Annotated in this window: 98 protein-coding genes and 3 tRNA genes (2 of these 101 running past the window's edge); 65 read left to right on the top strand and 36 right to left on the bottom strand. The window is 35.7% G+C overall.

All coding sequences use genetic code 11. The features are described from left to right. Positions 1 to 553 carry the start of a hypothetical protein gene (locus FLB_RS08535; protein ID WP_064715529.1) on the bottom strand. 695 nt of this gene lie to the left of the window's left edge, so 553 of the gene's 1,248 nt are visible here — the first part of the coding sequence; it begins with the start codon at positions 551 to 553; the stop codon falls past the left edge of the window. Beyond that, entirely contained in the window at positions 546 to 1,280 is a 735-nt protein-coding gene (locus FLB_RS08530) for a type III pantothenate kinase (RefSeq protein ID WP_064715528.1), read from the bottom strand. Before FLB_RS08530 ends, FLB_RS08535 begins: the two co-directional genes overlap by 8 nt. A 122-nt stretch (positions 1,281 to 1,402) precedes the next feature. Here FLB_RS08530 and FLB_RS08525 point away from each other — a divergent pair. Continuing rightward, a tRNA-Phe gene (locus FLB_RS08525) sits at positions 1,403 to 1,475 on the top strand. A gap of 118 nt (positions 1,476 to 1,593) precedes the next feature. Here the strand turns inward: FLB_RS08525 and FLB_RS08520 are convergent. Beyond that, positions 1,594 to 1,675, bottom strand: a tRNA-Leu gene (locus FLB_RS08520). Positions 1,676 to 1,782: 107 nt separating this feature from the next. Between FLB_RS08520 and FLB_RS08515 the strand changes: the two genes are divergently transcribed. From FLB_RS08515 to FLB_RS08495, 5 genes are all read left to right on the top strand, one after another. Next, positions 1,783 to 3,171, top strand: coding sequence for a dipeptidase (locus FLB_RS08515; protein ID WP_064715527.1), 1,389 nt, complete (start codon positions 1,783 to 1,785; stop codon positions 3,169 to 3,171). Between the two features lie 264 nt (positions 3,172 to 3,435). Further along, on the top strand, positions 3,436 to 3,867 hold the full coding sequence (locus FLB_RS08510; RefSeq protein ID WP_064715526.1) for a hypothetical protein: 432 nt from the start codon (positions 3,436 to 3,438) through the stop codon (positions 3,865 to 3,867). 3 nt (positions 3,868 to 3,870) lie between these two features. After that, complete coding sequence (locus tag FLB_RS08505) at positions 3,871 to 4,245, top strand: BlaI/MecI/CopY family transcriptional regulator (RefSeq protein ID WP_064715525.1); 375 nt, start codon at positions 3,871 to 3,873, stop codon at positions 4,243 to 4,245. Then, positions 4,242 to 6,044, top strand: a complete 1,803-nt coding sequence (locus tag FLB_RS08500) for a M56 family metallopeptidase (RefSeq protein WP_082923250.1) — start codon at positions 4,242 to 4,244, stop codon at positions 6,042 to 6,044. Before FLB_RS08505 ends, FLB_RS08500 begins: the two co-directional genes overlap by 4 nt. Positions 6,045 to 6,075: 31 nt before the next feature. After that, on the top strand, positions 6,076 to 6,783 hold the full coding sequence (locus tag FLB_RS08495) for an energy transducer TonB (protein WP_064715523.1): 708 nt from the start codon (positions 6,076 to 6,078) through the stop codon (positions 6,781 to 6,783). Between the two features lie 90 nt (positions 6,784 to 6,873). Here FLB_RS08495 and FLB_RS08490 read toward each other — a convergent pair whose 3' ends face one another. Continuing rightward, on the bottom strand, positions 6,874 to 8,244 hold the full coding sequence (locus FLB_RS08490) for a saccharopine dehydrogenase family protein (RefSeq protein ID WP_064715612.1): 1,371 nt from the start codon (positions 8,242 to 8,244) through the stop codon (positions 6,874 to 6,876). Positions 8,245 to 8,396: 152 nt separating this feature from the next. Between FLB_RS08490 and FLB_RS08485 the strand changes: the two genes are divergently transcribed. Both FLB_RS08485 and pckA read left to right on the top strand, forming a co-directional pair. Further along, positions 8,397 to 8,792: a DUF423 domain-containing protein gene (locus tag FLB_RS08485; RefSeq protein ID WP_064715522.1), complete on the top strand. Its 396-nt coding sequence runs from the start codon at positions 8,397 to 8,399 to the stop codon at positions 8,790 to 8,792. A gap of 71 nt (positions 8,793 to 8,863) precedes the next feature. After that, positions 8,864 to 10,465: a phosphoenolpyruvate carboxykinase (ATP) gene (gene pckA, locus FLB_RS08480; RefSeq protein ID WP_064715521.1), complete on the top strand. Its 1,602-nt coding sequence runs from the start codon at positions 8,864 to 8,866 to the stop codon at positions 10,463 to 10,465. Positions 10,466 to 10,551: 86 nt separating this feature from the next. On the opposite strand, the gene FLB_RS08475 is transcribed toward pckA, so the two are convergent. The 3 genes from FLB_RS08475 to FLB_RS08465 form a co-directional block, all read right to left on the bottom strand. Next, a complete protein-coding gene (locus FLB_RS08475; protein ID WP_064715520.1) occupies positions 10,552 to 11,604 on the bottom strand; it encodes a phytase in 1,053 nt (350 codons plus the stop codon). A 3-nt stretch (positions 11,605 to 11,607) separates the two neighbouring features. Further along, positions 11,608 to 12,591, bottom strand: a complete 984-nt coding sequence (locus FLB_RS08470) for a metallophosphoesterase (protein WP_064715519.1) — start codon at positions 12,589 to 12,591, stop codon at positions 11,608 to 11,610. Between the two features lie 66 nt (positions 12,592 to 12,657). Further along, the gene (locus tag FLB_RS08465; protein ID WP_064715518.1) at positions 12,658 to 15,471 is read right to left on the bottom strand and encodes a TonB-dependent receptor; all 2,814 of its coding nucleotides are present in this window, start codon (positions 15,469 to 15,471) and stop codon (positions 12,658 to 12,660) included. 270 nt (positions 15,472 to 15,741) lie between these two features. On the opposite strand from FLB_RS08465, the gene FLB_RS08460 reads away from it, so the two are divergent. Continuing rightward, positions 15,742 to 16,842 (top strand): DUF4407 domain-containing protein, encoded by a 1,101-nt coding sequence (locus tag FLB_RS08460; RefSeq protein WP_064715517.1) that lies wholly within the window; start codon positions 15,742 to 15,744, stop codon positions 16,840 to 16,842. Positions 16,843 to 16,909: 67 nt separating this feature from the next. On the opposite strand, the gene FLB_RS08455 is transcribed toward FLB_RS08460, so the two are convergent. Next, entirely contained in the window at positions 16,910 to 17,587 is a 678-nt protein-coding gene (locus FLB_RS08455; protein ID WP_064715516.1) for a PH domain-containing protein, read from the bottom strand. Between the two features lie 251 nt (positions 17,588 to 17,838). Here FLB_RS08455 and FLB_RS08450 point away from each other — a divergent pair, with 251 nt between their 5' ends. The 16 genes from FLB_RS08450 to FLB_RS08375 all read left to right on the top strand — a co-directional run bounded on the left by FLB_RS08450 (position 17,839) and on the right by FLB_RS08375 (position 39,835). Next, a complete protein-coding gene (locus FLB_RS08450; RefSeq protein WP_064715515.1) occupies positions 17,839 to 19,188 on the top strand; it encodes a sigma-54-dependent transcriptional regulator in 1,350 nt (449 codons plus the stop codon). A 5-nt stretch (positions 19,189 to 19,193) separates the two neighbouring features. Continuing rightward, a complete protein-coding gene (locus FLB_RS08445; protein ID WP_064715514.1) occupies positions 19,194 to 20,333 on the top strand; it encodes an FIST signal transduction protein in 1,140 nt (379 codons plus the stop codon). 3 nt (positions 20,334 to 20,336) lie between these two features. Next, complete coding sequence (locus FLB_RS08440) at positions 20,337 to 24,155, top strand: PAS domain S-box protein (RefSeq protein ID WP_064715513.1); 3,819 nt, start codon at positions 20,337 to 20,339, stop codon at positions 24,153 to 24,155. Between the two features lie 132 nt (positions 24,156 to 24,287). After that, positions 24,288 to 24,722 (top strand): response regulator, encoded by a 435-nt coding sequence (locus FLB_RS08435; protein ID WP_064715512.1) that lies wholly within the window; start codon positions 24,288 to 24,290, stop codon positions 24,720 to 24,722. A gap of 34 nt (positions 24,723 to 24,756) precedes the next feature. Continuing rightward, a complete protein-coding gene (locus FLB_RS08430; RefSeq protein WP_064715511.1) occupies positions 24,757 to 25,485 on the top strand; it encodes a polysaccharide biosynthesis/export family protein in 729 nt (242 codons plus the stop codon). A gap of 11 nt (positions 25,486 to 25,496) precedes the next feature. Further along, positions 25,497 to 27,647: a GumC family protein gene (locus FLB_RS08425; RefSeq protein WP_082923249.1), complete on the top strand. Its 2,151-nt coding sequence runs from the start codon at positions 25,497 to 25,499 to the stop codon at positions 27,645 to 27,647. Between the two features lies 1 nt (position 27,648). Then, a complete protein-coding gene (locus FLB_RS08420; protein ID WP_157490585.1) occupies positions 27,649 to 28,875 on the top strand; it encodes a hypothetical protein in 1,227 nt (408 codons plus the stop codon). Next, on the top strand, positions 28,866 to 29,984 hold the full coding sequence (locus tag FLB_RS08415) for a glycosyltransferase family 4 protein (protein WP_157490584.1): 1,119 nt from the start codon (positions 28,866 to 28,868) through the stop codon (positions 29,982 to 29,984). The genes FLB_RS08420 and FLB_RS08415 overlap by 10 nt, the downstream gene beginning before the upstream one ends. After that, positions 29,981 to 31,261, top strand: coding sequence for an O-antigen ligase family protein (locus FLB_RS08410; RefSeq protein WP_064715507.1), 1,281 nt, complete (start codon positions 29,981 to 29,983; stop codon positions 31,259 to 31,261). The genes FLB_RS08415 and FLB_RS08410 overlap by 4 nt, the downstream gene beginning before the upstream one ends. A gap of 126 nt (positions 31,262 to 31,387) precedes the next feature. Further along, complete coding sequence (locus FLB_RS08405) at positions 31,388 to 33,766, top strand: hypothetical protein (protein WP_064715506.1); 2,379 nt, start codon at positions 31,388 to 31,390, stop codon at positions 33,764 to 33,766. Further along, complete coding sequence (locus tag FLB_RS08400; protein WP_064715505.1) at positions 33,766 to 34,461, top strand: acyltransferase; 696 nt, start codon at positions 33,766 to 33,768, stop codon at positions 34,459 to 34,461. The genes FLB_RS08405 and FLB_RS08400 overlap by 1 nt, the downstream gene beginning before the upstream one ends. After that, positions 34,454 to 35,686 carry a glycosyltransferase family 4 protein gene (locus tag FLB_RS08395; protein WP_064715504.1) on the top strand — a complete coding sequence of 411 codons (1,233 nt, stop codon included), beginning with the start codon at positions 34,454 to 34,456 and terminating at the stop codon, positions 35,684 to 35,686. Before FLB_RS08400 ends, FLB_RS08395 begins: the two co-directional genes overlap by 8 nt. Next, positions 35,683 to 36,753 carry a glycosyltransferase family 4 protein gene (locus FLB_RS08390; protein ID WP_082923248.1) on the top strand — a complete coding sequence of 357 codons (1,071 nt, stop codon included), beginning with the start codon at positions 35,683 to 35,685 and terminating at the stop codon, positions 36,751 to 36,753. The genes FLB_RS08395 and FLB_RS08390 overlap by 4 nt, the downstream gene beginning before the upstream one ends. 119 nt (positions 36,754 to 36,872) lie before the next feature. Continuing rightward, a complete protein-coding gene (locus tag FLB_RS08385) occupies positions 36,873 to 38,084 on the top strand; it encodes a DUF1972 domain-containing protein (RefSeq protein WP_064715502.1) in 1,212 nt (403 codons plus the stop codon). 3 nt (positions 38,085 to 38,087) lie between these two features. Further along, positions 38,088 to 39,167: an MraY family glycosyltransferase gene (locus FLB_RS08380; protein WP_064715501.1), complete on the top strand. Its 1,080-nt coding sequence runs from the start codon at positions 38,088 to 38,090 to the stop codon at positions 39,165 to 39,167. Positions 39,168 to 39,256: 89 nt separating this feature from the next. Next, complete coding sequence (locus FLB_RS08375) at positions 39,257 to 39,835, top strand: hypothetical protein (RefSeq protein WP_064715500.1); 579 nt, start codon at positions 39,257 to 39,259, stop codon at positions 39,833 to 39,835. On the opposite strand, the gene FLB_RS08370 is transcribed toward FLB_RS08375, so the two are convergent. The 4 genes from FLB_RS08370 to ruvC all read right to left on the bottom strand — a co-directional run bounded on the left by FLB_RS08370 (position 39,832) and on the right by ruvC (position 42,937). Beyond that, the gene (locus tag FLB_RS08370) at positions 39,832 to 40,206 is read right to left on the bottom strand and encodes an MmcQ/YjbR family DNA-binding protein (RefSeq protein WP_064715499.1); all 375 of its coding nucleotides are present in this window, start codon (positions 40,204 to 40,206) and stop codon (positions 39,832 to 39,834) included. The genes FLB_RS08375 and FLB_RS08370 overlap by 4 nt on opposite strands. A 55-nt stretch (positions 40,207 to 40,261) precedes the next feature. After that, on the bottom strand, positions 40,262 to 41,062 hold the full coding sequence (locus tag FLB_RS08365; protein ID WP_064715498.1) for a cyclase family protein: 801 nt from the start codon (positions 41,060 to 41,062) through the stop codon (positions 40,262 to 40,264). Between the two features lie 85 nt (positions 41,063 to 41,147). Beyond that, positions 41,148 to 42,338, bottom strand: coding sequence for a radical SAM family heme chaperone HemW (gene hemW / locus FLB_RS08360; protein ID WP_082923247.1), 1,191 nt, complete (start codon positions 42,336 to 42,338; stop codon positions 41,148 to 41,150). 2 nt (positions 42,339 to 42,340) lie between these two features. After that, positions 42,341 to 42,937, bottom strand: a complete 597-nt coding sequence (ruvC, locus tag FLB_RS08355) for a crossover junction endodeoxyribonuclease RuvC (RefSeq protein ID WP_231891066.1) — start codon at positions 42,935 to 42,937, stop codon at positions 42,341 to 42,343. Positions 42,938 to 43,037: 100 nt separating this feature from the next. Between ruvC and FLB_RS08350 the strand changes: the two genes are divergently transcribed. Both FLB_RS08350 and FLB_RS08345 read left to right on the top strand, forming a co-directional pair. Continuing rightward, the gene (locus tag FLB_RS08350) at positions 43,038 to 44,015 is read left to right on the top strand and encodes a lysylphosphatidylglycerol synthase domain-containing protein (protein WP_064715496.1); all 978 of its coding nucleotides are present in this window, start codon (positions 43,038 to 43,040) and stop codon (positions 44,013 to 44,015) included. Continuing rightward, entirely contained in the window at positions 44,012 to 45,115 is a 1,104-nt protein-coding gene (locus FLB_RS08345) for a glycosyltransferase family 2 protein (RefSeq protein ID WP_064715495.1), read from the top strand. Before FLB_RS08350 ends, FLB_RS08345 begins: the two co-directional genes overlap by 4 nt. A gap of 108 nt (positions 45,116 to 45,223) precedes the next feature. On the opposite strand, the gene FLB_RS08340 is transcribed toward FLB_RS08345, so the two are convergent. Further along, positions 45,224 to 45,700, bottom strand: a complete 477-nt coding sequence (locus FLB_RS08340; protein WP_064715494.1) for a hypothetical protein — start codon at positions 45,698 to 45,700, stop codon at positions 45,224 to 45,226. A 47-nt stretch (positions 45,701 to 45,747) separates the two neighbouring features. Further along, positions 45,748 to 46,131, bottom strand: a complete 384-nt coding sequence (locus FLB_RS08335; protein ID WP_064715493.1) for a hypothetical protein — start codon at positions 46,129 to 46,131, stop codon at positions 45,748 to 45,750. Positions 46,132 to 46,188: 57 nt separating this feature from the next. On the opposite strand from FLB_RS08335, the gene FLB_RS08330 reads away from it, so the two are divergent. The 8 genes from FLB_RS08330 to acs all read left to right on the top strand — a co-directional run bounded on the left by FLB_RS08330 (position 46,189) and on the right by acs (position 55,888). Further along, on the top strand, positions 46,189 to 46,689 hold the full coding sequence (locus FLB_RS08330) for a DUF456 domain-containing protein (protein ID WP_064715492.1): 501 nt from the start codon (positions 46,189 to 46,191) through the stop codon (positions 46,687 to 46,689). Positions 46,690 to 46,909: 220 nt separating this feature from the next. Continuing rightward, entirely contained in the window at positions 46,910 to 47,329 is a 420-nt protein-coding gene (locus FLB_RS08325) for a helix-turn-helix domain-containing protein (RefSeq protein ID WP_064715611.1), read from the top strand. 91 nt (positions 47,330 to 47,420) lie between these two features. After that, positions 47,421 to 48,800, top strand: a complete 1,380-nt coding sequence (locus FLB_RS08320; protein WP_064715491.1) for a hypothetical protein — start codon at positions 47,421 to 47,423, stop codon at positions 48,798 to 48,800. Positions 48,801 to 48,819: 19 nt separating this feature from the next. After that, the gene (locus FLB_RS08315) at positions 48,820 to 50,358 is read left to right on the top strand and encodes an MFS transporter (protein ID WP_064715490.1); all 1,539 of its coding nucleotides are present in this window, start codon (positions 48,820 to 48,822) and stop codon (positions 50,356 to 50,358) included. Between the two features lie 12 nt (positions 50,359 to 50,370). Continuing rightward, positions 50,371 to 50,586 (top strand): DUF6814 family protein, encoded by a 216-nt coding sequence (locus FLB_RS08310; protein WP_064715489.1) that lies wholly within the window; start codon positions 50,371 to 50,373, stop codon positions 50,584 to 50,586. A 315-nt stretch (positions 50,587 to 50,901) separates the two neighbouring features. Further along, positions 50,902 to 53,610 (top strand): ATP-binding protein, encoded by a 2,709-nt coding sequence (locus FLB_RS08300; RefSeq protein ID WP_064715487.1) that lies wholly within the window; start codon positions 50,902 to 50,904, stop codon positions 53,608 to 53,610. Further along, on the top strand, positions 53,607 to 53,966 hold the full coding sequence (locus tag FLB_RS08295) for a response regulator transcription factor (RefSeq protein ID WP_064715486.1): 360 nt from the start codon (positions 53,607 to 53,609) through the stop codon (positions 53,964 to 53,966). Before FLB_RS08300 ends, FLB_RS08295 begins: the two co-directional genes overlap by 4 nt. Positions 53,967 to 53,980: 14 nt before the next feature. After that, positions 53,981 to 55,888, top strand: coding sequence for an acetate--CoA ligase (gene acs / locus FLB_RS08290; protein WP_064715485.1), 1,908 nt, complete (start codon positions 53,981 to 53,983; stop codon positions 55,886 to 55,888). A 131-nt stretch (positions 55,889 to 56,019) separates the two neighbouring features. Here the strand turns inward: acs and FLB_RS08285 are convergent, their stop codons facing one another. From FLB_RS08285 to FLB_RS08270, 4 genes are all read right to left on the bottom strand, one after another. Then, complete coding sequence (locus FLB_RS08285) at positions 56,020 to 58,899, bottom strand: alpha-amylase family glycosyl hydrolase (RefSeq protein ID WP_064715484.1); 2,880 nt, start codon at positions 58,897 to 58,899, stop codon at positions 56,020 to 56,022. A 74-nt stretch (positions 58,900 to 58,973) separates the two neighbouring features. Further along, the gene (locus tag FLB_RS08280; protein WP_082923246.1) at positions 58,974 to 60,029 is read right to left on the bottom strand and encodes a SusE domain-containing protein; all 1,056 of its coding nucleotides are present in this window, start codon (positions 60,027 to 60,029) and stop codon (positions 58,974 to 58,976) included. Positions 60,030 to 60,045: 16 nt separating this feature from the next. Further along, positions 60,046 to 61,617: a RagB/SusD family nutrient uptake outer membrane protein gene (locus FLB_RS08275; RefSeq protein WP_064715482.1), complete on the bottom strand. Its 1,572-nt coding sequence runs from the start codon at positions 61,615 to 61,617 to the stop codon at positions 60,046 to 60,048. Positions 61,618 to 61,633: 16 nt separating this feature from the next. Beyond that, positions 61,634 to 64,714: a SusC/RagA family TonB-linked outer membrane protein gene (locus FLB_RS08270; protein WP_064715481.1), complete on the bottom strand. Its 3,081-nt coding sequence runs from the start codon at positions 64,712 to 64,714 to the stop codon at positions 61,634 to 61,636. Positions 64,715 to 64,943: 229 nt separating this feature from the next. Here FLB_RS08270 and FLB_RS08265 point away from each other — a divergent pair, with 229 nt between their 5' ends. From FLB_RS08265 to FLB_RS08230, 8 genes are all read left to right on the top strand, one after another. Next, positions 64,944 to 65,969 carry a LacI family DNA-binding transcriptional regulator gene (locus FLB_RS08265; RefSeq protein ID WP_064715610.1) on the top strand — a complete coding sequence of 342 codons (1,026 nt, stop codon included), beginning with the start codon at positions 64,944 to 64,946 and terminating at the stop codon, positions 65,967 to 65,969. A 542-nt stretch (positions 65,970 to 66,511) separates the two neighbouring features. Then, positions 66,512 to 67,840 (top strand): MFS transporter, encoded by a 1,329-nt coding sequence (locus FLB_RS08260; protein WP_064715480.1) that lies wholly within the window; start codon positions 66,512 to 66,514, stop codon positions 67,838 to 67,840. A 14-nt stretch (positions 67,841 to 67,854) separates the two neighbouring features. Then, the gene (gene pgmB, locus FLB_RS08255; protein WP_064715479.1) at positions 67,855 to 68,514 is read left to right on the top strand and encodes a beta-phosphoglucomutase; all 660 of its coding nucleotides are present in this window, start codon (positions 67,855 to 67,857) and stop codon (positions 68,512 to 68,514) included. A gap of 68 nt (positions 68,515 to 68,582) precedes the next feature. Next, on the top strand, positions 68,583 to 70,874 hold the full coding sequence (locus FLB_RS08250) for a glycoside hydrolase family 65 protein (RefSeq protein WP_064715478.1): 2,292 nt from the start codon (positions 68,583 to 68,585) through the stop codon (positions 70,872 to 70,874). A gap of 66 nt (positions 70,875 to 70,940) precedes the next feature. Then, positions 70,941 to 73,307: a TIM-barrel domain-containing protein gene (locus tag FLB_RS08245; RefSeq protein WP_064715477.1), complete on the top strand. Its 2,367-nt coding sequence runs from the start codon at positions 70,941 to 70,943 to the stop codon at positions 73,305 to 73,307. Between the two features lie 118 nt (positions 73,308 to 73,425). Beyond that, positions 73,426 to 75,090, top strand: coding sequence for an alpha-amylase family glycosyl hydrolase (locus tag FLB_RS08240; RefSeq protein WP_064715609.1), 1,665 nt, complete (start codon positions 73,426 to 73,428; stop codon positions 75,088 to 75,090). A gap of 321 nt (positions 75,091 to 75,411) precedes the next feature. Then, positions 75,412 to 76,155 (top strand): glycerophosphodiester phosphodiesterase, encoded by a 744-nt coding sequence (locus FLB_RS08235; RefSeq protein ID WP_064715476.1) that lies wholly within the window; start codon positions 75,412 to 75,414, stop codon positions 76,153 to 76,155. After that, complete coding sequence (locus FLB_RS08230) at positions 76,152 to 77,357, top strand: NAD(P)/FAD-dependent oxidoreductase (RefSeq protein WP_064715475.1); 1,206 nt, start codon at positions 76,152 to 76,154, stop codon at positions 77,355 to 77,357. Before FLB_RS08235 ends, FLB_RS08230 begins: the two co-directional genes overlap by 4 nt. Before the next feature lie 51 nt (positions 77,358 to 77,408). Here the strand turns inward: FLB_RS08230 and FLB_RS08225 are convergent, their stop codons facing one another. The 3 genes from FLB_RS08225 to FLB_RS08215 all read right to left on the bottom strand — a co-directional run bounded on the left by FLB_RS08225 (position 77,409) and on the right by FLB_RS08215 (position 79,410). After that, complete coding sequence (locus FLB_RS08225; RefSeq protein WP_064715474.1) at positions 77,409 to 78,008, bottom strand: Uma2 family endonuclease; 600 nt, start codon at positions 78,006 to 78,008, stop codon at positions 77,409 to 77,411. 191 nt (positions 78,009 to 78,199) lie between these two features. Next, complete coding sequence (locus tag FLB_RS08220) at positions 78,200 to 78,913, bottom strand: endonuclease/exonuclease/phosphatase family protein (RefSeq protein ID WP_064715473.1); 714 nt, start codon at positions 78,911 to 78,913, stop codon at positions 78,200 to 78,202. Between the two features lie 20 nt (positions 78,914 to 78,933). After that, positions 78,934 to 79,410, bottom strand: coding sequence for a TspO/MBR family protein (locus FLB_RS08215; RefSeq protein ID WP_064715472.1), 477 nt, complete (start codon positions 79,408 to 79,410; stop codon positions 78,934 to 78,936). A 110-nt stretch (positions 79,411 to 79,520) separates the two neighbouring features. On the opposite strand from FLB_RS08215, the gene FLB_RS08210 reads away from it, so the two are divergent. The 9 genes from FLB_RS08210 (at position 79,521) to FLB_RS08170 (ending at position 87,207) form a co-directional block, all read left to right on the top strand. Then, positions 79,521 to 80,639, top strand: coding sequence for a diphosphomevalonate/mevalonate 3,5-bisphosphate decarboxylase family protein (locus FLB_RS08210; protein ID WP_064715471.1), 1,119 nt, complete (start codon positions 79,521 to 79,523; stop codon positions 80,637 to 80,639). A 44-nt stretch (positions 80,640 to 80,683) separates the two neighbouring features. Further along, positions 80,684 to 80,905, top strand: coding sequence for a hypothetical protein (locus FLB_RS08205; RefSeq protein WP_064715470.1), 222 nt, complete (start codon positions 80,684 to 80,686; stop codon positions 80,903 to 80,905). Further along, positions 80,902 to 81,201 (top strand): type II toxin-antitoxin system RelE/ParE family toxin, encoded by a 300-nt coding sequence (locus FLB_RS08200; protein WP_064715469.1) that lies wholly within the window; start codon positions 80,902 to 80,904, stop codon positions 81,199 to 81,201. The genes FLB_RS08205 and FLB_RS08200 overlap by 4 nt, the downstream gene beginning before the upstream one ends. An 11-nt stretch (positions 81,202 to 81,212) precedes the next feature. Next, positions 81,213 to 82,151 (top strand): mevalonate kinase, encoded by a 939-nt coding sequence (locus tag FLB_RS08195; protein WP_064715468.1) that lies wholly within the window; start codon positions 81,213 to 81,215, stop codon positions 82,149 to 82,151. An 18-nt stretch (positions 82,152 to 82,169) separates the two neighbouring features. After that, on the top strand, positions 82,170 to 83,126 hold the full coding sequence (locus FLB_RS08190; RefSeq protein ID WP_064715467.1) for a geranylgeranylglycerol-phosphate geranylgeranyltransferase: 957 nt from the start codon (positions 82,170 to 82,172) through the stop codon (positions 83,124 to 83,126). Positions 83,127 to 83,368: 242 nt separating this feature from the next. Further along, a complete protein-coding gene (locus tag FLB_RS08185; protein ID WP_064715466.1) occupies positions 83,369 to 84,271 on the top strand; it encodes a pseudouridine synthase in 903 nt (300 codons plus the stop codon). A 66-nt stretch (positions 84,272 to 84,337) separates the two neighbouring features. After that, on the top strand, positions 84,338 to 84,700 hold the full coding sequence (locus FLB_RS08180; RefSeq protein WP_064715465.1) for a nuclear transport factor 2 family protein: 363 nt from the start codon (positions 84,338 to 84,340) through the stop codon (positions 84,698 to 84,700). A 49-nt stretch (positions 84,701 to 84,749) separates the two neighbouring features. Further along, entirely contained in the window at positions 84,750 to 86,510 is a 1,761-nt protein-coding gene (locus FLB_RS08175; RefSeq protein ID WP_064715464.1) for a DUF885 domain-containing protein, read from the top strand. 7 nt (positions 86,511 to 86,517) lie between these two features. After that, positions 86,518 to 87,207: a hypothetical protein gene (locus tag FLB_RS08170; RefSeq protein WP_157490581.1), complete on the top strand. Its 690-nt coding sequence runs from the start codon at positions 86,518 to 86,520 to the stop codon at positions 87,205 to 87,207. A gap of 102 nt (positions 87,208 to 87,309) precedes the next feature. Here FLB_RS08170 and FLB_RS08165 read toward each other — a convergent pair whose 3' ends face one another. From FLB_RS08165 to dnaE, 6 genes are all read right to left on the bottom strand, one after another. Next, positions 87,310 to 87,876: a DUF937 domain-containing protein gene (locus FLB_RS08165; RefSeq protein ID WP_157490580.1), complete on the bottom strand. Its 567-nt coding sequence runs from the start codon at positions 87,874 to 87,876 to the stop codon at positions 87,310 to 87,312. Between the two features lie 435 nt (positions 87,877 to 88,311). Then, positions 88,312 to 88,385, bottom strand: a tRNA-Asp gene (locus tag FLB_RS08160). Between the two features lie 86 nt (positions 88,386 to 88,471). Continuing rightward, positions 88,472 to 89,410: a DUF58 domain-containing protein gene (locus tag FLB_RS08155; RefSeq protein WP_064715461.1), complete on the bottom strand. Its 939-nt coding sequence runs from the start codon at positions 89,408 to 89,410 to the stop codon at positions 88,472 to 88,474. A 244-nt stretch (positions 89,411 to 89,654) separates the two neighbouring features. Next, positions 89,655 to 89,972 (bottom strand): thioredoxin, encoded by a 318-nt coding sequence (gene trxA / locus FLB_RS08150; protein ID WP_024980008.1) that lies wholly within the window; start codon positions 89,970 to 89,972, stop codon positions 89,655 to 89,657. 210 nt (positions 89,973 to 90,182) lie between these two features. After that, entirely contained in the window at positions 90,183 to 91,106 is a 924-nt protein-coding gene (locus FLB_RS08145) for an outer membrane beta-barrel protein (protein WP_064715460.1), read from the bottom strand. Between the two features lie 175 nt (positions 91,107 to 91,281). Continuing rightward, entirely contained in the window at positions 91,282 to 95,826 is a 4,545-nt protein-coding gene (gene dnaE / locus FLB_RS08140) for a DNA polymerase III subunit alpha (RefSeq protein ID WP_064715459.1), read from the bottom strand. 700 nt (positions 95,827 to 96,526) lie between these two features. Here dnaE and leuC point away from each other — a divergent pair. The 7 genes from leuC (at position 96,527) to leuB (ending at position 102,931) form a co-directional block, all read left to right on the top strand. Then, positions 96,527 to 97,921 (top strand): 3-isopropylmalate dehydratase large subunit, encoded by a 1,395-nt coding sequence (leuC, locus tag FLB_RS08135; RefSeq protein ID WP_064715458.1) that lies wholly within the window; start codon positions 96,527 to 96,529, stop codon positions 97,919 to 97,921. Positions 97,922 to 98,026: 105 nt separating this feature from the next. Then, a complete protein-coding gene (gene leuD, locus FLB_RS08130) occupies positions 98,027 to 98,623 on the top strand; it encodes a 3-isopropylmalate dehydratase small subunit (RefSeq protein WP_064715457.1) in 597 nt (198 codons plus the stop codon). A gap of 74 nt (positions 98,624 to 98,697) precedes the next feature. Then, on the top strand, positions 98,698 to 99,006 hold the full coding sequence (locus FLB_RS08125) for an antibiotic biosynthesis monooxygenase family protein (protein ID WP_064715456.1): 309 nt from the start codon (positions 98,698 to 98,700) through the stop codon (positions 99,004 to 99,006). A gap of 9 nt (positions 99,007 to 99,015) precedes the next feature. After that, on the top strand, positions 99,016 to 99,720 hold the full coding sequence (locus tag FLB_RS08120; RefSeq protein ID WP_064715455.1) for a class I SAM-dependent methyltransferase: 705 nt from the start codon (positions 99,016 to 99,018) through the stop codon (positions 99,718 to 99,720). A 4-nt stretch (positions 99,721 to 99,724) separates the two neighbouring features. Next, on the top strand, positions 99,725 to 100,234 hold the full coding sequence (locus FLB_RS08115) for a GNAT family N-acetyltransferase (RefSeq protein WP_064715454.1): 510 nt from the start codon (positions 99,725 to 99,727) through the stop codon (positions 100,232 to 100,234). Positions 100,235 to 100,277: 43 nt separating this feature from the next. Next, positions 100,278 to 101,801, top strand: a complete 1,524-nt coding sequence (locus FLB_RS08110) for an alpha-isopropylmalate synthase regulatory domain-containing protein (RefSeq protein ID WP_064715453.1) — start codon at positions 100,278 to 100,280, stop codon at positions 101,799 to 101,801. Between the two features lie 68 nt (positions 101,802 to 101,869). Next, entirely contained in the window at positions 101,870 to 102,931 is a 1,062-nt protein-coding gene (gene leuB, locus FLB_RS08105; protein ID WP_064715452.1) for a 3-isopropylmalate dehydrogenase, read from the top strand. An 84-nt stretch (positions 102,932 to 103,015) separates the two neighbouring features. Here leuB and FLB_RS08100 read toward each other — a convergent pair whose 3' ends face one another. Continuing rightward, positions 103,016 to 103,357 carry an RNA recognition motif domain-containing protein gene (locus tag FLB_RS08100; RefSeq protein ID WP_064715451.1) on the bottom strand — a complete coding sequence of 114 codons (342 nt, stop codon included), beginning with the start codon at positions 103,355 to 103,357 and terminating at the stop codon, positions 103,016 to 103,018. A gap of 151 nt (positions 103,358 to 103,508) precedes the next feature. Further along, on the bottom strand, positions 103,509 to 103,979 hold the full coding sequence (locus tag FLB_RS08095; protein ID WP_064715450.1) for a DUF6252 family protein: 471 nt from the start codon (positions 103,977 to 103,979) through the stop codon (positions 103,509 to 103,511). A gap of 194 nt (positions 103,980 to 104,173) precedes the next feature. Between FLB_RS08095 and FLB_RS08090 the strand changes: the two genes are divergently transcribed. Both FLB_RS08090 and rimM read left to right on the top strand, forming a co-directional pair. Continuing rightward, on the top strand, positions 104,174 to 104,728 hold the full coding sequence (locus FLB_RS08090; protein WP_064715449.1) for a 30S ribosomal protein S16: 555 nt from the start codon (positions 104,174 to 104,176) through the stop codon (positions 104,726 to 104,728). 15 nt (positions 104,729 to 104,743) lie between these two features. Beyond that, positions 104,744 to 105,268 (top strand): ribosome maturation factor RimM, encoded by a 525-nt coding sequence (gene rimM / locus FLB_RS08085; RefSeq protein WP_064715448.1) that lies wholly within the window; start codon positions 104,744 to 104,746, stop codon positions 105,266 to 105,268. A 160-nt stretch (positions 105,269 to 105,428) separates the two neighbouring features. Here the strand turns inward: rimM and FLB_RS08080 are convergent, their stop codons facing one another. After that, a complete protein-coding gene (locus FLB_RS08080) occupies positions 105,429 to 105,701 on the bottom strand; it encodes a four helix bundle protein (RefSeq protein ID WP_231891064.1) in 273 nt (90 codons plus the stop codon). Positions 105,702 to 105,856: 155 nt separating this feature from the next. Here FLB_RS08080 and FLB_RS08075 point away from each other — a divergent pair, with 155 nt between their 5' ends. The 4 genes from FLB_RS08075 to FLB_RS08060 all read left to right on the top strand — a co-directional run bounded on the left by FLB_RS08075 (position 105,857) and on the right by FLB_RS08060 (position 109,585). Beyond that, positions 105,857 to 106,564: a tRNA1(Val) (adenine(37)-N6)-methyltransferase gene (locus tag FLB_RS08075; RefSeq protein WP_064715447.1), complete on the top strand. Its 708-nt coding sequence runs from the start codon at positions 105,857 to 105,859 to the stop codon at positions 106,562 to 106,564. A gap of 193 nt (positions 106,565 to 106,757) precedes the next feature. After that, positions 106,758 to 107,936, top strand: a complete 1,179-nt coding sequence (locus FLB_RS08070) for an acyl-CoA dehydrogenase family protein (protein WP_064715446.1) — start codon at positions 106,758 to 106,760, stop codon at positions 107,934 to 107,936. Between the two features lie 89 nt (positions 107,937 to 108,025). Next, positions 108,026 to 108,808: a DUF3050 domain-containing protein gene (locus FLB_RS08065; RefSeq protein WP_064715445.1), complete on the top strand. Its 783-nt coding sequence runs from the start codon at positions 108,026 to 108,028 to the stop codon at positions 108,806 to 108,808. A gap of 9 nt (positions 108,809 to 108,817) precedes the next feature. After that, complete coding sequence (locus FLB_RS08060; RefSeq protein WP_082923244.1) at positions 108,818 to 109,585, top strand: SGNH/GDSL hydrolase family protein; 768 nt, start codon at positions 108,818 to 108,820, stop codon at positions 109,583 to 109,585. A gap of 30 nt (positions 109,586 to 109,615) precedes the next feature. Here the strand turns inward: FLB_RS08060 and FLB_RS08055 are convergent, their stop codons facing one another. The 6 genes from FLB_RS08055 to FLB_RS08030 form a co-directional block, all read right to left on the bottom strand. After that, the gene (locus FLB_RS08055; protein ID WP_064715444.1) at positions 109,616 to 109,933 is read right to left on the bottom strand and encodes a 2Fe-2S iron-sulfur cluster-binding protein; all 318 of its coding nucleotides are present in this window, start codon (positions 109,931 to 109,933) and stop codon (positions 109,616 to 109,618) included. 17 nt (positions 109,934 to 109,950) lie between these two features. After that, a complete protein-coding gene (locus FLB_RS08050) occupies positions 109,951 to 110,421 on the bottom strand; it encodes a hypothetical protein (RefSeq protein WP_064715443.1) in 471 nt (156 codons plus the stop codon). 262 nt (positions 110,422 to 110,683) lie between these two features. Continuing rightward, entirely contained in the window at positions 110,684 to 110,923 is a 240-nt protein-coding gene (locus FLB_RS08045; RefSeq protein ID WP_064715442.1) for a NifU family protein, read from the bottom strand. Positions 110,924 to 110,983: 60 nt separating this feature from the next. Next, entirely contained in the window at positions 110,984 to 112,111 is a 1,128-nt protein-coding gene (locus FLB_RS08040; protein WP_064715441.1) for an Mrp/NBP35 family ATP-binding protein, read from the bottom strand. 126 nt (positions 112,112 to 112,237) lie between these two features. Then, the gene (locus FLB_RS08035; RefSeq protein ID WP_064715440.1) at positions 112,238 to 113,539 is read right to left on the bottom strand and encodes a TolC family protein; all 1,302 of its coding nucleotides are present in this window, start codon (positions 113,537 to 113,539) and stop codon (positions 112,238 to 112,240) included. Then, on the bottom strand, positions 113,532 to 115,343 hold the 3' portion of the coding sequence (locus tag FLB_RS08030; protein WP_064715439.1) for an ABC transporter permease. It continues 618 nt past the right edge of the window; the window shows 1,812 of its 2,430 coding nt (coding positions 619-2,430); the start codon falls outside the window, past its right edge; its stop codon occupies positions 113,532 to 113,534. Before FLB_RS08030 ends, FLB_RS08035 begins: the two co-directional genes overlap by 8 nt.

The raw sequence follows: 115,343 nt of genomic DNA, 5'->3' as shown, positions 1-115,343 counted from the left end.
CGGTAATGTATTCTAAATTATCGGTTTCAATTTTTCCAAAATTATATTGCACATCAGCACCAAGACTAAAGTTTTTGGTCACTTTATAACCGCTACCAAAAAAAACTTTATTCACGCCTCCAGTTCCTTCTAAGCGTTTGTTATTTTTAGAACCATCAGCACTTATGGATTGTATTTTGTACCCCACTGAAGAATAAGGAAGCAATCCAAATCCTATACCCGCTTTACCAATCGGAATAGCAACTGCCATATAATCCAATGTGGTTCTTTTAGCGGTTGCATTATTCACATCATCTTTAAGTGTTTTTGTACCATAAGTACCTCCCATAGTTAGCGTCGTGTTTTTTAAACTAGCATAACTTGCTGGATTTTCAACATTTATATGAATACTATCTTGTTCAACTGCCACGCCTCCCATAGATCGATTCTCCAACATTCCTCTAAATCTGATGTCTCCAATTCCGTAATAAGAGTAAGGGGAAGAAGTACCTTGTTGAGCCAAGGATACTAATGAAAAAAGCAAACAAGATGCTATAAAGATTTTTTTAATCATTGTTGATTGTATATTGAAATGTTTGATTCAAACTCTCTAAAAGGAAATTTGAATTGGCAAATATGGTATTTTTTAATCGCATCGCCAAAAAATCTGCATCGCCCCCCGTTAAAATTATTATAAATTTTGAATACTTTGCTTTGAACTCGTCTATAAAACCGTCAATTTCATAAGCCAACCCGTTTACAACACCCGAATGAATCGAATCTACAGTAGAATTACCAATGAAAAATGCTGGTTCACAACTAGTCAACAATGGCAATCTAGCCGTATAATTATGTAACGATTGATAACGCAATCGAATCCCAGGGGAAATAGCCCCTCCTAAATAATGATCATTCGCATCGATACAATCGTAAGTTACACAAGTTCCCGCATCTATTACCAATCTATTTTGACCCGGAAACCGAAGTGTGGCTCCAGCCGCCAAAACCATGCGATCTATTCCGAGTGTAGTGGGCGTTGCATATTTATTTATAAACGGAAAAGCATCCTTATGGGATACAAAATGAACTTTCAACCTAGATTCAAAAGCTAAAAAGAGCTCTCTTTCTACATTTCCAACCGAAGAAACGACCAAATACTTAAGATTTGGAAATTTTTTTAAAATAATTTCAATTTTTTTTTGAAGCATTTCAACTTCAAAAACCAAAAATTCAATTAGAGTATACTGCTCAAATACAGCACCTTTAATGCGAGTATTACCAATGTCGACTGTCAAAACCATACTTTTACTTTAATAAAAGCGAAGGTACGAATAGATTTTTTTTAAAAATTGTTTTGGATAAATTAAAAATGGTTCTATATTTGCACCCGCAATCAACAAGCACTACCGCTTAAAATTGTAAAGGTACCTTAGCTCAGATGGTAGAGCAATGGACTGAAAATCCATGTGTCCCTGGTTCGATCCCTGGAGGTACCACGAAACCCGAATAGCAATATTCGGGTTTTTTGTTTTTATACCTTTCCAAAAAAAATTTAAATTCATTAAAATATAGCACAAAAAAAAAGCTTCTCGTAATGAGAAGCTTTTTTTAAAGTGCGGATAATAGGACTCGAACCTACACGCCTTGCGGCACCAGATCCTAAGTCTGGCACGTCTACCAATTTCGCCATATCCGCGTTTGTGGGTGCAAATATAAGCATAAGTTCGTATTTTCAAAGTAATATTTACAAAAAATTTCTATTCTATTTTTTGTACTTTTGAAAAGCTAAAATTAAACATCCAAATGGAAAATAGAAATAGTTACGTTCAGCAACATAAAGAACGCTTTATCAATGAATTAGTAGAATTATTAAAAATTCCTTCCGTAAGTGCTGACACCGCTTTCTCGCAAGATGTGTTAGATACTGCCGAAGCCGTAAAAATCAGTTTAGAAAAAGCAGGTTGCGATTTTGTTGAGATTTGTGAAACCGCAGGTTATCCGATTGTTTATGGTGAAAAGATCATAGATCCTAGTTTACCAACCGTTTTGGTGTACGGCCACTACGACGTGCAACCCGCTGATCCTGTTGAATTATGGACTTCTCCTCCTTTCGAACCCGTAATCAAACCTACGGCTATTCACCCAGATGGCGCTATTTTTGCTCGTGGTGCCTGCGATGACAAAGGCCAAATGTACATGCACGTAAAAGCTTTTGAATATATGATTCAAAGCAATACGTTACCTTGTAATGTAAAATTCATGATTGAGGGCGAAGAAGAAGTAGGCAGCGTAAACCTAAAAACATTTGTAGAAAACAATACCGAGAAATTAAAAAACGATGTGATTTTAATTTCGGATACAGGAATGATTTCTAATCAGCAACCATCTATCACCACAGGATTACGTGGATTGAGTTATGTAGAAGTAGAAGTGACTGGTCCGAACCGCGATTTACATTCCGGGTTATACGGTGGCGCAGTTGCCAACCCAATCAATATCTTATCTAAAATGATTGCTTCGCTTCACGACGAAAACAATCATATCACCATTCCAGGTTTCTATGACAATGTCGAAGAATTATCTCTGGAAGAAAGAGCTGAAATGGGCAAAGCACCTTTTAGCTTAGAAAACTATAAAAAAGCACTCGACATTAATGATGTCTATGGCGAAAAAGGCTACACCACGAATGAGCGTAATTCTATCCGACCAACACTCGATGTGAATGGAATCTGGGGAGGTTATACTGGAGAGGGAGCCAAAACAGTCATTGCCAGCAAAGCCTATGCGAAAATTTCGATGCGCTTAGTGCCTAATCAAGATTGGGAAGTGATTACCGATTTGTTCACGAAACATTTCATTAGTATTGCTCCAGCCGGCGTAAGCGTAGTGGTTAAACCTCATCACGGTGGTCAAGGTTATGTAACTCCTATCGACAGCATTGGTTATCAAGCCGCGAATAAAGCCTATACGGAAACTTTTGGCGTTCCAGCCATTCCAGTTCGTTCTGGAGGTAGTATTCCAATTGTAGCCTTGTTTGAGAAAGAATTGAAAAGCAAAACGATCCTGATGGGATTTGGTTTAGACTCCGATGCGATTCATTCACCAAACGAACATTTTGGAATTTTCAATTACCTCAAAGGAATCGAAACTATTCCACTTTTCTATAAATATTTTGTAGAGTTAAGCAAATAAACACTCTTTTTACATAAACATCCGCTCCTTCTTACTTGATTGAGCGGATTTTTTTTTGGGCGTAACCCGCAGAAAAAGCGGGTCGGGTCATCCGCTATATCTTTTTGGGGCCACGCCGAAAAAGCGCGTCCCCAAAAAGGATGCCGCTTCTACCCCTTACGCAAAACCGTTTCTAAACCACTCATTGCAAAAAAGTTAATCATTTTGTTGCACACATTATTTTTTATTCTACATTTGTAGAACAATGTATTATTCTGTAGAGCAATGATTAAACCAATCTTTCTATTTGTACTGTTCCTTTTATGTAGTTGCCAAGTACAACACATCAATCAAAAGAAAGACAAAAAAATGCACGGCAAATGGATCGAAAAATATACTTTGGACACCATTCGCTACAAATCTATTGGAAGATACAAAGAAGGAGAGCCAATCAAAAAATGGAAATATTATGCCAATGGCAAAATCATCAAAAAAGAAACTTATAAAAAAGAGTATTGCAAAGTGCGCTTTTACCACCCCAATGGAGCGCTTCAAGCCAAAGGAATTACACAGTTGATTGAAAAAGGGAAAGACATTCATTGGTTTTACTCCGGCCGATGGGAGTATTTCGACACCAAAAAAGATTTAATCATCACCCGATTGTACGACAAGGGAGAACTTATCTCAGAAAAAGAAATAAAAAACACAAAACAATAAACTATGCAACAACTAACCAACGCCGAAGAACAAGTCATGCAACATTTGTGGCAACTCGAAAAAGCCTTTATGAAAGACCTACTCGAAGCCTACCCTGAACCAAAACCTGCTACAACAACGATTGCTACCTTATTAAAAAGAATGATTGACAAGCAGTTTGTAGCTTACAAAGAATATGGCAACTCTAGGGAATATTACCCATTGATTGCCAAAAACGATTATTTCTCAAAACATGTCAATGGATTAATTAGTAATTTCTTTAATAATTCAGCGTCTCAATTTGCTTCGTTTTTTACCAAAGAAACAAACCTAACCGCAAGAGAACTTGAGGAACTAAAAAAAATCATCGATAACGAAATCCAAAAAAAGAAACCATGACACAGTACTTGCTAACCTCAACTATCGCTGCCACTATCCTATTGGTAGTATATCAGCTTTTTCTGGAAAAGGAAAAAATGCACCGTTTTAATCGGTTTTACCTATTAACTAGTTTGCTTTTTTCACTTCTTATACCTTTTATTTCTATTGAAATTATTAAAGAAATTACGACTCCTGTGACCACTCCAATTCCGATGCGTTTTTCTGAAGGAACTATGATAATTGCAGAAGAAACCAATTATCTCGAACAAACACTATGGGGTATTTATGTCTTAGTAACGGCAATTCTAACATTTAGATTTACTCGAAATATTATCACTTTTTATCAATTAAAAAAGAATAACACAACACTCACGTTTCAAAACGCGACTTTAGTATTACTTCAAGAACCCGTGTTACCGCATACTTTTATGAATTACATTTTCATCAATGAAGCGGAATACCAAGAACGCAAAATTGAAATAGAATTGTTTGCACATGAAATGACCCATGTTAATCAAAAGCACACGCTAGATGTTCTATTTGTAGAACTAATCAAAGCAGTTTTTTGGTTCAATCCTTTATTTATTTTGTACAAAAAAGCCATCCAACTCAATCATGAATTCCTAGCCGATGAAAAAGTGGTGCAATCGTACCAAAACATTCCATTTTATCAATCGCTATTGTTATCCAAAGCAAGTTGTAACCCGCCTTTGTATCTAGCCAGTAATTTGAATTTTCAAGTCACCAAAAAACGCTTTCTTATGATGAGTCGAAATTCTTCAAAAAAGATGATCCTTAGCAAGCAACTGGCGCTATTACCAATTTTTACGGCACTATTCTGCTATTTCTGTATCGATAGTGTAGCACAAATACAACCAAAAACAAATATAAATACCAAATATACTGTTGCATCAAGCAACGACAGAGATGTCTACTATGCAGGTGTACTAGTTAATGTTACTGATAAAAAAAGAAACATCACCTTCTCCAAAAAATACGAAGATTTGACTTTGGAAGAAAAAAATAGGTACTTATCCTATACTCCTAAAAAATACTCAAAAAAAATCCCTACAAAGGCAGAATTTGAAGATTTCAAAAACAGTAAAAAATATGCCATCTGGATTGACGGTATGCACACCAGCAATAGTCATTTAGAGGTCTACTCACCAGATAAAATTGCTTATTTTACAGGAAGTTTTATTCATAAAAATGCTAGAAGCAAAAAATTTCCGCAGCCTTTTCAGTATAGTTTCTACACAGAGGCCTATTATGACAAACATTTAAAAAATGCGCATAAAAAGTTTTCTGGTAAAAGCATCGATATTGTTCTTAGTGACACGAAAAAATCACCCAAAAATTCAAAAACAAATACAAAAGAAGAGTCATTAGTCAGCCCTAATAAAAACCTAGCAAATTTAAATCCCGGTCCAAAAACTGAGACTTTAATCAATTTGCTACAAGAAAGTACAAAAGAACACAATCCACCAGTATCGAATGATGTTGTGTTTAATGTAGCAGGTATAACTGAAAAACCCGAATTCCCTGGAGGCATGGAGAAGTTCTACCAATTCGTGGGAAATAATTTTCAAACTCCAACTGTTACTAATTTGAAAGGCAAAGTATACGTTATGTTCATTATCGAAAAAGATGGAAGCATTACTAATGCAAGTGTTTTGAGAGATATTGGACATGGGACCGGCGAAGAAGCCATTCGCGTAATCAAACTCTCCCCTAAATGGATTCCCGCTCAGAAAGACGGCGTGCCAGTTCGTGTACAATATAGTTTACCCATCACTATTATGAGTTCTAATTCATAAAACAATAAATTATTTAACCAAAAAAAAGACCATGAAAACATCACAATTTCCATTAAAAAAGAAACCCACTAGATGGTTTCGCAGCACGATGCTAGTTTTGGCATTAATCGTAAATTCTTTTACAAACGCTCAAGAAAATCCATCACAAAAAAAAGAAACAGGCACACTGTATCAAAACTATTTCAACAACACCGTTTTTAAAATCAAAAATGAAAAGGGGGATATTGTAGCCGAAAAAAAATACACTCAATTAAACCAAGCAGAAAAAAAGCTGGTGCCGAGTTTTTTAGGAGGAAGTAAGACAATGCCAACCAAGGAAGAACTCGATCAAATATTACAAAAAGGAGGACCTGCCGTAATAATCATAGATGCTTTTGACCCAAAAAACAAAAAAACTAAAAAGGGTGAAAATGTAGTGTATCAAGTCAATGAAATTACCGAAGACCCTATATTCCCGAATGGAATGGAAGCCTTTTACAAGTACGTTGCAATGCATTTTACCCTACCGAAAGAGGCAGTAGAGCAAAAAGCCAAAGGCAAAATTTATCTTAGTTTTATTATAGAAACAGATGGGTCTCTTACCGAAATTACAACTTTAAGAGATAATGTTGGTTACGGAACTGTTGATGAGGCGATACGAGTAGTAAAAAGTGCTCCAAAATGGATTCCTGGAAAAATCAACAGTGAACCTGTGAGAGTCAAATATTCATTACCTATTACAATAAACCCAAAAGCTTAAATTCATAAAAAAAACCGCTTCTCTTCAAGTACAAGTTTAGAGAAGCGGTTAACAAATAAACTCAAAAAAAATTAAAATTAAAAAAGAAAACTAATTGAAGATTTTATCAGGATTGTACCCCATATAAGGCATGGCTTGTTCATGAAAAACAACGCCGTATGATTCTAATTCTCTCAGGATGGGTTCGTAAACTTCTTTTTGGATAGGAAGTTGTACACCGCTAGTTTGTATTTTACCATTTAAAATCAATAAAGCGGCCATTGCTACGGGAAGTCCAACTGTTTTCGCCATAGCCGTGTACATTTGGTCATCGCCAATACATACCATTTTTGAGTCGATTTGAGAAGTTACGCCATTTAATTCGTAGCCAAATTTGTGATACATGACAATCATATCTTTATCCTCAGGTTGTAAAGTCCAACTATCAGAAAGTATCTTTTCTAAAATTTGTGCAGGTGTCGCATCTTTCAAACCTACTTTCTTGATACGGCTGAACAAATCCAACTCTACTAATTTATCCCACATAATATCATCTTGATCGATTTTGAGAATGTGACGCATTTTTAGTTCAACAGAATCGGTGGGGTGATATGGCAAAAAGGAATTCACAAACTGTCGATAGGTCATTTCTTCTGAGCCTTCCATTATGTAACTATCATCGGTCATACCTAACTGTACAAACATATTCCAAGCCTTAGAGAATCCTACTCTGCGAATAGTACCTCTATATAAAGTAAGCACATCATCTAAACCGTAAACCGATCTGTATTTTAAAGAATCACGATTAGAATAAGCTTCGAATCTACCATAACCTTCGACTTCTAAAAATTCGGTTCTGCGAAACAAATTGCAATAGGGTATGTATTTGTAGGCGCCTTCTTGAATGAATTTGGCCGCACCACCTTGACCAGCTAACACCACATTTCTTGGTGCCCATGTAAATTTATAATTCCAAATATTCGTATCCGATTCTGGAGCGACCAATCCACCACAAAATGATTCGAACATCAGCATTTTTCCACCTTTTTCTTTGATTTCATCAATAACCTTCATAGCACTCATGTGATCAACCCCAGGATCCAAACCAATTTCGTTCATAAAAATGAGTCCTTTGGCCTTGGCTTCGGCATCCAAAGATTGCATAGCTTCACTGATGTAAGAAGCGGTAACCATATGTTTATTGAACAAAATACAATCTTTCGCTACTTCAATATGCAAATGGGCGGGTAACATTGAAATAACGATAGTGGCTTTTTGAATCGCATCTTGTCGTTGTTGTGTATTAAATATATCTAAAGCTATTGGGGTTGCATTAGGATGATTATTGGTCTTTTTATGAGCCAATTCCAATGATAAATCCCCAATAATTAGATGCAATTGCTCTGTTTCAGACTTAGCTAGCAAATATTGTATTAACGATGAGGCTGATCTTCCAGCGCCTATAATGAGTATTGTTCTCATAAAAATGTAAATATTTAACACAAACATACTATTTTGTTGTATTTATAACAAACAGATTGTGTTAAAACATCAAAATTTAAAAATAAAACAGAAATAACCCTTTTTGTTTGAAATGTAATAAATACTTTTGCAGTAGATTCTAAATAGGAACTATGAGCAAAAAAGTAATTTCAACTGCTGCCCTTTTAGGAATGATAGCTATCATTTTAGGAGCCTTTGGTGCGCACGCCTTAAAAAAAATACTTTCAACAGAAGAACTCGTTACCTTCGAAACGGGGGTACGCTACCAAATGTATCATGCATTATTCCTCTTATTCATTGGTCTAAGTACTTCCCTATCTGAAAAATCACAAAAAATCATTTATTATCTTACAGTTTCTGGAGTCATTTTATTTTCAGGCTCCATCTATTTTTTAGCTACTAATTCTTTAACATCTTTTGATTTTAAGAAAATCGGCTTCATTACTCCTATCGGAGGAGTACTTCTTATTTCAGCTTGGGTTGTTTTATTATTTGACTTTTTAAAAAAGAATAAAAAGGAAATATGACACCATAAACAGCTACATAATAATTAAAATACACTTTTACATCGAAACAAATAAAAACCAAATACAATTTTATGGACACTAACACCCTTTTTACGAAAACGATTTCGTTAGAAAAATTAGGAATTGAGAATGCCAAAATTCAGTATCAATTAACTCCAGATGAATTACAAGATTTAACCATTGCTTTAGGTCAAGGTATAGAGAACTCTACAGGAGCTTTAGCCATTACTACAGGGACATTTACAGGTCGCTCGCCTCAAGATCGTTTTATTGTAAAAGACAGTATTACAGAAGACAAAGTATGGTGGGGAAAAGTTAATATCCCATTCGAGCCAGCTGCTTTTGATGCTTTATACAAAAAAGTAACAGCTCACTTATCTAATAAAGAAGTTTTTGTAAGAGATGCTTATGTTTGTGCCGATTCAAACTATAAATTGAATGTACGCGTAGTTACCGAAACACCTTGGGCAAACTTGTTTTGCTATAATATGTTTTTGCGTCCAACTGAACAAGAATTAGAAAATTTTACTCCAGAATGGACTGTGGTTTGTGCACCAAGTTTTGAAGCCAATCCAGCAGTTGACGGTACACGTCAGAGCAATTTTGCTATTTTAGATTTTACTAAAAAAATTGCGCTAATTGGAGGTACTGGTTATACCGGAGAAATGAAAAAAGGAATTTTCTCTGCCTTGAATTTTATCTTACCGGTTTACAAAAATACGTTACCTATGCACTGTAGTGCCAATGTGGGAAAAAATGGAGATACTGCTATCTTCTTTGGTCTTTCAGGAACAGGAAAAACAACTTTATCTGCTGATCCAGAAAGAAAACTAATTGGGGATGACGAACACGGTTGGACAAACGAGAACACTGTTTTCAACTTTGAAGGAGGTTGTTATGCCAAAGTAATCAACTTGTCAGAAGAAAATGAACCAGATATTTTCAGAGCCATCACTAGAGGAGCTATTTTAGAGAATGTTGTGTTTAAATCAGGTACTAACGAAGTAGATTTTGATGATGTTTCTATTACACAAAACACTCGAGTAAGCTACCCAATTACCCATATCGATAATATTCAACCAGGGTCTATTGGTAAAAACCCAAAGAATATTTTCTTTTTAACGGCTGATTCTTTTGGAATTATTCCTCCAATATCAAAACTTACTCCAGGTCAAGCTGCTTATCACTTTATATCTGGTTATACGGCAAAAGTAGCAGGAACAGAAGCTGGTGTAACAGAACCACAGCCTAATTTCTCAGCATGTTTTGGCGCACCTTTCATGCCATTGCATCCTACTAAATATGCTGAAATGTTGAGCAAAAAAATGAAAGATGCCAATGTTACCGTATGGTTAATCAACACAGGTTGGACAGGTGGTGCTTACGGAACAGGCAGCCGAATGAAATTAAAATATACTCGTGCCATGATTACCGCAGCCTTAAATGGAGAATTGGATGCGGTTCCGTTTATAAATCATGATGTATTTGGAATTGCCATTCCACAAGAATGTCCAAATGTTCCAGCTGAAATCTTAAATCCAAGAAATACTTGGGAAGACAAAGCATTATATGACGTAAAAGCAGTTGAACTAGCTCAAAAATTCAAAGCAAACTTTGAGAAATTTGAAGAATTTGCTAACGAAGAAATTTTGGCTGGTGCTCCAAAAGCATAAAAATTACCAAAACCAAAATAAACTAACCAAAACTAAAAAGAGCTGTTCTTTGCGAAACAGCTCTTTTTTATTGTTAACTCAGCTGGCTATTTTTTATGCTTATCGATAGCTTCTTGAATGATTTTCCAGTCATAAAAGTGAAACGTTTTTCCGTTGCTCATGGCTACAAACAATCCTTTATCGAAAGGTTTACCGAGATTAATAGCCGTAATATCGGCACCATCGCATTCTATGGTAGAAGTTGGAATTTCTGCCAATAGTTTATATTCATTCGGATTGCCATTACTTCCTTCTCTTGGATACACCATAAAAGAATTGGCCTGTTGATTAGAAACCAAAATGTATCCCGTAATTGCAGAAGCTTTATAAATAGCCATTCCTTCATGATCGGATTTGAAATCTTTTTGTCCAAACAACGCTAATTCTTGATTGTCATTTAATGCAGGATCGGCTTTGTATTTTCGAATTCCAAATTGCTCGTCGCAATAATAAACCGCTCCCAATTCATTATCTACTGCAATGGCTTCGATTTCCTTTTTTCCGCTGTAGGCTCCAAACTTACGCACCAAAGTAGCTTCAACTTTAGTATCCGAAGTTCCTTTTAATTCATATTGCCATAAATAAGAACCTGAAGGTCCAGATTTTCTACCTACAATTGCAAAAACCGCTTTATCTGATGGGCGTGTATAGATTGCAATTCCCATTGGATCTCTCTCCATTTCCCCTTCAAAAACAGGAATACCACCGTTATCCAAAGGCTTCAAGTCGGGCAGGCTAAAAATGCGAATTTTATTCGTTTCACGTTCTGTTGTTACTGCAATATCAGTCAATACACCATCAATTTGTAAACCATAGGCAATATCCACATTATTAGGTCTCTTGATGGTTTCTGATTTTTTTATGATTTTGCCTTGTAAATTGAACACATACAAACCACCATCAGTATCTTTATCTGTACCAATAACAAGACTTTCTTGAGGATTTGTTGGATGAATCCAAATGGCTGGATCATCAGTATCGTGCAAAACGGTTTCGGTTACTACTGTTGGTTTTAGTCCATCTTTTCGCAAGGGTGCTAATGAACTGGAACAAGATGTTACAAAAGCAGCAACCACTATCAAACTACTATACTTATTCATTTTTTACTTTTTTTTATCAATATTCGTTTTAAAAATAACATTACCCTCAGCGTCAACAACCTGTGCCACTAATTGGTCTTTGGTTACAGAAAAAGTCATGAAACCTGCTTTTTCAGCCCAAAACAAGGTTCCTTCACGAGTTCCAGAAGGTCTTACTTCGCAGGCAGCACCGGACAAAAACTGAGTAGTGTAACGATTTTTGGGTTTAATAATTTGCAAATCATGTTCATGTCCACAGAAATATGCATCAACTTTATAAGTATCAAAAATAGTGGCAAATTTATTTTCAAAACTCTTAGTCTCTGGACTGTCTTTTCTTTTGCCTCCACTATATAAGGGATGATGTCCCACGACAATTTTCCATTTTACAGCAGCATCTTTGGTTTCCAACTCCTTAATTAGCCATTTCTTTTGTGCTGTCGTATCTTGAGCTATAAGATTATCGTACATATCTGTCCCTTTTTTATAATAGCTGTCTATAAATGGCGAAGTATCCATAACCAAAAGCAAGAGTTTATTACCATCTTCCAAATCAATCATTTTTTTGTAATAGGTTGAAGGCAGATGCCAACGTCTACTTATGTTCGAATAATCAATTTGCGCTTTTAAACTACCTCTATAATCATGATTCCCCAAAGTAACATACCAATCGTTCTGCAAATTGTAATCCGTATAAACCGATTCAAAAGAAGCCATCCACGAATAATCTTGTGTACTGCGAACACCATTAGGATAAAAATTATCTCCCACTGTAATCACAAATTTAGCATCGAGAGAAGCAGCTGCTTTTCCCATTTGGGTAGCTACTTCCTTTTGGTAAAACTGTCCATAGCGACCAAAATCTCCCATCAATAAAAAGTTCAGGCTCTTATGGGTTTGTTGTAATTGAGACAAATAACCTCCTGTGTAGCCTGAAGGTTCTCTTTGGGAAGGAGTTTGAGCACAAAGTAGTTGTGCGACAAAAAAACATATAAATAAATTCTTCATGGAGTAAAATTAAAAAAACAAACAGGAAATACATCCTGTTTGTTTCGCAACAAAAACAGACAACAATTACAAATCAAACTTCAAACCAAAATTATATCTAGCTTGATAGTATTCCATTTGCATTGTGCGAGAAGCTATACCTTGGTAATAGCGTAAAGGTTGGTTGGTTAAGTTATTTGCTTCTGCAAATATTCTTAAGTGCTTAGTTATTTTATAAGAGGCATTTGCATCTACAAATAATTGTTTATCATAATATCGATCTTCGAATTCATTGGCACCTAATTCATCTAAATAATCCGCGGCATAATTAAGTGAAACCCGCGCAGAAAATCTTTTATTTTCCCACGATAAAGAGCCATTAAACATGTGAGGAGCAGTTCCTGGCAAACTTACATTTTTTCGTTCCTCTCCACTTGAATTCGTAATTCCTTTAGCATCAGAAGCTGTAAAAGTATAATTCAAATAAACGCCTAAGCCTTTAAAGAATTTTCCTGGAATGAAGTCCAATTGCCTTTGTATCGCAATTTCAAATCCATAAACACTTACGTTTTCGCCATTTCTTTGTTGTGTTAATCCCCAATTCCCAGGATTAATAGCAGGAATTGGATTAGGCTGTCCTGGGAAATCGGCAGTAAAATCAGCATTAGTATATTGATTATTTCTATACGTATAAATAAAGTTATTCAAGTTTTTATAAAAAACGCCACCTGACAATAATCCTACATTTTTATAATATTTTTCGGCCATTAGGTCAAAATTGTATGCATACGTAGCTTTTAAGTTAGGATTACCCGCAAGGATTTCTGAATCATCAGCTGGAACAACACTTATAAATGGTGACAAATCATAATAATTAGGTCTCGCTAAAGAAGTAGTAAAGGCTGTTCTATATACCCAATCCTTTTTACCGTTGTATTTAAACGCTACACTAGGCAATACATTTGTATAGGAATTGGTATTATTGATTTCCTTAAGCTTTTTTTCTTCATCTTCTACATAATTTGCTGTATAATCAATAGCTGTATTTTCAACACGTAATCCAGCAATCATAGATAAATTGGAAGTAAAATCCTGATCCCAACGAATGTAACCAGCATAAATATTTTCTTTAGATTTATAATTCAAAGCCAAATATTCAGAAGGAATATCTTTTTTAGTAAACAATACTGAATTATTCAAGTCTAAAGCTCCTAAGAAGGAATTACTAGCAAATGTTCCAGGAATATATTGTGAACCTGGTTGAAATTGCTCACCACCGTAAAAACTAGATGAAATTACATTTAGATTACCAAGCGCCGTTATTGGTGTATATTCGAAAAAAGTATTCTCTCTTTTTTTGTCTTTTATTCTAGCTCTAGCACCAAAGCGAAGTCTTCCTTTTTGATCTTCAATTACTGAGAATGGTACTCTGAAATTTAACTTTGCTCCAAATTCTGATTCTTCTGTATAATTATCGTTTTCAGAAAGGGTTCTAAATTTGAATTTATCAGTAGCATTAGCTCCAAGTGATGAAAGTAATGGAAATCTAGTATCCACTAAATCTTGATTAATATCTAATTTGGTATTTTGATATTCTACGTAACGTTCGCCTGGTCTATCCTCACTGGCCTTTGCGTAATTAATAGCCCAATCCATGTCAAGTTTTGAACTTAAAAGGTGCTCCCCTCCTATGGCATAATTTTGAACAATTTGTCGTTCTAAACGTGCGTTTTTGTTAGCCTCAATTCCACCTTTTGTTTGTCTTCGTACATCACCTTTGTATCCAATGATGTTATAATTTGCGTCATAAGTTGGTTTAATTCCACGAAACCTCGTACGGTAGCGATTTTCAAAATCATCTCTGAAGTTGTACATCGCATTAACATAAATAGAATTATTTTCGTTAAACTTATAATCCGTAGCTAACGAAAAGGAGTTTCGAATACGTTGTACATCATATTTTCTAACATCATATTCTTCCATATAAACTTGGTCTTTTTTTCCTTTCACCCAAACGCCTTCAACATTATCAGAACCAAAATTATTGTTGTTATACGAGGCACTTAAAACTGCACCTAATTTTTTATCTAAAAAACGATTCCCTAAAATTAGACCTGCTGTATAATTCCCCTTTTCTCTAATAGGGCTATATCCACCTGCAAGAGTAGCCGATATTCTAGGTGCATTTGGTGTAGCACGAGTGATTAAGTTGACGGAACCTCCAATAGCATCGGCATCCATATCCGAGGTAAGCGTTTTGTTTACTTCAATGGTCGAAATCATATCTGCTGGAATTAAATCCATTTGTACATTACGATTGTCCCCTTCGGCGGAAGGAATTCGATCTCCATTCAACGTAACTGAGTTTAAAGAAGGCGCTAAACCTCTAATAATAATATTTCTAGCTTCTCCTTGATCATTTTGCATCGTAATACCTGGCACTCTTTTTAAAGCATCTCCAACATTGGCATCTGGGAAACGACCCACTTGATCCGAAGAAATCACATTGGTAATATTTTGATTGGTTTTTTGCTTGTTCAAGGCTTTGGATTGCCCTTTTAATCGATCGCCAACCACTACCTCATTTAATTCAGTACCCGTAGCTTTTAAGTTAAAAGTAACGCTCACGTTTTTTCCTCCTTCTACTTCTACATCCATAGTTTTCAGCGTATACCCCATATATTTTACATGCAGAACATATTTTCCTGCATTTAAGTTTAAAAACTCATAATTCCCTGTATAATCTGATACAGCATATTTATTGAATCCTTCTATTTGGATTAAAGCCCCAGGAAGTGGTAATTGATCATCAGTGTCTAATACTTTCCCCGAGATTACCCCTTTTTGGGCATGAGAGATTAGAAAAGTAAAAAATAGCAGCAACAGTAACTTTGTTTTCATATAAGTATTTAATGGTTAAAAGGCAAAACTACTTAACTAAATTTAACAGTCTTTTACTTCTTTTTTATTAATTTGTTATGAATCTAGCCTATCGTCTACTATTCGTAACAAATCTGAAACATCACCATAACATAGTCACAACATAAGCATAACACCTGCATAGCGAAAGCAAAAAGCATTGATTATAACTAAAATAGAATCAATATTTTATCAGTAAAATGATTTTTTGGCGTTAAATTTGTAAGTATCAATCAAAAAAATCAATCAATCATGTTACAAACTTTTTTTATTTTATGCTCTGGGGCAGACAAAAACCTATTAGAAGGATGTTCCCAAGGAGAAAAAACCAAATTTGTGGGTATTGGAGCCACCGTATTTTTTACTGCTGTAATGGCATTTTTGGCTAGTGCCTATGCTCTTTTTACGGTGTTCGATAGTGTTTACCCTGCAATTGCCTTTGGTTTGGTTTGGAGTTTACTAATCTTCAATCTGGATCGATTTATCGTTTCCACTATTAGAAAAAGAGACAATTTTACCGCTGAATTCTTGCAAGCAACACCTAGAATTCTATTAGCGATTATCATTGCGATTGTTATTTCGAAACCTTTAGAAATTAAAATCTTCGAAAAAGAAATCAACACCGTACTTTTGAAAGAGAAAAATGCCATGGCATTGAAAAACAAAAAAGAAGTCGCAGCTTATTTCAAAACCGATTTGGATAAAAACATAGCCGAGATTAGCAATTTGAAAACTGAGATCAGTAAAAAAGAAAAAGAAGTCAATACACTTTATGCAACTTATATTGCTGAAGCCGAAGGAACGGCTGGTACCAAAAAATTAGGCAAAGGTCCAGTTTTTAAAGAAAAAATAGCCAAGCACGATTTGTCTAAAAAAGAATTGGATACTTTACAAAAAAACAATCTGGCCAAAATTGCCGTACTTGAAAAAGAAAACAAAAAACTACAAACCGATTTAGACAAAAAGGTATCTCAAACCCAACCCATTATTGATGGTTTTGATGGACTAATGGCTAGAATCAATGCTTTGAATAGTTTGCCTTGGTTGCCTTCATTTTTTATCATGTTACTTTTCTTAGCCATAGAAACTTCGCCAATTATTGCCAAATTATTGGCGCCCAAAGGCGAATATGATTATAAACTAGAAGACCTAGAAACTGCACTGAAAGCAACAATCGAACAAGATAAATACCAACGTTCACTTTTGGTACAAACCAGCGCTAGCATGCATGACAAAGTCTATGCGGATATTGCCGAGGACAAACGGTTGTATGACTTACAACGAAAGAACGCCGCTGATTTGCTTGAATTGCAATCGAATACTTTTGTAGCAAAGCAAAAAAATACTTTATAAACCTATAGATTTCCATAAAAAAAACGTCCAATTAGACGTTTTTTTTATGTGAATAATACAACATTAATTACATCTGACTCAAGATTTCTTTCTTAAAAGCATCATACTCACCTTGAAGAATCAAACCATTATCTAAAAGTTTTTTATAATTCTGCAATTTGGCAAACAATTCTTCTTGATTCAAACTTGCATTACTTACGCCAGGCTCAGATTCGCTGACAATACTTGCTTCATGACTGATTGTAGCGGGTATAATCTCTGCAAAATTTGTCACTTCCTCTGTTTCTACTTCTTCGATTATTTCCGCTTCGGGAGTATTAACCGGTTCGGTATTAGAAATAGCCGCACCATTTTTCATACTATCCAATTGTTCTTTAGCATACGTATAAATTTTGCGAGCTTGAATTTTTGGAATGTAATCAATTGTTACTTGCAACTCTGTTTTGGTAGAGAAAGTAAACTCTGAACCTAAAATATTCTCTTTTACAAAAGCACCGTCTACTTCATCCCAAGTATAATCTATAAAATGCATAGAAAGTCCTAAGTTTTTAGGTTGGCAAATGATGATTCTCTTATTGGTCAAGACAATACTATCTGGCAAAACGGTCAAAGCAGGTTTCTTTTGTACGGCAATATACCCTACCTCTTCGTTTTTCATCAGAATATCATTCAACTTTGCCGTAACTTTCTCGATTGCTTTTGGATCTTGTTCTTCGTTCAAAAACTTTTTGATTTGTTCTTTCATTGTAATAGTATGTTACTAAAATAATTAATTTATGTTTATTGAGTTGTGTTTTAAAATACCTTAACAAAAGTAATGCCTTAATAGCATCTTTTATTACTACCAACCAATGTTTCACTAAAATATAAATAAATACTAAAAGTAGTTGAAAGATTTTTTTAAAACAATGCCTTAGGTCAAAAAATAATCTTACAAAAAAAATACTATGTATTTAATTTTTTTTTAACTTACACAGGAATTAGCTTCAAAATAACATGGAAGAATTAAAAATTTTCATTGTAGAAGATGACCCTTTCTTTGGAGAAACTTTAAAATATCATCTAAAGTTAAATCCTGATTTTAATGTTTTATTGTATGGGTCTGGCAAAGAATGCCTCAATAATTTGCACCAAAAACCAGCTATTATTTGTCTGGATTTTGGTCTACCTGATATATCTGGTGATGTATTGCTTAAAAGAATAAAAGAGATTAACAATACCATTCCTGTCATTATTATTAGTGGGCAAGAAGATATTGAAGTAGCTGTAGATTTTTTAAAATCTGGCGCCACCGACTATATCGTAAAAAATAACCACACTAAAGATTTGCTTTGGAATTCTATTTTAAAAATAAAAGAAAATCGGAGTCTCGTTCAAGAAGTTGAAATTTTAAAAGAAAAATTAGAGCAAAAATTCAGTTTCGAGAAAACCATTATAGGACAAAGTAGTACGATCAAGAATGTCTTTACTAAAATAAACAAAGCATTAAACAACAACATCAATGTTTCTATAACTGGCGAAACAGGAACAGGAAAAGAGGTTGTAGCCAATGCCATTCACTATAATTCTGATCGAAAAAACAAGCCATTTATTGCTGTAAACATGGCTGCCATTCCAAGAGAATTGGTCGAAAGTGAATTTTTTGGCCATGAAAAAGGAGCTTTTACCGGCGCTAATGAAAAAAAGATTGGAAAATTTGAACAAGCCGATGGTGGTACTATTTTTCTTGACGAAATAGCCGAATTAGATTTAAACCTTCAAAGCAAGCTCCTGCGCGTTTTGCAAGAAAGAGAAGTGGTGCGTCTTGGTGGAACTTCCAAAATAAAATTCAATGCGCGACTCATTGTAGCAACCCACAAAGATTTGGCTCAAGAAGTAAAAAAAGGAAATTTTAGAGAAGATCTTTATTATAGGATAATCGGATTACCAATAGAGCTTCCCCCGCTTAGAGAAAGAGAAAATGACACCTTGCTGCTCGCCAAACATTTCATCGATTTGTTTGTAAAAGAAAACAAAATGCCTGCAATTACCTTATCCAAAGAAGCAAAAGATAAACTCCTAAAATATGCCTTTCCTGGCAATATTCGAGAGTTAAAATCGGTTATTGATTTGGCTTGTGTAATGTGCGACGGGAATGAAATTTCTAAAGATGATTTAAGTTTTAATAGCATCAATTCAACCGATTTACTTCTTTCACAAGAAAAAACATTAAAGCAATACATCGAAGAAATTATTCTTTACTTTTTGAAAAAGAACAATAATGATGTTCTCAAAACAGCTAAAAAACTTGACATCGGAAAGTCTACTATTTACAACCTTTTACAAACCAAAGAATTAAAAAAATAATCAAAATGAAAGTAACCTCTTTTTTATACGAAAATCAAAGATTTACCAAAACAGTCAATGAAGAACAACTATTAGAAGAAGATGCTGATTTAGTTATTGGTTTTGGCACTGGAGCTTTAGTCTCAGACACACTCAATTACAATGCTATACGGGAAAAATTCCCTAATGCTGTATTGACAATGGCTTCATCTGCTGGAGAGATTTTTGGAAAAGAAGTTTTTGATAATACCATTTCACTTGTTGCGATGCAGTTTGACGATACTAAAATTGCCACTTCAGAAGTAAATATTGAGGAATATGCCAACAGTTTTGAAGCAGGTAGAGTACTAGTTGACCAACTCCCTAAAGCAAAGCTCAAACTCATTTTTGTCCTCTCGGATGGTGGAAAAGTTAACGGTAGCGAACTTGTAAAAGGCATTAATGAAGCAACCGCAAATAGTGTTTTGGTGACAGGAGGCTTGGCTGGAGATGGATCTAAATTTGAAAAAACTTACGTAGGATTGAATCAACTACCTACTTCTGGCAAAATTGTAGCGATAGGTTTTTATGGAGAAAAACTTCAGGTTTCACACGGTTCGATTGGAGGTTGGGAAAGTTTTGGATTGGAACGCACCGTGACTAAATCCGACAAAAACGTTCTTTACGAAATTGACAATAAAAGCGTTTTAGATCTTTACAAAAGCTACTTAGGAAAATACGCGCAGGAATTACCGGGATCTGCCTTATTGTTTCCGCTCTCGATAAAATTGAACGAAACAGAAGATGTTATTGTACGCACCATATTGTCCATCGACGAACAAAAGCAATCAATGACTTTTGCAGGAGATCTCCCTCTTGGCAGCAAAGTACGTTTTATGAAAGCTAACTTTGACAAACTAATTGATGCAGCTAGTGATGCGGCTACTAATTGTCTAAAAATGAATACTATTTCGCCCAAATTAGCGATACTAATTAGCTGTGTAGGAAGAAAAGTCATCCTTAACAATAGAATTGACGAGGAAGTAGAAGCCGTTTCTGATATTTTTAACAATACTACTTTGTTAACAGGATTTTATTCCTATGGAGAAATTTCGCCTCTGCGTCCTTTTTCAGGATGTGAATTGCACAATCAAACCATGACTATCACTTGTTTAAACGAACTATGATTTATGGCTGAGTTTCATAAACTTTTACAAAAACAAATCAACAAACACCTGCCTTTGGTTTACATGGAAAACCCATTGGTGATGGCTTTTTTGAATACAATAAACGACTCTTATACTGCATTCGAAAGAGACCGCGATTTAATGAGTCATTCTTTTAGAGAAAGCGAGAAAGAATACAACGAGATTCATCAAAATCTTATAAAAGAATACGAGCTCAAGCAACAATCTATATCCAACTTGTATGATACTTTAGAGGCATTAGAAGACGATTACAAAAACATCAAAGCAGATGACGACGTAGATGATATTTTGTTTATTTCCAAATACTTAAATCAGCAAATAGAAAACAGAAAGAATAGCGAAAAAAACCTTTCGAGAACCGTTGAACTCTTAAAAACACTTTTGGCCAACCTAAGATCTGGGATTTTGGTAGAAGACGAAAACAGGATAATTCTTTTTACCAATCAATTGTTTTGTGAGATGTTTTCGATTCCGGTAACTCCTGATCAAATGGTAGGCATAGATTGCACCAACTCTGCCGAACAATCTAAAAACATCTTTAAAAATCCAGACGCTTTTAGTGACGGAATAGATAAAATCTTGTCAAAACGAGAAGTAGTAACAAATGAACTTTTAGAAACAGTAGAAGGACGATTTTTTGAACGCGATTATATCCCAATCTACATTGCCAATGAGTACAAAGGTCACCTCTGGAAGTATACCGATGTAACCCAGCGAATAGAAAATCAAATTTTGTTAGAACAGAGTGAGGAACGCAGCAGAATTGTCATGAACTCCTCTCTCAACGCAATTGTTACTGTTGACGATAAAGGAGAAATAACGTTTTGGAACGATCAAGCTACGGCAACATTTGGCTATACTACTGAAGAAGTTTTGGGAAAAATATTTACCGAATTTATGATTCCAGAACGCAATAAAGCACTTTGGGAGCAGTCTATTTATCAATATTTAACAGAGGGGCACAACGAGTTTTTGAATAAGCACGTTGAACTCATTGGAGTCCATCGATCAGGAAATGAATTTTTGGCCGAAATATCCATCATACCAATTACTCAAAATGGCGAAACGTTTTTCTGCGCCTTCTTACAAGATATTTCTAAAAGAAAAGAAGCCGAATACCAACTCTCAGAAAATTTAGTTTTGCTAAAAACGCTCTTAGCCAATCTACAATCTGGCATCTTGGTTGAAGATATGAACCGTAAAATTGTCTTTACCAACCAACTATTTTGCGACATGCGTAATATTAGCCTTTCGCCAAGCGAAATGGTTGGAATTGACTGTAAAGAGTTAATTAAGAGATCCCAACTTCTTTTTAAAAATGAAGAACAATTTGCTAATCGAATAAGTGAGATCATTGCTAGAAAAAAATTGGTGATTCGAGAATTACTAGAAACCAAAGACAACCTATTTTATGAAAGAGACTACATTCCTATTGTCATTGAGGAAGAGTACAAAGGTCACCTTTGGAAATATACTGATGTAACACAACGTATTCAAGACCAAATGCTTTTGGCACAAAGTGAAGAACGCAACCGAAACATCATGAATGCTTCATTGAATGCCATAATCAATATCAATCAGAAAGGAAAAATAACATTTTGGAACAACCAAGCAGAAGTTATTTTTGGTTGGAAAAAAGAGGAAGTAATGGGCAAAACCTTAACCGAAACTATTATTCCGAAACAACATCATCAAGGACATGACAATGGCATGAAACATTATTTAGAAACTGGCGAAGGTCCAGCTTTAAATAAAAACATTGAATTACCTGCCGTTAACCGACAAGGTGAAGAATTCCCTATAGAAATTGCCATTATACCATATAAAGAAAATGGAGGCCTCTTTTTTTGTTCTTTCATTCAAGATATTTCCGAAAGAAAAAAAGCAGAAAAAAAACTCAAATTCCAAGAAGAAAAGTATCGAAATATTATTTCAAACATGAACTTGGGCATCATAGAAGTAGACAATCAGGAAATCATTCAATTTGCTAATCAAAGTTTTGCTACCATGTCAGGTTTTGACATTGAAGATTTAATGGGAAAAAATCCATCCGAAATTTTTGTGTTTGGAGAGAATCTTGACAGAATGCAACACAAAAAAGAATTGCGAACACAAGGGGTTTCGGATGTGTACCAGATGCCTGTAAAGGACAAAAGAGGCGAACTCAAATGGTGGGCAATAAGCGGAGCACCAAATTATGACGACCAAGGAAATTTAGTTGGATCTGTTGGGATTCATCTCGATATAACCGAACAAAAACAACTTGAAATAGAACTCAACCAACAAAAACTTAAAGCAGAAGAAGCCTCCAAAGCTAAGGAAGTTTTCTTGGCCAATATGAGCCATGAAATACGAACTCCACTCAATGCCATTATTGGTTTTTTGAGAGAATTAGGCAAGCAAGAACTCACCGAATTACAAAAAAAATACATAGACAATAGTACGATTGCTTCTCGGCATTTACTCGCCATACTCAACAATATCTTGGATATTTCAAAAATAGAAGCTGGAGAAATGGAATTAGAAAAAGAAGATTTCTTATTTGGAGAGTCAATAGACAAAGTCATTAAAGTATTACATCCCCTAGCCAAGGAAAAAGATTTAAGACTTAATGCTACCATTGACCCGAAAATCAGTGCTGTATTGAAAGCCGATTCGTTACGTATTGAACAAATTCTTTTTAATATTGTCGGAAATTCAATAAAATTCACTTCAAAAGGCAGAATAGATTTGAAATGTGAACTTATTACTGACCGACCTAGTATACAAAAAATTCGAATCAAAGTTACTGATACAGGAATAGGCATGGATCAGAACTATATAGAAACCATTTTCAAGAAATTCTCTCAAGAAGACAAAGCCGTTACTCGAAAATTTGGAGGAACAGGATTAGGAATGGCTATCACCAAAGAATTAGTAAACCTGATGCATGGCAGCATAAAAATAGAAAGTGAAAAAGGAAAAGGCACTACTTTCTATATTACGCTTCCTTTAGAAAAAGGGGATCCAAACAATGTAAAACAAATTAACAAAGAGCTTAATGTCAACATTTCAGGATTATCAATTTTATTGGTAGAAGATAACAAAATGAACCGCATGGTTATTCAAAATGCAATGCAGTATTTTAATTGTTCTGTAATCGAGGCTGAAAATGGCGTCGAAGCACTTGAGATTTTAAAACATCAAACCTTTGATATTATCTTGATGGACATACAAATGCCTGAATTGGATGGAATTGAAGCCACAAAAATTATACGAAACGAATTCAAATTAAACACACCCATTATTGCCTTAACAGCAAATGCCTTTAAAACAGAAATCGAAAACTGTAAAAACGCAGGTATGGACGACTATGTTACAAAACCATTCGACGAATTTACATTGATAGAAACTATTGCAAAACTCACAGTCAACGGACCTAAAAACGAATCAAGATTACAAGCAGAAAAAACAGACTCTACTATTTACAACTTGTCGATTTTACGAAATTTGAGTAGAGGAAATTTAGACTTTGTACAAAAAATGCTACACATATTTATTGAACAAACTACTCAAGTACTACAAAATATAGAAATCGCATTTCAAGAAAACAACTATGAGGAAATAAGCCGTTTGATTCATAAAATAAAGCCAAGTATTGAGAGTCTAGGCATCACAAAAGTTTTACCCGAGATTATTCAACTAGAAAAAATTGCAAAAACAACCAACAACAAGGAAGAAATAGCGGCATTACTTCATGCGATCAAACCCATTTTAGCCCTCGCTATTAGCCAACTTCAAAAAAACGAACTTCAAGAGTAAACAACAAAACATTGGATTTTTTTCCATTATTTGGAAAAAACAAGCCTACAAAAAAACGCAAATCCCTTAAAACATTGGGCTTCGCGTTTTTTGGCTTGAAATTGGTATGCCTATTATAAAAATTATTATAAGATGGAAGACCAAACACAATTCAAATTCTTTATTGTAGACGATGATATTTTTTGTGCCAACGTGTATGAACAATATTTAGCTAATTTAAACTACACGGACATTACTTACTTCAGTAATGGCAATGATTGTTTGAACAATCTTGATCAAAATCCTGATATCATTTTTCTGGACCACAACATGGAAGATCTTACTGGTTTTGAGGTACTCAGGAAAATAAAGCGCTACAATCCCAACATTTATGTAGTAATGGTTTCTGCACAAGAAAACGTCAAAACAGCGGTCGATGCTTTAAAGTATGGCGCGTTTGATTATATAATTAAAGACTCTGTTGTTTGTGATAATATGACACGTGTCATAAACAAAATTAGTCAAGTAAAAACAGAATTAAGCAAATCTAATCAAACAATAATCAAACGATTTTTAAATATGTTTTAGACACAAAAAATGACACAAAAAAAAGACACACAACATGAAAACGCTAGTACAATTAACCCTTCTGATCCTACTCTTTGGAAGTTGTAAAACCCAAAATGTATTTGAAACCAAAGAAGAAAACACAGACAAAACAGGATTTACCTATGACGCTAATTATGAATACAGAATTCGAAAAAATGACAAAATAACGCTTTCTGTTTGGGGAGAAGATGATTTAAGTGTAGGCTCTACTTACGGAATCTACAATTCGAATGAAGTGTATGGTAAATGGCTTTTAGTAGATGCTAATGGCACAATAGAAATTCCAAAAATTGGAAAAACAGTAGTTGTAGGCAAAACCATCCCTGAATTAAAAGAAGAATTAAGAGCACAATTGAAACAATGGTTGGTAAATCCGATAGTAGATGTAAAAGTACTGAACAAAGAAATAACCATCCTAGGCGAAGTACGTAATCCAAGTACGTTTCAAGTAGACAGAGATAACGTAACACTTCTAGAAATGATAAGTAAAACCGGAGGATTTGATTTTTATGCTAATCTCAAAGCTATCAAAATTTTACGTCAAGAAGGTCAAAATGTTCGCGTAACCCATCTTAATTTAACCTCCTCAGAGGATATTTTGAATACGAACATTCAATTGCATCCCAGCGATATCGTAATTGTTCCTTCAAAAAAGAACAAAGAATTTGACAAACGTGTGGCTACTATTATTCCATTTACCACAACGATCACTGCTGCAGCAATTTTACTTGGAGTTTTTTAAACGGCGCTATCATGAACGAAAATATACGATTACTAAAGCCGTTGTTTAGAGGAATGCCAATTATAATTTTGAGTGTTGTACTCTCCATTATGGCGGCCAAAAAATACCTCAACTATGTAACTCCCATGTATGAAAGTACGGCTAGACTAAAACTTGCTGACATTCAAGAAGGTCTATCAAATTCGAACCTTTTTAAAGATATGGATGCGTTGTTATCGTCCAGTAAAATTGCCGCCGAAATTGAAGTTCTTAAATCTTCTGCTCTAATAGAAAAAACCATAAGCAAACTACCTTTCAACAAAGAAATTTATCGCAAAGGGGGAATGCTTTCAACCGAACTTTTCGAAAATTCTCCCATACTCATAGATGGATCTTTTGAGGATTCGAAAGCACTGGATAAACGATATGGTTTACAACTTCTTTCCAAAAAAGAGTTTCTATTTTTTTATCCAGAATCAAAAGAAGGAATAAATGGTCAAATTGGAAAACCTCTTGTCATAGAAGGAGGAAAAATAGTAGTGCGCATCAACGAGGACTATATTGCCACAAAAAAAGAAATCAAAGTCATCGATAAGTATGAATTCGAATTCTTAAGCCAACAAAAACTATTAGATAAAATAAATAGCAATCTAGATATTGTACCCGTAGAAAAAGATGTTCCTGTTATTCGAATCAATTTCAAAAGCAATGTGCCACTAAAAGCCGCTTTATTTGTAAACAAACTGGCCGAAGTGTACATAAAAGATTATATTGAAAGTAAATACAAAGCCGCAAATACTACCGTTAACTTTTTGAAAGGCGAAATCCAAACGTCTAACCAAAAGCTCAAAGCTTCCGAAGATAATATTCAAAATTACAGAGATCAAAATAACATCATCAATATTCGACAAGAAACCGAAACCGATTTGCGTAAAATTGCTCAACAAAAAATTGAGCAAACCAATTTGAAAATGAGCTTAGATGCTATTAAGAACTTGAACCAATACATCGCTAAAGGAAAAGATAATTATTTGGAGCTTTCCCTAAACTTTGAGGCATTTACGGATTTACTTTCGACAGAATTGGTTAAAAAAATGAAGCAATTACAAGCCGAAAAAAAGGACCTACTTTTAACTTATACTCCCAACCATGAGAAAGTAAAAATCATTGATGAAAAGTTAAAAGACCTTATTGATTACCAAATAGAGAGTATAAAAAACACTGAGAAAAATCTGCAAATCAAATACAACAATTTGAAAAACGATATCAAAGAGTCCGAAAAAGTGTTTATTGGTTTACCCGAAAAAGAAAAGCAACTTAATTCAATGAGTAGGGAATTTAATCTTTATGAGAAAAATTATAACTTTTTGAATGAAAAAAGAATAGATGCCGAAATCGCCCAATCGGCCAAAATTGCTTTTCATAAAATTATCACGGCCGGAGAAGTTTCAAAAAACCCAGTTTCGCCAATTAGAATTATCATCATCATTGTGGCAGCAGCTATAGGTCTATTAGGTTCAATAATTATAATTTACATCGTTCATTTTCTAAAAGCAAAAGTAAATGATTCTATCACTATCGAAAAAAGTAGCAGTATTCCCATTGCGCTTACTACTCCTTATTTAAAAACTACAGAATCGATAAACAACAACTTTTTAAAAGAAGCTTTACAATTAGAAATCAAAGGAATTATTCCTCCAAAAAGCATACTGGTGGTTAGTTCCTATGACGATGCCAATCAGCATCTTTTTCATTCCGAAAATTTGATTAAAGCGTTTCAAAATCAAGGAAGAAAAACCTTAATTATTGATGCTACAGGTCAACTCAACAACAAATTTGAAGCCACTCATTACGTAGATTATTCAGATGATAAATACCATCGATACACTCAAGAACATTTTCAAAATGATATCAATGCAAAAATGAGCACTTATGACTTAGTGCTAATTCATAATCAAGCCCTAAAAGATGCTCCACTTGCTTTGTTGTTCATGAGTTTGGCGACACAAAATTTAGTCGTCCTAGACAGCCGAGAAACGGCCGAGAAAAGAATCACAACCATAAATCTTTTAAAAGAAGAATTTCAATTGCCAAACGTTTGGTTTGTTTTAAACAAAACCGGATACAATCCAAATTTGTTTGTTGAAGCCAAAAAAATGTGGAAAAAATATCGCAAAAATTAAAATGAAGACCATCCAAAAAATAATTCAGCATCCAACGCTTTTGGTTCTTGTGGACCAAGCCATCAGTAGCGGCAGTAGTTTTCTAATTACGCTAGTATTGGCACAAAAAATGGATCTAACAAACTTTGGATTGTTTTCAAGCCTTTTGTTACTTACTTTTTTGACAATGAGCATTTCGAATGCTTTGCTCATTCAGCCCTTTCAAGTAACGGTAGCAAAAGTGATACAAAAAAAGGAATATCAAGTGTCATTATTCCTTGGACTAATGGTTTTGTTACTGTTTTTCATGTTGAGTGCAAAACTGTTAGTCCTTTTTTTACCCAAATCATTACTAGATCCTGTTCCTATCCATGCCTTTTTATGTTTCTTATGTGGTTACTTAATCAATGATTTTTTTAGAAAACTATTCCTTGGCATAGCCAAAATAAAATGGGTGCTTTGGATGGACTTCCTGTATCTGTTATTACTTTCTTCGTTGTTCATAATGCCCAAACTAAACTTACATGCTGCGCTTTTCATCATTGGAATCGCAAATCTCGTCTCTAGTCTTCCTGGTGTATTGTTCTTGTATCAAAACTATGAAAAACCCGTTTCGTGGCGTTTTTTTCTTAGCAATCATGTCCAGCAAGGCAAGTGGTTATTGACCGTGGCTTTATTGCAATGGGCCTCAAGTAATTTTTTTATTTTGGTTTCTGGAATTTATATTGGTATCGAGGCTTTGGGAGCCTTACGATTGGTGCAAACTCTATTTGGCGTGATCAATATTGGATTACAAACAATTGAAAATTATTTTCTTCCAAAAATTTCGAAACTATATTTAGAAAATGTTGCTCAAGCCAAGAAATACTTGATAAACCTTACTCTCAAAGGAGCTGTTTTATTTGGAGTACTTTTAAGCATTCTCTTTGTATTTTCTACTCCAATAATCGTGTTTGCGGGTGGCGAAAAATACCAAAGTTATGGCTATGTGGTAAAAATTATTGCCGTGTTGTATTTCTTTATTTTCTTGAGTTACCCTATCCGAATCGCTGTTCGCATATTGGTGCTCAACAAAATCTTCTTTTTGGGATATTTACTTTCCTTCGTTTCTTCTTTGTTGACCTTTCATTTCCTGCTAGACTATTCTGGACTTACTGGCGCTGTGATCGGACTGATTATGAATCAAATTATTATGATTTTGTATTGGCAAAATCAACTGAAAAAAAACCATTTTCAACTATGGAAATAATACATCTTATTCTTGGCAAAGCCAATCCCGAAAGGATGAATGGTGTAAACAAAGTAGTGCACCAATTGGCAACGCAGCAACATTTGTTTGGAGAGCAAGTAGCAGTTTGGGGCATCACTTCAGACACTTCAGTAAATTATAATGAACGAAATTTCGAAACACGTTTGTTTCTAAAACAAAAAAATCCTTTTGCCTTTTCATCTCAACTCAAAGAAGCTTTATTGAATAAAAAAGGAAAAGCTATTTTTCACTTACACGGCGGATGGATTCCAGTATATTATCGTTTGGCTCGATTTCTTTACCATAACAAAATTGAATTTGTAATCACGCCTCACGGAGCTTACAATACCATAGCTATGCGCAAAAATTTTTGGTTAAAAAAGATTTATTTCCAATTCTTTGAACGTAAAATTTTAAATCGTGCTTCAAGTATTCATTGCATTGGAAAAAGCGAACGCAACGGTTTACAAGAATTCTATCGTACTCGAAAAACTATTTTATTACCTTATGGTTTTGAATTAAAATCAACTATTGAACTCAAAAAAAGAGACGAAGATCATTTTGTTTTGGGGTTCATTGGTCGATTGGATATTTACACTAAAGGACTGGATACCTTGCTCCTAGCTTTTAAAAAGTTTCATAGAAAAATGCCTCAATCGCAACTTTGGATTGTAGGTGATAGCAAAGAAAAACCAGCCTTAGAAAAGAAAATCGATGCTTTGAAGTTGAGCCACGCTGTGATTCTTTATGGAAGTAAATTTGGTTCAGAAAAAGAACAATTGTTGCAAGCCATGGATGTTTTTGTGCATCCTTCTCGCAACGAGGGATTACCATTATCGGTAATCGAAGCGGCTAGTTTTGGCAAACCGTGTATCGTTACCGATGCTACCAATATTGGCTCCTTAGTCACAAAATATAATGCGGGTCAAACCATTTACCGACAATCTAGCAACCAACTTGAAGCCGCGATGAATGCTGTTGTTGCTGGGTGGACTTCGCCAAGCAAATTTGTAGAATTGCAGCAAAATGCCATCCGAATGATTCAAGAAAATTACAATTGGAATACACTTTTACAGCAATTTCATCAACAATTATACAAACTACAATGAGTCCTAATCACCAACCTTTTTTAAAAAAAATAGACTGTGCTTTATTTGTAGTCTTGGTACTTATGATTGCTTGTTTTTTTACTTGGAGCGAAAACGTCAACATTACTAGAGCGATAAAAGTAGTGGGGCGCATGGGACTAATGCTAGCATCTATTGTAATTTACTTCAAAATTGTCCGATATGGAGCGGTTAATAATTTGAGTTATAAAAACATTTTTTCGCCCTTATTCTATTTAGGATATATGGGACTTGGTTTTATATCTTTCCTGTGGAGTACAAATCCAGGTTTTAGTGCATTGCAATGGTTCATGACGTTTCAAAGTTTAGTTTTTGCCTATTTCTTTATCAAAAGTTTCAAGCTTTTAGATTATTTTTTTGAAGGACATCGAATCCGATTGTATCATGTATTGGGCAACTCGGTGTTTGTGCTACAACTTGTTTTTGTGATAGGAATGTGGTTCGATCCTGATACTTTTTTTCGATTGACCAATGGTGGCGAAGAAGCACGTTTGGGTGGTGTAATGATGAATCCGAACGAATTAGGAATGCTTGCGGGAGTAGGTATCGCCTCTTTAATTTTTGATCTTTACGACCGTAAACAAAAAGCTTGGACGATATTTAAAATTCTAATTATAGCTTATGCCTTATTCATGACAGGATCTCGTTCCTCATTAATTGGCGTCCTGCTAATTGTATTTTTCCACATCAACCAAACCAAAAAACAAGGTCTCAAATTAGCCATTATGGGAGCCGTATTAATGGTAGTGCCTTTTGCAGTGCAGCAAATCATCCTCAAAGGCGGTGACAAAGAACGTTTAGAAGAAATCTTGACTCTAACTGGTAGATTACCTTTCTGGCAAGCTTTGATTACGGAAGGACTTCCGCGTGAACCTTTACTGGGTTTTGGTTATATGCGAATTGACTACAAAGAATTTTTTCAAAGTGTACACACTTATCCCGGAAAAATGACCCATAATACTTTCATGCAAGTTTTAATGAATCTTGGATTTATAGGGTTGCTCATTGCACTATTTCAACTATTTTTTACCATTCTAGCATTTAAAACCGAGAATAAAGAAACGCGACTGATGCTCATTGGGATTATGATTCCAATCATAATTAATTCCTTCACCGAATTTGGCATTTTTGGCGAAAGCAATTACGGCATCTTGTTTTATCAAATGGTAATTTTTTCTATTTCTTTTAAAAACAATGCCCATCTTACTTCAGTTCAAAAACTATTTCTCAAAAAAAGAAGGCCCGATTGGACTTTTTAAAAAAGAGACTTTTTTTCCAAAATATGGAAACAACCAAAACCAAAAACCCTCAAAACCCTTGTGAAATCAAGGTTTTTTTGTTTTGGCATAGTTTTTCAAATAACTGTATTAGAAAAGATCATAAACATGAAAACTATTTTAAATTTAGCGGGCTACGATTTATCTTCCAAAAAAACAACTGGATACGAACATAGTATTCTATTATCGTACATCGCAAACCGTGACGGTTCGCCAAGATGGATTTGGAATTCCGATAATAATGAACCTTTATTCTTAAAATTCTACAATGTAGGTAGTAAAAGTTCTTGGCTTTTTGCAAAACTAATCCAACTCATTTTTGTTCTAAAATTACAAGGTTTGCTTTTTAAACAAAAAAGATGGTTTTATACTGTTGATAAAAATCCTCTTTTTGATTTGAAAAGCGATTGGGCATTATTTACAGGAACTGTTGGGCCAAATAATAAAGCTATTTTATATGCCAACAAGACCTTCTATAAAATTGCATGCACAGAAAATGCAATACAATTAATTAAGAACGAGTATAGAATTTTGAAAGAAGTTCAACGTGTATCAAGAGGATTTACGACACCATTTATTAGAAAAGTCAACAACAACATTATTCAACTCTCTGACATCTCTGAAAATGGCAAAAGAGTTACCAAAATTACCGATACCCATTTACAAGTTTTACAAGAAATGGCTATGCTCAGAAAACAAACCATCGAAGTAAAGAATTGGATTTGGTTTCAAGAATTAAAAACTGATTTTTTAAAAATCGAAGACGCTAGAATTCCGAAAAATTTAGTTCGCAAAATAGAATTTCTATCAAATTCTGTAACCAAACAACCCGTAACCCTTGGTTTTTCGCAAGGTGATTTTACGCCTTGGAATCAATATCAACAAGATGCAACGATTGCATTGTATGATTGGGAATTGGCTCGACCTGATCGTCCTTTTGCCTTCGATTACTTTCATTTTGTCATTCAGCAAGGTGTTATGGTCGATAGAAAAAAATGGCCCATGATTTACAAAGACCTTAAGGAACAATGCATAGATAGTAAAGGAAATTGTCTTTTTAATCATGATTTAAACACGTTTAAAAACCAACTTAAATGGTATCTAATAACCAACTGTATGCATTATCTAAAAGTGTATGCTGAACAATCAGAATGGCATACCCAAATTGAGTGGTTACTTACCGTTTGGAATGAAGCTTTGAATGTTTTCTTTGAAGAAGAAAAATCACCAAGAGAATTAGTAATCATGGATGTCTTTGACAGTATTCAAAACAGAGATTATGGCGCACTAAAATTTCCAAATTATGCTCCAGAAAAACTAAGCGAAGCCTCAGATATAGATCTCGTAATCGAAAAAAAAGAAGCTAAAAAATTGTTACAATTCCTTAAAAACCATCATTTGGTGAACCGTGTTTCTGTCGAAAAAAAATCATTTATGTATGCCCTACAAGCGGTACTTACAGACGGAAGTATCTTGGCTATTGACTTGCTTTGGCAACTAAAAGTTAGAAATCTAGAAATCATGAATGCACAAGAAGTGTATAAAAATAATCCAATATCACCTTTCGGAGTAAGGCATGCACCTACTATCGTTTCGGCTAGATTTACCGCTTTATTTTATTTATTGAATAACGCCAAGGTTCCAAGCCGTTATTTCCACTATTTGCCATTACTAGAAAAATCGCAAAATGCTCTGGACTTGCACATTACCTCTTGTATCAATGAAAATGGTAACGAGCAATCTAGACTGCAGCAATTCATTGAAAAAAATCCAAAAAACCAATCGTTTTATTACCTTAAAAATATGGCTTTCTATGTTCTAGATACTTTAAAAAGCTTCACTAATAACAGTGGGTATATCATAACATTTAGTGGTGTGGATGGCGCTGGAAAGTCGACTGTTATTGAGAAAATAGCCCATCGCATTCAAAAACAACTTCGTAAGCCTGTGGTAATATTGCGTCATCGTCCCTCAATATTACCCATATTGAGTGTTTGGACAAAAGGAAAAGAAAAAGCCCAATTGGATGCCATTTCTACCTTACCTAGGCAAGGAAAAAACAACAATCCAATTTCTTCGTTGATCCGATTTTCTTATTACTATTTAGACTATATCATTGGTCAGTTTGTAATTTATTTCAAATACATCATTCGCGGCTATGTTGTGGTTTACGATCGCTACTATTTTGATTTTATCAATGATAGCAAAAGAAGTAATATCGTTTTACCTAAAAAATTAACCACTTTTGGCTATCGCTTTTTGATGCAACCTGATTACAATTTTTTTCTTTTTGCCGATGCTACAGTCATTTTGAAGAGGAAACAAGAACTCAATAAAAACACAATAGAAGAACTGACAACAGATTACAAACAGCTATTTGACCGCCTTCAAAATAGAGGAAAATCGAATGTTTATCAATCTATTAACAATGTAGATCTGGATGTAACCCTAAGCAAAGTGTTTCAAACCATAACCATGGCCCACTAATGAAATCGCTTTTTGAAAAACTAATTCAATGTAGGAATCCTCATTTTCATTTTGATCCTAATTTAAATACCGCCGCCTTGCTTCAGTTCCTTTGGATCCAATTGGGATGCTTTATACGAGGCAGTATGGTGCTTTTGAGATGGAGAAATCCAAAGGGAATGCTACTTGGTAAAGGCGTGTCGTTCTTCAATTGCTCAAAGATACATTGGGGTAAATACCTAAAATTGGGCAATCATGTAAGCCTCTCGGCATTGAGCAAAAAGGGTATTCTGCTAGGTAATAATGTAAGCATTGGTGCTTTTAGTCGAGTGATCGTATCTACTTCCTTAAACCACATTGGGGATCATATCACAATAGGAAACAATGTTGGTATTGGTGAATTTGCTTATTTGGGTGGAGCTGGCGGGTTGACCATTGGTGACGATTGCATAGTGGGTCAATACTGGAGTTGCCACCCAGAAAATCATTTATTTGATGATTTAGAAGTGCCCATTCGGCTTCAGGGGGTAAGCAGAAAAGGAATAAAAATTGGCAATAATTGTTGGATTGGCAGTAAAGTCACCGTACTGGATGGTGTAGCGATAGGTAACGGATGCATCATTGCCGCCGGAAGTGTAGTTACAAAATCATTTCCCGACAATAGTATCATTGGTGGGGTTCCTGCCAAAATAATAAAAAAAAGAAATCATGTCTAACAAAACAATATTAGCAACTTGTTACGCCGTGAACCCCTATAAAGGTTCAGAAGACGGTATGGGATGGAACTTTATTCTTCAAATAGCACGCTATCAAAAAGTGATTGCCATAACAAGGGAAAACAATCAAGCCGCCATCGAAAAGTACCTTAACGAGAATACAAATCCAGCTTTTGATAATATCACTTTCTTATATTTTGATCTACCCTATTGGATGCGATTCTGGAAAAAAGGCGGAAGAGGAGCTTTGTTATACTACTACATGTGGCAGCGAGGCATTGTTTCCTTTATAAAAAAACAAACAATTGCGTATGATATAGTGCACAACGTCAACTTTCATAATGACTGGATGCCTAGTTTTTTATGGAAATTAGACAAACCTATGGTTTGGGGCCCTATTGGCCATCATCCGCCTATTCCGAGGCAATACTTAAAGTTGTATTCCAAAAAACAACATTTAATCAATAATTTGACCTGGTCGGTTAAAAAAATATGCTGGAAGTACTCTTCAGATTTGCAAAAAACAATCCAGAATAGTGCCCATATTTGGTGTATGAATTCCAATGTTCCCATGATGTTACGATTAAAAAAGGATAATTATTCTGTTTATCCATCGGTAGCCTCAGAGGATTTTTGCACAGAAAACAAAGAAAAAAACAATCACTTTCAGGTTTTGAGTGTTGGTCGATTTGTAGCCCTGAAGGGATTTGATTTGGCATTGAATTCATTTATTGGTTTTATTCGATCACTCCCCCTAGCAGAGCAAAAATTATGCAAGCTTACCCTTGTGGGTACAGGTCCCGAAAAAGAATTATATGAAAAAATCATTAAGGACAATGAAGCTGATCCATTTGTAGAAATCATCGAATGGATGGATCGACAATCACTGATGCAAAAATACCAAGAGGCAACCGTTTTCCTTTTTCCTTCCCATGAAGGAGCCGGAATGGTCATTGCCGAAGCGCTTTCGTTTGGACTTCCTATTATTTGTTTGGACAACGAAGGCCCAGGGCAATACATTACCGATACTGTAGGCATAACAATTCCAGAACAAAGCTATACTGATACCGTAATCGACTTGAAACAAGCCCTTTTTAAGTTATACAAAATACCTAATCTTACCAAATCCATGAGCGATCAAGCACGAAAACTTTATGAAAATAAATTTAGTTGGGAAAGTAGAGGTGACTATTTACAAAAGATTTATAACACTTTAACATCATGAAAGTAATTGCAGTTCATTTACTAAACGATTTTAGCGGTAGCCCAAAAGTACTTAAACAACTACTTAAGGTTTGGACCAAAAAAAACATCAACACCGAACTATACGTTTGTGGCGGAAAACAAGGTTTTTTAACTGATATTCCAAAGGTAACTACACATCATTATTGGTATCGTTTTGCTAAAAACCCATTACTTAGATTCCTTTTTTTGATGAGTAGCCAGCTAATTTTACTTATAAAATTACTTTTCAAATTAAAAAAAACAGACATTCTATACATCAATACTGTTTTGCCATTTGGAGCTGCAATAGCTGGAAAAATAATAGGTTGCAAGATTATGTATCACATACATGAAACCAGTATGAAGCCAAAAATTTTAAAACTTTTCCTTTTTGGAATTGTAAAATGGTCGGCCAGCGAAGTAGTGTATGTTTCTAATTTCTTAGCCAATCAAGAGCCTTTAAAAATCAAAACGACTGTTATTTATAACGTACTCGAAAAAGACTTTTTGAAACGGTGCAACAACATCAAACCTAGCCTAAAAGACAACAAAATTGTTTTAATGATTTGCTCACTCAAAGCCTACAAAGGAGTTAATGAATTTTTGCAATTGGCTCATTTAAATCAAAAATACACCTTTAAGTTGGTAGTAAATGCTTCAGAAAATGAAATTATTAACTATTTTAAAATGGAAGTACTCCCTGAAAACTTAATCATTTATCCCACTCAAAAAGACACCCATCGTTTTTACAAAGAAGCTAGTATAGTATTGAATTTGTCTAATCCTAGGGTATGGATAGAAACATTTGGCTTGACTATTTTGGAGGCTATGGCTTATGGATTACCCACTATTGTACCACCAGTGGGCGGCGTAGTAGAGTTGGTAAAAGAAGGTAAAAACGGCTTTTTAATTGATAGCAAAAATATACCCTTGCTGTCTAAGAAATTAAATGAAGTGCTTCAAAATACAGCGCTTTACCAAAAAATGAGTGGTAAAGCTATAGAATATAGTCGCTTTTTTTGTGAAGATTATTTCGAAAATGAAAGCACTAGAATACTTTCCAATTAATGCCCTTTTTTTCCAAGATTTGGAAGTTCAACCCAATAAAAAAACATCAAATCCTATTGTTTATAGTACTTCAAACAATTTAGCATGTTTTTTGGCATAGTTTTAAAAAATCAATTACAATGAGAAAAAATAGAATAGCCATAATTGGCACTGTTGGTTTACCCGCAAAATATGGAGGCTTTGAAACCTTGGCGGCTCACCTTGTAACTCATTTAGGAGAACACTATGACTTTACGGTCTATTGTTCCAAAAAAAGATATTCCAAAAAAGAACGAATTGAAACCTATAAAGGAGCCAAACTAAAATACCTCCCACTAGAAGCCAATGGAATTCAGAGTATTCCTTACGATACCCTATCGATTCTTCATGCCTTAAGAAATAATGATGTCTTGCTCATTTTGGGAGTTGCAGGAGCTTTTTTACTACCTTTTGTGCGTTGGTTTACCAATAAAAAAATCATCATCTCTATTGATGGCATTGAATGGAAAAGAGATAAATGGTCGCCAATGGCCAAACTCTATTTATGGTTGGCTGAAAGAGTAGCGGTTCGATTTTCTCATATTGATATCTCAGATAATGAATCCATTCAAAACTATACCGCTTTGCGTTACCAAACTTTGAGTAGAGTTATAGAATATGGAGCAGATCACACTTTAAAAGTAAAACCAAACGTGGAAGATCGTATCAAATATCCCTTTTTAAAAGAAAAATATGCCGTAAAAGTATGTCGTATTGAACCTGAAAATAATGTACATATTGTACTAGAAGCTTTCAAAAAAACAGAAAAAATGAAACTAGTTATCGTAGGCAACTGGAACAATAGTGACTACGGTAAGAATTTAAAAAAGACCTACAAACACTACCCAAATATCACCCTTTTAGACCCCATCTACAAGCAACGAGAAATCGATTTAATTCGAGGAAATGCGCATTTGTACATCCATGGCCATTCTGCTGGCGGGACTAATCCTTCCTTAGTAGAGGCCATGTATTTACAATTGCCTATTTTGGCCTACAGAGTCTCTTACAACAAAACAACCACAGAGAACAAAGCAATCTATTTTGACTCTGAAGATGAACTTGAAAGTAATCTTGTTAGTATTTATGAAAGTAAACTCAAAGAAATTAGCCTTGAAATGAAAAGTATAGCCGACAGAAGGTACACTTGGAAAACAATTGCCAGACAATATGATTTGCTACTAAAAGAAGCAATTGCAATTAAATCTAAAGCTACTGTTCATCCTGAAGTTCATAAATTAAATAGTTCGTTTTTAGAAGAATTACAACTGGGACATTTAAAAAATCAACAATTGTTTTACGAAAATCGATAAGTCATGAAAACTATTATTGTATTATTATCCTATGCCCTGTTGTCATTATTGATTACTTTATTGATTACTCCGATTCTAAAAAAAACGGCAATTAGAATTAATTTGGTTGACCAGCCCAACCACCGAAAAGTGCATCAAACTGCCATTCCTTTGGTGGGTGGCATTGCAGTATTTTTTTCCTCCTTTATTGTAATATTGGCCGCTGCTCATCAAAATTCATTTCGTCCCTACTTAACCATTTTTTCAGCATCATTTATTCTACTCATTGTAGGAATAATAGACGACAAAAGAGATTTAAATGCTAAATTAAAATTAGCCATACAATTGCTTTTGGCGCTACTTATTTGCCTTGATGGTACTAGAATTACTTCCTTATACGGATTGTTTGGAATCTACTCCATTTCATCTTGGGTACAATATCTCTTGACAATCGTTGTAATTACTGGAGTGGTAAATGCTTTCAACTTAATGGATGGAGTTGATGGACTAGTAGGGAGTTTGTCCATGATAGGATTCCTCTCTTTATTCTTTACTTCTCTGTATTTTGGAACCTACAACTTAAGTCTATTGTCTATTATTTTTATGGGGTCTACCATTGGATTCTTATATCATAATCTTTCGCGTTCAAAGATATTTATGGGCGATTCAGGTTCACTTTCTTTGGGTTTTTTACTGGTGACTTTTGGCATTCACTTTTTGCAACATGAAACCCTTAATCCAAAGTGGAATCCCCTTTATCCATTTTTATTATTGTTAGCGTTTTTTTCAATTCCCGTTTTCGATTCATTAAGAGTGTATATGGGAAGAATAAAAAAAGGAAATTCTCCCTTTAAAGCCGATAAATCGCATTTACATCACTTATTACTTGGCAGCGGGTTGACACATAAAAAAACAACACTCTCCATTGCATTATTCTGTTTGTTTTTTTTAGGTTTGGGTTTCGGTTTAGTGAATTATTTTTCAACCACAATTATTCTCTTTTTTACTTTACTGGCTTTTTGGTTAATCATTCGATTCTTACTGATGATCAACAAACTCCAGAAATGGAAATCCATTTTAAAAAAACTAGAGAAAGAACAATAAACTTTCAAAAAAAAAGTATACTTCTTTTTTATTTCTAAAAATCACATAATTATTTAGCTATATTTGCTCTAAATCAATCTAAGCCACATATGATTCGATTATATCCAAACGAACAAGTTAAAGAATTCGACGTACACGAATCCTTGCAATTGCGCTATGCAATTACCAGCCGAGGAAGGCTGATTAGTTTTAAAGACCGAATTGAAGAAGGTCGCGAATTAAAAGGAAGCATGATAGATGGCTACCGTATTTTTCGCTACAAAATCAATACAGGTGAAAAACCAGTCAACCGACATCTCTTTTTTTACAAACTTATTGCGGAGCATTTTATCCCAAAACAGTCCGAAGACCAAGTTCACGTGCTACATTTAGATTATGTGCGTGATAACGACTCGCTTCGAAACTTGAAATGGGCGACACGCGAAGAATTTTTGGAACACAACCGAAAAAGTCCACACGTGATTCAAGCAAGAAAAAATTTGCTGGAACACAACATCAAATCTGATGGTAGAAAATTGACGGTGACCAAAGTGATGCGCATCAAAAAAATGCTGCAAAATCCCAACAGAAAAACCAGGATTAAAATGATTGCCAAGCAATTTGGTGTCAGCGAAATGCAAATTTTCCGCATTAAATCTGGAGAAAACTGGGGACATATTGTCGTCTAATCAATAGGTGAATTAGCAATTTCGGCCTGTATCTTTTTCGTAAGACTTTTCAAAACCAAGTCATACGAATGGTCGATTAATGCTTTGAGCATAGCATCTGGAACATCTTGATTAATCGCAACGGTGTTCCAGTGTATTTTGCTCATATGATACCCTTCGTTGATGGCGTCGTAATTGGCACGCAATTCTAAAGCGCGCTCGGGATCACACTTGAGATTCACCGAGGGTTCCTGCTTTTCCCATTGTTTTAACGAAGACAAGGCAAACATTTTGCCTCCCACTTTAAAAACCAAAGTATCTTCATCAAACGGAAAATGCTCTGTTACTGCTTTTTTTGACAAGCAGTATTCGTAAAATGTTTCTAAATTCATTGAATTTTTGATTTTAGATTAATGATTTAGGATTTTAGAAGTTAGAAATCTTGACTCAGAATTTCTCATTCAAAAATCTTAACTCATATAAAATAGGTTTACTCGGACTAGCATCGTTCTCAAAAGAAGCGATTTGCAAATTCAACACATAAGTACCATCTAGCACTTCATCGGGCACGTAAATCATTTCGGTGATGGTGCAATTCAATCTTGCATCTGCATTCAGGTTATTCACATCTTTTACATTCCAAAACGCTTTGTGCGCTACTAATTTTCCCTCATCTTTCTCTTTGTCTACACTCGGCAAATCGATTAATAAATGTTGAATACCGTTTTCACGAATAAAATGTGCCGCTTCTTCCGTCAGATACGGTGGATTGGTATTCGAATAGTTTAGGTGTTTTTTAAGTTTGAAATTGGGCAAAGTCCTAATTACTATGGCTTCAAAAGAAATACCCGATTGTAATGTCACCTCGAGCGCAGTCGAGAGGCTATTTAATGAAATGACCAAATCTTCTCCTTGCATTTCTGGCACCACAGAAATCAATTCGGCTCGAAAGAAAAACTGCTGCAAACATTGATTTACGCTGTAAAATTCACGTGTGATATGTCCCAAACATTCGGTATGCGTACCGTGTCCGTGCGGATTGAAAAAGATGTTATTAAAATTGGTCGAGGAACTTCCTTCCGATACTTTCCCTACCCAATCCCCAAAAACTACTGGTTCGATGACAGGTTTTTCGATATACCAAGCAATAGGATTTTCGTCGGTATTGGTCAAAGGAATCGAAATATCAATAGGTTTTGATAGGTCGATTGTAACAGTTTGGTCAATTAGTTCTATTGTGGCTTTCATCGTTTAAACACTAAGTTCACTAAGAAGTCACAAAGAACACAAAGCTTAGTGAACTTAGTGATTTCTTTGTGCCTTTGTGGTTAATTTACTCTTCCAAATTTATATAAAATAAGTCTGACGCAATTCCATCCGTCAAGAATTTTCCTTTAGAAGTAGGTTTTAGAATGTTGTTTTCAATAGAAAGTAACTCATCCTTTATGAATTTCTCTGACTGTTTAATTAGATAATCTAAATAGTGCTGCCCAAATTTCCTTTCAATTCTGTCTAATGAAACGCCCCAAATGGTTCGCAATCCTGTCATAATGTATTCGTTATAACGGTCGGCTTTAGATAAGATTTCTTTTTCGTTGGGCAATTGATCTTGTTGAATGGCCTTCAAATACAAAGCATTATTCGCCACATTCCAGCTTCTCGAAATCCCATCATAACTGTGCGCCGATGGACCAATTCCGATGTATTTTTTTCCCAACCAATACGCCGAATTGTTCTTCGAAAAATAATTTTCTTTTCCAAAATTGGACAACTCATAATGAATAAAACCATTTTTCTCGAGGGTTTCGACTAATATTTGGAAATGCGCTTCGGCTACTTCGTCTTTAGGTGCATCAATTTTACCCTTTTGAATGAGTGCATTCAAAGCGGTTTTAGGTTCTACAGTCAAGGCGTAGCTAGAAATATGAGGCACACCAAAACGCAAAGCGGTTTCAATGTTTTGTTGCCATTGCGTATTACTCATCCCAGGAATACCATAAATCAAATCGATTGAAATGTTATCGAAATATTGGGTGGCAAGCTCCAAACATTTTTGGGCTTCTTCCGAATTATGCGCGCGATTCATCATCTTCAAATCGTCTTCAAAAAACGACTGAATTCCGATGCTGAGTCTATTGATTGAACTTTTGGACAATTCCACAATTCGCTCACGGGTCAAATCATCAGGATTGGCTTCAAGCGTAATTTCTGGATTTTCAATCACATTGTAATGACGGTACACTTCGGCAATCAAGAATTCAATTTCCTCCGTAGTCAGTACCGAAGGCGTTCCTCCTCCAAAATAAATGGTTTCAATTAGCTCATCTTGAAACTCACTTTTGCGCAGTTGTATTTCTTTGGCCAAAGCCAAAACCATCTCCTCTTTTTTCTTCATCGAAGTCGAAAAATGAAAATCGCAATAGTGACACGCTTGTTTGCAAAAGGGAATGTGAATATAAATAGCCCCTCCCGACCTCCCCGAAAGGGAGGAGGCAAAACTGGAAATATAACTTGAAGTAGCCATAATTATTTTTTCTTTTTCGGAGCGTTTATAGACAAGCTATTTCCCCCTTTGGAGGTTAGGGGGCTGTTTTCCTTCACAAAAGCATCCCACCCCGAGTACCTTTTCTCACCGATTGTTTTTCCAGAATTGAAAAAATGACAAACCGCAGCCGCCAAACCATCGGTACTGTCAAGGTTTTTGGGAAGTTCTTTTAGTCCCAAAAGTTGTTGTAGCATTTTGGCCACTTGTTCTTTGCTGGCGTTTCCGTTGCCGGTGATGGCCATTTTTATTTTTTTAGGTTCGTATTCGGTAATGGGAATGTCTCTAGAAAGTCCAGCAGCCATCGCCACACCTTGCGCGCGCCCTAATTTCAACATCGATTGTACGTTTTTACCAAAGAAAGGCGCTTCAATCGCGATTTCGTCAGGATGGTGCGTCTCAATCAACTCAATGGTGCGCTCGAAAATGACTTTCAACTTTTGGTAATGGTTGTCGTATTTGGACAAAATCAACTCATTGAGCTGAATGAATTCCATTTTTTTATTAATAACCCGAATCAATCCAAACCCCATAATGGTAGTTCCTGGGTCGATGCCTAATATGATGCGTTCGTTTGACAATTTTTTAGTTTTAAGTTTACCTTTTCCAATACAAAGTTTGTTGTTTCTTTGCAAAATAATTTTTCACACAACAATTCCCCCTTTGGGGGCTAGGGGGTCTATGATTTCAATTCCACACAAAACTAAACAATTCCTTGTACTTCTAGTCAAACTTTTGATTGTAGGGGGAGCGTTTTATTTTATCTACAACCAACTCGCCAACAATGACCAACTCAATTGGGAGAAGTTTATAGTGTTGTTTCGCAAGAATCAATCTATTGGAGGCATTCTTTTTATCCTCTCGTTTAGTGTGTTGAATCGCTATTTCGAAATTCTGAAATGGCAAAACTTAGTCCATTTTCTGCATCCCATCTCGGTAAGCGAATCCACCAAACAGGTGCTGGCTGCTTTGACTGCGGGTTTGTTTACCCCAAACGGCGTGGGGGAATATGCTGGAAAAGCCTTGTATTTTGACAAAAAATCAACCAAAAAAATCATCTTTTTGAATCTGATTTGCAACGGAATACAAATGCTATTGAGCATCGTTTTTGGCATTTTAGGCTTGTTGTATTTCAATGCTATTTTCGCCATAATCAAACCAAAAACAGTGCTATTGCTCTTTGGAGGACTTTTGTTAATCATATTGATTGTATTTTTTTCAAAGAAAATCAACATTAAAGGCTACTCCATCGAAAAACTACTTCATAAAATCAATGAGATTCCAAAAGCGATTCATCAAAAAAACATCCTGCTGGGTACTTGTCGCTACTTGGTATTCTCGCATCAATACTATTTTTTGTTTTTGGCTTTTGATGTGGATTTACCCTATTTAACGATGATGGCTGCGATTGCTTCGGTCTATTTTCTAGCTTCGTCTTTGCCAACTTTTCAATTTTTGGATTTTGCGGTAAAAGGAAGTGTGGCCGTTTTTTTCTTTGGAATTTTGGGCGTAAACGAGTGGATTGTGGTTTTCATTTCGACTTTAATGTGGTTTTTAAATGTAGTATTGCCAGTGGCTATTGGAAGTTATTTTGTTTTGAGATTTAAAAGTCCCTTAGTCTCCGAAGGGGGAAACATTAATCTCAAAGAAAAACAATGATTTTTGTTTTACTAGGCATAGTAATCGTTTATGTGTTGACTATAAGTTGGCTGATTTACGGTTGTTCCCAAGTGCCGTTGTATAAAAAACAAGAGGTGACTCCAAAAACCACGTTCTCTATTTTAGTACCTTTTCGCAATGAAGCAGAAAATTTACCGATTTTACTAGAAAGTATTTCCAAACTAAAGTATCCGACGGATTTATTTGAAGTGCTATTGATTGATGATGCATCGGAAGAAAAGTTTTCAGTTCTCAGTTCTCAGTTCTCAGTGAGTATCATCAACACTATTCGACAATCGAATTCACCCAAAAAAGACGCCATCACGACGGGTGTTCCTTTGGCCAACAACGAGTGGATAGTGACCACCGATGCCGATTGTGTTGTTCCCGAAAATTGGTTGCTAACAATGGATGCTTTTATTCAAAATCATAAAGTAGAAATGATTGCTGGGGCGGTTACTTATGACTGCAAGCCTTCGTTTTTGCATCATTTTCAGCAATTGGATTTGACGAGTTTACAAGGCGCTACCATTGGAAGTTTTGGGATTAACAAAGGTTTTATGTGCAATGGCGCCAATTTTGCTTATACAAAATCTCTTTTTCAAAAATTGAATGGATTTGCAGGCAATGACAAAATAGCCAGTGGCGATGATGTTTTCTTGTTGCAAAAAGCCATAGCGCAATGTCCAGAAAAAGTACATTATTTAAAATCGAAGGACACCATTGTCCGAACACAACCTACGAATAGCTGGAAAGCCTTGTTTCATCAGCGCGTGCGTTGGGCTTCTAAAACTAGCTCCTATCAGAGTCGGTTTGGGATAGGATTAGGATTAGTAGTTTTTGCGGGTAATCTTAGTTTGATTTTGGGATTAGTATTGGGATTTTTGGGCTGGATTTCGTTCACCTATATCGCAATACTTTGGCTAGCGAAATTTATGGTTGATTCGGTTTTGCTTTACAGAACATATCGTTTTTTGAGTCCTTCCAAAATACGTTATTGGATAAGTAGTAGCTTACTCTATCCGTTTTTTAGTACTAGTGTGGCTTTGTATGCTGTTTTTGGTTCTTACGAATGGAAAGGGAGGCGATTTGAAAAATAATCGTTTGGTTACACTCGACTACCCTAGCCCAGATGGGAACGGCATCCTGTGGCTCCGGGGTTCGGAGCGACAGATATAGTGGACAGCTGGATTAGCTCCTGAAAAAAATTATTCTACTTTTAAAATTACCGGCAAGATGAATTGTGTTTTTACAGGAATTCCTCGTTTAATGGCGGGATTCACTTTAGGAAAACCGACCAATCGAGCGCGAAGAATACTATCGATTTTGATGGTATCGTAAGCCACCGAATCTTTTGTGAATTGGGGTTCAAATTTCAGGGTTGAATTGGGAAAAACGGTGACTTTGACTTCGATGGTGTCAAGCTCTGGATACAACGCCGCCAAGGTGTCTACGCTCAATTTTTCTTGAATCAACTGTGTCAATCGCTCAAAAAAGCATTGTTGTTGTTGCTTCTTGTCGGTCACGACTTCACAATCTACCAAAGAGGGATATTCGTCAACTTCTTTCCAATTAATGGATTTCAATTCCTTTTGCAGCAATTCCTTTTCAGAGGGAACTTGCTTCTCAAAGTATTGGCAAGAGGCGAACACCAGTAACAAAATGTAGCAATAACTTTTACTCAAAGCAGAGTTTTTTGGGTTGGACTTATTTTGGGATAAAAATACACTTATTATTTTTTATTTGGTTTGGATTGGAGATAATCTTCGTATCGCTCCGACATCCATTTCCTTTTATTCTCTTCAGCAATTGCTTTTTGATCCGGATACAGCGCTTTCAATCGGTCTGAAAACAAGGCAATTTGAACCGTATAGGTATAAAATTCTTCTCTCGATAGCACTATATTTGGATCTTCTTTCTTAGTGAAAAATTCAAAAAACAAAGCATCAAATTCTTTTAAGTTAAAGTTTAATACTTTAGCTTTATACTGAATTGACAATCTTTCTTTTAAAAGGTCATCTTGAGTTTTCTCGTTTTGCGATTGTCCATGACAAAGCAAAGAGAAAAAGAGGCATAAACCAAACCCTATAAAAGTTGAAAAAAGGTCTTTTTTCATAGTTATATCGTAATAAAACACTACAAATATACTTTCAAAATTACTAAAAATTAATTTATGGACATACTGCTTTTGGTCGTCGGGTTTGTATTTCTTATTGTAGGGCTTTTTGGCAGCTTTTTACCTGTTTTACCTGGTCCTAGTCTGAGTTTTGTAGGTTTGTTTTTGTTGTATTGTACCGATGCTATACCAGTTAATTATTGGGTTTTGGGCATCAGTTTAGCAATTACACTTCTTTTAACGATTTTAGATTATGTCATTCCTGCCAAGGGAACCAAAAAATTTGGAGGCAGTTCGTATGGAATTTGGGGAACGAATATCGGTTTAGTGGTTGGATTATTGACTCCTATTCCTTTTGGGTTCATTATTGGTCCTTTTGTTGGCGCTTTTATTGGCGAGATGATTTACGACAACAAAGACCACAATCGTGCGCTAAAAGCTGCTACTGGTTCTTTCATTGGTTTTTTAGCTTCTAGTTTTCTAAAATTTATTGTGTGTGTGATGCATTTAGGAGTTTTCGTTTGGATTGTTTGGCAGCATAAAGCTAATTTGTGGTAAGACCTGAGCAACACAAAACACTTCAAAATCAAAAAAATATTTTCGAGCTGAAAAACTTTCTAGTCTTGATTTTCGCCTTTAGTAATTTTTGTTAAAAATTACGAATTTTATCCGTTTTATCTATTAAAAATAAGGTATGTTCAAAAAAAAGTAAATTAAAATTCAGTATTACTTTTTTACAATGTTGCAAAATTACTATATTTATGCAAAATATGTATATATGGAACTTTTATGTTGCCCAAAATGCCAAAGTGATCATTTGATAAAAAGCGGCATCATTACTAATAAACAAAGGTATTCTTGTAAAAAATGCAATTATTTTTTTACCGTAAATAAATTAGGAAAAAAGATTGACGACTATTATGTTACTAAAGCTTTACAACTATATTTGGAAGGCTTGAGTTATCGTGAGATTGAACGGATTTTGGGCGTCTCACACGTAACTGTCAGCAATTGGGTAAAATCTTTTAACATCAAAAAACCATCGCACGCTAACTACCACCCTACCTATCGCATTTTAAATCATTCTGAATTAATAGAATATCTCAAAAACAAAAGTCTTTTGACAGGAGCAGGAATGATCATAACCGAACTTGGAGATAAATTTATGCTTATTAAATGGGAGCGTTTTAAAGATTAACTATACCTATTTACAAAAAAATATAGCATTATTTTTTTTTGTGAAATTAAATTAGAATTTGGCACTGTAAAAACCAACCAAAACTAATTTTATGAAAAAAAATTTTCCTCTGTTAGTAGCGCTCCTTTTTTCTTTTATCACTCTAGCCCAAGGCTCAAGTGAATACGGTAGCGGTATGAAATTTAACTTGAATGATAACGGTTCAAAATACATGCGATTTATAGCATGGAACCAAATTTGGTTTCGCTCTTCGCAAATGAATCCAGGAACCGCGGTAGGCAATGAGGCGACTACAAGCACCAGTGATATTGGCAACAGAAGGTTACGCTTTCTGGCTTACTCCCAATTGTCACCTCGCTATATGATCGTAACACATTTCGGAATCAATAATCAATCTTTCACAAGCGGTGGCGCCTCAGGAGCTACTGGAACTGGAGCTTATGGAGCAGGTAAAAAACCTGGACTATTTTTTCACGATGCTTGGAATGAGTATGCAGTAGTATTACCTCAAAAAGATAAGAAATTTAGTCTTTCATTAGGAGGAGGATTGCATTATTACATGGGGCTTTCAAGAGAAACAATGGCTTCGACACTAAATTTCTTGACTATTGATGCTCCCATATTTAACTGGCCGCTGATTGAAAATTCCGATCAATTTGCGCGTCAAGTAGGACTTTTTGCAAAAGGAAAATACGGCAAATTTGAATACCGTTTAAGTCACAACAAACCCTTTGCAACAAATGTTACCCCAACAAATGTAAACAATGCTGCTAATGCGGTTGCGGTTGATAATAATGGCAATGCAAAATGGTCTACCGCAGGTTATTTCGAATATCAATTTTTGGATCAAGAATCTAATTTGCTCCCTTTTAAAGTAGGTACTTATGTAGGCACGAAAAAAGTTTTCAATATTGGCCTTGGATTTTATACAGCTCCTGATGCTACAAAATCATCAGTAAACAATCAAATTCAAAAACATGATATGAATCTTTTTGCTGCAGATGCCTTTTTGGATCTCCCCATTGGAAAAAAAGAACAAAAAATGGCCATCACCGCCTACAGCGTTTACTATAATTATGATTTTGGTCCCAATTATTTACGTAACATCGGCATCATGAATATTGGTGCTTCTGACCCTAATTTTACAGGCAACAGAGCTCTTGCTGGCCCAGGAAATGCTCAACCTACTATTGGAAGTGGATCAATTTGGTACACCCAAGCTGGTTTTTTATTGCCTAATAAAAATGAAAAACCAAAAGTTAGGATCCAACCTTATGGAGCGATCACCTATAAAGATTTTGATGCGCTGCAAAAATCTAGTACACAATATGATTTTGGTGCTAATTTTCTTCTTGATGGACATCATTCCAAAATAACCGCACAATATTCTACTCGACCTGTTTTTAGCGCGCCTGGCGTAAAAGAACAAAGCAAAGGAGAATTTATAGTGCAATTACAAATTTATTTATAAACCAAAAAACAACAACCAAATGAGTAAAAAATCAACAACAGGAATCTGGAAAGTCATTTCGGCTTCCTCCATGGGTACCATGATCGAATGGTACGACTTCTACATCTTCGGAAGTTTGGCCGTAGTATTATCAACCAAATTCTTTCCAACAGATAATCCAACAGCTGCTTTCTTGTCAACGTTAGCAACATTTGCAGCAGGTTTCGTTGTACGTCCGTTTGGAGCCCTTTTCTTCGGACGATTAGGCGATTTAATTGGAAGAAAATATACGTTCATGGTAACGTTAATGTTAATGGGGGGTGCAACATTTGTAATTGGATGTATTCCGAGTTATGAAACAATTGGTTTTGCAGCTCCGATTTTAGTATTAATTCTACGTTTACTCCAAGGCTTAGCGCTTGGTGGTGAATATGGTGGTGCGGCAACTTATGTAGCAGAGCATGCTCCAGCAGGAGAAAAAGGATATTGGACTTCATGGATTCAAACAACAGCTACTGTGGGTTTATTCATTTCATTAATGGTAATATTAATTACAAAAGGGTTATTATCTAAAGAAGCTTTTGACGAATGGGGTTGGAGAGTACCATTTTGGGTATCAATCTTAATGGTTTTGGTTTCTTATTTGATTCGTAAAAACATGCACGAGTCTCCAGCTTTCGCAAAAACAAAAGCTGAAGGAAAAACTTCTACTAATCCATTAAAAGAAAGTTTCGGAAATAAATTCAATTTAAAATTCGTTCTTCTTGCCTTATTTGGTGCTACAATGGGACAAGGTGTAGTTTGGTATACTGGACAATTTTACGCAATGAACTTCTTGAAAACAGTTCAAAGTATTGATTCTTCTCAAGTAGATATGCTTTTAGGTGTAGCATTAATTATAGGAACTCCGTTCTTTGTTGTATTTGGATGGTTAAGTGATAAATGGGGTAGAAAATCAATTATGATGACAGGAATGTTGTTAGCGATTTTATTATATCGTCCAATTTATAGAGCAATGTATAATTCAACAGATTTGACTAAGAAAACAGAAATTGTTGCTCAAACTAAAGTTGTGCCTTCTATAAAAGAAGTTGATGCTACTAAAATGGATTCCATTTATACAACAACAAAAGCTTACACCGATGGAACTACAGTTGAAGAAATTAAAACTATCCATTTTGAGGCAGGAAAAGTAATGGTTGACGACAAAGGAAAAGATAAAATTGAAACAAAAGTTACCAAAATGATTAACAGTAGTGATCGTTGGTTTTTAATCTTTATGGTTTTCATACAAGTAATTTTTGTTACGATGGTCTATGGTCCAATTGCTGCATTCCTAGTAGAAATGTTCCCAGTTAAAATTAGATATACGTCGATGTCGTTACCTTATCACGTTGGAAATGGTATCTTTGGAGGTTTACTTCCAGCAATTTCTACCTATTTTGTTACGCAATCTAAAGAAGCTGGTGATGTAGAATTTTACCTTGAAGGTTTATGGTATCCAATTGGAATAGCCGCAGTTTGTTTCGTTATCGGAATGATTTACATTGATAGAAAAATTAATACTCTTCACGACTAAAAATATAAAACTATGAACGCATTAAAAAAATATTTAGGAATTGTTTGGATTGCACTTGCTGTTGCAGTAGCGTATTATTCATTTGACATTTTTGGAGAGAGATTATCTTCTGGCAAACAAGAGGATTTAGTTTTTGGAATCATCATATTCTTTATTCTTTTACCTATGATTTTTGCAGGTTTAACAATTTTTGGTTGGTATGCCATTACCAATGAATACGAAGATTAAATAATTTTATTAATTTGTCTCAGAAGCTCTTAGTATTTTAAGGGCTTCTGAGCATTTTCAGAAATTTAAAAATTTAAGAAGTTTAAAAGACTGTGTGTTTTCTTAAAAAAGTGATTTGAATTAGAAAAATGAAAAAAAGACATCAACAAAAGTTAGTTATTGTTTCTATAGTCTTATTAATAGGCTTTAATCTTCCTATTGTATTGCTTTTCGATTCTGCACAAAATTTTCTTGGTTTTCCTGTGGTTTACATTTACTTTTTCTCCATTTGGTTGCTTTCCATCTTTATTACTTTTCTAATTGTAAAACGATATAATGAATAGTATATTTCTTTTAGCGGTACTTTTAGGATATTTGGCAGTACTTTTTTATACTGCACATTGGGCTGAAAAAAAAGGCAATAGCAAATGGACAAATAATCCTTATGTTTATTCCTTATCATTAGCGGTTTATTGTACGGCTTGGACGTATTATGGAAGCATTGGAGTTGCAGCAAATAGCGGATTAAGTTATCTCCCTATATATCTTGGCCCAATAATAATTGCGCCATCATGGATTTTGATTCTTCGCAAAATAATTCGAATTTCTAGGGTAAATAAAATTTCAAGTATTGCCGATTTTATTTCGCTTCGTTACGGAAATAGCCGCTTTTTGGGTGCACTTGTTACCGTAATTTGCCTAACAGGAATTATCCCATATATTTCTTTACAACTCAAAGCAATTTCCGAAACTTTTCATATTGTAACTAAAACCCCCTTAAGCAACTATATTTTTAATGACACCACAACTCTTGTGGCGGTAGCACTGGCACTTTTTGCATCCTATTATGGCACCCAATATGTAGATGCCTCCGAAAAACGCAAAGGAATTATTACAGCAGTAGCAATGGAAAGCGTTTTGAAATTGGTATTCTTTGTTATAATTGGAGTGTATGTAAGTTTTTTTGTATTTGATGGCTTTGATGATATCTACAAAAAAGCAAGTTTGTTAGAACACTTTAAAGAAAAAAACACCATAGGCGGTCTATCTCAAGCCATTAACTGGTTTTTACTTTGCGTACTTTCAATGTTTGCAATATTTCTTTTACCAAGACAATTTCAAGTTTCGGTAATCGAAAACAATCGTGAAAATCATATCAATACGGCAGTTTGGCTTTTTCCATTATATCTGCTGATTTTCAACCTATTTGTTTATCCAATAGCTTGGGGAGGCAATATTTTGTTTGAAAATAAAAATGTAAATTCAGATGCCTATTCATTATTAATACCGCAATTGTTTGATGAAAAAACGCTTACAGTTATGGTGTTTCTCGGAGGTTTTTCTGCTGCAATTTCGATGATTATTGTGTCTTCTATCGGGCTTTCTACAATGATTACCAACAACATATTAATTCCATACAATTTATTAGGAAAACTCAAAATCGCCGAAGCAATCAGCAAAAAAAGTATTATAAATAGCAGAAAAATTGGAATTTTTTCTTTGATTATTTTGTCTTATTTTATTTATCGTTTTTTTGGATTAAATTATACATTAGTTTCCATAGGATTAGTTGCTTTTGTAATAATTTCTCAATTAGCACCCGCATTTTTCGGAGCATTATTTTGGAGGAGAGGTTCTAAATTAGGAGCGGTTTATGGAATTTTGGTTGGGTTTATTATTTGCATTTATACCTTATTGATTCCTTATACCATTGGTTTATCCAACACAAATAGCACGTTTATTGCCGACGGATTGTTTGGAATTAAATTGTTAAAACCCTTTCAATTATTCGGATTGGATTATTTAGATCCCATTCCGCACGCTTTATTTTGGAGTATGTTGTTTAACTTTATGATTTACTTTGCCGTTTCGGTGAGTTTTAAAGGCAATTATCGCGAACGCAATTATGCCGAAATGTTTGTTGATATTGAAAAATATAGTAGCAATCTAGAAAACGCCTTTGTATGGAAAGGAGTGGCTTATGTAGCCGATATTCAAAAAGTTTTGGAGCGATTCTTAGGTGAAGTGAGAACCAAAAGAGCGCTTTCTCTATTTCATTCCAAGTATAATATTGACCAAAACATTGTAACAGCAGATGCTAGATTTATCAAATTTGCTGAAAATTTATTGACGGGTCACATAGGAACAGCTTCTTCTAAAATACTTATTGCCAGCGTAGTCAAAGAAGAAAAAATAGCCTTGCCCGAAGTTTTAAGGATTCTCGAAGAATCACAAGAAAATATTATTGTAAATAAAAAACTCAGCGAGACAACTAATGCCCTTCAAAAAACATCAGCGCAACTCCAACAAGCCAATCAAGAACTGCGCAACAAAGACATTCAAAAAGATGAATTCTTAGATACCGTTACCCACGAATTGCGCACACCAATAACGGCCATCCGAGCGGCGAGTGAAATATTGCATGACGATGAAGATATCCCAACTGAAATGCGACAACAATTTCTTCAAAATATAATTTCAGAATCGGACCGTTTGAATCGTTTGATTGATAAAATTTTGGATTTAGAAAAATTCGAAACTGGAAAACAAAAGATTTATTTATCAAAAAACAATTTGACCGAAACCATCAATAAAACGTTATTGTCCTTACAACAATTAATACAAAACAAAAAAATTAACGTCAAATTTGACACACCATCCCCAAACATCAGAGCGTTTTATGACGAAGAACGCATCATTCAGGTCGTGCATAATTTAATTTCTAATGCCATAAAGTTCTGTGCGCAACCTCATGGAAGAATAACAATTTCGGTTAGCGAGGAGCAATCGTTTGTTGTGGTGCGCATTCACAATAATGGAAAAAAAATTAATGAAGAAGACTACGAAGCTATTTTTGACAAGTTTTACCAATCCAGAAATCAAAATGTAAAAAAGCCAATAGGAAGCGGACTAGGACTTGCCATTTGCAAACAAATTATCGAGCACCACAAAGGAAAAATATGGGCGTCTAATGCAACTCTCGAAGGCGTCACTTTTACTTTTACATTACCAAACTATAACACCTCTGAACCCATCAGTTTATGAAAAAAATACTCTTAGTAGACGATGAACCCAATATTCTAATGACGTTAGAATATACTTTTAAAAAAAACAATTTTCAAGTTTTTATTGCTAGAGACGGACAAGAAGCACTAGAAATTTTGAAAGATCAGCTGCCGGATGTTATCATTTTAGACGTGATGATGCCTTTGGTAGATGGATATGATACCTTAGAGCAAATAAAAAAAGATTCACGATTAAGCCATTGCAAAGTGATTTTTTTAACTGCAAAAAATAAAGAAAAGGATATTGAAAAAGGTTTGTCCCTTGGTGCAGATCGCTATGTCTTAAAACCTTTTTCAATCAAAAAATTAGTTGAACAAGTACACGAATTAATTTAGAAAAAAATATTACCATGAGCTATTTCAAAATCAACACATTAGAAGAATACTTTAAACACTACAAAAAATCGATACGTGAACCTAAGAAGTTTTGGGACAAAATAGCTTCCGAAAACTTTGTCTGGTACCAAGAATGGGAAAAAGTTATCGATTTTAATATGGCACAAGCTGATATTAAATGGTTTGTAAATGCAAAAGTAAATATTACCAAAAATTGCATCGATCGACATTTAGCCAAAAACGGGGAACGTACCGCTATCATTTTTGAACCAAATGATCCAGCTGAATCAGCTTTGCATATTAGTTATAACGCGCTTTCTGAACGTGTAAACAAAATGGCCAATGTCCTAAGAAATCAAGGAATACAAAAAGGAGATCGCGTATGCATTTACCTTCCAATGATCCCTGAATTGGCGGTTGCCGTTTTAGCCTGTGCCCGAATTGGCGCCATACATTCTGTTGTGTTCGCAGGTTTTTCAGATTCAGCCGTTGCCGCAAGAATCAATGATAGCGAATGCAAAATGGTTATCACTTCCGATGGAGGATATCGTGGCAACAAAACCATTGACTTGAAAGGAATTATTGACGAAGCCTTAAAAAAATGCCCCTGTGTAACCAAAGTGTTGGTAGCCAAAAGAACAAACACACAAATTACTATGCAAGAAGGAAGAGACTTATGGCTACAACCTTTGCTAGACGAAGCCTCGGATAACAATGTGGCTGAAATTATGGATGCTGAAGATCCCTTATTTATATTATACACTTCAGGTTCTACCGGAAAACCAAAAGGGATGGTACACACAACCGCTGGCTACATGGTTTATACCGCCTATACGTTCAAAAATGTATTCAATTACCAAGACAACGATGTGTTTTGGTGTACTGCCGATATAGGATGGATTACGGGACATTCTTATATTTTGTATGGCCCCTTGTTAAATGGAGCAACAACCGTTTTGTTTGAAGGTATTCCTTCTTATCCAACTTTTAGTCGCTTTTGGGAAACCATAGAAAAGCATCGTGTAACGCACTTTTACACTGCGCCAACCGCCATTCGAGCCTTGGCAAAAGAGAAACTTGAGTATGTACAAAAATTTCCTTTGGCGTCGCTTAAAGTTATAGGTTCTGTTGGAGAACCAATTAATGAAGAAGCTTGGCATTGGTACAATGACCATGTGGGAGGCAAACGCTGCCCCGTAGTAGATACTTGGTGGCAAACCGAAACAGGAGGAATCTTGATCTCTCCTTTAGCCTTTGTAACCCCTACAAAACCAACTTATGCTTCTCTCCCCTTACCAGGCATACAACCCGTTCTTATGGACGATAAAAGAAATGAGATTGAAGACAATCAAATAACGGGAAGTTTGTGTATCAAATTTCCGTGGCCTGGTATCGCACGCACCATTTGGGGGGATCATCAACGCTATAAAGAAACTTATTTTTCCGCATTTCCAGGAAAGTACTTCACTGGAGACGGTGCTTTAAGGGATGAAGTTGGTTATTATAGAATCACCGGCCGTGTGGACGATGTGGTCATAGTATCGGGACATAATTTAGGAACTGCTCCCATCGAGGATGCCATAAATGAACATCCAGCTGTTGCAGAATCAGCAATTGTAGGTTTTCCACATGATATAAAAGGAAATGCGTTGTATGGCTTTGTCATTTTAAAAGAAACAGGAGAATATCGCGATCGTGACAATTTGAGTAAAGAAATTAATCAATACATCTCCGATCATATTGGTCCAATAGCCAAATTAGATAAAATACAATTTGTAACTGGATTACCAAAAACACGTTCTGGAAAAATTATGCGTAGAATTCTCCGTAAAATTGCTGAGGGGGATTTCTCTAATTTTGGTGACACGACCACTTTATTAAATCCAGAAATTGTGGATGAAATAAAAAATGGAAAACTTTAATTTTAAAAAAAAAATCGGTTGTCTCATAACTAATGAAACAACCGATTTTATATTTTAAAGAAACAAAGAACACTTAAAATAAATATAGTACACTCCTCATGATGGCGTGTCCCTCATCTTAAAATAGTTTTTTAGCTTTTAATCAACTTCAAGACTTGTGTTTGATTTTTAGCATTGTAAGCTTTTACTAAATAAAATCCTTTACTCAAATCCACTATACTAAATTGTTGATCAACAGACTTAATACTATCAAATTGTTTCACCTTTTGACCAGATAAAGAATAAATTTCCACTTTGGTTGTTTCTGCATTCAACTTAAAATAATTGGAAGCAGGATTTGGATACAATTTAATAGTAGCTTCTTTTTCAAAATCTTCGATTGCTAAAGTAGCTTGTTTATTCCCTAAAATTTTATATTCTCCTGGTTGCAAGGTGATTGTTTGATTCACATCGGTAACAGTTAACGTAGTATTATCCATCACATTATACCATGTTCCTGTATACGGGAAGCCTGTGGCTACATTTTGCGCAACCACGTCAAAATTAGACAAGATTAAGACATCTTTAAGCTCTGTACTCGCAAGCGCAGCATTGGTAATCTTAATATTTGGCGTAACACTATTGGTGCTTGAAATGGTAACACTACCTAAAAACACTGGCTCATTGATTTTTAAAGCAATCATTTTGGCCCAGTCGTTATAGATCTTACTTCTATCAGAATTCCCTAACCAATTTCCTGTCCATTGAGGTTGTGGCTTGGTGTCTAATTTACAATCGCCATTGGTGGCATCCGAAGGGGTGTTTACCGATCCATTATTACAAGTAAAAATAGATGATTCCCAGCCTAGTTCTCCAAAATGCCAAATCATCTTTGGTCCTGGAACCAAAAGAGAAACTGCACCCAATGCCGACATTCTTGACAAGGCAGTGCTCAATGTTTTTACATTATAACTTCCAGCACTATTGCCAAATTGAAGGTTTTTGTACATCAAACGTTCTTCGTCATGGCTTTCAGCATACCCCATCAAACGTTGCCCTGCAAAACCTCTGCTGCTACTAGACATTCTGGCAATATTCTTGTTTGGCCAACCCATCGTCAATTCATTGTACTCGTCCGTCATTTTACCCCAGGTCATGATTCCTTTACTAATGGGATCATTAATGCGATAATCTGCCCATTGTTTTTCTTCAGCATCCGTCCCTAAATGTTCAAAAATCACATAATGGGTAGGATCCAAAGACCATGAATAATCTGCATATTCTTTTAAAACATCAACACGATCTTGCTGATAAGCATTAGTACAACTTTCTGAACCTTCGCAATTTTGAGTAAATCCTTTGGTCAAATCCCAACGGAAACCATCAATTTTAAATTCTTCAATCCATTGTTTGATTACGCGTTTCACATAATTCTTGGTGCGAGGTTGTTGATGATTAAAATCTTCCCCTACACTATAGCTGTGTTTGGCCACTGTATTGAAGTAAGGATTCTCTGTAGTTGGAGAACCAAAACCATCACCATCAGGGTCATTCATCCACATGCGAACCATGGGATTTCTTCCAAAAGCATGATTCAAAGCCACGTCTAGTATTACTGCTATTCCGTTTTGATGATACAAATCAATCAGCTCTTTTAATTTCTCTGGTGTCCCATAGAATTTATCCAAAGCCATGTGAAACGAAGTATTGTATCCCCAACTTTCATTGCCTTCAAATTCCATTACTGGCATTAATTGGATGGCATTGACCTTTAAATTTTTGAAATAATCAATTTTATCAATTAGATCTTGAAAGTTTCTTTTGGCATCAAAGTCACGCACCAACACTTCATACACTACCAATTTTTCTTTAGCAGGTTTTACGAAAGAAGTCGTCGCTTGACTCCAAGGATATGCAGTTTGTCCGGTTTTAAACCAAGTTACCTCGCGCTCTTGTCCCGCTGGATAGGATGGAATATTAGGAAAAGAAGCCGATGGAATTCCCGGATCATCATAAGGTGACAAAACCAAAGTAGAATAAGGATCGGCAGTTTTAACCAATTTTGGAGAATTAGTAAGTGGGTTTTCTTTTCCCACCCAATATTGATAGGTATAATTCGTTCCAGCAGTAAGTCCGGTAAGTTCTAACCAGAATTTAGTAGATCCAGCCGTTGCATCTTTTTTCATCGCATACGCATTCGTAGGTTGCCAATTATTGAAGCTACCTGCCACATATACAAAATCTTTTAGAGGAGCATCTAACACCAAAGTAGCTTTGGTCGCATCGTTTGGATTATAGTTGATCCCTTCTACTAAACCTGCTGGAATAGTTTCAGAAACCACTGTTGGACTAACTACAGCAGTGAACTTCTTCACAATCGTAGTTGTTCCTTGCGTTACTTCCAATTCATAGTTTTGGTTTCCAGTAATATTGGTATGATTAAAGGCATAACTAGTTGTGGCTGTAGCAGTATTGATAGCAACTCCATTGGATTTCAAATTGTAATTCGCATTGCCATTGGTATTCGTTGCCGTAATATTTAAGCTGCTTCCTGAAGGTAGAATAGTAGTACTGTTTTGTGTTGGAGCAGTTAACGTTACTTGAAAAGACCCAACATCCGCCAAAACATCTTGGGATTTCTTATCCCCTGTTCCGTCTTTGGCTTTGATTAAAAAACCAATTCGACCTATGCCGTTGCGAGCAAAAAATTGTTGTGGCGTAAGCGTAATTTGATAAATATCAGCTCCACTAACATAAGTTAATCTGTTAGCTTCATTAGAATTGGCCCACGTACCATTAGTTGGACTGTCCTGTATATTAATCTTATTGGTATCAAAAGACCAAGCCCAAAGATACAAAGCGTTACCAGTAACTCCCCAAGTAGCTTCATCGATACTAGACCCATTAACAGAAATGGTTATAGAAGTAGTTTCTTCAAAGGTGTTTGGTGTAATGCTGTAGGTTATGGTTTGTTTTTGTGAAAAAGCAATACTACCTAGCAAAAGTAACCCTAAAAATAAAATTTTTCTCATTCTTTTTGAGTTTTAAAGAGTAATGAAAAAAGGGTTGCCTTATAGGACAACCCTTTTTAATAACAAAAACAAAATTAGTTTTTGGTGATAGTGTATTTGTAATCTCTTGGTTTGTTAAAATCCAAAACAATAGTATAGTTCCCTGAAGCTGCTACTTTAATATTAGCCCCACCAGCCTCTAGTTTACCATCAGCACCGTCGTCACCAAAATTAATATCCCAAGCATTATTTGCTCTAAACTTCATTTCTTTACCGCCTACTAAATTAACTGTAATTTTCAAAACTTTTGCAGTTGCATCGTAAGTCATTGGTGTACTATTGTCCCAAGATCCAGGAGTTGCATCTCCAATAATTCCCCAATTAGTAAAAGTTTCAGAATAAGTTAACTTATCTGTATCTGCTTTAATTAGATAATACCCTGAATTTGTAGCATTTAAATTATCCCCTTTAACTTTTAATTTTCCTGTCTTAGAACCATCATCACCGTAATCTGGACCTTTATCCCAGTCATAAACACCATTAGCGTCTGGACCTACAAATTTATGTCCACCATCTAACCAAACAAAACCTTCATAGTCCGTTTTGCCATAAGCTGAAGAAGCAATTCTTGGAGCAGTTGTTGGTTTCCAACCTTGGTGATTTCCAGGAACAGCTAATTGAGGTAATTCACTTGTATAAACAGTTACTTTTAAAGTAATCACATTTGAATACTGTTTCAAAGCATTCGCAGCAGTACCTAATTTGGCCATAATTCTAACATCGACAGAAGATTGAACAAAAGGCTTGAATCCGTTAGCAGATAAAACTCCATTTAGTTCTTTTACAGTCCAAGATAAAAATCGCTCGGTAGTAGTACCCGCAGCTATAGGAGCTGCAAAATTAGTGCCTGATTTAGCAATCTCTACGGTATAAGTTGCTGCAGTTTCAACACCGAAATCACTATAATCCCAAACTAAAGTTGTAGCGACGTCATTTTCTTTAGATTGCAGAAGTACTAACTCAGTTCCTGTTGCTGGAGTTAATAATTTTGCTCCCGATTGAGTTGTAGCAACTGCTTCGATGTCATTTTCACAAGAGCCTAATGCTAGTAGCAAAAAGGCAAAAATGGTGGTTTTTAAAATGTTTTTCATTTTTTTTGGTTTAATGTTAATAGCCTGGGTTTTGAGTTAAATTAGGATTTGATTGAAGAGCGGTTAAAGGAATTGGGAATAATTTGTAAGAATCAGGAATAGCAATCCCATCTTTTGATCCCCCTTTCCAAGGCCATAAGTACGTTCCTCCGGTGAATTTTCCAAAACGAATCAAATCCGTTCTTCTATGTCCTTCTAGATTTAATTCTCTCGCACGTTCGTCAAGGATGAAATTTAAAGTCAAATCGCTAGCGTTAATAGAAGGAGCATTAGAGCGGTTTCTAACTTTGTTTACGTAATCTAACGCTTGATTTGTACTTCCACCTGTTGCACCTCTTAGTACACATTCGGCATACATTAAGTAAACATCTGCCAATCTAAAGAGAGGAAAATCGGTGTTTGAGAATGAAGTTGGAACTGAGGTTCCTTGAAAATTAGTATTTCTAAACTTTACACTTGGATAGCCATCTTCCCAAAGTTTGTAATCCGTCATCTCAAAATTATGTCCTGTAGTCCAGAATAATTTTGCTCTATCATCTGTTGAGTTGGCTAAAGCTGTGGCAGAATTACCAAACAAACCATACCAAGCTTTTGTAGCACGGTGTCCTTGCCATCCATCAGTAGCCCCAAAAGTAGTAAGTGGCATAGTAACACTACTTAAATTACCATTTACGATATACGTGGTATTACCATAACTTTGACTCACGATTGGATCGGCAATTAATGCATAGATTATTTCGTTTTTCGCAGCTGTTTTATCATTGTCAGCTGAAAACAAACTTTTGAAATTTGGTGCTAACGAAAACCCTCCTTCAGCGATAATTTTATTAGAATAAGCCAAAGCTTCATTGTATTTTGGTGTTCCTGTATATACTTGAGCATTCAAGTATAATTTAGCCAAAAGCATTCTTACTGCGGATTTGTTTGCTCTTCCGTATTCATTTTGATTTGGAATTATGGATTCAATCGCCAAAAGTTCTTTTTCAACATATTCAAACATTTCAATTCTAGAAGATTCTTTGATAGGCACACCGCTACCTAGGTCATTTTCTGTAGCAATAACTCCTTTTCCAAAACAATCAATCATATAATAATAAGCCAAAGCGCGTAAAAAACGCAATTCGCTTCGGTACAATTCTTGATCTGGAACAGTTACACTATTCAAAACATTCAAAAGATTGTTTGATTGAGGTACCACGAAATATACACGGTTGTATAAATACTTAAAGAATTTATTGTTTTCATCCCAGTTTGAGGTAGTAGTCAATTGGTCTAATCCATTGTCTCCCCAACGATTTTTCATGCCATCGGCAGTAAATTCTTGAAGATTAATAATTCCTCTCAAAAATGGTGATTCTCCTGGATCATCACCAGCTCCTAAATCTGTACTACCTGGTCCTTTTGGTCCAGATAAAGCAAAAGCACCGTAAATTTTGGATACCAATCCTTTGATTGCGTTTGGATCTCTTTGCAACAATTGCTCAAGGTCTAGTTCTACTTTCGGCTTAGTATCAAGATCATTAGAACAACTATTAAAGGATAATAGTATTAATCCTAATCCTACTAAATATAATTTTAAATTTTTCATATTTCTTTAAAATGAATTAAAAATCAAGGCTCAAACCAAAAGTATAGGTTCTTGGTCTTGGATAAAAGTTATTATCAATTGCGTTAAAATTCTCAGGGTCTTGTCCAGAGTATTTCGTCAATACAAACACATTGTTTACAGATCCATAAATTCTTAAAGAAGAACTCTTAACGAATTTATTAAACTTATACCCTAAGGTAATGTTATCTAAACGCAAGAAGGTAGCATCTTCTAACAAATGATCTGAAAAAGTATCGTTACCATTAAAGTTTTTGTACATAGGATCTGCAGCCCCATTATAGAAATTAAGCACGTTATTCAATGCACTAGAAGTACCTTGTATCGCTCGATCTGTAAATCCTGTGGTAATCAATCTTGAATTGTACACTTGCCCGCCAATTTGTCCTCTAAAGTTTGCCACTAAATCCCAGTTTTTATAATTGAAATTAGTAGTAAAACCATAGGTCCAGTTTGGTCGTAATGCTTTGTAATATCTATCGTCGTTATCAATTTTGTTATCCCCGTTTAAGTCTCTAAAAGCACCAGGAATTGGTTTGCCGCTTTCATCATAAATTTGTTGGAAAACCCAAGCAGAATAAGGTTGGTGTCCTACCGCATGATTTGCCAAAAACAAACCTGTTCCTGTTGGCAATCCACTTTCAGATGCCTGAACTTGTGTTATTCCTTTTAAGTTGGTTACTTCACTATAGTTATAAGCGATGTTACCACCAATTGAGAAAGAGAAATCCTCTGTTTGAACCGCTTTCACGTCAACATTAGCCTCAAAACCTTTACTTTTAATAGAACCTACGTTATCAATAAAAGTACTGGTTAAGCCTTGTCCAGATGGAACAGGAACTACCGCTAACAAATCATTCGTATTTCTTCTGTAAAAGTCAACCGCTCCTGAAAGCAAACCACTTTTAAACAATTCGAAATCCAATCCAATGTTATAATTGTCTGTTTTTTCCCAAGTAACATTTGGATTAAATGCTTTTGCAGAATACGTTGGATATCCAGGTAAGTACTGGCTATTTGGGTCACCTATTTCGAAAAATGGACTAGATGGAAAATAACCAACAGAACCTGTAATGTTTTGTTGTCCTGTTTTACCCCATCCTAAACGCAATTTTAAGTTTTGGAAAAACTCAGAATCTTTAATAAAAGTTTCTTCTTTAATTTTCCAAGCGGCACCTACTGCTGGGAAATAACCCCATCTTTGATTTTTTTGAAACAAAGAAGATCCGTCAGCTCTAAATGTAGCAGTCAATAAATATTTGTCTAAAAGATCTACGTTAGCTCTGGCAAAATAGGCTTGCAAGTTTAGAGGGTTATAATATCTGTTGGTTGGATTGTTCACGTCGTAACGCAATTCTCTTAATCCAGTATTTACATTGTATTGATAGATATCTTTATTACCATCTATTTTAAAGTTTTGGTAAGTATAACCACCTTGAACGTCTAATTTAGTAACAAATCCTGTCAAACTTTTGTTGTAGGCTAAATAAGCATCCATCGTTTGGTTAGTTGACGTTTGATTTTCCACGTAATTTTCACCAGGATTGAACACATAATTAGTCAATGGATTTGTCCCTTGATTGAATCGGTAGGTAGCAATCGCATTGTTGCTGTACACTTCTCTAATTCTTGCTTCAGAAGCGTCTAAACCTAAATTTACAATCGCTCTTAAATCTTTTAAGAAAGGTAATTTATAGTCAAACTCAATATTTCCTAAGAAACGAATCGCTTTTTCAGGTCTCGTTCTTTGTTCTAGCAAAGCCAATGGATTTGAAGCACCTTCTAATTGGTTTCTTCCACTATTCAAACGTGTATTTTGATAGAATCCACCAAAAATACTGTTACTATCATATACTGGTTTTGTTGGATCCATTGCTACAGCACCTCCAATTGCACCTCCATCATCCACAGAATTTTTGGTCGTAATGGTTCCCTTAGCATTGAAATCTATTTTTAAATTATCATCTAAAAATTTTGGCGTCATTTTTAGAGAATAGCTATATCTTTCAAAATCATTGTTTTTCACCAAACCTTGGGTATTATTGTACCCTACAGAGGCTCTAAAAGGAATTTTGTTGTACAAATTGGCTCTTGCGCTAAAGTTGTGATCTGTAGAAATAGCTGTTCTATATACTTGATTTTGCCAATCTGTATCTGCTATAATTCTTCCCTCGATCTGAGGTGTTGACAAATCATCTACTAAATTATTCGATGGATCATCAATACCTAAATCATTTGTTCTTGTTGGATGATACTCTTGAATAAATTTAACAAAATCGCTAGAATTCATTACATTGATTTTCTTACCCACTTGCCCAACGGAAACGTTTGAGGAATAATTGAACTGAGGGGCTCCTGAAGTACCTTTTTTAGTAGTAATGATGATAACCCCGTTTGATGCACGTACCCCATAAATAGCAGTAGCAGAGGCATCTTTTAGAATAGAAAAGCTTTCTACATCATTTGGGTTCACCAATGATAATGGATTGCTAACTCCAGCAGGGTTTTCATTACTAATTGGCACCCCATCAATGATAATTAACGGATCATTAGAAGCACTTAAAGAAGCACCTCCACGAATCCTGATGTTTGGTGCAGAATCTGGTTGGCCACCGTTGTTGGTAATACGTACACCGGCAGCTTTTCCAGAAAGCAATTGATCTACGGAAACGATTGCGCCCTTATTGAAATCTTTTGCTCCTAGTATAGCTACAGATCCTGTAGCATCTTTCTTCTTAACAGAACCGTAACCTACTTGGATTACAACTTCTTTCAGCTCATTGGCATCTTCTTCTAATAAAGCATCTAATGCTAATTGTCCATCATAGGTTAAAACAACATTTCTAAAACCTACATAAGAAAATACAATCTTATCTCCTTTTTTTACATTGGATAATTTATATTTACCATCAAAATCGGTAGAAACACCATTTGCAGCTCCTTGTATATTTACATTGGCTCCTGGTATGGGCTGTCCTGTTGCTTTTTCAACAACAGATCCCGTTACAGAATTCTGAGCCAGAAGACTGAAAGGAAGGAGTAACAATAAAAATAACAACTTTTTATAAATTGTTTTCATACTTTTTGTTTAAATTAATTTTTGAATTTAAGTTTAGCTTTTCTTTTACTTCGAATTTCAAAATTAGCAGAATATCAATACCAACAGCATGACAAAAATCATATACCATTACGAAAACGTGGTAGTGTTGAAAACTTTGCATTTTATTTACTATTTTTAAATGAATTTTGTCAGAAATGAAAAAATATTTAGATTAAAATGGAATACCCTATTTTATAAAACCTTAGAAATGAAAAAGAAAGTAACCCTAAAACAAATTGCAAAAGAACTAGATGTTTCTATTTCAACAGTCTCCAAATCACTGCGTAACAGCTTAGAAATTGGAGAAGAAACCCGTTTGAAAGTGCAAGCATTTGCCAAGTTTTACAACTATAAACCCAACAATATTGCCTTAAGTCTAAAAAACAGAAGAACCAAAACCATTGGCATTATTATCCCCGAAATTGTACACTATTTTTTCTCAACGGTGATTAATGGTATTGAGCAAGTTGCCAACGAAAAAGGGTATAGTGTGATCATTTGTTTGTCTGATGATTCTTTTGATAAAGAAGTTATGAATATGGAACTATTAGCCCACGGTAGTACGGATGGTTTTATCATGTCTCTATCTAAAGAAACCCAATTCAAAAAAGATTTTCATCACATCACCGAAGTCATTGATCAAGGTATGCCAGTAGTGATGTTTGATCGAATTACAGACGAAGTACATTGCGACAAAGTCATTATCGACGATAAAAAAGCGGCCTATGAAGCCGTTGAATTTCTCATTAAACAAGGAAGAAAAAAAATTGCACTCGTCACAACCGTAGATTATGTAAGCGTTGGCAAACTAAGAACGGATGGTTACACCAAAGCTTTGTTAGACAACGCCATCCCGTTTGACGAACAGCTCATCATTAAAATTGAAGATGTAGATACTTGCGAAATTACCATCAGCCAATTATTAGAAGACAAAGCCATAGATGCAGTATTTGCGGTCAATGAACTTTTTGCCGTTACCATTTTAAAAACAGCTCATAAAATTGGGCTTACTGTCCCAAAAGACTTAGCCATTATTGCTTTTACCGATGGAATTATTTCTAAATACTCAACGCCAACCATCACAACAGTAAGTCAAAGTGGTGCCAAAATGGGCAAAAAAGCCGCCGAAATGCTCATTCAGCGTTTAGAAGCTGAAGAACACGAAGAGGAAGACGAAAGCTACAGAACAGAAATCATAGAGACCCATTTGATTGAAAGAGAATCTACCGATTAAAGAAATATTTATCAACAAAAAACGTTGGAGTACAAATTATTTACTTGACAATTCAATGCTCAAGTAAATAATTTTCTATATTTACGCTTGTCAAAACTTTTTCTTTTACTTCGAAAATCAAGCAAAGTTTTGTTCTTTATCGTTTCCCCTTATATGGATTTATTTTAAATCTATGCACTTCGGGAACATTTTCTAATCAACCAAACCTTGCTTAACTAAAGCAAAACAAACTTATTTTTTTGTAACTTTCACACTTTTAAACAAGTAAGAAAGCTACCAAATGAATACAACTGAAAGAATACTTTGGTTTAAGTGAAGCTTTCTACTGGTACCTCTTTTTTTTAAGCCACTAGAATCTATAACTTCTTAAATTTTTAGGCTTGCTTTTCAAAAAAATTAAGCAATACCGATAAAAAGAAAGACTCAACCAATGCATTCATACATTTTTACGGATTTTGCGCAGGCAATTCGTTCGTAAAAACAGCATTAGACTTAAAAAAAACACGAAAACTTTTGTAGTATTTAACTTTAAAATAGATCATATGGAAAAACCAAAATTAAGTTTTTGGCAAATTTGGAATCTGAGTTTTGGCTTTTTGGGCGTACAAATTGGCTACTCGCTTCAAAACGGAAACACCAGCAGAATATTAGAAGCTCTTGGGGCCGATGTTCACAGTATTGGATATTTTTGGTTAGCTGCCCCATTGGCCGGACTAATTGTTCAGCCTATCATTGGACTTTCAAGCGACAAAACTTGGACCAAACTTGGACGAAGAATCCCATTTATCTTTTTTGGAGCAATCGTATCGGCGTTGGCCATGTTTTTTATGCCTAATGCTGAGTATTTTGCTTATTTGTTACCTCCTTTGTTTTTTGGGGGATTAATGTTATTGTTGATGGACACTTCTTTTAATGTGACCATGCAACCTTTTAGAGCTTTGGTGGGAGATATGGTTAATGATGACCAACGCAACCTAGGGTATTCACTACAAAGTGCTTTGATTAATTTTGGTGCTGTATTCGGTTCGTTGCTCCCATGGATTTTAGCCAAATCAGGAATTGCAAATGTACCTGCTCCAGGCGAAAAAGTAGCCGACTCTGTAATTTGGTCGTTTTACATTGGAGGTGGTATTTTACTAATAAGTGTACTTTGGACCGTGTTCAAAACTAAAGAATATGCCCCAAAAGAGCATGCGCTTTACAACAAAATTGATTTAGACGCTGAGGTTAAAAAGGAAAAAACAAACATCCTCAAATTAATCACTACTGCTCCAAAAATCTTTTGGCAACTTGGATTCGTACAATTCTTTTCATGGTTCGCATTGTTCTTAATGTGGGTTTACACCACAAGAGCTATTGCCAATCAAGTCTGGGGGCCCGATGCTCTCGATGCCAAATCAGTGGGATTTAATGAAGCTGGAGATTGGACAGGCGTTTTATTTGCCTTTTACAGCGCAGTAGCCGCTATTTACTCACTTCTAATGCCTTCTATTGCCAAATCTATTGGCCGCAAAAAAACCTACTCTTTCTCTTTACTATTAGGAGGCTTAGGATTGATCTCTATGTTTGTAATAGAAGACAAAAACGTACTACTACTTTCTATGGTTGGCGTGGGATTGGCTTGGGCAGCTATTTTGGCTATGCCTTATGCGATGCTTTCTGGATCATTACCCGCAGACAAAATGGGAGTTTATATGGGATTGTTCAATGCCACGATTACTTTACCACAAATTGCCGCAGGATTATTAGGGAGTACTTTGATTGCCCTTTTTGGAGGTTTCCCAATGGCTATCATTGTTATTGCTGGAACTTCAATGTTGATTGCTGGTTTGGGTGTTATTTTCATTAAAGAAAAAACAACGAGCCACTAAAATATATTTTTAAAATGAAGAAGAAAAAAGGATTTATTTTCGATTTAGATGGTGTAATTGTAGATACTGCAAAATACCATTATTTAGCTTGGAAGAAAATTGCTGACAGCTTAAACATCGAATTTACACACGAACATAATGAATTATTAAAAGGAGTCAGCCGAGTACGATCGCTAGATATTATTTTAGAATTAGGCGACGTACATGCCACTCAGGAACAAAAAGAGCAATGGTTGGTTCAAAAAAATGAAGACTATTTATCTTATTTGGTCGATATGGACAAGAGCGAATTGCTTCCAGGCGTACACTCCGTTTTGAATTACCTAAAAGACAACGAACAACTCATCGCATTGGGTTCGGCTAGTAAAAATGCAAGACCTATTTTAGAAAAAACAGGTATCCTACCTTATTTCGATGCCATTGTAGATGGCAATGATGTATCAAACGCAAAACCTGATCCCGAAGTATTTTTGATAGCTGCCAAACTTTTAAATGTAGCCGCTAAGGATGCTTTTGTTTTTGAAGATTCTGTCGCGGGAATTCAAGCTGCTAACATTGGCAACATGACGAGTATCGGAATTGGCGATGATAGTATTTTGCATGAAGCGCACCATAACTTTAAGGATTTTACCTTTATGGGAACTGAATTTTTAAAGGAATTAATAGAAAAATAAAAGATTTCTTTTGACTTTAAAACAAGTCTCCACAGAACAACAATAGAAATTAAATAAATTAAAATAAAATGAACCAAGATTATATAAAAGCAGACAATTGGTCCATCATTGAAGAAGAATTTGATGTCGAAAGAGTAAAATCATCCGAAAGTCTTTTCAGTATAGGAAATGGCGCTATGGGACAAAGAGCTAATTTTGAAGAAAGCTACTCTGGACCAACTTTTCAAGGAAGTTATATTGCTGGAATTTACTATCCAGATAAAACCAAAGTGGGATGGTGGAAAAACGGATACCCAAAATACTTTGCCAAAGTATTGAACGCTCCCAACTGGATTGGAATTGATATAGAAATTAATGGTGAAAATTTTGATTTATTTACTTGTACTCAAGTTAAAAATTTCAAAAGAGAATTGAACATGAAAGAAGGATGGTACCACCGTTCCTTCGAAGCGACTTTGGCCAACGGGACTGAAATTGCTGTCAATGTCCGTCGTTTTTTAAGTTTAAACCTAGACGAAGCAGGATTCATCAACTATGAAATCACTCCACTAAACAAGGACGCAAAAATAGTTTACAAACCGTATATTGATGCTGGAATCACCAATGAAGATGCCAATTGGGAAGAAAAATTTTGGGAACCACTAGAAGTAAAAAAAGCTACGCATGACGCTTTTGTAACCGCTCAAACTTTCAAAACGCATTTTAAAGTGACTACTTTTATGCACAATACCGTTTTGATTAATGGCGTTCCTTCTCAAATATCAGCTTCGTCCATTGAATCTACAAACGACAAAGTACAATACACTTATGATACTTTGGTAGCCAAAGGAGAAGTGTCTTCCATACAAAAAATTGGAGGATATACAGTTTCTTTAAATCACGATAACACCTTGGCGGCTGCCGAAAAAGTGATTCAAACCGCTTTAGCTAAAGGCTATGAAGCGTCTTTACAAGAACAAATTGACGCTTGGGCTAAAATCTGGGAGATGTCAGACATTACCATTGCCGGAGATGTAAAAGCACAACAAGGTATTCGTTTTAATATTTTCCAGTTAAATCAAACCTATTTAGGGAAAGATTCTCGCTTAAACATTGGCCCAAAAGGTTTTACTGGAGAAAAATATGGCGGATCAACGTATTGGGATACTGAAGCCTACTGTATTCCGTTTTACATGGCGACCAAGGACCAAGAAGTCGCCCGTAATTTATTGACGTATCGTTACAATCAATTGGACAAAGCTATCGAAAATGCTAAAGACAATTTAGGCTTCAAAAACGGAGCAGCCTTGTATCCAATGGTAACGATGAATGGTGAAGAATGCCACAACGAATGGGAAATTACGCATGAAGAAATTCACCGAAACGGCGCTATTGCTTTTGCCATTTTTAATTATTACAGATATACGGGAGACTATTCGTATATCCCAGAAAAAGGATTAGAAGTTTTAATTGGAATTGCACGTTTTTGGCACCAAAGAGCTTCTTTCTCTAAAGATAAAAACCAATTCGTTATCCTTGGAGTAACTGGACCTAACGAATACGAGAACAACATCAATAATAACTTCTACACCAATTATATTGCGAAATGGTGTATTGACTATACCTATGAGCAAATTCAAAAAGTAGCCACAGAGTATCCATCAGATCACAAACGTATCATCGAAAAAGTAAGTCTCGGTGATGCCGAATTACAAGATTGGAAAAAAGTTGCAGGCAATATGTATTTCCCAAAATCAGAAGAATTAGGGATTTACTTGCAGCAAGATGGTTTCTTAGACAAAGATTTGGTTCCCGTAAAAGACCTAGACAAATCACAACGACCTATCAATCAAAAATGGTCTTGGGACCGAGTATTGCGTTCGCCATACATCAAGCAAGCAGACGTTCTTCAAGGATTCTATTTCTTCGAAGATCATTTTACTACCGAAGAGTTGAAAAAGAATTTTGAATTCTATGAATCTTTCACTGTACACGAAAGTTCTCTTTCTCCTTGTGTTCACTCTATTCAAGCGGCCAAACTAGACAAAATGGATATGGCGTATGCGTTCTACTTAAGAACTTCTCGTTTAGATTTAGACGACTACAACAAAGAAGTAGAAGAAGGCTGCCACATTACCTCTATGGCAGGAACTTGGATGAGTATTGTAGAAGGTTTTGGAGGAATGAGAGTAAAAGATAACGCTTTACATTTTGCTCCAAAAATCCCAAAAGAATGGGAAGGATATTCTTTTAAAATCAACTTTAGACACCAAATACTTAAAATAGAAGTCACTCAAAACGAGACTAAATTCTCCTTAGAAGGCGACCAAGCTTTGACGGTATTTGTCAACGGAAAAGAAGTGGTGGTTCAACCCAACTAATTCAATTCAGCTAATAACAATAACCCTTTCAAAGTAATCTTTGGAAGGGTTTAAAATTTAAAAAAAATGAGAAAAATAATCGTATTCCTATTATTCAGCTCACTAGCATTGGCCCAAAATGCCAATCGAAAGTTTGAAAGTTTCAAAAAAACCAATCAATCTCTTGAAGTTACTACATCAGATGGTGTGTACACTTTTCAACCCTATTCTGACCAAATCATTTCCACTTCGTTTGTTCCAAATGGAGAAAAAGCCAATCCAAAATCGCATGCTGTAGTAGCAACACCTCAAAAGGTTAACCTTAAAATTACCACAACTCCAACTTCCATTAAAATGGCAACTAATGGAATTGTGGTCGTTATTGAAAAAACACCTTTTAAAATCACCTATTCTTATCAAAACAAAGAACTGATTTCGGAAAAAACAGGCTATTTCAAAAAAGATAACCATGAAGTCCTTGATTTTAATTTAGATAACACCGAAATATTATACGGTACAGGAGAACGTGTTTTGGGCATGAACCGTCGTGGTCACCGTTTACAATTGTACAACAAAGCCCATTATGGCTACGAAACACATTCTGAATTGATGAATTTCACCATGCCTTTAGTGCTTTCTTCCAAAATTTATGCGGTACATTTTGACAATGCCCCAATTGGTTACTTGGATTTAGACAGTAAAAAAGACAACACTTTGGCGTATGAAACCATTTCGGGTCGCAAAACCTATCAGGTAATTGCGGGAAATTCTTGGGTAGATTTAATCGACAGTTATACAACTTTAACCGGAAAACAACCTTTGCCTGCGCTTTGGACTTTAGGAAATTTTTCGAGTCGATTTGGATACCACAGCCAAGACGAAGTCAATAAAACGATCGATAAATACCTCAAAGACGGAATTCCCGTAGATGCTATTATTTTGGATTTGTATTGGTTTGGAAAAGAAATTACTGGAACTATGGGTAATTTAGATTGGGACAAAGACAACTTCCCCAATCCAACCAAAATGATCGATGACTTAAATCAAAAAGGCGTAAAAACCGTTTTGATTACCGAGCCGTTCATCACTAAAACCTCTAGCAAATGGGACGAAACCGTTACCAAAAAAGTTTTGGCTACCGACAAAGACGGTAAACCGTTTACTTTTGATTTCTTTTTTGGTCATACCGGAATTGTAGACATTTTCAATCCCGACGGAAAACAATGGTTTTGGGATGTTTACAAAAGATTAATCCAACAAGGTGTTGGCGGATTTTGGGGCGATCTAGGAGAACCCGAAGTATTTCCATCCGCAGCCATTACAAAAGGCGGAACAGCAGACGAAGTTCATAATATTTACGGACACCACTGGGCCGAATTGATTGCAGATGGCTACAAAAAGGACTTTTCAGCTACACGTCCGTTTATCTTAATGCGTTCGGGCTACTCAGGATCACAACGTTTTGGTATGATGCCCTGGACCGGTGACGTGAATCGTACTTGGGGCGGATTACAACCACAAACCGAAATCTCCTTACAAATGGGATTACAAGGGATAGGCTACATGCACTCGGATTTGGGCGGATTTGCCGGTGATTACTATGACAATGAATTGTACCTAAGATGGTTGCAATATGGTGTTTTTCAACCCATTTTTAGGCCGCATGCCCAACAAGAAGTTCCCTCAGAACCAATTTTTAAAGACATTGTAACCAAAGCCAATGCTAAAAAACAAGTAGAATTGAGATACCAATTGTTACCATACAATTACACCATTGCCTTTGAAAATAATCAAAAAGGAGCGCCTTTAATGCGTCCGTTGTTTTTTGAAGAACCTCAAAATACCACTTTACAAACCGTTTCGCATACTTATCTTTGGGGTAATGACTTTTTGGTACACCCAATCACCGAAGCGGGTAAAAAATCGGCAGAGATCTATTTTCCAAAAAACAATACTTGGTTCGACTTTTATTCTGATGCAAGATATGAAGGTGGAAGCACTGCTAACGTAGCTACAGCCACCGATCATATTCCGGTTTTTGTACGCGGTGGTGCATTCATTCCGATGATAAAAACCATTCAAAACACTTCAAAATACAGTTTAGATTCCTTTGACTTACATTATTTCATGGACGAAAAAACGCCAAACAGCGAAGGAAAACTTTACAATGATGATGGATTGACCGCCAATGCTTTTGAAAAAAATAATTTTGAAATAGTATCTTTTAAAGCCGCTACCAAAAATAAAGCGACTACTATAACCGTTGCAACCCAAGTTGGAAAAAACTACACTTCAAAAGACAAAAAAGTCAATTTGGTGTTGCACAACGCTCCTACTGCAAGCCAAATCAAAGTAAACGGAGTAGTAACACCATTCACAAAAGAATCCAACACGATAAGTGTTTCAATTCCTGTGTCCAAAAACAAACCAACACTAATTCAAATTCAGCACTAATGAAAGCGCCAACAACAAAAAGTTTGCTTCTGCAAACACCATCAAAAAAAGGTGACCGGAACGAAGCGAATTGGCGAAGCATAACATATATGACAACTAACAAATGAATTCTACATATATGAAAAAACAAACGATAACGCTAACGTTGGCACTCTCTACTTTATTAGTTGGAATGACTAACGCACAAAAAAAGGAAACCCCTAAAAAAGAAACCACCCCATTTGTTTGGGAAGGTGCCAATTTGTATTTCTTGCTAACCGACCGTTTTAACGACGATAACAATAAGAAAGAAATATACTTTGACCGGACCAAAACTACGGGAAAAATACGTGGTTTTGAAGGGGGAACAATCAAAGGAATCACAAAAAAAATAGAAGAAGGTTACTTCGAAAAACTCGGAATCAATGCCATTTGGTTAACACCAATTGTAGAACAGATTCACGATGGTGTAGACGAAGGAACGGGTTTAAGCTATGGCTTCCACGGGTATTGGGCGAAAGATTGGACAGCTTTAGATCCAAATTTTGGCACTAAAAAAGACTTAGCTGATTTGGTAACCAAAGCTCACGCTAAAGGAATCCGTATTGTGTTAGATGGCGTAATCAACCACACCGGACCCGTAACAGCCAATGATCCCGTATGGCCTAGCGAGTGGGTTAGAACTTCTCCTCAATGTGATTACAAAACTTTCGAAGGAACTACAGCTTGTACCCTAGTTGCCAATCTTCCCGACGTAAAAACCGAAAGTGAAAAAGAAGTTGCCCTCCCTCCTTTCTTGATTGAAAAATGGAAAAAAGAAGGCCGTTACGAAAAAGAAATGGCTTCATTAGATGCTTTTTTCAAAAGAACAGGCTATCCAAGAGCACCAAAATACTACATCATCAAATGGTTGACAGATTACATCGTTGAATTTGGAATCGATGGCTACCGTGCCGATACCGTCAAACACACCGACGAAAAAGTATGGGCAGCCTTCCAAAAAGAATGCAATTATGCCTTTGAGGTTTGGAAGAAAAACAACCCGTCCAAAGTTCTAGATAACAACTCGTTTTACACCATAGCCGAGGTATATAATTACGGAATAAGCGGCGGACAAGATTTTGATTTTGGCGACAAAAAAATCAATTATTTCCAAAACGGCTTCAACAATATGATCAATTTTGAGTTCAAATGGGATGCTCAAAAAGACTATGAATTCATTTTCTCAAAATACTCTTCTAAACTCAACAATGAGTTGCAAGGATTTAGCGTGCTGAATTATTTATCTTCTCACGACGATAGCAGTCCATTCGATGCCAAAAGAGAAAAAACCATCGAAAGTGGGACTAAACTTTTGCTTTCTCCCGGAATTTCGCAAGTGTATTATGGGGATGAATCTGCCCGTTCCTTAGCTATCGAAGGTGCAAAAGGCGATGCCACTTTACGCTCGTTTATGAACTGGAAAGCCATCAAAACCAATCCCGAAACCCAAAAAACATTGGCGCATTGGCAAAAATTAGGACAATTCAGAAAAAACCATCCTGCAATCGGAGCTGGAGTTCACAAACAAATTGCGGCTACTCCTTATACCTTCAGTCGTTATTTTTCAAATGGAAACTTCACCGACCAAGTGGTCATTGCTTTAGATGTGAATCTTGGAACCAAAGAAATACCCGTTGGCACCATTTTCGCAGAGGGAACCCTTCTTCGCGATGCCTATTCTAACCAAGAAGCAAAAGTGACCAATGGAAAAGTAACAATTAATTCTAATTTTACTTTTGTGCTTTTAGAAGCTAAAAAATAGAGATTTCATAAAAGTTCTAAAGACCGCAAATTCGCAAATTCATTTCCAAGTAGGGAGTGAAATTTGTGAATTCGCGGTTTTTTTTCAAAAAGAAAAAAGAAGAAATACTTTTTACTTTGCGTTCCTTGCGTAAATCTTTGCGAACCTGGCGGTTACTCTTTACAACAAAGAAACACTAAGAAATACTTTTATACTTTGCGTTCACTTGCGTAAATCTTTGCGAGCCTTGCGGATAATTTTATAAAAAACATAAAACAATGATAACTTCATATTTAACCAAGAAGTAATTGCTTTTTCCTATTTTAGACCAAAAGAAAAAAAATGAAACTTCAACCCTATCTTTGGCTTATTTTTATTGGATTAACCAGTTGTACCACTATGCACAAACCACTCAACATTGGCCACAGAGGCGCCATGGGACACGAAACCCAAAACACCGTTCCCGCGATTAAAAAAGCAGTAGCGATGGGCGTCGACCGCATCGAAATTGATGTGTTTATCATCAAAACAGGAGAAGTTATGGTGTTTCACGACGATATTTTGGATAGCCTCACCGATGCCAAAGGTCCGATAGAAGACTACACCTTCGAAGCTTTGCGAAAAGTAATCGTAAAAGGCGGACATCACATTCCTACCCTAGAAGAAATCATCACCACCATCGACCGAAAAGTACCTTTGAATATCGAATTAAAAGGCAAAAATACCGCCGAAGCTACACACAAAGTTGTTGCTGCTTTTATTAAAAAAGGTTGGGCGACAAAAGATTTCATCATCTCCAGTTTCCTTTGGGAAGAATTAGAAACCTATCGAAAACTCGATTCCAAAATAGCCATTGACGTCTTAACAGAAGAAAATCCGCTAGACGCACTCCCTATGGCGCATCAATTAAAGGCACAATCCATCAATCCTTGGTTCAAAACCCTCACGCCCGAAAATGTAAAACGCATTCACCAAGAAGGATTTAAAATCAATACGTACACTGTAAACGAACCTGAAGACATTAAAAGAGTAATCGCATTGGGTGTCGATGGAATTTTTTGTAATTTTCCCGAAAGATTACGATGATGTACGACTGTTTAATTGTGGGAGGTGGCGCTGCAGGTTTTTTTACTGCCATCAACATTGTAGAAAGAAATCCAAAAGCCAAAGTAGCCATTTTAGAACGTGGCGCCGAAGTGCTAGGCAAAGTGCGCATTTCGGGTGGCGGTCGTTGCAATGTTACTCACGCTTGTTTTGAACCTAACGAACTCGTAAAATTTTACCCAAGAGGCGAAAAAGAATTGCGAGGGCCTTTCCATCAATTTTGCTCTGGTGATACTATCGAGTGGTTTGAACGCCACGGCGTAGCCCTCAAAATTGAAGACGATGGCCGAATGTTTCCCGTTTCGAACTCTTCTCAAACCATCATTGATTGTTTTCTAAAAGCTACCCAACAGTTGGGTATTAAAGTCCTCACGGGTCAGAGCGTACAATCTATTTTCAAAAAAGACAACTACTGGAAAATTGATACCCAAAATCAAAATTATCAAGCCGAAAATTTGATTTTAGCTACGGGAAGCAACCCAAAAATTTGGGAGATGCTACAGGAATTTGGCCACGCCATCATTCCACCTGTGCCCTCTTTATTCACTTTTAACACCAAAGACTCCCGAATCAAAGAATTGCCAGGCATTTCGGCAAAAGTAACCGTAAGAGTGAAGGACACCAAACTCGAAGCCACAGGACCACTTTTAATTACCCATTGGGGAATGAGTGGCCCCGCTATTTTGAAACTATCCGCTTGGGGTGCCCGCATTTTGCACGACAAAAACTATCAATTTACACTTTTAGTGAATTGGCTCAATACCATCGATACCGAAGAAGCCATCGCGCATTTGAAAACGCTAAAACAAGAACAAGCTAAAAAAACAGTCGCCAAAAAATCACCGTTTGAACTCACCAATCGTTTGTGGGAAAGTTTGGTACTCGCCGCTGGCATCAGCACTGAAACCAAATGGGCGGATTTGTCCAAAACCCAATTGCAACACTTGGCACAACAGCTCACTAATGGTGTTTTCCTCATCAATGGTAAAAGCACTTTCAAAGAAGAATTCGTTACAGCTGGCGGTATTGATTTAAAGGAAATCAACTTTAAAACAATGGAAAGTAAAATCCATCCCAACCTTTATTTTGCAGGAGAAATTGTCAATATCGACGCCATCACAGGTGGTTTCAATTTTCAAAATGCTTGGACTAGCGGGTTTATTGTAGCGAATGCGGTGGGGTAAAAAATTTCAACAACTACAAATCATTTTAAAAGGTTTCCGCGATACAATTTTTTAGGTTTTAAAAATCTTTTTAACCGCAAATTTCAAATCTGGGAAAGTTGGGCTTTGTAATTTACTATCTTGAATTAAAGGTTTTATACCGATATATTTCTCGTTTTGCAACACAAAAATCGCAATTGTTTTTTCAGAAGGGTTAACGATCCAATATTCTTGCACGCCATTCTCTTCATACAAATCGTACTTAATATCCATTTCTTTTTTAGAATTGCCCGGCAATAAAATTTCGATGATTAAATCTGGCGCACCAATACAGCCTTTCTCGTCTATTTTACTTCTATCGCAAATCACACACAAATCAGGCTGAATCACAGTAGTAATTTGATGATCAGCAGTGCTTTCCTTAAAGTTAATTAATCGAACATCAAAGGGGGCAGCAAACATTTTGCAGGATGTTTTATGAAAAACTTTATCAATTTCTCTACTTAGTTGCCAAGAAACCTCTTGATGAAAACTACCCGGCGCAGGACTCATTTTAAAGATCTTCCCTTTAATCAATTCGACACGTTCTTTGAACTGCCACATCAAATAATCGGCATACGTATAGCTTGCTTTTAAATCCAGCTGTTTTATGTTGGTGATTATTGTTGCCATTTTTTATACAATTAATTACAAATTTACATTTATTTTATCTGAAATAGGAAAACAAAAATCGGTAATTTGGAATCCATTTGACACGAAAACATCCTCACCTTTATCCTCTCGATTATAGGCGGATTTAATTTCCAAAATGCTTGGACAAGTGGGTTTATTGTAGCGAATGCGGTGGGGTGAATTTCTAAATCTTAAATATCAAAATCAACAATAAGAGGAGTGTGATCACTTAGAGAAATCCAATCATTATAATTACCAATTTCTACTGATTTAAGTCTTTGAATAAAATCAACTGAAGCAAAACAATAATCGATATGATAAGGCTTGTTTAAATGACGATACATATACAAAGTGTGATGTTGCTCTTTTCCTTGTTCATATCCGTTAAAAAAATGATAAACACTTTTTATTTTCTTGTCAAATAATTTTTGCACAACGTTTGAATGATTATTCAATCTGTTTTTTTTATCCCAAATGGTGTTGCTATTGAAATCACCCATTAATATTGTAGTTTCCTCGCTTAAAAGCTCTTCATAAAAATGGATAGCTTTAAATACTTGTTCTATATACGCGCCATCTTTATCTTTAGGATTGTTAGCCCAAATAGCCAAAAGAACAAAATCAATTGCACCTCCAGAAACTTTAATTGGCAAAACCGTTTTAATTTCAGGATTATGCATGTCTAGCAATTCTAACTTATATTTTCCAAAAGAGAAAACGCCAAGCCCTTTATTTTGATTTTCACCAAACCACAAAAATGAACTTGGAAGATCAAATTCATGCTCAAATTTTAATTTCTCAAGAGATTCGCATTCAGGTACAATTAAAATATCAGGAGATTTTGAAACAATAAAACGAGCTTTCTTTCTAAAAGCCATATTACAATTCCAAGTAATTACTCTCATCTAATTAAGTGCTTAAAAAATTATTTATTCAACCACCAAATACTTATATTTAATACGGTAGCAAAACTAACCCATGCCAAATAAGGCAACAATAAATAGCCTGCAATTTTATTGATTTTAGCAAACTGAAGATAGGTTTCATAAATCATCAACCACAATAAGACAATCTCGATTCCCGCTAAAAAAGGATTATGCAAACCAAAAAACAAATAGGACCACAAGGCATTCAACGCCAATTGAATCGCAAAAAGCGTCAAAGCTTTTTTGACAATCGGTCGATTCCATTCGATTTTATCCCAAACCAAACCCGCGGCAACACCCATCATCACATACAACAAACTCCAAACGGGAGCAAAAACCCAATTTGGTGGATTAAAAGAAGGTTTTATCAAAGTCGGATACCAATCCAATATAGCCTGACGCGTCACCATTCCAGAAAAATAGCCTATTGCCAAACAAGTAACAACTACGGTAAGGATTCGAGTAATCTTATTCATTACATTATGTTTTTTAAATGGATTCAAAAATAGCCAAAAGTAACTAAAGGTTCGTCAAAAGAAATAAACCAATTACCAAAAAAAGTATCTTTGCCAAAATTTCATCTTTCATGACCGATACGAATACTTTTATACCTACTGAAGCATATACCCAAAATATTGACAAAGGTTTTTTCGAGTGGAGTGCTCCAAGTAATATAGCCTTAGTAAAATACTGGGGAAAAAGAGACGATTTGGGCCATCAAATACCAGCCAATCCCTCTATAAGTTTTACACTAAATCACTGTAAAACCATTACTAGCGTAGCTTTTGAAAAGAAAGACCTTTCGACTTCTATCAATGGAACCAATCCAAGTGATTACTCTTTTGACTTGCTTTTTGAAGGGCAGCCTAAAGAAGAATTTAAACCAAAGATTCAGAAATTTTTGGAGCGCATCACGCCATTTATGCCTTTTTTGAAAGACTATCATTTTACTATCAATACCGAAAATACGTTTCCGCACAGTTCAGGAATTGCTTCTTCTGCTTCGGGGATGGCGGCTTTGGCTATGAATTTTATGAGCATTGAAAAAGCCTTACACCCTGAAATGAGCGACGATTATTTTTATCAAAAAGCTTCTTTTCTGGCGCGTTTAGGTTCAGGAAGTGCTTGCCGAAGTGTGAAAGGAAATTTGGTAGTTTGGGGAAACCAAATCAATATTGAAGGAAGTTCGAACCTTTTTGGTGTACCTTTTTCAGGAAAAGTACATTCGGTTTTTGAGAATTATCAAGACACGATTTTGTTGGTTGACAAAGGCGAAAAACAAGTATCGAGTACTGTGGGACATGATTTAATGCACAATCATCCTTTTGCAGCACGCCGTTTTGAACAAGCGCATGAAAATATCGACCAATTAATTCCAATATTCGAAAACGGAGATTTAGAAGCATTTATCAAAATTGTAGAAAGCGAGGCGTTGACCTTACATGCGATGATGATGACTTCCATGCCGTATTTTATTCTAATGAAACCAAACACATTGCAAATCATCAACGCCATTTGGAAATACAGAAACGAAACTAAAACACCCGTTTGTTTCACCTTAGATGCAGGGGCGAATGTACACGTTTTATACCCAGAAAACGTGAAAGAATCCGTTTTGCAATTTATTCAAAGTGAATTAGTTGGCTATTGCCAAAATGGTCAATATCTTTGCGACCAAATTGGGTTCGGTGCTGCAACTTTGTAAACTCTTTTTTGCTATCTTTGACACCTATCTCTAATGAAACTATTATGGATATTGAATTAGAAAAACTGGAATTAATCAAATTATTGGAAGCAACACAAGATGTAACTATTGTTGCCGCCATTAAAAAGATTTTCAATGCTTCGAAAAAAGATTTTTGGGAAGAACTGACACAAGAACAAAGAGATCAAATTGAAGAATCGGAAAGAGAAATTGAACGTGGAGAATATTTTCTTTATGAAGAAGTAATGTCAAAATACCGAAAATGAGAAAAATAATTTTCTCTCGGCGTTCTAAATTGCAATTGGAAGAATTAATTGAGTATTTAGAATATAGATTCTCATTAATCACGAAAGAAAAATTTGTTGCTACATTGGATAGTTTTGTAGTTTTAATACAAAAAGACCCCGAAATTTTTCCCAAATCTGAAGCAAATAAAAAAATAAGAAAATGTGTGATTTCGAAACAAACCACTCTATACTATAGTTTCAACAATCAGGAAATACGTCTTTTGTCATTTTTTGACACCAGACAAGACCCAACAAAAATTAAAAAAATAAAATAAGCATTACACCTATGAAAGGACCTTTATTTTACTCAAAAATATTACTTTTCGGAGAGTACGGAATTATTCAAGACTCTAAAGGATTGTCTATTCCCTATAACTTTTACAACGGTGCCCTTAAAAAAGAAGACCATCCTTCGCAAGAAGCGATCGCGTCGAACGGCCATTTGAAACGATTTGTAACCTATTTGGAGTCCTTACAAACTGAGCAACCTGATTTGGTACAATTTGACATTGCCACGTTGCAAAAAGACGTAAACGAAGGCATGTACTTTGACTCGAGTATTCCGCAAGGCTATGGTGTAGGCAGTAGTGGGGCTTTGGTGGCGGCTATTTATGACAAATACGCACAGCATAAAATCACGGTTTTAGAAAACTTAACGCGTGAGAAATTATTAGCCTTAAAAACCATTTTCTCTCAAATGGAAAGTTTTTTCCATGGAAAAAGTTCTGGCTTAGACCCGTTGAATAGCTATTTGAGCATTCCGATTTTAATCAATTCTAAAGATAATATTGAAGCCACAGGTATTCCGACTCAAAGTTTTGATGGCAAAGGCGCGGTATTCTTATTAGATTCAGGCATCGTGGGAGAAACCGCTCCGATGGTGAATATATTCATGGAAAGTCTGAAAGATCAAGGTTTCCGCAATATGTTGAAAACACAATTTGTAAAATATACCGATGCTTGCGTAGAAAATTTCCTGGGTGGCGACATCAAATCCTTATTTACGAATACCAAAAAATTATCTAAAGTGGTCTTAAGCCATTTCAAACCAATGATTCCAGAAGAATTTCATGGTATTTGGCAAAAAGGAATTGAAACGAATGACTATTACTTAAAACTTTGTGGTTCTGGCGGCGGCGGCTATATTTTGGGTTTCACTCAAGATTTGGAGCGTGCAAAAGTTGCGTTAAAAGACTACAAACTTGAAGTAGTGTACCAATTCTAAAATCCTTAGACGCTATTCATGATTCAACGAGAGCAGAAGCTATTGTTATTGAAAATCGTTAGTTTGTTCTCTGTTATTCGAGGGTACAACATTCCAATAATTATTATTGCCCAATATTTATCGGCTATTTTTATTATGGCGCCAGAGCAACGTGCGCTGAGTATTTTATTGGACTTTAACATCTTTATTTTGGTATTTGCTTCAGCGATTGCCATAGCCTCGGGCTACATCATCAATAACTTTTACGACAGCCAAAAAGATTTAATCAACCGTCCGAACAAATCGATGCTGGATCGCTTGGTGAGTCAAAAAACGAAACTTCAGGTGTATTTTACTTTGAATTTCATTGTGGCATTGATGGCATTATTTATTTCGTGGAGAGCTTTTTTGTTTTTTTCCTTTTACATTTTTCTGATTTGGCTGTATTCGCACAAGTTAAAGAAAATCGTCTTTGTTGGAAACTTATCAGCGGCTTTGCTGGCCGTTTGGCCGTTTTTTGCCATTCTTTTGTACTACTACAAACCCACATCGATTGAAGATTTGGAAAGTCACAAAGATCATTTTGAGGTAATCTTTGCCCACGCTTCTTTTTTGTTTTTACTGATTTTGATTCGAGAATTGATCAAAGATTTAGAAAATTTGAAAGGCGATTTGGCCAATAATTATCACACCATTCCTGTTTTTTATGGAGAAAATTGGTCCAAAAAAATCAGTACGGGATTAACGGTTTTAACGTTAGTGCCTGTTTATATTTTGATTGAGTTGTATGATGTGGGTTATATGGATATTTACTTTTATAGTTGTTTGATTGTACTGTTGTTTTTTCTGCTTTTGTTATGGCAATCCAACCACAAAACGCACTACATTAGATTGCACAACATCTTAAAATTTTTGATTGTAGCGGGCGTTTTTTGTATTGTTTTGATTAACCCAAGTGTGCTTTGGCATGGTAAAAATTGGTTATTGAAGCAGTAATTTCTTTTGAAGCAAAACGTTCTTTATTGCAGGATTCCCTAGCCCTGATGGGAACGGCATCCTTTACTGCCGGGGTTCGGCAGTAAAGATATAGTGGACAGCAGGAAACAGCTCCTAAAACAAATCTCCTTACTAAAAAATGCTACTTAACTACTATAAATTAGCTAGTTATCGTTTTCTAATTATCGAAAATCGTTTCACAAGGATATAAATAGTATCTTTGCCTCAAATTAGAGATTATTATGAATAATAAGGAAGGCAACAACAAACGAGGCGGAGCAAGGCCAGCAGGTTCAAGACCCAATTCGAATAAGCCAAAACCTGCGATGCAAAAAAGGGCACAAGGGCCTAAAAAAGTAAAACCAACTGCCAAAATTGAAGAGGCAAACAAAGTGGTTAAAAAACCCAATCAAGTAGCTAAAAGACTTAAAGAAAAAGACGAAATTCGTTTGAATAAATACATTTCGAACTCGGGCGTTTGTTCGAGACGTGATGCGGATATTTACATTCAATCTGGTAATGTAAAGGTAAATGGTGTTCCCGTAACTGAAATGGGATACTTAGTAAAACCAACTGATGTCGTGAACTTTGATGGTAAAGTTTTGACTCCAGAGAAGAAAGTGTACATCCTATTGAACAAACCTAAAAACTTTACCACGGCACTTGATGAAGGTCAGGAATACCGTAATGTTTTGGAATTGGTGAAAGGTTCTACTACGGCTAAAATTGGCCCAATTGGTAGAATGGACAAAAATACTACCGGCTTGTTATTGTTTACCAATGACACCGATATGATTCGAAAATTCACTTTACCGAATCAGAAATCATCTAAAATCTATCAAGTTTCTTTGGACAAAAATTTGAAATTTGAAGATTTAGAAAAAATCAACAAAGGTTTGGTTATTGATGGGCATCGTGTTTTTGTAGAAGATGTTAGCTACATAGAAAACGAACCCAAAAGCGAAGTAGGTCTGAAATTGCGCTCCGCGAATGTAAAAGTTGTGCGTTCAATTTTCGAGCAATTCAGTTATGACGTGTTACGCATCGATCGCGTTTCGTTTGCAGGCTTAACCAAGAAGAATTTACCAAGAGGCAATTGGCGATTGTTGACGGATCAAGAAATCATCAATTTAAAAAACGTTTAACAAAAATAAACACTAAACCATCCCATTACAATTCATTTGCAATGGGATTTTTTAATTATAAAATTTATGACTCCAGAAAAATTAATTTCAATTGCCTACAAATGGTTCGAATGTTTTAACAATAAAGAGTTAGAAAAATTACTATCCCTTTATGACGATGAAGCGGTTCATTTTAGTCCAAAGCTAAAAATCCGTCAACCTGAAACCCAAGGCCTAATCTCAGGAAAAGAGGCATTAAGAACTTGGTGGCAGGAAGCGTTTGAACGACTACCAAGTTTGCACTATAAAGTAACCTCGCTTACCGCCAATGGTGATCGAGTATTTATGGAGTATGTAAGAAAGGTAGAAAACGAGACCGATTTGTTAGTCGCTGAAGTTTTGGAAGTTAAAAATGAAAAAATTATCTCTTCGAGAGTCTATCACGGATAATTTTTACAAAAAAATAAAGTAGCTTTACGGTTGTTCTAAACTAATCAAAATGAAAAGAAACCTATTCCTTTTAACTTTTACGCTAACTGTATTTTTAATTAGCTGTAAAAAAGAAGCAAACTCAACCGATTTTACCGCTCTAACCAAGAGCTACTTTGACGACAAAAATGTCTTGAATCCGCTTGGCGCCACACAAAATGGTCAAAACGAATACAACGACCAACTACAGTTTGAAATGACGGATTCGTACAGAAAAAAGCAAGAAGCTTTTTATGAAAAGTACGAAACAGCATTAAGCACGATAGACACAACAACCCTTTCTGAAGAAGAGCTTAACAGCTATAAAATCATAAATTGGGAAATTGCTATGGGCAAGGAAATGCTACAATACCCTACTAATTTAATGCCTATGAATCAGTTTGAAGGCACCCATTTAACAATCGGACAAATGGCTGGCGGCACTGGCGCACAACCTTTTAAAACCGAAAAAGACTACACCAACTTCTTAAAAAGAATGGAATTGTACAGCCAATGGATCGACTCCGCTATGGTATATATGAAAAAAGGAATCAAAGAAGGTGCGGTGCTTCCCAAAGCCTTAACCCTAAAAATGATTCCACAATTTGAACAAATGCCAACAGCCAAAGTCGAGGACAATCTATTTTATTCTGCGGTGAAACTGATGCCTACAACTATTTCAGCAGCAACAAAACAAGACATTGCCAACAAATACAGCGCGGTTATTACCACAAAACTGATTCCGAAGTATCAAAAAATGAGTACTTTCTTGAAAACGGAATACCTACCCGCATCTAGAAATTCAAGTGGAATTGGCAGTCTGCCATTTGGCAAGCAATTATACTCAAGTTACGCAAAGCAGTGGACCACTACGACCACCACTCCAGAAGCCATTCATGAATTGGGACTCAAAGAAGTAGCCCGCATTCGAAGTGAAATGGAAAAAGTAAAAGCCCAAGTAGGTTTCAAAGGAAGTTTATTGGCTTTTTTTGATGAAGTGCGAAACAAAAAAGAGTTGATGCCTTTTACTAAGCCTGAACAAGTGATTGTCAATTTTAATCGTATTCATAAGGTAATTGAACCGAAAGTCAATCAGTTATTCTCATTACAACCCAAAACCAAATTTGAAGTAAGAAGAACCGAAGCATTTCGTGAAAAAACCGCTAGCGCCGAATACAATCAAGGTACAGCCGATGGTAGCCGTCCAGGAATTTTTTACGTTCCCATTCCAGACGTTAAAAGCTACAACATGTATGGCGACGAAGATTTATTTTTACACGAAGCTATCCCTGGGCATCATTTCCAGGTTTCATTACAACAAGAAAATGCAAATTTGCCTGATTTCAGAAAATTCAATTGGTTTGGCGCTTATGGCGAAGGCTGGGCTTTATATACCGAAAGTTTAGGCAAAGAATTGGGATTATACCAAGACCCTTATCAGTATTTCGGGATGTTAAGCAACGAAATGCATCGTGCTATCCGTTTGGTGGTCGATACAGGATTACACAGCAAAGGCTGGACCAGAGAACAAGCCATCGAATATTCTCTAGGAAACGAAGCCGAAAGTGAAGCCAGTATTATCCCTGAAATAGAACGTTACATGGCCATTCCGGGTCAAGCGCTCTCCTATAAAATGGGACAACTTAAAATTATGGAGCTTCGAGAAAAAGCAAAAACCAAGTTGGGCAGCGCTTTTGATATTAAAAAATACCACGAAAAAGTATTAGAATCCGGTTGTTTGCCTTTGGCATTATTAGAGACAAAAATTAATCATTGGATTGAAAAAAAATAGTTTTGTTATGAAAAAAAAGATTTTAACTGCACTAGCTACCTTGACTTATTGTATCACAACTGCACAATTTGAAGTTCATAGAATAGAACTAACCTCCCCGGGAGCATTATTTCGAAATCCTGACTATAATAACTTGAACTTGAAGAAAATTGAAGGTTCACCTTATCTTGATGATAATTTTGTTCTTGCTGAAATTTCAGGTGTCCCAGAAAAAATTTTAATTCGATATAATATTTTAAATGACATCATTGAAGTTCAATTTGACAATTTGAAAAACTATAATTTAACTAAGTCTGATCCTTACTTAACTATAACTCCCATAGGAAAAGCAAACAAAATAAAGTTATTAAGATACATTAGAAATGAAGTAGAAATTTTCGGCTACTTGACGCAAATTTTGGAAACCAAAGAAATTGAAGTTTACAAAAAAAATCAAGTAAAGCTTCAAAATGCAAAAGAGCCAACGAGTTCTTATCAGGAGACCTCCCCTGCCAAATTCATAAAATTAAAACCTGAATATTATTGGAAATTAAGCAATAAAAAAATAACACAAATTTCTAAACACAAAAAGGGAATACTTGAGCTATTTCCTGATAAAAAAGAAGCAATAAATATCTATTTCAAAAACAACAGAATTGATTTTGATGATGAGAGTAGTATTATTGAATTATCAAAATTCATTCAAACATTACAATAAATCTTTATTCCATGTACAACAAAAGGGATGTTGAATCACTCAACATCCCTCCAATGGTTACTATAATTAACTACAAATCAGAAACCTATATTGATAAAATTATTATCTTTTTGAACGAAAAAACGAAAAACTAAAAAAAGTACGTTCCTTTTCGTTTAAATGTATTGACCCATAGTCAACATTTGGGATCCCCAAAATAAGTTTTACACCTCTTGGCAGATACCCATACAAAGTATGGGATTGGGACTCCAAAAGTGACCTTAAATTTTTTGGTGGCTCTTTTTTTAAATTAGCCAATATCACCATTGCAACTAAATTCAAAATCGCTCGAGCTGTTTCACTTTTTACACAAACTTCATTTGAAATCATTTCATAAATTCTATCTTTTTTTGACGAAAAAAGCTTGTCCAAGAATAATTGCCCCGACGAAAACGACATTCCATTTGAATGTAAACCATCCATTCCTTGCTCATCAACCACATCTAATTCTTCTAATGAACACAAAATACCTTGAAAATCAATGCTTTTTTCCACACCAACTAACACCGTACAAATACTCGTCTCGATAGCTTTTCTTAACGAAGCATCTTTTTCATCTAAATAAACAGACATCCTCAAAAACAAATCATTGGAGATTAAATTTTTAAAATGGCTTACTAGATTACTCATTAATAGTTTAATTCAAAACGGGTTTAGTTATGTGAAATATTCCAAATAATAGATAAAGTGTAATGTTTTATCGTTGAAGTGTTAAATGTAATACTTTTTTGTTAGTAGAAAAATAAAAATCTTTTTTTTTGTTTGAATAGATGTCTATTCAAATTTTGATTTCAAAAATATTTTAAAAAAAAGAATTCAAAAAAAAAAAAAACAGAATCAGTATTCATAACTTCTGAACTTGATCCCGAATTTTGGAGTAGATTTAGAAAAACACAAAACGCCCTAAAATCAAAAAAGCCATTCGCCGAGGCGAAAAGCTTTTCATTGGTCTAACTACTAAACCGCGCTACGAGTTACAAAGTCGTAGCAAACAACACAACTAATTTTAGGTACCGTATTTGGGCAAAAAAGCACTTCATTTCTGAAGTGCTTTCCCCAATATTGCGGTCTGGACGGGACTCGAACCCGCGACCCCATGCGTGACAGGCATGTATTCTAACCAACTGAACTACCAAACCTCTGCGTTATTGCGGTGGCAAAGATACAACAGATTTCTAGTTTTCCAAGCGTTTTTGAAAAAAATTTTCAATAAAAATAACGATTATTACCCAAAGTTTTGTTTTTCAATCAAATAGGTGGTTAAAATTTTTTCAAAATTTTCACCTACACTCACTGGAATATACTTAATCTTGTTCTGCGCACACGTCATTGCTACTTTTTCAAAGTATTCTTGCATCTTTTTCTCGTAAGATTCTTTAATAGTATCGGCAAAAACAGCAATTTCTTCTCCTGATTCTAAATCTACGAACCTTTTTGGAGCCGAATCGAAGTCAAAATTCAACTCTGTTTTATAATCCATAACATGGAAAAGAACCACTTTATGCTTATTATGCCTCAAATGTTGCAAGGCCGCAAATAACTTCTCCTCTGACGTAGTTACCTCATCCGACTGGAACATATCCGTAAAAAGCAATATCATCGATCTACGGTGCATTTTCTCCGCTATTTGATGCAAATACGTAACAGTGTCTGTTGTTTTCTTAGGCGTTTGATTTTCGAGCAAATTTTCGAGTGTATTTAACAACATTCTATGATGGCGATCACTTCCTTTCTCAGGAGCATAATATTCGTATTGATCCGAAAAAACACTCAAGCCCACCGCATCACGTTGCTTTTTCAAAATATTCATCAAAACCGCTGAAGCTAAGACCGAGAAGCCAATTTTATTTTCATAAAACAACTGGCCGCTTGTTAGTTTCGGATAATGCATAGACGACGAATTATCAATAATTATATGACAACGCATATTCGTCTCTTCCTCGTACCGTTTAGTATACAACCGATCCGTCTTAGCATACAATTTCCAATCCATGTGCTTGGTACTCTCTCCCGCATTATACACTTTATGTTCCGAAAACTCTGCCGAAAAACCATGAAACGGGCTTTTATGCATACCCGAAATAAAGCCTTCTACTACCTGATTGGCCAGCAATTCCAAATGCTGAAATCGGCTTATTTTATCTATTTGTGATTCCATCTTCATCTTTCAAATATATCAAAAATCAACGTTCAATTCATTTTTTGAAGCAGAAACAAAGGCTTATTTTGCCACCAATGCTCCTGCTGTCCGTTATATCTGTCGCGCTGAACCCCAGCGCCACAGGATGCCACTCCCATCAGGGCTAGAGAGACACACAGCGCCCTTTTGGAAGCAATACACACTTCTTTTTGGATACAAAAAAAGGCTTGACTTTCGCCAAACCTTCATTTATATCTTAATCGTTAGATTACAACAAAGCATCTAAACTATCTGCATAGGTTTGTTTTGGAGCCACACCAACTTGCTTACCTACTACTTCTCCGTTATGGAAAACCAATACTGTTGGAATGTTACGAACTCCGTATTTTGCAGCAAATTCTTGATTAGCATCAACATCTACTTTTCCTACCACTACTTTTCCTTCGTATTCATTGCTTAATTCATCAATGATTGGTCCAACCATTCTACAAGGTCCACACCACGCTGCCCAAAAATCAACCATTACCGGTTTGTCTGATTTTAAAACTACTTCTTCAAAAGTAGCATCTGTTATTGCTAAAGCCATTTTCTATTTGTTTAAATGAACCCTCCTCTATGATTTGGGTATCGGTTGCTATTTTTTTTAATAAGGCTCAAATTTAGGAATTAAAAACCAATCCCAAAGCATCTACAAATTAGTTTTGGCTATCATTCCATTGTTTGTGCTTATTTCCAAAAAAAAGAGCTGCCCTATTTCTGAGCAACTCTTTTCCTTTTAATAGATTCCTGAGTAGGATTACAAACTGTATTTCAAGCCTAAAGTTAACCCTAAACCACTAATTCCAACGTATGAACTAATATCGTCTGTAGCTTTTGTAGCATCAAAACCAGCAGCATTAGTTACTTTACTATTAGAAGAAGAAGTTAACTTTTCCACATAATTCACATGTTTTGCAGAGTAAGAAGCGTCCGCTCTAAAGGCAGTTGGTGTATCCAATTTGTCAACGCCATTTTCTTTATACACTTCTGTTTCTTTAGTTTTACCATGAACTGTAAAGTTACGGTACTCTACCTCAGCAAAAGCAGATAATTTTTTACCTAACTTATATGATGTACCTACCGCAGCCATAAAACCAACCGTAGGATTTGGCTTCACTACATCTTTAGCATAGGTCTTAGTTACTCCAAGTGGATTTGTATAGGTACGATTAGTTTCAATAGTCAAATCACCATGAACCGGAACAATAACTCCAACTTTAGAATAAGGCTCAAATCCTTTTACCTCCCCTAAAAACAAAACTAGTGCAGGCGCTAAATCCAAAGCACTAATTTGACCTACAGCATTACCCGTAACAAAAGTAGGGCCGGCTGCCACTAATCTGTTTGTAGTTTCAACCATCGTTTTATCTTTACTGTTATAGTAGTTAATCCCCATTTCTACCCCTAAACGAGTAGTAAAACGGTATCCTACATTTCCACCATAACGAAAACCTTCCCCAAAAGAACCTGTAATAGTCTCTCTTGAAATCAAAGTAGTTCCATTAGCTGCATAGACATCTCTGTTTGGCAATTGCCCTGACACAATTGGAAATTCAGTAGCCGCAGTTTGGATAAAATAAGACCCGCCAATTTTAAAATACCAACTCTCGCTTTTTTCGGTTTGCGCCATCATAGAAGTGGCCATCAAAACGAATCCTAATAAAAATAGATTCTTTTTCATAATATTGATTTTGTTTAACGCTGCAAACTTATAATAATTTACAACATTGCAAAGTTGCCAACAAACTCAGTATCTCCGAAAACGTTTTCTTGATATTTAATTTAAGAAATTAATTATTAATCATTTTTATTAATGTTAAATTAACAGGAATATACTATTTTTTTAACACCAAAAATTAATTCAATTTGAAGTTAATTTGCATTTTTTCCAACTCAAACAAAAGCTCATTCGAAATTTTTATTTTCACTTTTCGGCTTGGCATCGCCAATTTGGTTACGACCTTAATTTCTTCTATTTCCTCTACTTTGGTTGTAGAATTGACTATAGGATTTTCGAGATTTTCTACTTCATCTGTTTCATTAGTATCTACAAAATCAGCATCTTCTATTTCCTCTATTGCAGTTGTCCTTTCTACCATACGACGCACTCGTTCTAACTCCATTACTTCAAAATTAACCGTATGTTCTCCTTTGTTTTGCTGAAACAATTCGTTCAATTTATAGATAAACTCAGGTTCGATATCCCTAATATTCAGCAACAAGACAAGCTTTTTAGCATATGCCTCCAACACATCTTGTAATTGTTTTACCTCAACAAACTGAATTCTTGGTTCAGCTTTTTTGCCAGTTTCTTGATTCACCCAACCTTCTTTAACCATTATTTTGATGTAAGTAAAATTGTTCTGAATGAAGAAATGACGAAACTTCAGGTATTCTTCTCCGAAAATTCGAAACTCAAAATTTTCATCATAACCTTCTAGGGTAAACATCCCCCAGCCTTTTCCGTTTTTCGCCACGCGATGTTGCACATTATTAATGATACCAGCAAACGTCAAGTTCTTTCCAACATGTTGCTCTAAATTTTTGAGTGCTTCTAGCCTAACATTACAGAAGTATTTCATTTCAAATTTATAATCATCCAATGGATGACCAGAAATATAGATACCGACAACCTCTTTCTCTTTGGCTAATTTCTCCATCGTGCTCCAATCCTCGCAAGGCGGCACAACGGGTTCAGCGATTTGGACTTCGCTAGTTTCCCCAAACAAACTCACTTGGGAGGAATTCTCATTCTCTTGATATTTCGCTCCATAACGCATGGCTTTTTCATAAAAAGTAATACCATCGCCATCATCATGAAAATATTGCGCTCTTGTAGTGCCTTCAAACGAATCGAATCCTCCTGCCAAAGCTAAATTCTCGATTGCCTTTTTATTGGCCGCTCTCAAATCGATACGTTTGGCCAAATCAAAAATGGATTTGTATTTACCGTCTTTTCTGTTTTCTACAATCGTAGCCACAGCACCAGAACCTACTCCTTTGATAGCTCCCATTCCAAAACGAACGGCGTAATCTTCATTTACAGTAAATTTATAGAAAGACTCATTAACATCAGGACCCAAAACTTGCAATCCCATACGCTTACACTCTTCCATGAAAAACGACACTTGCTTGATATCATTCATATTATTTGACAGTACCGCAGCCATATATTCTGCTGGATAATGCGCTTTCAAATAAGCCGTTTGATAGGCAATCCAAGCATAACAAGTAGAGTGGGATTTATTAAACGCATAACTCGCAAAAGCTTCCCAGTCTTTCCAAATCTTCTCCAAAACCGTTGCATCATGACCTTTGGCAGCTGCTTGCTCCACAAACTTCGGCTTCATTTTGTCCAAAACGTCTTTTTGCTTTTTACCCATTGCTTTACGCAAAACGTCGGCCTCACCTTTGGTAAAACCAGCCAAAGATTGAGACAAAAGCATCACCTGCTCTTGGTATACCGTAATTCCGTAGGTTTCAGACAAATATTCAGCACAAGCCTCTAAATCGTATTTGATTTCTTCTTCGCCATTTTTTCTTCGAACGAAAGACGGAATATACTCTAATGGTCCCGGACGATACAAGGCATTCATCGCAATCAAATCCCCAAAAACAGTAGGCTTCAAGTCCTTCATATACTTTTGCATACCAGGTGACTCGTATTGGAATATCCCTACCGTTTCTCCTCTTTGGAACAGCTCATAGGTTTTAACATCATCAATAGGAAAAGTATCGGGGTCGAGTTGAATTCCAGTTCGGTATTTTACTAATTTAACTGTGTCTTTAATCAAAGTAAGGGTCTTCAACCCCAAGAAGTCCATTTTCAACAATCCTGCACTTTCAGCCACCGAGTTGTCGAACTGGGTAACATACAAATCCGAATCTTTGGCTGTAGTTACTGGAACGTAATTGGTAATATCTGATGGCGTAATAATCACCCCACAAGCGTGAATTCCGGTATTTCGCATCGAACCTTCCAATATCTTGGCTTGTTGGATGGTTTCTCCAGCCAAATCTCCGCCATTGGCAATAGAAATCAATTCTTTTACAGCATCGAACTCGTCTGAACGCAATGCTTTTTTTACATCCTCTTCTTTTTCTGAAATAAAACGCGCCAAATTCCATTTTGATGGCATCATCCCTGGAATTAGCTTCGCAATTCTATCTGCTTCAAACAAAGGTAAATCCAAAACACGAGCCGTATCTCGAATAGCCGATTTCGTTGCCATTTTACCATAGGTAATAATTTGCGCTACTTGATTGGCACCATATTTATTGATTACATAATCCATTACACGACCCCGACCCTCGTCATCAAAATCGATATCAATATCGGGCATCGACACACGATCCGGATTTAGGAAACGCTCAAAAAGCAAATCGTATTTAATAGGGTCAATATTGGTAATTCCTAAACAATACGCTACCGCCGAACCCGCTGCCGAACCACGCCCAGGCCCAACAGAAACGTCCATTTTTCTGGCTTCGGCGATAAAATCTTGTACAATCAAGAAATAACCCGGATAACCCGAATTGGAAATGGTCAATAATTCAAAATCCAATCGTTCTTGAATTGACTCCGTGATTTCGCCATAACGTCGCTTGGCTCCTTCCATTGTAAGGTGTCGCAAATAGGCATTTTCACCTCTTACTCCGCCATCAGCTTCATCTTCTGCCACCACAAATTCTTGTGGAATGTCGTATTTAGGCAACAATACGTCACGGTACAAGGAGTAAATTTCAACTTTATCTACAATTTCTTGAATGTTGATAATCGCATCAGGCAAATCGGCAAAGAGTTTTTTCATCTCTTCACCCGACTTATAATAATATTCCTGATTGGGCAATCCATAACGATAGCCTCGTCCTCTACCAATAGGTGTGGCTTGTTTTTCGCCATCTTTTACACACAACAAAATATCGTGCGCATTGGCATCTTCTTTATTTAAATAATAAGTATTGTTCGTGGCGATGAGTTTGACTTTGTGCCTCTGAGAAAATTCAATGAGTGTTTTATTTACCCTGTTTTCATCTTCTTGATTGTGACGCATAATTTCGAGATACAAATCGTCTCCAAATTGTGCTTTCCACCAAAGCAAAGCTTCCTCAGCTTGATTTTCCCCTACATTCAGAATTTTACTCGGAATTTCTCCGTATAAATTTCCAGACAACACCATAATGTCTTCTTTGTATTGCTCCACTACTGCGCGGTCAATTCTTGGGACATAATAAAAACCAGCCGTGTAAGCTATAGAAGCCATTTTGGCCAGATTGTGATAGCCTTTTTTATTCTTTGCCAATAAAACTACTTGATAACCATTGTCTTTCTTGGTTTTATCCAAATGATTATCACAGATATTAAACTCACAACCAACAATAGGTTTTATCTCGGTTTCAGTAGGTTCTTCTCCACTTTCTACCAATGCTTTATTTTTTGCCGATGCCGATTTGTTGTGATTCATAACGGCACTCACAAAATGAAAAGCACCCATCATATTACCCGTATCCGTCATCGCAACCGCTGGGAAATTATTTTTGGCCGTAGCCGATACCAAACCACCAATGGCTATGGTGGATTGCAAGACAGAAAACTGTGTGTGATTATGCAAATGAGCAAAAGCTGCTGCCGAAAAATCTTTCTTTTCTGTTTCGGTTAAAATTGGTGCATCAGTAACAACACCCGAGGCTATAAGTTGTTCCCGAATCGCATCAGAAGCCTTCTTAAGATTAATGTGTTTTAATCCAATTAGCGGAAAAGGGTCTGGATTTTTACTTTGGAATTCCTTGAAATAAATAGGCTCTACCTCCAACTCTTCTTTGGTAAAAACTTCTTTTCTAATTAATTCTAAAAAACATCTTGTGGTTGCCTCAACGTCGGCCGTAGCGTTGTGGGCTTCTGCAAAAGGTTGGTCAAATAAATACTGATGCAACTCGGTAAGCGTTGGTAATTTGAATTTACCTCCTCGACCTCCAGGCAATTTGAGTAACGAAGCCGTAACCTCAGTACACGTGTCTAGAATTGGCATTTCACCCATAGGCGAAGCAACACCCAAACGATAGAACTCGCAACCCATAATATTGACATCAAAACCTACATTTTGACCAACAATAAATTTGGCTTTCCCTAAAGCTATATTGAACTTCTCTAATACTTCCGCCAACGGAATTCCCTCTGCTTGCGCCAATTCGGTAGAAATTCCGTGGATTCGCTCAGCATCATAAGGAATATTAAACCCTTCTGGCTGCACCAAATAATCTTGATGCTCCACCAAATTCCCCATATCATCGTGCAACTGCCAAGCGATTTGTATACATCTTGGCCAGTTATCTGTATCAGATAAAGGTGCGCCCCAACGCTTGGGTAATCCAGTAGTTTCGGTATCGAATATTAAGTACATAAGTTAAAATAACAAAGATTAAAATTCCAAAATCCAATTTTGAAACTCCTTAAAACATTGGTTTTATGGAGTATAAAAAACAGTACACTACAAATTGGCGGAAGTTCAAATTTAGGTTTTTTTTAAAGAAACTAGAGGCAATTTGTTTTTTTATTCCAATCTAAATCAAGGTCAAAATTTTAGCACCGAAGTCAAAGAAATCTAAACCATTTGCATTAAAAAAACAGCAAATCTCATTTTTGGATGTCGTAGTTTTCAATTAAAAAAAAAGCGTTTTAAAGAACTCATTTTATCAATTTTACTTTTAAATAGCAGCATTTTCATTAGATGCAAAAACAACAACTTGTTGACTATTTTTAATCAAAAAACAAGAATTAGATAGAAAAAACGTAGTGAAATCATTGAAAAAATGGTTTGTTTTAAAAATAACACAACAAAATTACCATTTCTAAAAAGGATTTTAATTTTAAAAAAAGATGTTCGCTCTTTTCAAATGAATAGTAAAACCAATCCAACTTTTTCCTTAAAAAAGAAAGTTTTTAATTCTAATCTGCCGTAGAAATAGAATTTGGGTATCGTATATAATGAAATTTCAAAATTGACACTTTTTATACGTTTGCTACTTTTGCGTTCCAAGTTTTGCTTTTTGGACAATTACCCAATAAAAAAAGACCAATACACATAAAAAAAATAGTTTACCATGAGTACTACATTATTCGACAAAGTATGGGATTCGCACGTGGTGCGTAAAATTGAGGATGGCCCAGACGTGTTCTTTATTGACCGTCATTTCATTCACGAAGTAACTAGTCCCGTTGCTTTTTTAGGCTTAAAAGCTAGAGGCGTTAAGGTATTATATCCAGAACGTACTTTTGCTACTGCCGATCACAATACCCCAACAATAAACCAACATTTACCAGTAGAAGATCCACTTTCGGCTAATCAATTGAAAGCCTTAGAAGATAACGCTGCAGAATACGGCATTTCCCATTGGGGCTTGGGACACCAAAAAAATGGAATTGTTCACGTGGTAGGACCTGAAAACGGAATTACTTTACCAGGTGCTACTATAGTTTGTGGTGATTCTCACACTTCTACGCACGGTGCTTTTGGTGCCATTGCCTTTGGTATTGGAACTTCGGAGGTAGAAATGGTACTTTCTACACAATGCATTATGCAACCGAAACCCAAAAAAATGCGTATCAACGTAAATGGAACTTTGAGCAAAGGTGTGGGTCCAAAAGATGTAGCTTTATATATCATTTCACAGTTAACAACTTCTGGAGGAACAGGCTATTTTGTTGAATATGCCGGAAATGTTTTTGAAGAAATGTCAATGGAAGGCCGTATGACCGTTTGTAACTTGAGTATCGAAATGGGGGCTCGTGGAGGTATGATTGCTCCCGATCAAAAAACATTTGACTTTTTAGAAGGCCGTTTGTTTGCTCCAAAAGGAGAAGCTTGGACGAAAGCAGTTGAATACTGGAAAACATTGAAAACGGATGCTGATGCAGTTTTCGATGCAGAATTAACTATTGATGCTGCTGATATTGAACCCATGATTACTTATGGAACCAATCCTGGAATGGGAATTGGTATTACCAAACATATTCCAAGTGCTGACCAAGTGGAAGGCGGTGCCGAAACTTATAAAAAATCATTGAACTACATGGGCTTTCATGAAGACGATGTCATGATTGGAAAACAAATCGATTACGTTTTCTTAGGAAGTTGTACCAACGGTCGTATTGAAGATTTTAGAGCTTTTACAGAAATTGTTAAAGGTCGCAAAAAAGCGGATAACGTAACGGCATGGTTAGTACCAGGCTCACATGTTGTTGAAGCACAAATCAAAGAAGAAGGACTTTTAGATATTTTAACCGAAGCAGGTTTTGTGTTGCGTCAACCTGGTTGTTCGGCTTGTTTAGCAATGAACGATGATAAAGTTCCAGCTGGAAAATATGCCGTAAGTACTTCTAACCGAAACTTTGAAGGCCGTCAGGGTCCTGGATCAAGAACAATGTTAGCCTCTCCAATAATGGCCGCTGCTGCTGCTGTGACAGGAAAATTGACTGATCCGAGGGAATTGATGTAATCCCCCTAACCCCCGAAGGGGGAACTAAATAGGTAAAAAACAATAAATACAGCCTCCTACAACTCCCCCTTCGGGGGTTGGGGGCACTTTAAATCACAAAAAAAAATGGCATACGATAAATTTACCATCCTTACCAGTAGTGCAGTGCCACTACCGATAGAAAACGTAGACACAGATCAAATTATCCCAGCTCGTTTCTTAAAAGCCACCAAACGTGAAGGTTTCGGCGATAATCTTTTCAGAGACTGGAGATACAATGGAGACGATACTCCCAAAGCAGATTTCGTGTTGAACGACGCAACCTACAGCGGAAAAATCTTAATTGGAGGAAAGAACTTTGGTTCAGGTTCTTCAAGAGAACATGCTGCTTGGGCCGTTTACGATTACGGATTCCGCGCGGTAGTTTCTAGTTTCTTTGCTGATATTTTCAAAGGAAATTGCTTGAACATTGGAGTTTTACCAGTGCAAGTAAGTCCAGAATTTGCTGATACTATTTTTAAAGCAATAGAAGCAAATCCAAAAACAGAACTAGAAATCAATTTGCCAGAACAAACGATTACTTTATTGGCTACAGGTCAAAGTGAATCCTTTGACATCAATGGCTACAAAAAGAACAACATGATCAACGGTTTTGATGATATTGACTACTTGCAAAACATTAAAGAAGAAATTACAGGTTTTGCGGATAAGCTGCCTTACTAAACAAGTAAATACAAATTATCCAAAAAAACCCGACACATTTTTTAAATCTGTCGGGTTTACAAATAAAAATAGTGATGATTTTAGAAATGGCTATGCTGCAGATAATAAAAGGAGAAGAAAATCATTTTGAAAGAGATTTTGCCATTGCCAGCCAATTTATAGCATCGATACCAGGGTATAAAAGCCATAGTTTGAGAAAGTGCATAGAGGAAGAAAACAAATACTTACTATTGGTAGATTGGGAGAAATTAGAAGATCATACCGTTGGCTTTAGAGCATCTGATGCTTATTTAGAATGGAAAAGATTGCTGCATCATTATTATAATCCATTTCCAGTGGTGGAGCATTATGAAATGATTTTGGAAAAAAAAAATAGTTTTTAAATTATAAAAATGAAATCAACATTAGCTGAAATACAACAGCGTTTTGACAATGAAGTGGCCCGTTTTTCCAATTTAGAAACGGGCCAAATCAGTACAGTTGATGCTACTTTGAGTTTAGAATTACTAACTCAAGCTGCAAACGCTTGTTGTCCTGATGCCAAACAAGTTTTGGATTTAGGCTGTGGAGCAGGTAATTATTCTTTAAAATTATTAGAATTGATTCCAGATTTTGATGCTACTTTGATTGATTTAAGCCAACCGATGTTGGACAAAGCCAAAGAAAGAATTGCTACCGTTTCAACAGGGAAAATTACCGCTATTCAAACTGATTTTCTGAGCATGCAATTACCCGAAGATACTTTTGATATTGTGGTAACCGGAGCAGCAATGCATCATTTAAGATCTGATGAAGAATGGGAAACTGTTTTTTCTAAAATATATAAAAGCCTAAAAAAGGGAGGTTGTTTTTGGATTTCAGATTTGATCAAACACGACCATCCTGCAATTGATCAATTGATGTGGAAGCGCTATTCGGATTATTTGGAAGGTGTGGGAGGCAAAGCGTATCAAGAAAATGTGTTCGATTATATTGCCAAAGAAGATACACCTCGTTCCGTGATGTATCAATTGGAAGTATTGCGAAAAGTTGGTTTTTCATACTTAGACGTTTTACATAAAAACAGTAATTTCTCTGTGTTTGGAGGTATAAAATAAAGACATGGCAAATTTCAAACCCAGCACAATTGAAGACATAGACAGCATTTTTGAATTTTATGATATGGCGATTGCCTATCAAAGAACCAAATTCAACAAACAATGGCAAGGTTTTGATAGAACTTTAGTCGAAAAAGAAATTTCGGAAAACCGCCAATGGAAGGTTGTAATTGATAATGAAATTGCTTGCGTATTTGCCATCACATTTGAAGACAAAAGCATTTGGAAAGAAAAAAACAGTGACAAAGCCGTTTATTTTCATCGAATAGTAACGCATCCTAAATTTAGAGGGCAGCATTTTGTGGAGAAAATAATCGAGTGGGGATTGTCTTTTGCAAAAGAGAATCACTTGGACTTTTTGAGAATGGATACTTGGGGAGACAATGATTCTTTAATAACCTATTATCAAAAATGTGGTTTTAATTTTCTCGGAATTATTACTCCTGATTATGAAGGCTTGCCTAAACATTATGAAGGAATAACATTGAGTTTATTCGAAATCAAAGTGGAATAAAATAAAAATACAATAGCCTTTTAATAAAGAATACAATAGCAATATGGAAAAAAGAAAAATTGAAATAATGGACACGACCTTGCGTGACGGAGAACAAACTTCGGGCGTGTCGTTTTCGGCTGCTGAAAAACTAACCATTGCTCAATTACTTTTAGAAGAATTGCATATTGATCGCATCGAAATTGCTTCGGCTCGCGTGAGTGAAGGAGAATTTCAAGGTGTAAAAGGCATTATGGATTGGGCGGCTACAAAAGGTTATACTGACAAAATAGAAGTTTTGTCTTTTGTAGATGGCGGAATATCTATTGAATGGATGAAGAAAGCGGGTGCCAAAGTTCAAAATCTTTTAACGAAAGGTTCTTTGAATCACTTAACTCACCAGTTAAAAAAAACACCTGAACAGCATTTTGAAGAAATTGCTCAAGCAATCGAACTCGCGAATCAAAACGGAATCGCTACCAATGTTTATCTAGAAGATTGGAGCAATGGGATGCGCAATTCGCCTGAGTACGTATTTCAATATTTGGACTTTATCACGCAGCAACCCGTTAAAAGAATTTTACTTCCGGATACGCTGGGCGTTTTAATTCCTTCGGATACTTTTGAATTCATTTCTAAAATCACACAAAAGTACCCTGACATTCACTTCGATTTTCATGCGCATAACGATTATGATCTTAGTGTTGCCAATGTCATGGAAGCCTTAAAAGCAGGAATCAGCGGTTTACACGTTACTGTAAATGGAATGGGAGAACGTGCTGGAAATGCTCCTTTGGAGAGTACCGTTGCCGTTATCAATGATTTTTTACCTCAAGTAAAAATCAATGTCAAAGAAACATCTCTATACTCGGTTAGCAAACTTGTAGAAACTTTTACTGGATATAGAATTCCAGCGAACAAACCCATAGTTGGAGACAATGTTTTTACTCAAACCGCGGGTATTCATGCTGATGGAGACAACAAAAACAATCTATATTTCAACGACTTATTGCCAGAGCGTTTTGGAAGAAAACGAAAATATGCGCTTGGAAAAACATCCGGCAAAGCCAATATCGAAAAAAACCTTCAAGAGCTTGGACTACAGCTCAATGCAGAAGATTTAAAACTCGTTACACAACGCATTATCGAGTTGGGTGACAAAAAAGAAACGGTCACCAAAGAAGATTTGCCTTACATCATTTCCGATGTTTTAGATAGTCAGTCCTATCAAGAACGTGTTGTGGTGCAATCCTATGTTTTGGTTCATGCTAAAGGAATGCGCCCTTCAACCACACTTTGCCTTAAAATTGATGGAGAAATAATCGAAGAAAACGCACAAGGCGATGGACAATTTGATGCTTTTATGAATGCCCTGAACAAAATTTACAAAAGCAAAAAAATGACTTTACCTAAGCTCATCGACTATGCCGTAAGAATACCTCCAGGAAGTAGCTCCGATGCTTTGTGTGAAACTGTTATCACTTGGACAGCAAACGGAAAAGAATTCAAAACACGAGGATTAGACTCCGACCAAACGGTAGCAGCCATTGTAGCTACGCAAAAAATGCTTAATGTTATAACCGTATAAATTACAAAAATAAAACTCCAAATCTTAACCCTTTGGATTCATTACATAACTATCACAATTTCCAACTCATGAAATTAAATATTGCCCTTTTAGCCGGAGACGGCATCGGACCAGAAGTCATCAACGAAGCTGTAAAAGTTTCGGATGCTATTGCCAAAAAATTCAATCACGACATCACTTGGACACCTGCCTTAACAGGTGCTTGTGCTATTGATGCCGTTGGCGTGCCTTATCCAGACGAAACACACGAAATATGCATGAAAGCCGATGCGGTTTTGTTTGGCGCAATCGGTCATCCAAAATACGACAATGACCCAAGTGCACCCGTTCGTCCTGAGCAAGGGTTATTATTAATGCGTAAAAAACTAGGATTGTTTGCTAATGTACGTCCAACGTTTACTTTTCCGTCATTGATTGACAATTCACCTTTAAAAAGAGAGCGTATCGAAGGAACAGATTTGGTTTTCTTGAGAGAACTTACTGGTGGAATTTATTTTGGTGAAAAAGGAAGAAGAGACGATGGCGAAACTGCTTTTGACAATTGTGTGTACACCAGAGCCGAAGTACAACGTTTGGCTAAAAAAGGTTTCGAATTAGCAATGACGCGTTCTAAGAAATTATGCTGTGTAGATAAAGCCAATGTTTTAGAAACTTCTCGCCTTTGGAGAGAAACGGTTCAAGCTATGGCCAAAGACTATCCAGAAGTAGAAGTGAGTTATGAATTTGTAGATGCTGTCGCTATGCGTTTGGTGCAATGGCCTAACTCTTACGATGTATTGATTACTGAAAATTTATTTGGAGACATTTTAACCGATGAAGCTTCTGTTATTTCAGGTTCAATGGGATTAATGCCTTCGGCTTCTGTTGGTGAACACACTTCATTATACGAACCTATTCACGGCTCGTATCCACAAGCAACAGGACTAAACATCGCAAACCCATTGGCTACTATTTTATCTGCCGCAATGATGTTTGAAGATGCCTTTGGATTAAAAGAAGAAGCGCAAGCTATAAGAGCCGTAGTCAACAAATCTTTAGAAGAAGGTATTGTCACCGAAGACTTAGCTGCCAAAGGAAGTAAAGCCTATAAAACTAGCGAAGTGGGAGATTGGTTAGTGGCCAATTTATAAATCGCTTTCAATCGAAAGAAAAGTAAATAACAAAAAAGGGAACAATTTTTCAATTGTTCCCTTTTTTTATACTAGAAAAAAATATTAATATCTTCCTCCTCTGTCACCACCACCGCGGTTGTTTCCGTAACCTCCGCGTGAATCTCCACCACGGTTGTTGTTGAAACTTCTTCTTTCGCCTTCTGGTTTTGGCTCAGATTTGTTTACCACAATTGCACGACCTTGAACAGTAGCACCATTTAATTCGTCAATTGCTTTTTGAGCTTCCGCGTCGTTTGGCATCTCAACAAAACCAAACCCTTTACTTCTACCAGTAAATTTATCAGTAATAATTTTAACTGAATCTACTGCTCCGTACGCCTCGAAAGACTCTCTTAAATCTGCTTCCTCAATACTGAATGGAAGACTTCCAACAAAAATGTTCATAAGTACTTATTTATAATAATGCAACAAATGTAGTCTTATTTTATTCTAATCTACTATCAATTAAAATATTTATGCAATAATTATGAAAAAAAAGCATTTTCATAAGTCCTGTAACAAATTAATAACTAGACTATTTCGTCAAAGTCTTCACTTATGGAGATACTGGAACTTTGTAAAAAACACCTTGCGAAAAATAAAATTCTTTAGATTCTTGAGGATTCTTTGTTGCATAAGGAATTACAAAAGTAAAAGTTCCACTAATCGTTTTTTTTAATGCATCGTATTCGGTAATGGTGATTTTACCTGTTCCCTTTCCATTCTGAGTAGTAAGAGCAGTTACAGGAGTTGTTTCACGTGAAGTAAACGAAACGTAATCACTGGCATTATTATCCAACACATAAGTATTTACTTGAGTGGAAGAGAGATGCAACATCAAGGTTTCCTTTAAAGTAACAGCTTCTACCACTATTGTCCCATCTTTAGCCAAAGTAGCTTTACTCTGAAGAGCACGCCAAAAAACATTGTTCTTCAATCCCTGAACCGAAGGATTATTAAAAACAACATCATCAGAACATGAGCTCATAAACAAAGACAGAAGAACAACCAATAAGACTTTTTTCATTTGACACCAATAACAAATAGGGATTACAAATCTATTCTTTTTTCTCTTCAAACCATCAAAAAACAGTTTGCAATTTGGGATTAAAATTCTACCACTTAATAATATAAGTTCATTTTAGTTTTTTTAAATAAAAAATGTATCTTTGCACCCTTAATTAATCGAGGTCGTGTACCTCAAAATTTAATCACAAGATTATGTCAGTAAAAATTAGATTACAAAGACACGGTAAAAAACAAAAACCTTTTTACTGGGTTGTAGCAGCAGATGCTCGCTCAAAAAGAGATGGTAAATACTTAGAAAAAATCGGTACTTACAATCCAAACACTAACCCAGCAACTATCGAATTAAATTTGGATAGTGCAGTAAAATGGTTGCACAATGGTGCTCAACCAACCGATACTGCTAAAGCAATTCTTTCTTACAAAGGTGCTTTATTGAAACACCACCTAGATGGAGGTGTTCGCAAAGGTGCTTTGACTCAAGAACAAGCAGATGCTAAATTAGCCGCTTGGTTAGAGGAAAAAGCAAACAAAGTTGTTGCTAAAAAAGAAGGTTTGACTAAAGCTCAAGCTGCTGATAAAGCAAAAGCTTTGAAAGCAGAACAAGAAGTTAACGCAAAACGTTTAGCTGCACAAGCTGAAGCTGAGGCTGCTGCTATTGCTGCTGCAACTCCTGCTGAAGAAGTTGCTGAAGTTGAAGCTGAAGAAGCTCCAGCTGCAGAAGAGAATAACGAAACAACTGAAGCATAATTTTACAAGGCGACAATGCGTAAAGAAGATTGTTTCTATTTAGGTAAAATCGCTAAAAAATTTAGTTTCAAAGGGGAAGTCCTAGCTTATCTAGACACAGACGAACCTGAGTTATACGAAAACTTGGAATCAGTGTTTGTTGATCACAACAAACACTTGGTTCCTTTTTTTATTGAAAGTAGTTCCCTGCACAAAAACGACTTTCTACGCATCCGTTTTGAGGACATTACTACCGAAGAACAAGCTGATGCACTCATTGGAAGCGATTTATACCTTCCTTTAAAAATGTTGCCCAAATTGAGCGGAAACAAATTCTATTTTCACGAAGTAATCGGATTTGAAATTGAAGACCAACGTTTAGGATTTGTTGGCGAAATTCAATCTATCAACGACACTACAGCACAACCTTTATTTGAAGTACTTAAGGGCGACGCCGAAATCTTAATCCCAATGATTGACCATTTCTTGGTAAAAGTAGACCGAGAAAACAAAAAAATCATCATGGATTTGCCTGAGGGACTGATTGAGATGTACCTTTAAAAGAAATTCCAAAATTTTAAATTCCAAATTCCAATCCAAAAAGGAAATTCCGAAAAAGTGTAATAAAAATTACAATACTTGACTATTTTGTAATTTTCGTTATTATCGCTGATAGAATTTTCCTTAATTCCTCCACCTCAAACAGTAAAGTTTCTGAATTTTATTTTAATTCTGGATTTAATTCTTGTAATAATCGAAGCCAATATTTGGATTCTTTAGCTTCTTTTCTGGCTATTTTTAATCGAAAAGACAAATCTTTTTCTCCTAGTTTTTCGTTAGCTTCAATATAATTAGCCCCAACAGAGCCAGAAGATCTAACTAATTGTTTACCATCTTCAATATTTGAAATTGTTTTTGGTAATTTCTGAATGTAAATTCTACATTCTTTTGCAAACAAAAAAGTTCTTTCTTCTAAATCAAATGGTTTTTCCATAAAATATAAAATTTTAATCTAAACTCAAATATAATCAATTGAAATATCTAGTAATGGGAATTAGAATATTTAATCTAATTTTGAAAACAAAATCAATTAGAAAAATGATTTCTCTAATTTGGAATTTGGAATTTAAAAAATTGGAATTTTAATTTATGTTTACATTTAAACAATTCGTTGTTGAACAAGACCGTTGTGCTATGAAAATTGGTACCGATGGTGTTTTATTGGGCGCTTGGGCTCCTATTGACAATCATCCTTTCAGCATTTTAGATATTGGTACTGGAACTGGCATCATCGCTTTGATGTTGGCACAAAGAAGCGCAGCACAGCAAATTGATGCTTTAGAAATAGACGAAGCGGCTTACGAACAAGCAACAGACAATTTTGAAAACTCACCTTGGAACGATCGTTTGTTCTGTTTTCATGCCGGTTTGGACGAATTTATAGAAGAACCCGAAGACGAATACGATTTGATTGTCTCCAACCCACCTTTCTATTCCGAAGATTACAAAACTGAAAATGAATCACGCGACTTAGCCCGATTTCAAGACGCTATGCCCTTTGAGCAATTACTTGAAGCGGCAGATTTATTGCTCTCAGAAAACGGAATTTTTGCAGTCATTATTCCCTTCAAAGAAGAAGAAAACTTTATGGCTTTGGCCAACGAATTCGAATTGTATCCTTTGAAAATCACTCGTGTAAAAGGAACACCAACTACGGAAATCAAACGTAGCTTACTGGCCTTTAGCCGAAATGAAACTACCGATTTACCAATTGACGAATTGGTTATAGAAACTGCAAGACACGTCTATACTCCTGAATATATTGAATTAACTAAGGATTTTTATTTGAAGATGTAGTTACCGACCTGCTAATTAGCTGATAAGTAATGATTTTTTTACATTTTCACTATTCCAATTCTAAATTAAAATGTAATTTTATATTGCAATTCAAAAAGCTATAAATTTGAAATGAATTTAAAAAAATATAACATTTTTATATAGTTTTGTTATATTTCTTTATGTAGATTTGTTGCCATAAAATTTTCGAACCATGAAACCAGACTTATTTCAATCTCCTGATTACTATAATCTTGACGATTTATTAACCGAAGAACACAAGTTAGTCCGAGACGCCGCAAGAGCTTGGGTAAAAAGAGAAGTATCCCCTATCATAGAAGACTATGCTCAAAAAGCAGAATTTCCAAAACAAATCATCAAAGGTTTGGGAGAAATTGGTGGTTTTGGTCCTTACATTCCTGTAGAATATGGTGGTGCTGGATTGGATCAAATATCCTACGGACTCATTATGCAAGAAATTGAACGCGGGGATTCTGGCGTGCGCTCTACTTCATCAGTACAGTCATCTTTGGTAATGTATCCCATTTGGAAATACGGTAACGAGGAACAACGCATGAAATACTTACCCAAACTAGCCACTGGAGAATTCATGGGCTGTTTTGGATTGACTGAACCTGACCACGGCTCTAACCCAGGTGGAATGACCACCAACTTCAAAGACAAAGGTGATCATTATTTATTAAATGGTGCCAAAATGTGGATTTCTAACGCTCCTTTTGCAGACATTGCTGTAGTTTGGGCAAAGAATGAAGAAGGACGAATTCACGGTTTAATCGTAGAACGCGGCATGGAAGGATTCACCACTCCTGAAACTCATAACAAATGGTCTTTGAGAGCTTCGGCTACTGGAGAGTTGATTTTTGATAATGTAAAAGTTCCAAAAGAAAACTTGTTGCCAAACAAATCAGGATTAGGCGCACCGCTGGGTTGCCTAGATTCTGCTCGTTACGGAATTGCTTGGGGCGCTATTGGCGCGGCTATGGATTGTTATGATACCGCTTTGCGTTATGCTAAAGAGCGTATTCAATTTGACAAACCTATCGCAGGAACTCAATTACAACAAAAAAAATTAGCCGAAATGATTACTGAAATCACCAAAGCGCAATTGTTAACTTGGAGACTAGGCGTCTTAAGAAATGAAGGCAGAGCGACTTCGGCACAAATCTCAATGGCTAAAAGAAATAATGTTGACATGGCGATTCATATTGCTCGCGAAGCCAGACAAATGTTAGGCGGAATGGGAATCACAGGCGAATATTCTATCATGCGTCATATGATGAACTTAGAATCGGTAATTACCTATGAAGGCACTCACGATATTCATTTATTAATTACAGGAATGGACATCACAGGAATTGCTGCTTTTAAATAATATAAACAACTATTAAAGTATTTATAAAATCAATTAAAGAAGCTTCTTGGTAACAGGAAGCTTTTTTATTTTTACAAAAAAAAATCCCAATGAACATTACCTACATCAATTCAAGAATAGCGACGCAAAAGGAACAACTTTTGAACCACACTTTATACCATAAAGTACGTACCTTAGAAAATTTGCATTGTTTCCTAGAAACTCATGTATATGCAGTATGGGATTTTATGTCGCTTTTGAAAGCTTTGCAAGCCAAACTAACGTGCACGACAACACCTTGGTTTGCTTCTCCCAACCCAGAAACTCGTTATTTGATTAACGAAATTGTTTTGGCCGAAGAAACCGACCTTAGCCTAGACGGAAGACATTTAAGCCATTTTGAAATGTACCTAGAAGCCATGCAGGCTTGTGGCGCAAGTACAACAGGAATTGCCACATTCCTAGAAGAAGTACAATCCATACAAAATATTTTTGTGGCTATTAAAAAAAGTCAACTACATCCGAATATCAAATCATTTTTGGATTTTACTTTTCAGGTAATTGAACATGGCAAAGCACATGAAATAGCTGCTGCATTTACCTTCGGAAGAGAAGATTTAATCCCTAGTATGTTCACAGAAATCTTGCAAAACTTTCAAAAAAACTTTCCAGAAACGGATTTAAAACAATTGATTTACTATTTCGAAAGACACATCGAATTGGATGCAGACGAACACGGACCCATGGCGATGCAAATGATTACCGAGCTTTGCGGAAATGATGCTAAAAAATGGGAAGAAGTTGAAGCCATTTCGATCCTAGCCTTGGAAAAAAGAATAGGCCTTTGGAACGGTATCGAAGAACAATTGTGTTTGACGATGGAAACCGTTTAAAAAACAGGTATGGCACACTTTCCGAAACATATAAAAACAGCACTACAATTCTTCCTTTTGGCAGTTGTAGTGTTTTTTTTCAACCAATGTTCTACCGAAAACCCATCGGTTAATCCAAAACCTGAAAGTAGTCCAACATCTCAACAACCATCACAACCAATAAGTAAGAAAGTTTCATACATCGCACTTGGAGATAGTTACACCATTGGACAAAGTGTTTGTCCAACGTGTCATTTCCCTGAGCAACTAAAGAAAAACCTTGAAGCAACAATCCCTGGCTTATCCGTAGACCTAAAAATCATTGCACAAACAGGCTGGACTACTTCTAATCTAATCCAAGCGATTAAAGAACAGCAACCCACTACCGATCATAACTTAGTAACCTTACTTATTGGTGTCAACAACCAGTATCAAAATAGGGAATTTATCATTTATGAAAGAGAGTTTCCTCAATTGGCACAAACAGCCATCGCTTTAGCGAAAGGGAAAAAAGACAATGTTATCGTGGTTTCAATTCCCGATTATGCCTATACTCCTTTTGGACAACAAACAGGAAATGCAGCTAAAATTTCAACTGAATTAGACCGCTATAATACATTTGCTAAAACTTATTGCGAAGCTAATGGCATTACCTTTATTAATATCACTGATATTACAAGACAAGGACTAAAAGAAACCTATTTGGTAGCCCCAGACGGCCTACACCCTTCGGAAAAAGCCTATTCTTTATTTGTTGAAAGATTAACACCAAAAGCAAATGTAATTGTTCAAAAATAAAAGCCCCATCGTATCGACAGGGCTGAACTTTTAATTTTCTGGAGCCAATTCTAGCTCAAGTCCTTCAAGACTTTCCGTTATTGGAATTTGACAACCTAAACGGCTATTAGATTTCACATAAAAAGCTTCAGACAGCATGGCTTCTTCATCATCACCCATGGGTGGTAATTCCACCTCATTGAGCACATAACATTGGCAAGAAGCACACATGGCCATTCCACCGCAAGTTCCCTCAACTGGCAACTCATAGGCTTTACACAATTCCATAATGTTCATAGCCATATCTGTTGGCGCTTGCAATTCGTGAACAACCCCTTCTCTATCTTTTATCTTTATTAAAACATCCATTATTAAAATTCCTTTTTTTATTTGATCTGAAGATCTAAAATATACTCTATACTGTTTTTACTATTACTGATTTTTAAACGAAGGATATCCGCTTGATTGATGGTAAATACCACCGAAACATCTGGAGCATATACCCCATCAATGGTTTTATACACCAATTTTCCCTTAAAAGTAGTAGTTACCAAACCATTTTTCTCATTTTTGGAAGTCACTAATGTTTGAGAATTTAATTCCGCAGAATTATAAGCTGTATATTCTTCTAATTTGGCTTTATCCCCACTGAACTTAGTTAAAAATTCTGCTCCAATAATTTTTAAATACCCCTGTCTGTTAGAAAATACATTAATTGGTGTAGCAAAAGAAGCATCTTGAAACTCCCCATCATTACCCACATAAGCTCTTTTCACAGAGGCTTCTTGAATGAGTTCTTGTCCAAAGCTAGTACCTAAAGACCATAGTAAAATAAATAGAAAGTACTGTTTTTTCATAATTGGTTAGGTTTAAAGTTAGTAATTCAAATGCATTTACATCCTGATTGAAGCACGGAATGCAAAAATGAATTTTTTTGTATAATTTTTTACCAAAATAAAAAAAAATCAACACAAAAAACCTAAATATGACAACAATTTTACACTAATGCAATTTATTTGATAAATCAGCAAAAAAACCAAAAAATAAATCAAAATAGCGAATCATTTCATAAAAATTTCTACTCAAAGAACTTAATTCAAAGTAGCCCATCGGCTTAACTTACACTACATTCACTACTGTTTCTATCTGAGGTGCAAATTTTTTGATTGTTGTTTCCACACCTGCACGCAAAGTCATTTGATTCACACTACAACTGGTACAAGCTCCTTCGAGTCTTACCTTTACATGTTTGTCTTCCTCGATAGAAATGAGCGTTATATCACCTCCATCTGATTTAAGAAATGGTCTGATTTCATCCAATGCTTTAATTACATTCTCGGTTAATTCTTCTGTTGTCATATTGAAGTGTTTAACAATTCAACCTTCAAAAAAATCTCCTGAAGGCTGAACCTTTAATTATTATTTTTTTACTGCTGAACAACCCGCCATGGTTGTAATTTTTATGGCTTCGGTAGCTGGTAAATGCTCATTTCTATTTACCGTTTCTTGTACTACATTTCGAGTAATGGTTTCGAAAACACTTCCAATAATAGAATCCGTTTGCAATGCAGCTGGACGTCCATAATCGCCTGCTTCACGAATAGATTGTACAATTGGCACTTCTCCCAAGAAAGGAACCTTTAAATCGGCAGCTAAATCTCTTGCGCCTTCTTTACCAAAAATATAGTATTTATTTTCAGGAAGTTCTTGTGGTGTAAAATAAGCCATGTTTTCAATAATTCCCAGAACTGGAACATTGATTGCTTCAGACAAGAACATCGCTACACCTTTTCTTGCATCTGCCAAAGCTACAGCTTGTGGTGTACTCACTACAACAGCACCTGTCACAGGCAAAGATTGCATAATAGACAAGTGAATATCACCAGTTCCCGGAGGTAAATCGATTAGCATAAAATCCAATTCACCCCAGTTGGCATCAAAAATCATTTGATTCAAGGCTTTCGCAGCCATTGGCCCTCTCCAAATTACCGCTTGACTTGGAGATGTAAAGAATCCTATTGAAAGCATTTTTACTTCATAACTTTCTACCGGTTTCATTTTTGATTTTCCATCTACTTCGATAGAAATAGGCTTTTCATTTTCTACATCAAACATGATTGGCATTGATGGACCGTAGATATCAGCATCTAAAACTCCAACACTGAATCCCATTTTGGCTAGAGAAACAGCCAAATTAGCTGTAACAGTAGATTTTCCTACGCCTCCTTTACCAGAAGCGACTGCAATGATATTCTTGATACCAGGAATAGCTTTCCCTTTAATTTCAGGTTTATCAGGCACCTCAACTTTGCTGTTAATTTTGATTTTTGCTTCGGCAGAAACTTTTTCTAGAATTGTTTTTTTAATATCGTCTTCAGCACGTTTTTTAATATGCATTGCAGGTGTGTGTAATACTAAATCTACCACTACTTCATCACCAAAAGTAACCACGTTTGCAACAGCTCCGCTTTCCACCATGTTTTTTCCTTCTCCAGCAATAGAAATGGTTTCTAATGCTTTTAATATTTCTTTTCTATCTAATTTCATGTTTAAAAATTTATCCGATGTCTACCTTTTAATAAGACTGATTCTTGATTGCAAAGATAATAGTAAAATAATGGAATCAATTAGGATTGAATTGAAAATATTGATAGAAAAATAGGCAAACTCACTTTAATACATTTCACCTTTAAGCAGTGTAATTTTTTGATCAACGTACTTTACAAGTAACTGATTTTTTAACAAATCATATGCCGTGGCAAGCCATTGATTTTTTACAGACGAAAAAACAACTGCATCAATGATACCGCTTGAAAACTTGGCTTGCGATGATCGAAAAGAAGCTTCTGCAAAACCTTTCATTTCTTGCAACTTTGCTGAGAGTTTGATGTAATTTTGTTTATTCTGATGCTCAAGTTCAATTTGATTTTTAACTTTTAAGGTCTCTTGTTCTATTAATAATTTTGTTTTTTCGGCTTCAATTTTCATGGCAGAAAATCTTTTCGATGCACGAAAACCATTAAACACTGGAACATTAAGCTGGATTCCAAGCTGTTGATTTTTATTATCCTTAATTTGTTTTGCAAAATCTATGGTTTGACCATTGAGTTGATTAAGTGTTTTGAAATAAAAAGTAGAAAAGCCATAAAAGGAAATCAAAGAAGGTAAATTATTAGCTCTTTCCAATTTAGCGTCCGCTAAACTACTTTTGTAATTTAACTTCGCATACCGCAATTTTGGATTATTATCAATTGTCATTTTTTGGTTCAAAGTTGTTTGCATTATATCACTCAAGACAACAGCTTCTATGGCACTATTTTCTGTATTAATTAACTGAAAAAGTTGCTTCTTTTGAAACCCCAACAATTGTTTAGTCTCTACTATCCTTTTCTCTTCTTGAGCGAAACTTAATTGCATATCGTACCAATCACTTTTTGATTTGGCACCAATAGCCACCTCTTTTTTCACTCTTTCCAGATTAAATTCAGCATTCTTGAATTGCTCCTCTTGAATTTTAAGTAATTCTTGGGTAAAAAGCGCTTGATAAAAGCTTTCCAAAATTTGAAGTTGGTATTCGTTTTCAATAACTTTTAAAGTTTCTTTAGAAAGTTCAATAGCTATTTTACTTTTTTGAGCATTCGCAAAAGCTTTAAAATCGAGCAAACTCATTTGCGCGTTCAAATTAAAACTATCGTTTTGAATATTTAAACTTTCTCTTCCATTGGTGGAAGGATTAATGGATGAACCAAAATTATAACTTTGATTTCCAGTAAAAAAAATGGCAGGTAAAAATTGATTCCCAACTGAATTATGTTCTTTTTGTACCTTCTTTATATCCAACTGCTGAATTTTAATGGCGATGGAAGTTTTCTTTCCCGCTTCTATACATTGCTGTAATGACCAACGCTGCTCTTGCCCCAAAAGAGTCAAACAGCAAAAAAAGAGCGCTACTAATAAAAAAATTATTTTATTCATATTTCAAATATTTCAGCACATCTAATCGAGTGGCGTGATAAGCCCTAGAGAGCACTACAACTAATGTTAAGCTTAATAGCATTACAAAACCTAATAGAAAAGGCAACACTGAGATAGTAATTCTAAAAGCAAAATTTTCTAACCACCTATTGAGCAAGTAATACACTGGAAATAGCGCCAGTAAAAACCCTACAACACAATAAATAACATATTGTTTGGACAATTCTTTTAACAGAGTATTGGTTTCTGCTCCAAGTGTTTTTCGGATGGCAATTTCTTTCATACGTCTTTCAATTGAAAAAGAAGCCAAAGAAAACAATCCGAAAAGCGCAATTAAAATGACAATAACGTTGAGTAATGAAAACAAGTTCTTTTGTTTGACGTAGGTTTCATAAGTTCTAGCATACTGTTTATCAACAAAATCATAAGTAAAAGGATCCTCAGCATCAACATTTTTAATCCAAAATTTTTCAATATCGTCAATGGTTTGATCCATGTTTTCTTTCTTAACTTTTACGTGAATCTTGTTAGTATTTTGTAACATCCAGTTAATAGTTTTAAAATGAAAAAACACCATTGGAGGGATTTCAGCTTGTGGGCCAAATAAGTGGAAATCTTTTACAACACCTACTATTTTTAGTTTTGTGCCATTCCAATCTATTTCTTTCCCTATTGGATTTTTTTCACCCATCATTTTCATAGACACTTCATTTATCAACATTGAATTAATAGTATCAGAAGCAAATTTTTCGGACAAACTTCTTCCTTCTTTGATTTTGATTTGCATCATTTCTAACATACCAAAGTCAACACCCATGTTTTGGCTTTGGATATTGGCATTTTTATATTGAAAACTTGAAGAACTTCCCGAGCCATTTCCAAATGAAAAAGCACCTGTAGCCACTTGCTCAACCCCTTTAATCTTTGAAATTTCGGCTTTGACCATATTGTATCTATCGTATATTTTTTTCTCGTACCCTTTTTCTTTCCAGTCGTATTTATTTCTGTAATTTATGGAAAGTACTTGATCTCCTTTAAATCCTAAATCTTTATTAGAAATATATTTTATTTGTTGAAAAACGATATAAAAACCAACAATAAAAAAAGTAGCGATTGCAAATTGAAAGACCAACATTCCGTTGCGCAACCAAATGCCACTTTTACTTCGACCAAAATTACCTTTCAACACTTTTAAAGTTTCAAAATTAGACACGTATACGGCGGGGAAAATTCCGGCGACTACAATGGTAATGATGAAAATTAAGACCAATTGTAAGTAAAATTGGCTTCCAAAAATGACTAATTTTTTTCCTAGAAATTCATTGTAATACGGCAACGATAGTTCAACAATTACTAAAGCAAGCAAAATCGAAAACGAAGTAATCAATACTGTTTCAAAAATAAATTGCTTGATAATATTTGATTTTGAAGCACCAATAATTTTTCTAACGCCTACTTCTTTTGCCCGTTTTATGGCATTTGCGGTAGCGAGATTTATATAATTTACAATGGAAAGCACTAAAATTAAAAGGGATAACCCCATCATAATCATCAAAAACTGATAATTTCCTTTAGCTTCTGGGTAATCATTTGTAATTGAATGAAGTCGAGAATCTTTAAGGGATTCTAAAACTATTTTCATAGGTTTCTCATCATATTTTTTCAAATATTCTTCAGGTGTTAATCCTTCATCTTTTGCCCATCGAAGTAAATTATTTTCATAATGCAATTTTTCAATTACCGCTTCAATTTTTTGTTTTGCATTGACATTCTTAAGCTTTACAAAAAGTCCAAAATTAAAATT

Origin of the sequence: Flavobacterium succinicans, from assembly GCF_001662485.1 — a bacterium.
Lineage (GTDB): Bacteria > Bacteroidota > Bacteroidia > Flavobacteriales > Flavobacteriaceae > Flavobacterium > Flavobacterium succinicans_A.
The sequence above is the reverse complement of the archived record's forward strand: the minus strand, read 5'-3'. Positions and strand labels throughout refer to the sequence as shown.

What these genes read in the sequence shown, in the direction of transcription:
- FLB_RS08380 (WP_064715501.1), top strand. Translation starts at nt 38,088, where the DNA reads ATGAAAACTATTATTGTATTATTATCCTATGCCCTGTTGTCATTATTG.
- FLB_RS08185 (WP_064715466.1), top strand. Translation starts at nt 83,369, where the DNA reads ATGAATAATAAGGAAGGCAACAACAAACGAGGCGGAGCAAGGCCAGCA.
- leuB (WP_064715452.1), top strand. Translation starts at nt 101,870, where the DNA reads ATGAAATTAAATATTGCCCTTTTAGCCGGAGACGGCATCGGACCAGAA.
- FLB_RS08505 (WP_064715525.1), top strand. Translation starts at nt 3,871, where the DNA reads ATGCAACAACTAACCAACGCCGAAGAACAAGTCATGCAACATTTGTGG.
- hemW (WP_082923247.1), bottom strand. Translation starts at nt 42,338, where the DNA reads ATGGCTACTTCAAGTTATATTTCCAGTTTTGCCTCCTCCCTTTCGGGG.
- FLB_RS08510 (WP_064715526.1), top strand. Translation starts at nt 3,436, where the DNA reads ATGATTAAACCAATCTTTCTATTTGTACTGTTCCTTTTATGTAGTTGC.
- FLB_RS08090 (WP_064715449.1), top strand. Translation starts at nt 104,174, where the DNA reads ATGTCAGTAAAAATTAGATTACAAAGACACGGTAAAAAACAAAAACCT.
- FLB_RS08240 (WP_064715609.1), top strand. Translation starts at nt 73,426, where the DNA reads ATGAAAAAACAAACGATAACGCTAACGTTGGCACTCTCTACTTTATTA.
- FLB_RS08530 (WP_064715528.1), bottom strand. Translation starts at nt 1,280, where the DNA reads ATGGTTTTGACAGTCGACATTGGTAATACTCGCATTAAAGGTGCTGTA.
- FLB_RS08165 (WP_157490580.1), bottom strand. Translation starts at nt 87,876, where the DNA reads ATGAGTAATCTAGTAAGCCATTTTAAAAATTTAATCTCCAATGATTTG.
- FLB_RS08435 (WP_064715512.1), top strand. Translation starts at nt 24,288, where the DNA reads ATGGAAGACCAAACACAATTCAAATTCTTTATTGTAGACGATGATATT.
- FLB_RS08430 (WP_064715511.1), top strand. Translation starts at nt 24,757, where the DNA reads ATGAAAACGCTAGTACAATTAACCCTTCTGATCCTACTCTTTGGAAGT.
- FLB_RS08295 (WP_064715486.1), top strand. Translation starts at nt 53,607, where the DNA reads ATGAAAAAAATACTCTTAGTAGACGATGAACCCAATATTCTAATGACG.
- FLB_RS08395 (WP_064715504.1), top strand. Translation starts at nt 34,454, where the DNA reads ATGTCTAACAAAACAATATTAGCAACTTGTTACGCCGTGAACCCCTAT.
- FLB_RS08475 (WP_064715520.1), bottom strand. Translation starts at nt 11,604, where the DNA reads ATGAATAAGTATAGTAGTTTGATAGTGGTTGCTGCTTTTGTAACATCT.
- FLB_RS08275 (WP_064715482.1), bottom strand. Translation starts at nt 61,617, where the DNA reads ATGAAAAATTTAAAATTATATTTAGTAGGATTAGGATTAATACTATTA.
- FLB_RS08370 (WP_064715499.1), bottom strand. Translation starts at nt 40,206, where the DNA reads ATGAATTTAGAAACATTTTACGAATACTGCTTGTCAAAAAAAGCAGTA.
- FLB_RS08210 (WP_064715471.1), top strand. Translation starts at nt 79,521, where the DNA reads ATGACCGATACGAATACTTTTATACCTACTGAAGCATATACCCAAAAT.
- FLB_RS08400 (WP_064715505.1), top strand. Translation starts at nt 33,766, where the DNA reads ATGAAATCGCTTTTTGAAAAACTAATTCAATGTAGGAATCCTCATTTT.
- FLB_RS08485 (WP_064715522.1), top strand. Translation starts at nt 8,397, where the DNA reads ATGAGCAAAAAAGTAATTTCAACTGCTGCCCTTTTAGGAATGATAGCT.
- FLB_RS08415 (WP_157490584.1), top strand. Translation starts at nt 28,866, where the DNA reads ATGGAAATAATACATCTTATTCTTGGCAAAGCCAATCCCGAAAGGATG.
- FLB_RS08265 (WP_064715610.1), top strand. Translation starts at nt 64,944, where the DNA reads ATGAAAAAGAAAGTAACCCTAAAACAAATTGCAAAAGAACTAGATGTT.
- FLB_RS08440 (WP_064715513.1), top strand. Translation starts at nt 20,337, where the DNA reads ATGGCTGAGTTTCATAAACTTTTACAAAAACAAATCAACAAACACCTG.
- FLB_RS08080 (WP_231891064.1), bottom strand. Translation starts at nt 105,701, where the DNA reads ATGGAAAAACCATTTGATTTAGAAGAAAGAACTTTTTTGTTTGCAAAA.
- FLB_RS08205 (WP_064715470.1), top strand. Translation starts at nt 80,684, where the DNA reads ATGGATATTGAATTAGAAAAACTGGAATTAATCAAATTATTGGAAGCA.
- FLB_RS08095 (WP_064715450.1), bottom strand. Translation starts at nt 103,979, where the DNA reads ATGAAAAAAGTCTTATTGGTTGTTCTTCTGTCTTTGTTTATGAGCTCA.
- FLB_RS08320 (WP_064715491.1), top strand. Translation starts at nt 47,421, where the DNA reads ATGAAAAAAAATTTTCCTCTGTTAGTAGCGCTCCTTTTTTCTTTTATC.
- pgmB (WP_064715479.1), top strand. Translation starts at nt 67,855, where the DNA reads ATGAAGAAGAAAAAAGGATTTATTTTCGATTTAGATGGTGTAATTGTA.
- FLB_RS08115 (WP_064715454.1), top strand. Translation starts at nt 99,725, where the DNA reads ATGGCAAATTTCAAACCCAGCACAATTGAAGACATAGACAGCATTTTT.
- FLB_RS08175 (WP_064715464.1), top strand. Translation starts at nt 84,750, where the DNA reads ATGAAAAGAAACCTATTCCTTTTAACTTTTACGCTAACTGTATTTTTA.
- rimM (WP_064715448.1), top strand. Translation starts at nt 104,744, where the DNA reads ATGCGTAAAGAAGATTGTTTCTATTTAGGTAAAATCGCTAAAAAATTT.
- trxA (WP_024980008.1), bottom strand. Translation starts at nt 89,972, where the DNA reads ATGGCTTTAGCAATAACAGATGCTACTTTTGAAGAAGTAGTTTTAAAA.
- FLB_RS08410 (WP_064715507.1), top strand. Translation starts at nt 29,981, where the DNA reads ATGAGTCCTAATCACCAACCTTTTTTAAAAAAAATAGACTGTGCTTTA.
- FLB_RS08455 (WP_064715516.1), bottom strand. Translation starts at nt 17,587, where the DNA reads ATGAAAGAACAAATCAAAAAGTTTTTGAACGAAGAACAAGATCCAAAA.
- FLB_RS08120 (WP_064715455.1), top strand. Translation starts at nt 99,016, where the DNA reads ATGAAATCAACATTAGCTGAAATACAACAGCGTTTTGACAATGAAGTG.
- FLB_RS08250 (WP_064715478.1), top strand. Translation starts at nt 68,583, where the DNA reads ATGAACCAAGATTATATAAAAGCAGACAATTGGTCCATCATTGAAGAA.
- FLB_RS08040 (WP_064715441.1), bottom strand. Translation starts at nt 112,111, where the DNA reads ATGAAATTAGATAGAAAAGAAATATTAAAAGCATTAGAAACCATTTCT.
- FLB_RS08035 (WP_064715440.1), bottom strand. Translation starts at nt 113,539, where the DNA reads ATGAATAAAATAATTTTTTTATTAGTAGCGCTCTTTTTTTGCTGTTTG.
- FLB_RS08050 (WP_064715443.1), bottom strand. Translation starts at nt 110,421, where the DNA reads ATGAAAAAACAGTACTTTCTATTTATTTTACTATGGTCTTTAGGTACT.
- FLB_RS08300 (WP_064715487.1), top strand. Translation starts at nt 50,902, where the DNA reads ATGAATAGTATATTTCTTTTAGCGGTACTTTTAGGATATTTGGCAGTA.
- FLB_RS08190 (WP_064715467.1), top strand. Translation starts at nt 82,170, where the DNA reads ATGATTCAACGAGAGCAGAAGCTATTGTTATTGAAAATCGTTAGTTTG.
- FLB_RS08075 (WP_064715447.1), top strand. Translation starts at nt 105,857, where the DNA reads ATGTTTACATTTAAACAATTCGTTGTTGAACAAGACCGTTGTGCTATG.
- FLB_RS08235 (WP_064715476.1), top strand. Translation starts at nt 75,412, where the DNA reads ATGAAACTTCAACCCTATCTTTGGCTTATTTTTATTGGATTAACCAGT.
- pckA (WP_064715521.1), top strand. Translation starts at nt 8,864, where the DNA reads ATGGACACTAACACCCTTTTTACGAAAACGATTTCGTTAGAAAAATTA.
- dnaE (WP_064715459.1), bottom strand. Translation starts at nt 95,826, where the DNA reads ATGTACTTAATATTCGATACCGAAACTACTGGATTACCCAAGCGTTGG.
- FLB_RS08225 (WP_064715474.1), bottom strand. Translation starts at nt 78,008, where the DNA reads ATGGCAACAATAATCACCAACATAAAACAGCTGGATTTAAAAGCAAGC.
- FLB_RS08230 (WP_064715475.1), top strand. Translation starts at nt 76,152, where the DNA reads ATGATGTACGACTGTTTAATTGTGGGAGGTGGCGCTGCAGGTTTTTTT.
- FLB_RS08065 (WP_064715445.1), top strand. Translation starts at nt 108,026, where the DNA reads ATGAACATTACCTACATCAATTCAAGAATAGCGACGCAAAAGGAACAA.
- FLB_RS08465 (WP_064715518.1), bottom strand. Translation starts at nt 15,471, where the DNA reads ATGAAAACAAAGTTACTGTTGCTGCTATTTTTTACTTTTCTAATCTCT.
- FLB_RS08280 (WP_082923246.1), bottom strand. Translation starts at nt 60,029, where the DNA reads ATGAAAAACATTTTAAAAACCACCATTTTTGCCTTTTTGCTACTAGCA.
- FLB_RS08335 (WP_064715493.1), bottom strand. Translation starts at nt 46,131, where the DNA reads ATGAAAAAAGACCTTTTTTCAACTTTTATAGGGTTTGGTTTATGCCTC.
- FLB_RS08100 (WP_064715451.1), bottom strand. Translation starts at nt 103,357, where the DNA reads ATGAACATTTTTGTTGGAAGTCTTCCATTCAGTATTGAGGAAGCAGAT.
- FLB_RS08500 (WP_082923250.1), top strand. Translation starts at nt 4,242, where the DNA reads ATGACACAGTACTTGCTAACCTCAACTATCGCTGCCACTATCCTATTG.
- FLB_RS08390 (WP_082923248.1), top strand. Translation starts at nt 35,683, where the DNA reads ATGAAAGTAATTGCAGTTCATTTACTAAACGATTTTAGCGGTAGCCCA.
- FLB_RS08155 (WP_064715461.1), bottom strand. Translation starts at nt 89,410, where the DNA reads ATGAAGATGGAATCACAAATAGATAAAATAAGCCGATTTCAGCATTTG.
- FLB_RS08055 (WP_064715444.1), bottom strand. Translation starts at nt 109,933, where the DNA reads ATGGATGTTTTAATAAAGATAAAAGATAGAGAAGGGGTTGTTCACGAA.
- FLB_RS08125 (WP_064715456.1), top strand. Translation starts at nt 98,698, where the DNA reads ATGATTTTAGAAATGGCTATGCTGCAGATAATAAAAGGAGAAGAAAAT.
- FLB_RS08450 (WP_064715515.1), top strand. Translation starts at nt 17,839, where the DNA reads ATGGAAGAATTAAAAATTTTCATTGTAGAAGATGACCCTTTCTTTGGA.
- FLB_RS08045 (WP_064715442.1), bottom strand. Translation starts at nt 110,923, where the DNA reads ATGACAACAGAAGAATTAACCGAGAATGTAATTAAAGCATTGGATGAA.
- FLB_RS08220 (WP_064715473.1), bottom strand. Translation starts at nt 78,913, where the DNA reads ATGAGAGTAATTACTTGGAATTGTAATATGGCTTTTAGAAAGAAAGCT.
- FLB_RS08515 (WP_064715527.1), top strand. Translation starts at nt 1,783, where the DNA reads ATGGAAAATAGAAATAGTTACGTTCAGCAACATAAAGAACGCTTTATC.
- FLB_RS08405 (WP_064715506.1), top strand. Translation starts at nt 31,388, where the DNA reads ATGAAAACTATTTTAAATTTAGCGGGCTACGATTTATCTTCCAAAAAA.
- FLB_RS08365 (WP_064715498.1), bottom strand. Translation starts at nt 41,062, where the DNA reads ATGAAAGCCACAATAGAACTAATTGACCAAACTGTTACAATCGACCTA.
- FLB_RS08145 (WP_064715460.1), bottom strand. Translation starts at nt 91,106, where the DNA reads ATGAAAAAGAATCTATTTTTATTAGGATTCGTTTTGATGGCCACTTCT.
- FLB_RS08495 (WP_064715523.1), top strand. Translation starts at nt 6,076, where the DNA reads ATGAAAACATCACAATTTCCATTAAAAAAGAAACCCACTAGATGGTTT.
- FLB_RS08350 (WP_064715496.1), top strand. Translation starts at nt 43,038, where the DNA reads ATGATTTCAATTCCACACAAAACTAAACAATTCCTTGTACTTCTAGTC.
- FLB_RS08490 (WP_064715612.1), bottom strand. Translation starts at nt 8,244, where the DNA reads ATGAGAACAATACTCATTATAGGCGCTGGAAGATCAGCCTCATCGTTA.
- FLB_RS08345 (WP_064715495.1), top strand. Translation starts at nt 44,012, where the DNA reads ATGATTTTTGTTTTACTAGGCATAGTAATCGTTTATGTGTTGACTATA.
- FLB_RS08460 (WP_064715517.1), top strand. Translation starts at nt 15,742, where the DNA reads ATGTTACAAACTTTTTTTATTTTATGCTCTGGGGCAGACAAAAACCTA.
- FLB_RS08060 (WP_082923244.1), top strand. Translation starts at nt 108,818, where the DNA reads ATGGCACACTTTCCGAAACATATAAAAACAGCACTACAATTCTTCCTT.
- FLB_RS08270 (WP_064715481.1), bottom strand. Translation starts at nt 64,714, where the DNA reads ATGAAAACAATTTATAAAAAGTTGTTATTTTTATTGTTACTCCTTCCT.
- FLB_RS08310 (WP_064715489.1), top strand. Translation starts at nt 50,371, where the DNA reads ATGAACGCATTAAAAAAATATTTAGGAATTGTTTGGATTGCACTTGCT.
- FLB_RS08180 (WP_064715465.1), top strand. Translation starts at nt 84,338, where the DNA reads ATGACTCCAGAAAAATTAATTTCAATTGCCTACAAATGGTTCGAATGT.
- FLB_RS08285 (WP_064715484.1), bottom strand. Translation starts at nt 58,899, where the DNA reads ATGAGAAAAATTTTATTTTTAGGGTTACTTTTGCTAGGTAGTATTGCT.
- FLB_RS08375 (WP_064715500.1), top strand. Translation starts at nt 39,257, where the DNA reads ATGATTCGATTATATCCAAACGAACAAGTTAAAGAATTCGACGTACAC.
- FLB_RS08070 (WP_064715446.1), top strand. Translation starts at nt 106,758, where the DNA reads ATGAAACCAGACTTATTTCAATCTCCTGATTACTATAATCTTGACGAT.
- FLB_RS08420 (WP_157490585.1), top strand. Translation starts at nt 27,649, where the DNA reads ATGAAGACCATCCAAAAAATAATTCAGCATCCAACGCTTTTGGTTCTT.
- FLB_RS08195 (WP_064715468.1), top strand. Translation starts at nt 81,213, where the DNA reads ATGAAAGGACCTTTATTTTACTCAAAAATATTACTTTTCGGAGAGTAC.
- FLB_RS08215 (WP_064715472.1), bottom strand. Translation starts at nt 79,410, where the DNA reads ATGAATAAGATTACTCGAATCCTTACCGTAGTTGTTACTTGTTTGGCA.
- FLB_RS08245 (WP_064715477.1), top strand. Translation starts at nt 70,941, where the DNA reads ATGAGAAAAATAATCGTATTCCTATTATTCAGCTCACTAGCATTGGCC.
- acs (WP_064715485.1), top strand. Translation starts at nt 53,981, where the DNA reads ATGAGCTATTTCAAAATCAACACATTAGAAGAATACTTTAAACACTAC.
- FLB_RS08260 (WP_064715480.1), top strand. Translation starts at nt 66,512, where the DNA reads ATGGAAAAACCAAAATTAAGTTTTTGGCAAATTTGGAATCTGAGTTTT.
- FLB_RS08330 (WP_064715492.1), top strand. Translation starts at nt 46,189, where the DNA reads ATGGACATACTGCTTTTGGTCGTCGGGTTTGTATTTCTTATTGTAGGG.
- FLB_RS08445 (WP_064715514.1), top strand. Translation starts at nt 19,194, where the DNA reads ATGAAAGTAACCTCTTTTTTATACGAAAATCAAAGATTTACCAAAACA.
- FLB_RS08385 (WP_064715502.1), top strand. Translation starts at nt 36,873, where the DNA reads ATGAGAAAAAATAGAATAGCCATAATTGGCACTGTTGGTTTACCCGCA.
- leuC (WP_064715458.1), top strand. Translation starts at nt 96,527, where the DNA reads ATGAGTACTACATTATTCGACAAAGTATGGGATTCGCACGTGGTGCGT.
- leuD (WP_064715457.1), top strand. Translation starts at nt 98,027, where the DNA reads ATGGCATACGATAAATTTACCATCCTTACCAGTAGTGCAGTGCCACTA.
- FLB_RS08470 (WP_064715519.1), bottom strand. Translation starts at nt 12,591, where the DNA reads ATGAAGAATTTATTTATATGTTTTTTTGTCGCACAACTACTTTGTGCT.
- FLB_RS08325 (WP_064715611.1), top strand. Translation starts at nt 46,910, where the DNA reads ATGGAACTTTTATGTTGCCCAAAATGCCAAAGTGATCATTTGATAAAA.
- FLB_RS08110 (WP_064715453.1), top strand. Translation starts at nt 100,278, where the DNA reads ATGGAAAAAAGAAAAATTGAAATAATGGACACGACCTTGCGTGACGGA.
- FLB_RS08200 (WP_064715469.1), top strand. Translation starts at nt 80,902, where the DNA reads ATGAGAAAAATAATTTTCTCTCGGCGTTCTAAATTGCAATTGGAAGAA.
- FLB_RS08425 (WP_082923249.1), top strand. Translation starts at nt 25,497, where the DNA reads ATGAACGAAAATATACGATTACTAAAGCCGTTGTTTAGAGGAATGCCA.
- FLB_RS08315 (WP_064715490.1), top strand. Translation starts at nt 48,820, where the DNA reads ATGAGTAAAAAATCAACAACAGGAATCTGGAAAGTCATTTCGGCTTCC.
- FLB_RS08170 (WP_157490581.1), top strand. Translation starts at nt 86,518, where the DNA reads ATGAAAAAAAAGATTTTAACTGCACTAGCTACCTTGACTTATTGTATC.